This is a genomic window from Geodermatophilus africanus (assembly GCF_900107105.1).
GTDB lineage: Bacteria > Actinomycetota > Actinomycetes > Mycobacteriales > Geodermatophilaceae > Geodermatophilus > Geodermatophilus africanus.
Window position 1 is genome coordinate 1 of sequence record NZ_FNOT01000014.1, and the last position, 112,278, is coordinate 112,278.

At 74.8% G+C, this 112,278-nt stretch carries 118 protein-coding genes, 2 tRNA genes and 2 pseudogenes; 79 read left to right on the forward strand and 43 right to left on the reverse strand.

What is annotated here, in order from left to right:
• Positions 1-25 precede the first annotated feature (25 nt).
• The 3 genes from BLW63_RS20130 to valS form a co-directional block, all read right to left on the reverse strand.
• Positions 26-901: an IS982 family transposase gene (locus tag BLW63_RS20130; protein WP_139263503.1), complete on the reverse strand. Its 876-nt coding sequence runs from the start codon at positions 899-901 to the stop codon at positions 26-28.
• 112 nt (positions 902-1,013) lie between these two features.
• Positions 1,014-1,859, reverse strand: coding sequence for a DUF559 domain-containing protein (locus tag BLW63_RS20135; protein WP_170856882.1), 846 nt, complete (start codon positions 1,857-1,859; stop codon positions 1,014-1,016).
• Between the two features lie 204 nt (positions 1,860-2,063).
• Complete coding sequence (gene valS, locus BLW63_RS20140; protein WP_091160327.1) at positions 2,064-4,649, reverse strand: valine--tRNA ligase; 2,586 nt, start codon at positions 4,647-4,649, stop codon at positions 2,064-2,066.
• Positions 4,650-4,691: 42 nt separating this feature from the next.
• Between valS and folC the strand changes: the two genes are divergently transcribed.
• From folC to proB, 11 genes are all read left to right on the forward strand, one after another.
• On the forward strand, positions 4,692-6,047 hold the full coding sequence (gene folC / locus BLW63_RS20145; protein WP_091160330.1) for a bifunctional tetrahydrofolate synthase/dihydrofolate synthase: 1,356 nt from the start codon (positions 4,692-4,694) through the stop codon (positions 6,045-6,047).
• Positions 6,044-6,433 (forward strand): DUF4233 domain-containing protein, encoded by a 390-nt coding sequence (locus BLW63_RS20150; RefSeq protein ID WP_091160332.1) that lies wholly within the window; start codon positions 6,044-6,046, stop codon positions 6,431-6,433. Before folC ends, BLW63_RS20150 begins: the two co-directional genes overlap by 4 nt.
• Positions 6,434-6,444: 11 nt before the next feature.
• The gene (ndk, locus tag BLW63_RS20155; protein WP_091160334.1) at positions 6,445-6,867 is read left to right on the forward strand and encodes a nucleoside-diphosphate kinase; all 423 of its coding nucleotides are present in this window, start codon (positions 6,445-6,447) and stop codon (positions 6,865-6,867) included.
• 136 nt (positions 6,868-7,003) lie between these two features.
• Positions 7,004-7,432: a hypothetical protein gene (locus BLW63_RS20160; RefSeq protein WP_091160336.1), complete on the forward strand. Its 429-nt coding sequence runs from the start codon at positions 7,004-7,006 to the stop codon at positions 7,430-7,432.
• 53 nt (positions 7,433-7,485) lie between these two features.
• Entirely contained in the window at positions 7,486-9,435 is a 1,950-nt protein-coding gene (locus BLW63_RS20165) for a TIGR03960 family B12-binding radical SAM protein (RefSeq protein WP_091160338.1), read from the forward strand.
• A complete protein-coding gene (locus tag BLW63_RS20170; protein WP_091160341.1) occupies positions 9,435-10,202 on the forward strand; it encodes a TIGR03936 family radical SAM-associated protein in 768 nt (255 codons plus the stop codon). The genes BLW63_RS20165 and BLW63_RS20170 overlap by 1 nt, the downstream gene beginning before the upstream one ends.
• Positions 10,203-10,465: 263 nt before the next feature.
• A complete protein-coding gene (locus BLW63_RS20175) occupies positions 10,466-13,717 on the forward strand; it encodes an Rne/Rng family ribonuclease (RefSeq protein ID WP_091160344.1) in 3,252 nt (1,083 codons plus the stop codon).
• Positions 13,718-13,972: 255 nt separating this feature from the next.
• Entirely contained in the window at positions 13,973-14,284 is a 312-nt protein-coding gene (rplU, locus tag BLW63_RS20180) for a 50S ribosomal protein L21 (RefSeq protein ID WP_012947747.1), read from the forward strand.
• Positions 14,285-14,291: 7 nt separating this feature from the next.
• Positions 14,292-14,549 carry a 50S ribosomal protein L27 gene (rpmA, locus tag BLW63_RS20185; RefSeq protein WP_012947748.1) on the forward strand — a complete coding sequence of 86 codons (258 nt, stop codon included), beginning with the start codon at positions 14,292-14,294 and terminating at the stop codon, positions 14,547-14,549.
• A 90-nt stretch (positions 14,550-14,639) separates the two neighbouring features.
• The gene (gene obgE / locus BLW63_RS20190) at positions 14,640-16,121 is read left to right on the forward strand and encodes a GTPase ObgE (protein WP_091160348.1); all 1,482 of its coding nucleotides are present in this window, start codon (positions 14,640-14,642) and stop codon (positions 16,119-16,121) included.
• Positions 16,118-17,239: a glutamate 5-kinase gene (gene proB / locus BLW63_RS20195; protein WP_091160351.1), complete on the forward strand. Its 1,122-nt coding sequence runs from the start codon at positions 16,118-16,120 to the stop codon at positions 17,237-17,239. Before obgE ends, proB begins: the two co-directional genes overlap by 4 nt.
• A gap of 28 nt (positions 17,240-17,267) precedes the next feature.
• Here the strand turns inward: proB and BLW63_RS20200 are convergent, their stop codons facing one another.
• Positions 17,268-17,675 (reverse strand): RidA family protein, encoded by a 408-nt coding sequence (locus BLW63_RS20200; protein WP_091160354.1) that lies wholly within the window; start codon positions 17,673-17,675, stop codon positions 17,268-17,270.
• A gap of 66 nt (positions 17,676-17,741) precedes the next feature.
• Between BLW63_RS20200 and BLW63_RS20205 the strand changes: the two genes are divergently transcribed.
• Entirely contained in the window at positions 17,742-18,386 is a 645-nt protein-coding gene (locus BLW63_RS20205) for a TetR/AcrR family transcriptional regulator (RefSeq protein ID WP_091160356.1), read from the forward strand.
• Between the two features lie 363 nt (positions 18,387-18,749).
• On the opposite strand, the gene BLW63_RS20210 is transcribed toward BLW63_RS20205, so the two are convergent.
• On the reverse strand, positions 18,750-19,229 hold the full coding sequence (locus BLW63_RS20210) for a pyridoxamine 5'-phosphate oxidase family protein (RefSeq protein WP_170856883.1): 480 nt from the start codon (positions 19,227-19,229) through the stop codon (positions 18,750-18,752).
• 52 nt (positions 19,230-19,281) lie between these two features.
• Between BLW63_RS20210 and def the strand changes: the two genes are divergently transcribed.
• From def to BLW63_RS20225, 3 genes are read left to right on the forward strand one after another with little or no spacing between them, the layout of a single operon-like run.
• Positions 19,282-19,767 carry a peptide deformylase gene (gene def / locus BLW63_RS20215; RefSeq protein ID WP_091160362.1) on the forward strand — a complete coding sequence of 162 codons (486 nt, stop codon included), beginning with the start codon at positions 19,282-19,284 and terminating at the stop codon, positions 19,765-19,767.
• Position 19,768: 1 nt separating this feature from the next.
• On the forward strand, positions 19,769-20,365 hold the full coding sequence (locus BLW63_RS20220) for a GNAT family N-acetyltransferase (RefSeq protein WP_091160365.1): 597 nt from the start codon (positions 19,769-19,771) through the stop codon (positions 20,363-20,365).
• Between the two features lie 20 nt (positions 20,366-20,385).
• A complete protein-coding gene (locus BLW63_RS20225; RefSeq protein ID WP_091160599.1) occupies positions 20,386-21,168 on the forward strand; it encodes an isocitrate lyase/PEP mutase family protein in 783 nt (260 codons plus the stop codon).
• A 100-nt stretch (positions 21,169-21,268) separates the two neighbouring features.
• Here BLW63_RS20225 and BLW63_RS20230 read toward each other — a convergent pair whose 3' ends face one another.
• Positions 21,269-21,574: a hypothetical protein gene (locus BLW63_RS20230; protein ID WP_091160367.1), complete on the reverse strand. Its 306-nt coding sequence runs from the start codon at positions 21,572-21,574 to the stop codon at positions 21,269-21,271.
• Entirely contained in the window at positions 21,571-22,227 is a 657-nt protein-coding gene (locus BLW63_RS20235) for a maleylpyruvate isomerase family mycothiol-dependent enzyme (RefSeq protein ID WP_091160370.1), read from the reverse strand. Before BLW63_RS20235 ends, BLW63_RS20230 begins: the two co-directional genes overlap by 4 nt.
• A gap of 71 nt (positions 22,228-22,298) precedes the next feature.
• On the opposite strand from BLW63_RS20235, the gene BLW63_RS20240 reads away from it, so the two are divergent.
• The 3 genes from BLW63_RS20240 (at position 22,299) to BLW63_RS20250 (ending at position 23,431) form a co-directional block, all read left to right on the forward strand.
• The gene (locus BLW63_RS20240) at positions 22,299-22,745 is read left to right on the forward strand and encodes a MarR family winged helix-turn-helix transcriptional regulator (RefSeq protein ID WP_091160372.1); all 447 of its coding nucleotides are present in this window, start codon (positions 22,299-22,301) and stop codon (positions 22,743-22,745) included.
• A gap of 75 nt (positions 22,746-22,820) precedes the next feature.
• Entirely contained in the window at positions 22,821-23,042 is a 222-nt protein-coding gene (locus tag BLW63_RS20245; protein WP_091160375.1) for a type II toxin-antitoxin system Phd/YefM family antitoxin, read from the forward strand.
• Positions 23,039-23,431: a type II toxin-antitoxin system VapC family toxin gene (locus BLW63_RS20250; protein ID WP_091160378.1), complete on the forward strand. Its 393-nt coding sequence runs from the start codon at positions 23,039-23,041 to the stop codon at positions 23,429-23,431. Before BLW63_RS20245 ends, BLW63_RS20250 begins: the two co-directional genes overlap by 4 nt.
• A 9-nt stretch (positions 23,432-23,440) precedes the next feature.
• On the opposite strand, the gene BLW63_RS20255 is transcribed toward BLW63_RS20250, so the two are convergent.
• From BLW63_RS20255 to BLW63_RS20270, 4 genes are read right to left on the reverse strand one after another with little or no spacing between them, the layout of a single operon-like run.
• Positions 23,441-23,833, reverse strand: coding sequence for a Fur family transcriptional regulator (locus tag BLW63_RS20255; protein ID WP_091160381.1), 393 nt, complete (start codon positions 23,831-23,833; stop codon positions 23,441-23,443).
• On the reverse strand, positions 23,830-24,849 hold the full coding sequence (locus tag BLW63_RS20260) for a metal ABC transporter permease (RefSeq protein ID WP_091160383.1): 1,020 nt from the start codon (positions 24,847-24,849) through the stop codon (positions 23,830-23,832). The genes BLW63_RS20255 and BLW63_RS20260 overlap by 4 nt, the downstream gene beginning before the upstream one ends.
• A 1-nt stretch (position 24,850) precedes the next feature.
• On the reverse strand, positions 24,851-25,645 hold the full coding sequence (locus BLW63_RS20265) for a metal ABC transporter ATP-binding protein (RefSeq protein WP_091160387.1): 795 nt from the start codon (positions 25,643-25,645) through the stop codon (positions 24,851-24,853).
• Positions 25,642-26,592, reverse strand: a complete 951-nt coding sequence (locus BLW63_RS20270; RefSeq protein WP_091160390.1) for a metal ABC transporter substrate-binding protein — start codon at positions 26,590-26,592, stop codon at positions 25,642-25,644. The genes BLW63_RS20265 and BLW63_RS20270 overlap by 4 nt, the downstream gene beginning before the upstream one ends.
• A 74-nt stretch (positions 26,593-26,666) precedes the next feature.
• Between BLW63_RS20270 and BLW63_RS20275 the strand changes: the two genes are divergently transcribed.
• From BLW63_RS20275 to holA, 10 genes are all read left to right on the forward strand, one after another.
• Complete coding sequence (locus tag BLW63_RS20275) at positions 26,667-27,920, forward strand: glutamate-5-semialdehyde dehydrogenase (RefSeq protein WP_091160393.1); 1,254 nt, start codon at positions 26,667-26,669, stop codon at positions 27,918-27,920.
• Between the two features lie 25 nt (positions 27,921-27,945).
• A complete protein-coding gene (locus BLW63_RS20280; protein ID WP_091160395.1) occupies positions 27,946-28,845 on the forward strand; it encodes an AAA family ATPase in 900 nt (299 codons plus the stop codon).
• Complete coding sequence (locus BLW63_RS20285) at positions 28,845-30,287, forward strand: vWA domain-containing protein (RefSeq protein WP_170856884.1); 1,443 nt, start codon at positions 28,845-28,847, stop codon at positions 30,285-30,287. The genes BLW63_RS20280 and BLW63_RS20285 overlap by 1 nt, the downstream gene beginning before the upstream one ends.
• A 169-nt stretch (positions 30,288-30,456) precedes the next feature.
• On the forward strand, positions 30,457-31,215 hold the full coding sequence (gene nadD / locus BLW63_RS20290; protein ID WP_244522694.1) for a nicotinate-nucleotide adenylyltransferase: 759 nt from the start codon (positions 30,457-30,459) through the stop codon (positions 31,213-31,215).
• Positions 31,212-31,745 (forward strand): ribosome silencing factor, encoded by a 534-nt coding sequence (gene rsfS, locus BLW63_RS20295; RefSeq protein ID WP_091160400.1) that lies wholly within the window; start codon positions 31,212-31,214, stop codon positions 31,743-31,745. The genes nadD and rsfS overlap by 4 nt, the downstream gene beginning before the upstream one ends.
• On the forward strand, positions 31,742-32,473 hold the full coding sequence (locus BLW63_RS20300) for a histidine phosphatase family protein (RefSeq protein ID WP_091160403.1): 732 nt from the start codon (positions 31,742-31,744) through the stop codon (positions 32,471-32,473). Before rsfS ends, BLW63_RS20300 begins: the two co-directional genes overlap by 4 nt.
• A 50-nt stretch (positions 32,474-32,523) precedes the next feature.
• Positions 32,524-33,423, forward strand: a complete 900-nt coding sequence (locus BLW63_RS20305; protein WP_091160405.1) for a DegV family protein — start codon at positions 32,524-32,526, stop codon at positions 33,421-33,423.
• A 139-nt stretch (positions 33,424-33,562) separates the two neighbouring features.
• Positions 33,563-34,408 carry a ComEA family DNA-binding protein gene (locus tag BLW63_RS20310; RefSeq protein ID WP_091160408.1) on the forward strand — a complete coding sequence of 282 codons (846 nt, stop codon included), beginning with the start codon at positions 33,563-33,565 and terminating at the stop codon, positions 34,406-34,408.
• Entirely contained in the window at positions 34,405-37,002 is a 2,598-nt protein-coding gene (locus tag BLW63_RS20315) for a ComEC/Rec2 family competence protein (RefSeq protein WP_091160411.1), read from the forward strand. Before BLW63_RS20310 ends, BLW63_RS20315 begins: the two co-directional genes overlap by 4 nt.
• A complete protein-coding gene (holA, locus tag BLW63_RS20320; protein ID WP_139263703.1) occupies positions 36,884-37,876 on the forward strand; it encodes a DNA polymerase III subunit delta in 993 nt (330 codons plus the stop codon). Before BLW63_RS20315 ends, holA begins: the two co-directional genes overlap by 119 nt.
• A 212-nt stretch (positions 37,877-38,088) precedes the next feature.
• Here holA and rpsT read toward each other — a convergent pair whose 3' ends face one another.
• Together rpsT and BLW63_RS20330 are read right to left on the reverse strand one after the other, a co-directional pair.
• Entirely contained in the window at positions 38,089-38,355 is a 267-nt protein-coding gene (gene rpsT / locus BLW63_RS20325) for a 30S ribosomal protein S20 (protein WP_072912031.1), read from the reverse strand.
• A gap of 134 nt (positions 38,356-38,489) precedes the next feature.
• Complete coding sequence (locus tag BLW63_RS20330) at positions 38,490-39,539, reverse strand: phosphotransferase family protein (protein WP_211517204.1); 1,050 nt, start codon at positions 39,537-39,539, stop codon at positions 38,490-38,492.
• Between the two features lies 1 nt (position 39,540).
• Here BLW63_RS20330 and lepA point away from each other — a divergent pair, with 1 nt between their 5' ends.
• The 3 genes from lepA (at position 39,541) to BLW63_RS20345 (ending at position 43,896) form a co-directional block, all read left to right on the forward strand.
• Complete coding sequence (lepA, locus tag BLW63_RS20335; RefSeq protein ID WP_091160413.1) at positions 39,541-41,370, forward strand: translation elongation factor 4; 1,830 nt, start codon at positions 39,541-39,543, stop codon at positions 41,368-41,370.
• Entirely contained in the window at positions 41,367-42,014 is a 648-nt protein-coding gene (locus BLW63_RS20340) for an MOSC domain-containing protein (RefSeq protein ID WP_091160415.1), read from the forward strand. The genes lepA and BLW63_RS20340 overlap by 4 nt, the downstream gene beginning before the upstream one ends.
• 79 nt (positions 42,015-42,093) lie before the next feature.
• The gene (locus tag BLW63_RS20345) at positions 42,094-43,896 is read left to right on the forward strand and encodes an FAD-dependent monooxygenase (protein WP_091160417.1); all 1,803 of its coding nucleotides are present in this window, start codon (positions 42,094-42,096) and stop codon (positions 43,894-43,896) included.
• Between the two features lie 70 nt (positions 43,897-43,966).
• Here the strand turns inward: BLW63_RS20345 and BLW63_RS20350 are convergent, their stop codons facing one another.
• The 5 genes from BLW63_RS20350 to BLW63_RS20370 all read right to left on the reverse strand — a co-directional run bounded on the left by BLW63_RS20350 (position 43,967) and on the right by BLW63_RS20370 (position 46,762).
• Positions 43,967-44,377, reverse strand: a complete 411-nt coding sequence (locus BLW63_RS20350; RefSeq protein ID WP_091160419.1) for a glyoxalase — start codon at positions 44,375-44,377, stop codon at positions 43,967-43,969.
• Positions 44,378-44,428: 51 nt separating this feature from the next.
• Positions 44,429-44,968, reverse strand: coding sequence for a Clp protease N-terminal domain-containing protein (locus BLW63_RS20355; protein ID WP_091160422.1), 540 nt, complete (start codon positions 44,966-44,968; stop codon positions 44,429-44,431).
• A 2-nt stretch (positions 44,969-44,970) separates the two neighbouring features.
• The gene (locus BLW63_RS20360) at positions 44,971-45,204 is read right to left on the reverse strand and encodes a helix-turn-helix domain-containing protein (protein WP_091160424.1); all 234 of its coding nucleotides are present in this window, start codon (positions 45,202-45,204) and stop codon (positions 44,971-44,973) included.
• 95 nt (positions 45,205-45,299) lie between these two features.
• Positions 45,300-45,743 (reverse strand): YbaK/EbsC family protein, encoded by a 444-nt coding sequence (locus BLW63_RS20365; protein ID WP_211517205.1) that lies wholly within the window; start codon positions 45,741-45,743, stop codon positions 45,300-45,302.
• Between the two features lie 53 nt (positions 45,744-45,796).
• Complete coding sequence (locus BLW63_RS20370; RefSeq protein WP_091160430.1) at positions 45,797-46,762, reverse strand: zinc-binding dehydrogenase; 966 nt, start codon at positions 46,760-46,762, stop codon at positions 45,797-45,799.
• A 108-nt stretch (positions 46,763-46,870) separates the two neighbouring features.
• On the opposite strand from BLW63_RS20370, the gene BLW63_RS20375 reads away from it, so the two are divergent.
• On the forward strand, positions 46,871-47,743 hold the full coding sequence (locus tag BLW63_RS20375) for a class I SAM-dependent methyltransferase (protein WP_091160432.1): 873 nt from the start codon (positions 46,871-46,873) through the stop codon (positions 47,741-47,743).
• Positions 47,744-47,860: 117 nt separating this feature from the next.
• On the opposite strand, the gene selD is transcribed toward BLW63_RS20375, so the two are convergent.
• Positions 47,861-48,868: a selenide, water dikinase SelD gene (gene selD / locus BLW63_RS20380; protein WP_091160434.1), complete on the reverse strand. Its 1,008-nt coding sequence runs from the start codon at positions 48,866-48,868 to the stop codon at positions 47,861-47,863.
• Positions 48,869-48,891: 23 nt separating this feature from the next.
• Between selD and BLW63_RS27030 the strand changes: the two genes are divergently transcribed.
• The 4 genes from BLW63_RS27030 (at position 48,892) to BLW63_RS20395 (ending at position 52,527) form a co-directional block, all read left to right on the forward strand.
• Positions 48,892-48,987: transfer RNA gene (locus BLW63_RS27030), tRNA-OTHER, on the forward strand.
• Positions 48,988-49,028: 41 nt separating this feature from the next.
• Complete coding sequence (gene selA, locus BLW63_RS20385; protein WP_091160437.1) at positions 49,029-50,339, forward strand: L-seryl-tRNA(Sec) selenium transferase; 1,311 nt, start codon at positions 49,029-49,031, stop codon at positions 50,337-50,339.
• The gene (selB, locus tag BLW63_RS20390; protein WP_091160439.1) at positions 50,330-52,075 is read left to right on the forward strand and encodes a selenocysteine-specific translation elongation factor; all 1,746 of its coding nucleotides are present in this window, start codon (positions 50,330-50,332) and stop codon (positions 52,073-52,075) included. The genes selA and selB overlap by 10 nt, the downstream gene beginning before the upstream one ends.
• Before the next feature lie 77 nt (positions 52,076-52,152).
• Positions 52,153-52,527 carry a VOC family protein gene (locus BLW63_RS20395; protein ID WP_091160441.1) on the forward strand — a complete coding sequence of 125 codons (375 nt, stop codon included), beginning with the start codon at positions 52,153-52,155 and terminating at the stop codon, positions 52,525-52,527.
• A 131-nt stretch (positions 52,528-52,658) separates the two neighbouring features.
• Here the strand turns inward: BLW63_RS20395 and BLW63_RS27035 are convergent, their stop codons facing one another.
• Positions 52,659-52,808 (reverse strand): hypothetical protein, encoded by a 150-nt coding sequence (locus BLW63_RS27035; protein WP_170856885.1) that lies wholly within the window; start codon positions 52,806-52,808, stop codon positions 52,659-52,661.
• Positions 52,809-52,988: 180 nt separating this feature from the next.
• On the opposite strand from BLW63_RS27035, the gene BLW63_RS20400 reads away from it, so the two are divergent.
• Positions 52,989-53,186 carry a helix-hairpin-helix domain-containing protein gene (locus BLW63_RS20400; RefSeq protein WP_091160444.1) on the forward strand — a complete coding sequence of 66 codons (198 nt, stop codon included), beginning with the start codon at positions 52,989-52,991 and terminating at the stop codon, positions 53,184-53,186.
• Between the two features lie 176 nt (positions 53,187-53,362).
• Positions 53,363-54,583 carry a radical SAM family heme chaperone HemW gene (hemW, locus tag BLW63_RS20405; RefSeq protein ID WP_091160447.1) on the forward strand — a complete coding sequence of 407 codons (1,221 nt, stop codon included), beginning with the start codon at positions 53,363-53,365 and terminating at the stop codon, positions 54,581-54,583.
• 165 nt (positions 54,584-54,748) lie between these two features.
• Here the strand turns inward: hemW and BLW63_RS20410 are convergent, their stop codons facing one another.
• On the reverse strand, positions 54,749-55,174 hold the full coding sequence (locus tag BLW63_RS20410) for an SRPBCC family protein (RefSeq protein WP_091160449.1): 426 nt from the start codon (positions 55,172-55,174) through the stop codon (positions 54,749-54,751).
• Positions 55,171-55,482, reverse strand: a complete 312-nt coding sequence (locus tag BLW63_RS20415) for an ArsR/SmtB family transcription factor (RefSeq protein ID WP_091160451.1) — start codon at positions 55,480-55,482, stop codon at positions 55,171-55,173. The genes BLW63_RS20410 and BLW63_RS20415 overlap by 4 nt, the downstream gene beginning before the upstream one ends.
• Positions 55,483-55,640: 158 nt before the next feature.
• Here BLW63_RS20415 and BLW63_RS20420 point away from each other — a divergent pair, with 158 nt between their 5' ends.
• The 4 genes from BLW63_RS20420 to BLW63_RS20435 are packed head-to-tail and all read left to right on the forward strand — an operon-like array spanning position 55,641 to position 58,994.
• Positions 55,641-56,525, forward strand: coding sequence for an ABC transporter ATP-binding protein (locus tag BLW63_RS20420; RefSeq protein WP_091160453.1), 885 nt, complete (start codon positions 55,641-55,643; stop codon positions 56,523-56,525).
• Positions 56,522-57,262 carry an ABC transporter permease gene (locus BLW63_RS20425; RefSeq protein ID WP_091160455.1) on the forward strand — a complete coding sequence of 247 codons (741 nt, stop codon included), beginning with the start codon at positions 56,522-56,524 and terminating at the stop codon, positions 57,260-57,262. The genes BLW63_RS20420 and BLW63_RS20425 overlap by 4 nt, the downstream gene beginning before the upstream one ends.
• 20 nt (positions 57,263-57,282) lie before the next feature.
• Positions 57,283-58,392 carry a sensor histidine kinase gene (locus BLW63_RS20430; RefSeq protein WP_091160458.1) on the forward strand — a complete coding sequence of 370 codons (1,110 nt, stop codon included), beginning with the start codon at positions 57,283-57,285 and terminating at the stop codon, positions 58,390-58,392.
• Positions 58,389-58,994 carry a response regulator transcription factor gene (locus BLW63_RS20435; protein WP_091160460.1) on the forward strand — a complete coding sequence of 202 codons (606 nt, stop codon included), beginning with the start codon at positions 58,389-58,391 and terminating at the stop codon, positions 58,992-58,994. Before BLW63_RS20430 ends, BLW63_RS20435 begins: the two co-directional genes overlap by 4 nt.
• Positions 58,995-59,179: 185 nt before the next feature.
• Here the strand turns inward: BLW63_RS20435 and BLW63_RS20440 are convergent, their stop codons facing one another.
• Positions 59,180-59,551: a type II toxin-antitoxin system VapB family antitoxin gene (locus BLW63_RS20440; protein ID WP_091160463.1), complete on the reverse strand. Its 372-nt coding sequence runs from the start codon at positions 59,549-59,551 to the stop codon at positions 59,180-59,182.
• A 242-nt stretch (positions 59,552-59,793) separates the two neighbouring features.
• Between BLW63_RS20440 and hrcA the strand changes: the two genes are divergently transcribed.
• From hrcA to BLW63_RS20455, 3 genes are read left to right on the forward strand one after another with little or no spacing between them, the layout of a single operon-like run.
• Positions 59,794-60,816, forward strand: coding sequence for a heat-inducible transcriptional repressor HrcA (gene hrcA / locus BLW63_RS20445; protein ID WP_091160465.1), 1,023 nt, complete (start codon positions 59,794-59,796; stop codon positions 60,814-60,816).
• Positions 60,817-60,832: 16 nt separating this feature from the next.
• Positions 60,833-61,957, forward strand: a complete 1,125-nt coding sequence (gene dnaJ / locus BLW63_RS20450; protein WP_091160468.1) for a molecular chaperone DnaJ — start codon at positions 60,833-60,835, stop codon at positions 61,955-61,957.
• Positions 61,958-62,012: 55 nt separating this feature from the next.
• Positions 62,013-62,780 (forward strand): 16S rRNA (uracil(1498)-N(3))-methyltransferase, encoded by a 768-nt coding sequence (locus BLW63_RS20455; protein WP_091160470.1) that lies wholly within the window; start codon positions 62,013-62,015, stop codon positions 62,778-62,780.
• Positions 62,781-62,888: 108 nt separating this feature from the next.
• Here BLW63_RS20455 and BLW63_RS20460 read toward each other — a convergent pair whose 3' ends face one another.
• The 3 genes from BLW63_RS20460 to BLW63_RS20470 are packed head-to-tail and all read right to left on the reverse strand — an operon-like array spanning position 62,889 to position 66,180.
• On the reverse strand, positions 62,889-64,502 hold the full coding sequence (locus BLW63_RS20460; RefSeq protein WP_091160474.1) for a PhnE/PtxC family ABC transporter permease: 1,614 nt from the start codon (positions 64,500-64,502) through the stop codon (positions 62,889-62,891).
• A complete protein-coding gene (locus BLW63_RS20465; RefSeq protein WP_091160607.1) occupies positions 64,499-65,245 on the reverse strand; it encodes a phosphonate ABC transporter ATP-binding protein in 747 nt (248 codons plus the stop codon). The genes BLW63_RS20460 and BLW63_RS20465 overlap by 4 nt, the downstream gene beginning before the upstream one ends.
• Entirely contained in the window at positions 65,242-66,180 is a 939-nt protein-coding gene (locus BLW63_RS20470) for a putative selenate ABC transporter substrate-binding protein (RefSeq protein WP_091160610.1), read from the reverse strand. Before BLW63_RS20470 ends, BLW63_RS20465 begins: the two co-directional genes overlap by 4 nt.
• A 288-nt stretch (positions 66,181-66,468) precedes the next feature.
• Between BLW63_RS20470 and BLW63_RS20475 the strand changes: the two genes are divergently transcribed.
• From BLW63_RS20475 to BLW63_RS20495, 5 genes are all read left to right on the forward strand, one after another.
• Positions 66,469-67,647 carry an ABC transporter substrate-binding protein gene (locus BLW63_RS20475; protein WP_091160475.1) on the forward strand — a complete coding sequence of 393 codons (1,179 nt, stop codon included), beginning with the start codon at positions 66,469-66,471 and terminating at the stop codon, positions 67,645-67,647.
• Between the two features lie 139 nt (positions 67,648-67,786).
• Positions 67,787-68,662 (forward strand): branched-chain amino acid ABC transporter permease, encoded by an 876-nt coding sequence (locus BLW63_RS20480; RefSeq protein WP_091160476.1) that lies wholly within the window; start codon positions 67,787-67,789, stop codon positions 68,660-68,662.
• Positions 68,662-70,482 carry a branched-chain amino acid ABC transporter ATP-binding protein/permease gene (locus tag BLW63_RS20485; protein ID WP_091160478.1) on the forward strand — a complete coding sequence of 607 codons (1,821 nt, stop codon included), beginning with the start codon at positions 68,662-68,664 and terminating at the stop codon, positions 70,480-70,482. Before BLW63_RS20480 ends, BLW63_RS20485 begins: the two co-directional genes overlap by 1 nt.
• The gene (locus tag BLW63_RS20490) at positions 70,479-71,210 is read left to right on the forward strand and encodes an ABC transporter ATP-binding protein (protein ID WP_091160480.1); all 732 of its coding nucleotides are present in this window, start codon (positions 70,479-70,481) and stop codon (positions 71,208-71,210) included. The genes BLW63_RS20485 and BLW63_RS20490 overlap by 4 nt, the downstream gene beginning before the upstream one ends.
• A 142-nt stretch (positions 71,211-71,352) precedes the next feature.
• Complete coding sequence (locus BLW63_RS20495) at positions 71,353-71,712, forward strand: histidine triad nucleotide-binding protein (RefSeq protein WP_170856886.1); 360 nt, start codon at positions 71,353-71,355, stop codon at positions 71,710-71,712.
• A 114-nt stretch (positions 71,713-71,826) separates the two neighbouring features.
• Here BLW63_RS20495 and BLW63_RS29030 read toward each other — a convergent pair.
• Positions 71,827-72,246, reverse strand: a pseudogene (locus BLW63_RS29030) (TspO/MBR family protein); the annotation flags it as partial.
• On the opposite strand from BLW63_RS29030, the gene BLW63_RS20505 reads away from it, so the two are divergent.
• From BLW63_RS20505 to BLW63_RS20525, 5 genes are all read left to right on the forward strand, one after another.
• A complete protein-coding gene (locus BLW63_RS20505; protein WP_091160615.1) occupies positions 72,221-73,039 on the forward strand; it encodes an enoyl-CoA hydratase/isomerase family protein in 819 nt (272 codons plus the stop codon). The pseudogene BLW63_RS29030 and the gene BLW63_RS20505 overlap by 26 nt on opposite strands.
• Positions 73,040-73,225: 186 nt before the next feature.
• On the forward strand, positions 73,226-75,358 hold the full coding sequence (locus tag BLW63_RS29035) for a PhoH family protein (protein WP_244522695.1): 2,133 nt from the start codon (positions 73,226-73,228) through the stop codon (positions 75,356-75,358).
• Between the two features lie 5 nt (positions 75,359-75,363).
• Entirely contained in the window at positions 75,364-75,867 is a 504-nt protein-coding gene (gene ybeY, locus BLW63_RS20515) for an rRNA maturation RNase YbeY (RefSeq protein ID WP_091160483.1), read from the forward strand.
• The gene (locus BLW63_RS20520) at positions 75,864-77,249 is read left to right on the forward strand and encodes a hemolysin family protein (protein WP_091160486.1); all 1,386 of its coding nucleotides are present in this window, start codon (positions 75,864-75,866) and stop codon (positions 77,247-77,249) included. The genes ybeY and BLW63_RS20520 overlap by 4 nt, the downstream gene beginning before the upstream one ends.
• Positions 77,250-77,338: 89 nt before the next feature.
• Positions 77,339-77,668 carry a cytidine deaminase gene (locus tag BLW63_RS20525; protein WP_091160488.1) on the forward strand — a complete coding sequence of 110 codons (330 nt, stop codon included), beginning with the start codon at positions 77,339-77,341 and terminating at the stop codon, positions 77,666-77,668.
• Between the two features lie 240 nt (positions 77,669-77,908).
• Here the strand turns inward: BLW63_RS20525 and BLW63_RS20530 are convergent, their stop codons facing one another.
• Positions 77,909-78,505 (reverse strand): hypothetical protein, encoded by a 597-nt coding sequence (locus tag BLW63_RS20530; RefSeq protein WP_091160491.1) that lies wholly within the window; start codon positions 78,503-78,505, stop codon positions 77,909-77,911.
• 67 nt (positions 78,506-78,572) lie between these two features.
• On the opposite strand from BLW63_RS20530, the gene era reads away from it, so the two are divergent.
• The 17 genes from era to BLW63_RS20615 all read left to right on the forward strand — a co-directional run bounded on the left by era (position 78,573) and on the right by BLW63_RS20615 (position 97,653).
• Positions 78,573-79,499: a GTPase Era gene (gene era / locus BLW63_RS20535; protein WP_091160494.1), complete on the forward strand. Its 927-nt coding sequence runs from the start codon at positions 78,573-78,575 to the stop codon at positions 79,497-79,499.
• Complete coding sequence (gene recO / locus BLW63_RS20540) at positions 79,499-80,290, forward strand: DNA repair protein RecO (RefSeq protein WP_091160497.1); 792 nt, start codon at positions 79,499-79,501, stop codon at positions 80,288-80,290. The genes era and recO overlap by 1 nt, the downstream gene beginning before the upstream one ends.
• Position 80,291: 1 nt before the next feature.
• Positions 80,292-81,044 (forward strand): isoprenyl transferase, encoded by a 753-nt coding sequence (locus BLW63_RS20545; protein WP_244522696.1) that lies wholly within the window; start codon positions 80,292-80,294, stop codon positions 81,042-81,044.
• 127 nt (positions 81,045-81,171) lie between these two features.
• Positions 81,172-81,468 (forward strand): antibiotic biosynthesis monooxygenase family protein, encoded by a 297-nt coding sequence (locus BLW63_RS20550; protein ID WP_091160502.1) that lies wholly within the window; start codon positions 81,172-81,174, stop codon positions 81,466-81,468.
• 72 nt (positions 81,469-81,540) lie between these two features.
• Positions 81,541-81,954, forward strand: a complete 414-nt coding sequence (locus tag BLW63_RS20555) for a hypothetical protein (RefSeq protein WP_139263705.1) — start codon at positions 81,541-81,543, stop codon at positions 81,952-81,954.
• Between the two features lie 141 nt (positions 81,955-82,095).
• A complete protein-coding gene (locus BLW63_RS20560) occupies positions 82,096-83,499 on the forward strand; it encodes a glycine--tRNA ligase (protein ID WP_280140551.1) in 1,404 nt (467 codons plus the stop codon).
• A gap of 383 nt (positions 83,500-83,882) precedes the next feature.
• Positions 83,883-85,055, forward strand: a complete 1,173-nt coding sequence (gene dusB / locus BLW63_RS20565) for a tRNA dihydrouridine synthase DusB (RefSeq protein ID WP_091160510.1) — start codon at positions 83,883-83,885, stop codon at positions 85,053-85,055.
• 244 nt (positions 85,056-85,299) lie between these two features.
• Positions 85,300-85,746, forward strand: a complete 447-nt coding sequence (locus tag BLW63_RS20570) for a hypothetical protein (protein ID WP_091160513.1) — start codon at positions 85,300-85,302, stop codon at positions 85,744-85,746.
• Between the two features lie 277 nt (positions 85,747-86,023).
• Complete coding sequence (gene ppdK / locus BLW63_RS20575) at positions 86,024-88,735, forward strand: pyruvate, phosphate dikinase (protein WP_091160515.1); 2,712 nt, start codon at positions 86,024-86,026, stop codon at positions 88,733-88,735.
• Positions 88,736-88,870: 135 nt separating this feature from the next.
• Positions 88,871-89,500, forward strand: coding sequence for a YdcF family protein (locus BLW63_RS20580; RefSeq protein WP_244522697.1), 630 nt, complete (start codon positions 88,871-88,873; stop codon positions 89,498-89,500).
• 5 nt (positions 89,501-89,505) lie between these two features.
• A complete protein-coding gene (locus BLW63_RS20585; protein WP_244522698.1) occupies positions 89,506-90,012 on the forward strand; it encodes a hypothetical protein in 507 nt (168 codons plus the stop codon).
• Complete coding sequence (dnaG, locus tag BLW63_RS20595; RefSeq protein ID WP_170856888.1) at positions 90,012-92,507, forward strand: DNA primase; 2,496 nt, start codon at positions 90,012-90,014, stop codon at positions 92,505-92,507. Before BLW63_RS20585 ends, dnaG begins: the two co-directional genes overlap by 1 nt.
• On the forward strand, positions 92,504-93,085 hold the full coding sequence (locus BLW63_RS20600; RefSeq protein ID WP_091160520.1) for a hypothetical protein: 582 nt from the start codon (positions 92,504-92,506) through the stop codon (positions 93,083-93,085). The genes dnaG and BLW63_RS20600 overlap by 4 nt, the downstream gene beginning before the upstream one ends.
• 159 nt (positions 93,086-93,244) lie before the next feature.
• Positions 93,245-93,415, forward strand: coding sequence for a hypothetical protein (locus BLW63_RS27040; RefSeq protein ID WP_170856889.1), 171 nt, complete (start codon positions 93,245-93,247; stop codon positions 93,413-93,415).
• Complete coding sequence (locus tag BLW63_RS20605; protein ID WP_091160522.1) at positions 93,415-94,875, forward strand: purine-cytosine permease family protein; 1,461 nt, start codon at positions 93,415-93,417, stop codon at positions 94,873-94,875. The genes BLW63_RS27040 and BLW63_RS20605 overlap by 1 nt, the downstream gene beginning before the upstream one ends.
• Positions 94,875-95,981 (forward strand): alcohol dehydrogenase catalytic domain-containing protein, encoded by a 1,107-nt coding sequence (locus tag BLW63_RS20610; protein WP_091160525.1) that lies wholly within the window; start codon positions 94,875-94,877, stop codon positions 95,979-95,981. The genes BLW63_RS20605 and BLW63_RS20610 overlap by 1 nt, the downstream gene beginning before the upstream one ends.
• A gap of 4 nt (positions 95,982-95,985) precedes the next feature.
• Positions 95,986-97,653 (forward strand): nitrilase-related carbon-nitrogen hydrolase, encoded by a 1,668-nt coding sequence (locus tag BLW63_RS20615; protein ID WP_091160527.1) that lies wholly within the window; start codon positions 95,986-95,988, stop codon positions 97,651-97,653.
• An 81-nt stretch (positions 97,654-97,734) separates the two neighbouring features.
• Here BLW63_RS20615 and BLW63_RS28145 read toward each other — a convergent pair whose 3' ends face one another.
• Entirely contained in the window at positions 97,735-98,055 is a 321-nt protein-coding gene (locus BLW63_RS28145) for a hypothetical protein (protein WP_091160530.1), read from the reverse strand.
• A gap of 140 nt (positions 98,056-98,195) precedes the next feature.
• Between BLW63_RS28145 and BLW63_RS20625 the strand changes: the two genes are divergently transcribed.
• Positions 98,196-98,268, forward strand: a tRNA-Asn gene (locus tag BLW63_RS20625).
• A gap of 453 nt (positions 98,269-98,721) precedes the next feature.
• Positions 98,722-98,934, forward strand: a complete 213-nt coding sequence (locus BLW63_RS20630; protein WP_244522699.1) for a helix-turn-helix domain-containing protein — start codon at positions 98,722-98,724, stop codon at positions 98,932-98,934.
• 95 nt (positions 98,935-99,029) lie between these two features.
• Here the strand turns inward: BLW63_RS20630 and BLW63_RS26335 are convergent, their stop codons facing one another.
• Positions 99,030-99,158, reverse strand: a complete 129-nt coding sequence (locus tag BLW63_RS26335) for a helix-turn-helix domain-containing protein (RefSeq protein ID WP_211517207.1) — start codon at positions 99,156-99,158, stop codon at positions 99,030-99,032.
• A 272-nt stretch (positions 99,159-99,430) separates the two neighbouring features.
• Here BLW63_RS26335 and BLW63_RS20635 point away from each other — a divergent pair, with 272 nt between their 5' ends.
• A complete protein-coding gene (locus BLW63_RS20635; RefSeq protein WP_211517208.1) occupies positions 99,431-100,876 on the forward strand; it encodes an MFS transporter in 1,446 nt (481 codons plus the stop codon).
• Positions 100,877-100,891: 15 nt separating this feature from the next.
• Here the strand turns inward: BLW63_RS20635 and BLW63_RS20640 are convergent, their stop codons facing one another.
• From BLW63_RS20640 to BLW63_RS20680, 10 genes and pseudogenes are all read right to left on the reverse strand, one after another.
• Positions 100,892-101,371 carry a GNAT family N-acetyltransferase gene (locus tag BLW63_RS20640; RefSeq protein ID WP_211517209.1) on the reverse strand — a complete coding sequence of 160 codons (480 nt, stop codon included), beginning with the start codon at positions 101,369-101,371 and terminating at the stop codon, positions 100,892-100,894.
• Positions 101,372-101,413: 42 nt separating this feature from the next.
• Positions 101,414-101,650, reverse strand: coding sequence for a hypothetical protein (locus tag BLW63_RS20645; RefSeq protein WP_091160532.1), 237 nt, complete (start codon positions 101,648-101,650; stop codon positions 101,414-101,416).
• A 30-nt stretch (positions 101,651-101,680) separates the two neighbouring features.
• Entirely contained in the window at positions 101,681-102,223 is a 543-nt protein-coding gene (locus BLW63_RS20650; RefSeq protein WP_091160535.1) for an alpha/beta hydrolase, read from the reverse strand.
• A gap of 177 nt (positions 102,224-102,400) precedes the next feature.
• A complete protein-coding gene (locus tag BLW63_RS20655; protein WP_091160537.1) occupies positions 102,401-102,592 on the reverse strand; it encodes a hypothetical protein in 192 nt (63 codons plus the stop codon).
• Positions 102,593-102,712: 120 nt separating this feature from the next.
• The gene (locus tag BLW63_RS28150; RefSeq protein WP_244522700.1) at positions 102,713-103,435 is read right to left on the reverse strand and encodes an MBL fold metallo-hydrolase; all 723 of its coding nucleotides are present in this window, start codon (positions 103,433-103,435) and stop codon (positions 102,713-102,715) included.
• 50 nt (positions 103,436-103,485) lie between these two features.
• Positions 103,486-103,650, reverse strand: coding sequence for an SRPBCC family protein (locus tag BLW63_RS28155; protein ID WP_244522701.1), 165 nt, complete (start codon positions 103,648-103,650; stop codon positions 103,486-103,488).
• A gap of 115 nt (positions 103,651-103,765) precedes the next feature.
• Positions 103,766-104,029 (reverse strand): annotated as a pseudogene (locus BLW63_RS29040) (SRPBCC domain-containing protein); the annotation flags it as partial.
• Positions 104,026-104,385 carry an ArsR/SmtB family transcription factor gene (locus BLW63_RS20670; RefSeq protein ID WP_091160540.1) on the reverse strand — a complete coding sequence of 120 codons (360 nt, stop codon included), beginning with the start codon at positions 104,383-104,385 and terminating at the stop codon, positions 104,026-104,028. The gene BLW63_RS20670 and the pseudogene BLW63_RS29040, both read right to left, overlap by 4 nt.
• 53 nt (positions 104,386-104,438) lie before the next feature.
• Positions 104,439-104,876, reverse strand: coding sequence for a VOC family protein (locus tag BLW63_RS20675; RefSeq protein ID WP_170856890.1), 438 nt, complete (start codon positions 104,874-104,876; stop codon positions 104,439-104,441).
• Between the two features lie 231 nt (positions 104,877-105,107).
• On the reverse strand, positions 105,108-105,326 hold the full coding sequence (locus tag BLW63_RS20680) for a hypothetical protein (protein WP_091160545.1): 219 nt from the start codon (positions 105,324-105,326) through the stop codon (positions 105,108-105,110).
• 177 nt (positions 105,327-105,503) lie between these two features.
• Here BLW63_RS20680 and BLW63_RS20685 point away from each other — a divergent pair, with 177 nt between their 5' ends.
• Positions 105,504-105,911, forward strand: a complete 408-nt coding sequence (locus BLW63_RS20685; protein ID WP_091160547.1) for a nuclear transport factor 2 family protein — start codon at positions 105,504-105,506, stop codon at positions 105,909-105,911.
• A gap of 346 nt (positions 105,912-106,257) precedes the next feature.
• The gene (locus BLW63_RS20690) at positions 106,258-107,160 is read left to right on the forward strand and encodes an arginase family protein (protein ID WP_091160549.1); all 903 of its coding nucleotides are present in this window, start codon (positions 106,258-106,260) and stop codon (positions 107,158-107,160) included.
• An 87-nt stretch (positions 107,161-107,247) separates the two neighbouring features.
• Here BLW63_RS20690 and BLW63_RS20695 read toward each other — a convergent pair whose 3' ends face one another.
• From BLW63_RS20695 to BLW63_RS20705, 3 genes are all read right to left on the reverse strand, one after another.
• Entirely contained in the window at positions 107,248-108,531 is a 1,284-nt protein-coding gene (locus BLW63_RS20695) for an FAD-dependent oxidoreductase (protein WP_091160552.1), read from the reverse strand.
• A gap of 688 nt (positions 108,532-109,219) precedes the next feature.
• Positions 109,220-109,516 carry a hypothetical protein gene (locus BLW63_RS20700; protein ID WP_091160554.1) on the reverse strand — a complete coding sequence of 99 codons (297 nt, stop codon included), beginning with the start codon at positions 109,514-109,516 and terminating at the stop codon, positions 109,220-109,222.
• Between the two features lie 17 nt (positions 109,517-109,533).
• Positions 109,534-110,139, reverse strand: a complete 606-nt coding sequence (locus BLW63_RS20705; protein WP_091160556.1) for a dihydrofolate reductase family protein — start codon at positions 110,137-110,139, stop codon at positions 109,534-109,536.
• 148 nt (positions 110,140-110,287) lie between these two features.
• Between BLW63_RS20705 and BLW63_RS28660 the strand changes: the two genes are divergently transcribed.
• Together BLW63_RS28660 and BLW63_RS20710 are read left to right on the forward strand one after the other, a co-directional pair.
• Positions 110,288-110,422, forward strand: a complete 135-nt coding sequence (locus BLW63_RS28660) for a hypothetical protein (protein WP_280140553.1) — start codon at positions 110,288-110,290, stop codon at positions 110,420-110,422.
• Between the two features lie 365 nt (positions 110,423-110,787).
• Entirely contained in the window at positions 110,788-112,047 is a 1,260-nt protein-coding gene (locus BLW63_RS20710) for a low temperature requirement protein A (RefSeq protein ID WP_091160558.1), read from the forward strand.
• Positions 112,048-112,278 lie beyond the last annotated feature (231 nt).

Below are 112,278 nucleotides of genomic sequence, written 5' to 3' on the forward strand. Positions count from 1 at the left end.
CCTCAGGCGCGTTATGTGGGTTGACCTATGCAGCCCCGAGATCGGCGTGGTGAACGCGTAGCAGGGTGTGGGCGGCAATGGTGGCGGCGGTGCGGGTCAGCAAGCCCCAGAAGGTATGCGCGCCGTGGCGGGCCAGCTCCATCCGGTCGGTGAGCTCACCGAAGGTGACCTCGATGTAGTTGCGCCAACAGGCGATCACCTTGCGCAGGGCGCTGGGCATGCCGGCGCGCTGGGTCTTGGTGGGCGGGATCAGCACGGCGGTGCCGCGGGCGGCGCAGGCCGCGGCGAACGCCCGCCCGGCGAAGCCCTTATCCAGCAGGACGTCGCGCGGTGCCGGCCCGGTCTCGAGCAGATCGACCGCCACCTCCCGCTCGTTGACCGCGGCCGGCACGATGCTCCAGGCGCGCACCAGCCGGGATCCCAGGTCGGTGGTGACCGCCAGCCGGAAGCCGTAGAACCACTCGCCGTGCGCCCCGTCGCGGCCGAAGCGGGCGACCAACTCGTTTGGGCCGACCCAGCCATCGGGGCCGCGCACCCGGGAGGGGTGCTTGACCGGCAGCGCGGTGGTGTCGACCTGGGCGCAGTGATCGACCGGGCACCGAGCCGCGAGCGCGGCCCGCAGCTGCTCAAAGGCCGCCCACAGCCAGCGGATCCGCCGGTTGGCCTCGGACTGGTGCGGCAGCCGGGGAAACAGCTGCGCCCAGTTCCGGGCCACCTCGGCCACGAACCCGGCCTCGCTGCGCCGGCCCAGCAGATGACGGACCAGCGCGATGGTCAGCAGTTCGGCGTCGCTGCAGGCCGGGGCCGGACCCGGCCGCGCCGGGATGGTGACCTCCCCGGCGGTGATGGCGTCGTCGACGAGCACGTAGACGTGGACGAACAGGTCCTCGGTGGGCAGCATGATGGGCGCCTCTGCGGGCGAGGGGTCTTCGACAACCGCCACGTTCCGCAGAGGCGCCCCCATGTCAAGCGATCAGTTGACGTGGGCAACCCACATAACCCGCCTCAGGCGTTCAGCGCCCGGCGAGCCGCCCCCGCACCACGGCCTCGATCTCCCGCCGGCAGCCCTCCGGGTCGGCCACGAGCCGGGCGTAGCTGAACCGGAGCACAACCCAGCCCAGCGCCGCCAGGGCGGTGTCCCGGCGCAGGTCCCGCTCACGAGCCGCCCGGCTGCCGTGGAAGGCGGCGCCGTCGAGCTCCACGGCGACGCGCGCCTCCACGAAGGCTGCGTCGAGGCGGATCCACCGTCCGTCCGGCAGGCGGATCGGGTGCTGCTGCACGTAGGCAGGGAGCCGCGGCGGGCCCGGCAGCACGCGGGTGACGCCCCAGATCTCCAGCTCGCTCTCGCAGCCACCGGCGACGAGGTCGAGCAGCCTGCGGAGCTCGGCACGTCCCCCGTGGGTGCGCAGCCGGGTCGACTCGTCGCGCAGCGCGGCGGCGCTCACGCCACGGCTGCGCACCGACTCGATGACCGCTCGCCGTGCGTCTGCCTGCTCGTGGGTGGCCGCTGGGTTCCTCCCGGGTGTGTACGCCCAGGACCACGCGTCCACGAGGCTGCGGGTCAGGTGCACGACCGGGATGCCGTCGATGCGGGTCACCGGGAGCGGCAGTGTCGTGCGGTGCGCGATCACCCCGGACGACCCGCGCGGGCAGCGGTCGGCGGGCACGGTCACGTGGACGGGTCCCCGCGGTTCGGTGACGACCTCCCACAGCGCGAGGGCGGAGAAGTGGCTGAGCGGGCCCTTCGTCCAAAGCGTCGCTGCTCGAGCTCTGGTGCGGGGGTCGTCGACGAGGCCGGGGAGAACCACCACGCCGGGATGGACGTGGACGAGTTCGCCGTCGGCCGTCCACCGGGTCACGGAGCTGGCGCTCGTGGCCAGCGTCAATTCGTGCCGTGGTCCGACACCGTGGGGGAGCAACTGCGCGAGGTCGTGCACGCCGAGATCGTGGCCGGGTCCAGCGGGTTGGCGGGTGCGCCCTGTGGACAGCTACGGGGTTGAACGCCTGAGGCCCGGAAGAGCCGTCCTCCTGGGCCCCAGGGGTTCAACACCCAGCGAAGTGGCTCAGGCCTCCGCGGGGGGCGCGAGGACGACGTCCACCGCCAGCGGCCCGTTCCCGGGGACGACGGTCAGCGAGGCGATCCGGCCGGCCTCCACCAGATCACCCCGCGCGGCCTCCACCAGCGGCACCTGCCCGTCCGGCGCGGTCACCGTCGCGGACTCGACGTCGGCCCGCATCGAGACCTTGGCGTCGGACTTCGCCTTGCGGACCCCGGCCAGCGCGCTCGCCACCACCGAGACCACCGCGGGGTCGCCGCCCGCGGGCAGCTCGGCCGCGGCCGGCCACGGCGCCCGGTGCACCGAGCCGGCCTGCCACCAGGACCAGACCTCCTCGGTGACGAACGGCAGCACCGGCGCGAACAGCCGCAGCTGCACCGACAGCGCCAGCGCCAGCGTGGCCCGCGCGGACTCCGCGGCCGGCCCCGACCCGTAGGCGCGGGACTTCACCAGCTCCACGTAGTCGTCGCAGAACGACCAGAAGAACGCCTCGGCGACCTCGAGCGCGCGGGTGTAGTTGTAGGACTCCATCGCCGCGGTCGCCTCGTCGACCACCCCCGCCAGGCCGGCCAACAGGCCGCGGTCGATCGGCTCGGTCACGGCCGCGGCCGACAGGTCGGCGGACGCCCCCAGCCCCAGCACGAACTTGCCGACGTTGAGCAGCTTGATGGCCAGCCGGCGGCCGACCTTCATCTGCGCCTCGTCGAACGGCGAGTCCGCGCCCGGCCGGGCACCGGCGGCCCGCCAGCGCACCGCGTCGGTGCCGTAGCGCTCGAGCACGTCGATCGGCGTGACGACGTTGCCCTTCGACTTCGACATCTTCTTGCGGTCGGGGTCGACGACGAACCCGGAGATGGTGGCGTGCGTCCACGGCACCGTGCCGTGCTCGAAGTGCGAGCGGACGACGGTGGAGAACAGCCAGGTCCGGATGATGTCGTGGGCCTGTGGCCGCTGGTCCATCGGGAAGACGTGCGCGAACAGCTCCGGGTCGGTGTCCCAGCCCGAGGCCACCTGCGGGGACAGCGACGACGTCGCCCAGGTGTCCATCACGTCGGGGTCGGCGACGAAGCCACCGGGCACGCCCCGCTGCGACTCGGCGTAGCCGTCGGGGACGTCGGAGGAGGGGTCCACCGGCAGGGCCGACTCCGGGGCGAGGATCGGCTCGTCGTACACCGGGTCGCCGGCGTCGTCGAGCCGGTACCACACCGGGAACGGGACGCCGAAGAACCGCTGCCGGCTGATCAGCCAGTCGCCGTTGAGCCCCTCGACCCAGTTCTCGTAGCGGTGCCGCATGTGCTCGGGGACCCACTGGATCTCCCGGCCTCGCTCGATGAGGGCGTCGCGCAACGCGGCGTCCCGGCCGCCGTTGCGGATGTACCACTGCCGCGTGGTGACGATCTCCAGCGGGCGCTCGCCCTTCTCGAAGAACTTCACCGGGTGGGTGATCGGCCGCGGCTCGCCGTCCAGGTCGCCGGACTCGCGCAGCAGCTCCACGATCCGCTGCTGGGCGCTGAACACCGTCTTGCCGGCCAGCTCGGCGTACGGGCCCGCCGGGACGCCGGCGGGCGCCTCGGCCAGCAGCCGGCCGTCCCAGCCGACGATCGCGCGGGTGGGCAGCTGCAGCTCCCGCCACCAGGTGACGTCGTTGAGGTCGCCGAAGGTGCAGATCATCGCGATGCCCGAGCCCTTGTCGGGCTCGGCGAGGCGGTGCGCGACGACCGGCACCTCGACGTCGAACAACGGCGTCCGCACGGTCTGCCCGAACAGCGGCCGGTAGCGATCGTCGTCGGGGTGGGCGACCAGGGCGACGCAGGCGGGGATCAGCTCGGGCCGGGTGGTCTCGATGAACACCGGGCCGTCGGAGGTGTGGAACGAGATGCGGTGGTAGGCGCCGGGGCGCTCGCGGTCCTCGAGCTCCGCCTGGGCGACCGCCGTCCGGAAGGTGACGTCCCAGAGGGTCGGCGCCTCCTGTGCGTAGGCCTCGCCGCGGGCGAGGTTGTGCAGGAACGCGCGCTGCGCGGTGGCGCGGGAGGCCTCCGAGATCGTCCGGTAGACGTCGGTCCAGTCGACCGAGAGCCCGACCCGGCGCCACAGCTGCTCGTAGGCGGCCTCGTCCTCGGCGGTCAGCTGCTCGCACAGCTCCACGAAGTTGCGGCGCGAGACCGGCAGCTGGTCCTTGCCCGGCTTGGCCGGCGGCTGGAGGTCCTCGGCGTAGGGCAGCGAGGGGTCGCAGCGGACGCCGTAGTAGTTCTGCACCCGGCGCTCGGTCGGCAGGCCGTTGTCGTCCCAGCCCATCGGGTAGAAGACGTGCCGGCCGCGCATCCGCTGGTAGCGGGCGACGATGTCGGTGTGCGTGTAGCTGAACACGTGTCCGACGTGCAGCGAGCCGCTGGCGGTCGGCGGCGGGGTGTCGATCGACCAGGTCTGCTCCCGCGGCGCGGCGAGCGCGGCCGCGCGATCGAACGCGTAGGTGTCGTCCTCGGCCCAGCGGGCAGCCCACTTCTCCTCGAGCCCGTCCAGCGACGGCTTCTCGGGTACACCGGCGCCCGCTCCGGGGACGACGGTCTCCGGGCTGCGGGTGTCGGTGGTCATGCCCCTCATCGTAGGTAGTGGGTGACTGGCATCCTGGGGAGGATGAGCAGCAGCGGCACCGCCGACCTGGCGCGCGTGGAGCAGGAGCTGCTGGCCCGCTGGCCCGAGACGCGGCTGGAGCCCTCCCTGGGCCGCATCTCCGCCCTGGTCGACCTGCTCGGCTCACCGCATCGCGCCTACCCCGTCGTCCAGGTGGCCGGCACCAACGGCAAGACGACGACGGCGCGGATGGTCGACGAGCTGCTGCGCGGCTTCGGCCTGCGCGTGGGCCGCTTCACCAGCCCGCACCTGCAGTCGGTCCGCGAGCGGATCGTGCTCGACGGCGAGCCGGTCAGCGCCGAGCGGTTCGTCGAGACGTACTCCGACATCGCGCCCTACGTGCAGATGGTCGACGCCGCCGGCGAACACCCGATGAGCTTTTTCGAGGTCACGGTGGGCATGGCCTACGCGACCTTCGCCGACGCGCCGGTCGACGTCGCCGTCGTCGAGGTCGGGATGGGCGGCACCTGGGACGCGACCAACGTCGTCGACGCCCGCGTCGCCGTCGTCACCCCGGTCGCGCTCGACCACGCCGAGTACCTGGGGCCCGACGTCGGCACCATCGCGGGGGAGAAGGCCGGGGTGATCAAGCGCGACGCGGTGGCGGTGCTGGCCCGCCAGCAGCCCGCGGCGCTCGACGCGCTGGTCCGCCGCGCGGTCGAGGTGGAGGCCGTGGTCGCCCGCGAGGGCACCGAGTTCGGCGTGCTCGACCGGCGGGTCGCCGTCGGCGGGCAGCAGCTGCGGCTGCAGGGCCTCGGCGGCGAGTACGGCGAGGTGTTCCTCCCGCTGTTCGGCGCGCACCAGGCGCAGAACGCCGCGACCGCGCTGGCCGCCGTCGAGGCGTTCCTCGGGGCGGGGGCGGGCACCGGGCCGATCGACGTCGGGACGGTGCGCGCCGCGTTCGCCGCCGTCCGCTCGCCCGGCCGGCTGGAACGGGTGCGCACCAGCCCGACGGTGCTCGTCGACGCGGCGCACAACCCGGCCGGCATGGCCGCGACGGTCGAGGCGGTCCGGGAGTCCTTCGACTTCACCCGGCTGGTCGGGGTGGTGGGCGTGGTGCACGGCAAGGACGTCGAGGGGATGCTGCGCGAGCTCGAGCCGGTCTGCGCCGAGCTCGTGGTCACCCAGAACAGCTCGTCGCGGGCGATGCCGGCCGACGAGCTCGGCGCGCTGGCCGTCGACGTCTTCGGCGCCGACCGCGTCAGCGTGTCGCCGCGGCTGCCCGAGGCGCTGACGGAGGCCATCGAGCTGGCGGAGGCCGGTCCGGACGACGCGCTGGGCGGCTCCGGCGTGCTGGTCACCGGCAGCGTGATCACGGCGGGGGAGGCCCGCACGCTCCTGGGCGGGACCACGTCGTGACGGCGGCGGACCCGGTGCGGGCGGCCCGCGCGCTGCGCGGCGCGGCGGCCGGCGTGCTGGTGCTCGAGGGCATCGCCGTCCTCTTCGTGCCGCGCGGCATCGCGCAGACCGAGGGGGGCCTCGGCGGCGTGCGGCTGACCCTGCTGCTGGTGCTGGCCGTCGTCCTCGTGCTGGCCGGCGGGGTGCAGCGCCGTCCCTGGGGCGTGGTCGTCGGCACCGCGCTGCAGGTGCCGCTGCTGCTCACCGGGCTGCTCAACGCCGCCATGTGGTTCGTCGGCGGCGTGTTCGTGCTGATCTGGCTGTACCTGCTGCAGGTGCGCAAGGAGCTGCTGGGCCACCCCTTCCGGGAGCCCGCTCCCCGGAGGGACGGCGACCCCGCCGCGTAGGCTCCGCGCTCGTGTCTGAAGCCACCCCCGCCCGCACCCTCGTCCTCGTCAAGCCCGACGGCGTCGCCCGTGGCCTGGTCGGCGAGGTGATCTCGCGCCTGGAGGCCAAGGGACTCCGCCTGGTCGCCGCCGAGCTGCGCACCCTGGACCGCGACGTCGCCGAGGAGCACTACGGCGAGCACCGCGAGAAGCCGTTCTTCGGCCCGCTGGTGGAGTTCATCACCGGCGGCCCGCTGCTCGCGCTCGTCGTCGAGGGCCCGCGAGCGGTCGAGGCGTTCCGCGCCCTGGCCGGCGCCACCGACCCGGTGAAGGCCGCCCCCGGCACCATCCGCGGCGACTTCGGCCTCGAGGTGCAGAACAACATCGTCCACGGCTCGGACTCCGACGAGTCCGCCGCCCGCGAGATCGCGCTGTTCTTCCCGAAGCTGGCCTGAAGCCCCGCCCGGCGCGAGATCGGCGATCTCGTGGCGATCAGGCCGTGATGGCCACGAGACCGCCGATCTCGGCGTCCGGGCGATGAGTCGGGGATCCCGATCGGGTCTCCTTGCCATGGACGAGGATCGTGACCCCATGGAGCCGCTCCGGCCGCTGGTCGGCGAGTGGCGGATCGAGACGTCCTTCGCGCCACCGGACTCGGTGCGCGCCCGGGTGCGGTTCGAGTGGGCCCTCAGCGGCCGGTTCCTGCTGCAGCACTCGGAGGTCGACCTTCCCGAGGCGCCCGACGGACTGTGCGTCATCGCGGCCGATCCCGGCAGCGGGGGATACCTGCAGCACTACTTCGACTCCCGTGGGGTCGTCCGGCTGTACCGGATGACCTTCGACGGGCGGGTCTGGACGCTCCTCCGGGAGGAACCGGACTTCGCCCCGCTCGACTTCGCGCAGCGGTACACGGGCACGGTGGGCGACGACGGGGCCACCATCGCCGGCCGCTGGGAGATCAGGCACCCCGGCCGGGACTGGGAGACGGACTTCGACCTGTCCTACGTCCGGCTCTCCTGAACGGTCCTCGGGCCCTGAGGGACGCGCGGCGCGGCGGCTACCCTGGACCGGTCATGACTGATGCCCCGCGCACCGTTCCCGGCGAGTCGCTCTACCCCCGCCTCGAGCCCCTCCTCGCCCAGGTCCAGAAGCCGATCCAGTACGTCGGCGGTGAGCTGAACGCGCAGGTCAAGGCGTGGGACGACGTCGCCGTCCACTGGGCGCTGATGTACCCGGACGCCTACGAGGTCGGGCTGCCCAACCAGGGCCTGATGATCCTGTACGAGGTGCTCAACGAGCGGCCCGACGCCCTGGCCGAGCGCACCTACGCCGTCTGGCCTGACCTCGCCGCCCTGATGCGCGAGCACGGCGTCGGCCAGTTTACCGTCGACTCCCACCGGGCGGTCGCCGACTTCGACCTGCTCGGCGTCAGCTTCGCCACCGAGCTCGGCTACACCAACCTGCTCGAGGCCCTCGACCTCGCCGGGGTCCCCCTGCACGCGCACCACCGCGACGAGACGCACCCGGTCGTCGTGGCCGGCGGGCACGCCGCGTTCAACCCCGAGCCCATCGCCGACTTCGTCGACTGCGCCGTCCTGGGCGACGGCGAGCAGGTCGTCGGCGACATCACCGACGTCGTCGCGGCGTGGAAGGAGCAGGGCCGGCCCGGCGGCCGGGTCGAGCTGCTGGCCCGCCTCGCGCGGGTGGACGGCGTCTACGTGCCGCGGTTCTACGCGGTCTCCTACGGCCCGGACGGCGCCATCGCAGCCGTCACCCGCACCCGGGAGGACGTCCCCGCGCGGGTCGGCAAGCGCACCGTCATGGACCTCGACGAGTGGCCCTACCCGAAGACGCCGCTGGTGCCGCTGGCCGAGAGCGTGCACGAGCGGATGAGCGTGGAGATCTTCCGCGGCTGCACCCGCGGCTGCCGCTTCTGCCAGGCCGGGATGATCACCCGCCCGGTGCGCGAGCGGACGATCACCGGCATCGGCTCGATGGTCGACCAGGGGCTGCGCGCCACCGGGTACGAGGAGGTCGGGCTGCTGTCGCTGTCCAGCGCCGACCACTCCGAGATCGGCCAGATCGCCAAGCAGCTCGCCGACCGCTACGAGGGCACCAACACCGGCCTGTCGCTGCCGTCCACCCGGGTCGACGCCTTCAACGTCACCCTCGCCAACGAGCTGTCCCGCAACGGCCGGCGCTCCGGGCTGACCTTCGCCCCCGAGGGCGGCAGCGAGCGGATCCGCCGGGTGATCAACAAGACGGTGTCCAAGGACGACCTCGTCCGCACCGTCACCACCGCCTACGCCAACGGCTGGCAGCAGGTGAAGCTCTACTTCATGTGCGGTCTGCCGACCGAGACCGACGAGGACGTGCTGGAGATCGCCGAGCTCGCGGTCGAGGTCATCCGCGCCGGCCGGGAGGCCAGCGGCCGCAAGGACGTCCGCTGCACCGTCTCGATCGGCGGGTTCGTGCCCAAGCCGCACACGCCGTTCCAGTGGGCCGGGCAGGCCGGCGCCGAGACGATCGACTCCCGGCTCAGGCTGCTCCGCCAGGCCATCAACGCCGACCGCCGCGTCGGCCGGTCGATCGGGCTGCGCTACCACGACGGCAAGCCGGGCATCGTCGAGGGCCTGCTCTCCCGCGGCGACCGCCGGGTCGGCCGGGTGATCGAGCGGGTGTGGCGCGAGGGCGGCCGGTTCGACGGCTGGAGCGAGCACTTCTCCTTCGAGCGCTGGACCGCCGCCGCGGCCGCCGAGCTCGCGCCGCTCGGGGTCGACCTCGACTGGTACACCATCCGCGAGCGCGGCCAGGACGAGGTCCTGCCCTGGGACCACCTGGACTCCGGGCTGGACAAGGAGTGGCTCTGGGACGACTGGCAGGAGGCGCTCAGCGAGGAGGAGGTCGCCGACTGCCGGTGGACCCCCTGCTACGACTGCGGCGTCTGCCCGACCAACGGCACCGAGATCCAGGTCGGGCCGACCGGGCGCAGCCTGCTCCCGCTCACGGTCGTCGGCCGGTAGTGGCCCGCCAGCCCGAGGGGCCGCCCCCGCCGCCCACCGTGCAGAAGCTGCGGCTGCGCTACGCCAAGCGCGGCCCGCTGCGTTTCGCCTCGCACCGCGACCTCGCCCGTGCCCTGGAGCGGGCGCTGCGCCGCGCCCGCGTGCCGATGGCCTTCTCCGCAGGCTTCTCGCCGCACCCGAAGATCTCCTACGTCGGCGCGGCGCCCACCGGCGCGGCCAGCGAGGCCGAGTACGTGGAGATCGGTCTGGCGGAGCGGCGCGACCCCGAGGAGGTGCGCGCCGCGCTGGACGCCTCGCTGCCCCCGGGCGTCGACGTCCTGGAGTGCGTGGAGGCGACCGAGGGCACCGGTTCGCTGGCCGATCGCATCGACGCCGCCCGCTGGCGGGTGGAGCTGCCCGGCGTGTCGCCGGCCGAGCTGGCGGCGGCGGTCGCGGCGTTCCTCGCCGCCGACGTGGTCACCGTCGAGAAGCGCACCAAGAACGGCCTCCGGGACGTCGACGCGCGGGCGGCCGTGACCGGCGCGTCGGCGGGCGAGGAGGCAGGTTGTGCCATACTGCACATGGTCGTCCGGCAGGTGACGCCCGCCGTTCGACCCGACGACGTGTTGGCCGCCCTGGTAGCCGTCGCCGACCTGCGCCCGCCGTCGCCCCCCCGGGCCGTGCGTGAGGCGCAGGGCCGGCTCGACGACTGCGGGACCGTGGCCGACCCGCTCGGCCCGGACCGCGTCGCGGGCACCCGCTGCCAGGGGGAGCCCGCCGCAGTCTGACCGGTGGGCCCCGGGGCTCCACGCCGTCGAGCGACACGGCTGCCAGACGTGACGCACCCCGAGAGCTCGCACCACCGAACGACCCGCACCACCGGCGCCCGGCCGCGGCAACACCTCGCCCGGACACCGGCCCACAGACTTCGCGGATCGCGCCTGCCGCCCCACCCGGCGCGGCGGCCCGACCCGTCCGACCCCGTGCTCCTGCGCGGCCGCCAGTCCTCGCGATCGGCGCCCGGGAGCACCACACAGGAGGCGAGCCACGCGTGGCCGACCAGACAGACGACAGCACGACTACCCCGGCCGACGAGGGCCTCGACCCCGTGACCCCGCCGCAGGGCACGGCCGAGGACGAGCTCCGCGCCGCGGAGGCCGGCGAGGACGACGACGCCGGCGAGCAGGCCGCCGCGGAGGAGGGACCCGCCGCCGAGGAGGCGCAGGAGCCAGAGCCGGCGGCCGCCGAGCCCGAGGAGCCCGAGCCGGAGGCCGCGGAGCCCGAGGAGCTCCCGGTCTCCCGCTTCGGCGCCCAGTTCAGCTCCCCGGAGCCCACCGCGGTGATCGCCCGCCCCCGCCGGCGGGCCACCCGCCCGGCCGGCGCGGCCGACCCCGGCGACCACCCGCCCGTGCCGGCCGCGGCCCCGGCCATCCCGGCGTTCGTGAGCTTCGTGGCCCCCGCCGACACCGACGTCCCGCCTTCGCCGCGCCGCCGCAGCCGCCGTCCGGCGGAGTCGCCCACGGTGGAGGAGGCCGACGTCGAGCCGGCCGAGGACCTCGAGGAGGAGACCCCGGCGCCGCGCTCGCGGCGCGGCCGCTCCCGCCGCCGATCCGGCGCCGATGAGGCCCCGCTCCCGAGCGAGGACGACGGGACCGACGAGGACGGCACGGCGGACGCCGAGGCCGACGACGGCGAGGACAACGGGTCCGCGGGCAGCCGGCGCCGCCGCCGGGGCCGCCGGGGCCGTGGCCGCGGGCGCAGCGGGGACGACGCCGCCGACACCGAGGGCGACGAGGACGCCGCCGACGAGGACGCCGACGAGGAGCAGGGCGCCGAGGAGACCGACGAGGACGCCGACGGCGACAGCGGCGAGGACACCGCCGAGGACACCGCCGAGGACACCGCCGAGGACACCGCCGAGGACGACGAGGGCGAGGGCGGCTCCAGCACCCGTCGCCGTCGCCGGCGGCGCCGCCGCGGGAGCAGCGGAGAGGCCGGCGAGGCCACCGCGGAGGCCGACGACGACCGTCCCGAGCGGGCCGGCCGCAACGGCCGCACCACGAGCGACGACGACGTCAAGGGCGTCACCGGCTCCACCCGGCTGGAGGCCAAGCGGCAGCGTCGCCGGGACGGTCGCGACAACGGCCGCCGCCGGGTGCCGATCCTCACCGAGGCGGAGTTCCTCGCCCGCCGCGAGGCAGTCGACCGCAAGATGGTCATCCGCCAGCGCGGCGAGCGCACGCAGATCGCCGTCCTCGAGGACGACGTGCTCGTCGAGCACTACGTGACCCAGGCGCAGGCGACGTCCTTCGCCGGCAACGTCTACCTCGGCCGGGTGCAGAACGTGCTGCCCAGCATGGAGGCGGCGTTCATCGACATCGGCAAGGGGCGCAACGCCGTCCTGTACGCCGGCGAGGTCAACTGGGACGCCGCGGGGCTGACCGGCAAGCAGCGCTCGATCGAGCAGGCGCTGAAGTCCGGCGACAAGGTGCTGGTGCAGGTCACCAAGGACCCGATCGGCCACAAGGGCGCCCGGCTCACCCAGCAGGTCAACCTGCCCGGCCGCTTCCTGGTCTACGTGCCCGGCGGCTCGATGACCGGCATCAGCCGCAAGCTGCCCGACACCGAGCGGCAGCGGCTCAAGGACGTCCTCAAGAAGATCGTCCCCGAGGACGCCGGCGTGATCATCCGCACCGCCGCCGAGGGGGCCTCGGAGGAGGAGCTGACCCGCGACGTCGCCCGCCTGCAGGCGCAGTGGGACGTCATCCAGAAGAAGGCGGAGTCCTCCGCCAACGCCCCGTCGCTGCTCTACGGGGAGCCCGACCTCGCCATCCGGGTCATCCGCGATGTCTTCAACGAGGACTTCAAGGAGCTCGTCGTCCAGGGCGACGACGCCTGGGACACCGTGGAGGCCTACGTCGCGCACGTCTCCCCGGAGCTGGTCGGCCGGCTCACCCGGCACACCGGCGAGGGCGACGTCTTCCGCGACCTGCGCATCGACGAGCAGCTGACCAAGGCGCTCGACCGCAAGGTGTGGCTGCCCTCCGGCGGCTCGCTGGTCATCGACCGCACCGAGGCGATGACCGTCGTCGACGTCAACACCGGCAAGTTCACCGGCTCCGGGGGCAACCTCGAGCAGACCGTCACGCGCAACAACATGGAGGCGGCCGAGGAGATCGTCCGCCAGCTCCGGCTGCGCGACATCGGCGGCATCATCGTCATCGACTTCATCGACATGGTGCTCGAGAGCAACCGCGACCTGGTGCTGCGGCGGCTGACCGAGTGCCTGGGCCGTGACCGCACCAAGCACCAGGTCGCCGAGGTCACCTCGCTGGGCCTGGTGCAGATGACCCGCAAGCGGGTCGGGCAGGGCCTGCTCGAGGTGTTCTCCGAGCCGTGCGAGCACTGCCGCGGCCGGGGCGTCCTGGTGCACGTCGACCCGGTGGACGAGAAGCGCCGCGGCAACGGCGGCGGGGGCAACGGCCGGCGGGACCAGCAGCGCAGCGGCGGCAGGGACAGCGGTCCCCGCGACGACGCCAAGGACGCCGCGCCGGCCGAGCCCGTGGCGGTCGGCGCCGAGGCGCCGGCGGGCGACAGTCCGGACGGCGACGGCGAGGGCCAGCGCTCCGGCGGTGGACGGCGCAACCGCGGCCGCCGCAACCGCAGCCAGTCCGGCGAGGAGCGGGCGGCCGAGGACGCCGCGGTGCTCGCCACCGCCGGTGAGCCGGACGACGAGGACGCCGGGGCCGACGTCCCGGACGCCGTCGCCGATGTGGGGCCCTCTCCAGAGCACCGCCCCGAGCGTGCGAGGGGTGGGGAGGAGGGGGTCCTTTCTCAGCCCGACGCGGTGATCCCGGAGGCGGCGCCCGAGCCCGCCACCGACGAGCCGGCCGTCGAGCAGCCCGTCGCGCCGGAGCCCGTCGCTGAGGAGCTGGTCGCCGGGCAGCCGGTCGCCGCGGCATCGGCGCCCGCTGCGGAGCCGGTGCCCGCGGTGCAGGCGCTCGCCGAGCCGTCGCTCGCCGAGCCGGTGGACCGGGCCGTCGCCGAGCCGGTGGACCGGGCCGTCGAGGCCGGGGGGTCCGACGACGAGGACGTGCCCGCCGGTGCCGGCCCGGACGACCCCGGTCCCATGGACGCCGAGCCCGCCGCGGAGCAGGCCGGAGGCGACGCGCCGCCGTCCGGCACGACGACGGGGGAGACCCAGCCGCCGGTGGCCGACGACGGCAGCGGGACCGCCGCGCCGGTCACCCGCCCGCGCCGTCGCCGCGCCGCCAGCCGTCCCGCGGGCCCGCCCGCGTCCTGAGGCCCCCGCAGGGTCCCGCCGTGGAAGGACCCCGTCCACCTCATCCCTCGCAGGCTCGGGACGAGCCTCTGGACGGGGCCGGCGGTGGGACCCTGCGGCGGGGCCGTCGGGGCTCGGGTACGCTGGTCGGGTTGCACCGCCCCGGTGCCGCGCACCGCACGGTGCCGCCTGGGAGGCGGGCAGCCCGTCCAGCACCCGGCGCCCGACGTCCGGGCGCCACGCAGGACATGACAGAGGCGATCGAGGAGTTCAGTGGTGTACGCAGTCGTGAAGGCCGGTGGCCGGCAGCACAAGGTGGCCGTGGGCGACCGGTTCACGGTCAACCGTCTCGTGGGTGAGGCGGGCGACTCCGTCACCCTCCCGGCCCTGCTCCTGGTCGACGGGGACACCGTCACCAGCGACGCGGAGACGCTGGCGGGCGTGACCGTGACCGGCGAGATCGTCGGCCACGGCAAGGGCCCGAAGATCCGCATCCACAAGTTCAAGAACAAGACCGGCTACCACAAGCGTCAGGGGCACCGTCAGCCCCTCACCGACGTCGTGGTCCGCGACATCACGAAGGGCTGACGCCGACATGGCACACAAGAAGGGCGCCTCGTCCTCCCGCAACGGCCGCGACTCGAACGCGCAGCGCCTCGGCGTCAAGCGCTTCGGGGGCCAGGTCGTGAAGGCCGGGGAGATCATCGTGCGCCAGCGCGGGACCCACTTCCACCCGGGCCTGGGCGTCGGCCGCGGCGGCGACGACACGCTGTTCGCGCTGCAGCCGGGCGCGGTCACCTTCGGCACCCGGCGGGGACGCAAGACCGTCTCCATCTCCGCCGTCGAGGCCTAGGCACCACTCATCTGACGCTCACGAGCGCACGGGCCACCGGCCCGTGCGCTCGTGGCGCTTGACAGCGAAGAAGCAGGAGGCGGCGCGGACATGGCCGCTTTCGTCGACCGCGTGGTCGTGCACGTCGCCGCCGGGAACGGCGGGCACGGCGTCGCCTCGATCCACCGCGAGAAGTTCAAGCCGCTCGGCGGCCCCGACGGGGGCAACGGCGGCAACGGCGGGGACGTCGTCCTCGAGGTGGACCCCAGCGTGCACACGCTGCTCGACTTCCACCACCGACCGCACCAGAAGGCCGCCAACGGCCGCCCCGGTGAGGGGAGCAACCGCCACGGCGCCCGCGGCGAGGACCGGGTGCTGCGCGTCCCCGCGGGCACCGTGGTCAGCACCCCCGACGGCCGGGTGATCGCCGACCTGGTCGGCGCCGGCACCCGCGTCGTGCTCGCGCACGGCGGCAAGGGCGGCCTGGGCAACGCCGCGCTGGCCAACGCCCGGCGCAAGGCCCCGGGCTTCGCGCTGCTCGGCGAGCCGGGGGAGGCCCTCGACGCCGTCATCGAGCTCAAGAGCATCGCCGACGTCGGGCTGGTCGGCTTCCCGTCGGCCGGCAAGTCCTCGCTCATCGCGGCCATGTCCGCCGCGCGGCCGAAGATCGCCGACTACCCGTTCACCACGCTGGTGCCCAACCTCGGCGTGGTCCGCGCCGGCGACACCGTCTTCACGATGGCCGACGTCCCCGGGCTCATCCCCGGCGCCTCCGAGGGCCGCGGGCTGGGCCTGGAGTTCCTTCGCCACATCGAGCGCTGCGCGGTCCTGGTGCACGTCGTCGACATGGCCACGATGGAGCCCGGCCGCGACCCGGAGAGCGACATCGAGGCGTTGCAGTACGAGCTGGCGCAGTACCGCGAGGACCTCGTCGACCGGCTGCGGGTCGCCGTCCTCAACAAGGTGGACGTGCCCGACGGGCGCGAGCTGGTGGACCTGGTCCGCGAGCCGCTGGAGCAGCGCGGGCTGCAGGTCTTCCCGGTGAGCGCCGCGACCGGCGAGGGCCTGCGCGAGCTCGGCTTCGCGCTGGCCCGCGCGGTCGAGGAGCACCGCGCCGCGCTGCCCGAGCCCGAGCCGGTGCGGGTCACGCTGACCCCCCGGGCGGTCGACGACAGCGGCTTCACCGTCGAGCGCGACCCGGACGACGAGGGCACGTTCACCGTGCGCGGCGTCAAGCCCGAGCGCTGGGTGCGCCAGACCGACTTCACCAACGACGAGGCCGTCGGCTTCCTCGCCGACCGGCTCAACCGGCTCGGCGTCGAGGACGCCCTGCAGGAGGCCGGCGCGCAGGAGGGCGACACCATCGCCATCGGCGACGTCGCCTTCGACTTCGTGCCGACGCTGCCGGCCGGCACGCTGAGCGTCGAGGAGACCGCCGGCCTCGGCGGGCGGGGCACCGACTCCCGCATCGACGCCCCGCACCGGGTGCGCGCCGAGGAGCGGCTGGCCGCCAAGAAGGCCCGCCGGGTGCCCTACGAGCTCACCGAGACCTGGACCGACGAGGACCTGCCCGACGGAGACGACGACGCATGAGCCCGCGCCCGGAGATTGCCGGCGCGCGGCGGGTCGTGGTCAAGGTCGGCTCCTCGTCGCTGACCAGCCTGCCGGGTGGGCTGGACGAGCCGCGGCTGGCCGCGCTGGTCGACGTCCTCGGCGCGGTGCACGCGCAGGGCCGCGAGGTCGTCCTGGTCTCCTCGGGGGCCATCGCGGCCGGCCTGACCCCGCTGGGGGTCGTGGGCCGGCCGCGGGACCTCGCCACCGCCCAGGCCGCCGCCAGCGTGGGCCAGCTCCGGCTGGTGCAGACCTACGCCGATGCCTTCGCCCGGCACGACGTCACCGTCGGCCAGGTGTTGCTGACCGCCGACGACCTCACCCGGCGCAGCCACTACCGCAACGCCCAGCGCACGCTGGAGCGACTGCTGACCTTCGGCGTGCTCCCGATCGTCAACGAGAACGACACGGTGGCCACCGAGGAGATCCGGTTCGGCGACAACGACCGGCTGGCCGCGCTGGTCGCGCACGTCGCCCGGGCCGACGCGCTGCTGCTGTTCAGCGACGTCGACGGCGTCTACGACGGCGACCCGCGGCAGGGCCCGGCGCAGCTGCTGGACACCGTGCGCGACCCCGCGGACCTCGGGGAGGTCTCCCTCGGCACCGCCCGCCGCAACGGCGTGGGCACCGGCGGCATGGCGACCAAGGTCGAGGCCGCGCTGATCGCCGCGCAGGCCGGCGTCCCCGTCGTCGTCACCTCCGCCGCGCAGGCGGCCGCCGCGCTGGCCGGGGACCAGGTGGGCACCCGTTTCGCCGTCATGGGGCCGCGGCCCCGGGCCCGCCAGTTCTGGCTGCGCTTCGCCACCCGCCCGCGCGGCCGGCTGCACCTGGACGAGGGCGCGGTCCGGGCGGTGCGCGAGCGCGGCGCCTCGCTGCTGCCCGCGGGCGTCACCGGCGTGGCGGGGGAGTTCCTCGCCGACGACCCGGTGGAGCTCGTCGGCCCCGACGGCGTCGTGGTCGCCCGCGGCCTGGTGGCCTACGACGCCAAGGAGCTGCCCCCGCTGCTGGGCCGCAAGACCAGCGAGCTGGACCCGGAGTACCGGCGCGAGCTCGTGCACCGCGACGAGATGGTGCTCGTCCGGCGCCCGTCCCTCGGCTGAGGAAGGACCCCGGTCAGAGGGTCCCTCCTCAGGGGAGCACGGCGATGGCGTCCACCTCGACGAGCAGGTCCGGCTCGCCGAGCGCGGCCACCGGCAGGAGCGTGACCGGCTTGGTGAGGTCGAGGCGAAGGGCCTCGGCGGCGCGGCCCACGCCTGCGCCCAGGGCGGCCAGCTTCTCCGGTGACCAGTCCACGACGTACAGGGTGAGCTTGGCGACGTCGTCGAAGCTGCCACCCACCGCGGCGAGGGCGGTGGCCACGTTGAGGTAGGCCTGCTCGACCTGGGCGGCGAGGTCGCCGGCGCCCACCGGCTTCCCGTCCGCCGTCCGGGCGACCTGGCCGGCCAGGTAGACGGTGCGCGAGCCCGTGGCCACCGCCATCTGGCGGTAGAACTCCGGGGCAGGGATGCCTGGCGGGTTGGACAGCTGGATCGGCACGGGGAGCTCCCTCGGTCGGGGTGATGTGACGTTGTTATGTAACACCGCTGCGCTATCCTTGGCAACGTGCCCCGCGCCGCGGATCCCGCCGTCCGTCTCGCCCTGGTGGAGACGGCCGCCGAACTGCTCGCCCGCCGCGAACCGGTGACCGCCCGGTCGCTCGCCGACCGGGTGGGGACGTCGACGACCGCGCTCTACACGCACTTCGGCGGCATGCCCGGGCTGTGGCGGGCCGTGCGCAACGAGGGCTTCGTCCGGCTGGGCCGGCGCCTCGCCGCGGTGCCCCGCACCGACGACCCCGTGCGGGACCTCGCCGCGCTGGGCGCCGCCTACCTCGACAGCGCCCGGGCCGACCCGTTCCTGTACCGGGCGATGTTCGACGCGGCGGCCGACCTGGAGGAGCCGGCGGTCGCCGACGACGCCTTCGCCCTGCTCGTCGAGGCCGCGGACCGGGCACGCCGGGCCGGCCGCCTCGCCGAGGCGTCCGACCCACTCGCGGTGGCCACGTGCTACTGGGCCGGGGGGCACGGGCTGGCCATGCTCGTCGTGACCGGCGTGCTGCCCGCGGAGGCCCTCGCCCTGCACGGCCCCGAGCTGGCGGTCGCGGCCCTCGTCGCGGCGGGGGACGAGCCCGGTCGGTGCCGGGCCTCGGTGCTCGCCGGCTGGTCCGGAGCCGGCGCCCGTGACCCGGGACCGACGACGCCGGGCTGATAGAAGTGTTCGCATCGGTTGACGGGTCGGGGTGACCGGCGGGGGTGAGCCGGCCGGCGGGGCCCGATCAGGGCCCCGCTCGCCCGCCGCGGGCCGGGCCCCCGACGCCGACCGGTCCCGACGCCCGGCTGCTGAGCACCTCCGTGGCAGCTCCACCCCTGCTCACACCTGTGAGCAGGGGTGGAGCTGCCACGGAGGTACTGCACGCGGCAGGCCCCGGCGGTTCCGGCGGTGCCCGACCGGGGGGCGTGGGTCTCCCGTCCGGCGGCGTCCACTCCACACGACCCGCTCCCGGGTACGCCCGCACTCCCGGACGACACCCGACCCCGCCAACCCGCGTGCGAAGCGGTGTGAGCGCGCGGATCAGGTCGGGAAGACGAACCGGGTCGCGTCCGCGGGGTAGGACGTCCACGCCAGCACGCGGACGGGGTCCAGCGCCAGCGCCCCCGCGAAGGCGGCCGCGTCGGCGCCGGAGCCGTACTCGGGGTACTTCGCGCGCGACTCCTCCGCCAGCCGCCGGGCGAGTGCCGGGTCGGGCCGGGCCGGTCGCACGCGGCCCTCGACGACGACGGCCTGCTGGGGGTCCGGCAGGTGCATGGCCACCTGCGGGCGGTCACGGGCGGTGCGGACGTGCACCGCGTCGTCCCCGCCGCCGTAGTACCAGACGTCGTCGAGCCACAGCCCGTCCACGGGGACGACGTGCGGCCGGCCGTCGGCCCGGCAGGTCACCACCCAGTACTGCCGCGCCGACGCCAGCCGCGACCGGACCGCCGCCCAGTCGAGGGTGGTGCTCGCGGTGCCGTACCCGTCGGGGAGCCGTAGGGGCTCCGCGCGTGGCTCCATGGCGACCTCCCGCCGTCCACCTGCCGGTACCCGCACTGGGAGACTGCCGACCGTGACGATCCGTCCCATCCGCGAGCTCGGTGACCCGGTCCTCCGCACCCCCGCGGACGAGGTGCGCAGCTTCGACAGGGAGCTGGCCGCGCTGGTCCGCGACCTCGAGGACACCGTCGCCGACCCCGGACGGGCCGGCGTCGCCGCACCGCAGATCGGCGTCGGGCTGCGCGCCTTCTCCTACAACGTCGACGGGCGCATCGGTCACGTGGTCAACCCGCGGCTCGTGGAGGTCTCCGAGGAGACCCAGGACGGCGACGAGGGCTGCCTGTCCATCCCCGGCCTCTGGGCGCCCACGGTGCGGGCGATGCACGCCGTCGTCGAGGGCTTCGACGTGCACGGCGAGCCGCTGCGGCTGGAGGGCACCGGCCTGATGGCCCGGGCACTGCAGCACGAGGTCGACCACCTCGACGGGAAGGTCTTTCTCGACCGGCTCACCGGCGAGGCCCGCAAGGCCGCGCTGAGGGCGCTCCGGGACCCGGGCTGACGTGGCGGGCCCGGAGCCGGTGACCCTGGCCGGCGGCGTGGTGACCCTCGAGCCGCTGCACCGCGGGCACACCGACGAGCTCGCGGCCGCCGTGTCCGACGGCCGGCTGTGGGAGCTCTGGTACACGTCGGTGCCCACGCCGGCGGGGATGGCGGCGGACGTCGAGGCGCGGCTCGCCCAGCAGGCGGCGGGGGAGATGCTGCCGTTCGTCGTCCGCCGGAACGCCGACGGAGCGGTGGTCGGCGCGACGACCTACATGAACCTGGACCTGGTCGTGCCGCGGCTGGAGGTCGGCTCCACCTGGACGGCCGCCTCAGCGCAGCGCACGGGGGTCAACGCCGAGAGCAAGCTGCTGCTGCTCACCCACGCGTTCGAGACGGTCGGCTGCCTCGCGGTCGAGTTCCGCACCCACTGGCACAACCAGCAGTCCCGGGCGGCGATCGCGCGCCTGGGCGCCAAGCAGGACGGCGTGCTGCGCAACCACCGGCGGATGCCGGACGGGTCGCTGCGGGACACCGTCGTCTTCTCGATCACAGACGCCGAGTGGCCTGCTGTCCGCAGCGGGCTGCGGCACCGGCTGGCGCGGCACGCCGGCTGACCGGCCGTAGCGTGGCCGGCGTGACCGACCTCGCCAGCCGCGCCCGCACCCTGCTCGACCTGCACAGCGCCCCGGAGATCCTGGTCCTCGCCAACGTGTGGGACGTCGTCTCCGCCCGCGTGGTGGCCGCCACCGAAGGCGTCCGCGCCCTGGCCACCGCCAGCCACGGCATCGCCGCGACCTTCGGCTACGAGGACGGCGAGAACATCCCGCTCGACCTGCACCTGGACATGGTCGGCCGGATCACCGCCGCCGTGGACCTGCCGGTGAGCATGGACATGGAGGCCGGCTACGGGGACCCCGGGGAGACCGCGCGCCGCGCCATCGGGCTCGGCGTCGTCGGCGGCAACCTCGAGGACCAGATGCGGCCGCTCGACCAGGCCGTGGCCGCCGTCGAGGCGGTGCTGCGGGCCGGCCGGGACGCCGGGATCGACTTCGTGCTCAACGCCCGCACCGACACCTTCGTCCGCGCCGCCGAGGGCGCCGACCGGGGCGAGCTCGTCGCCGAGGCGATCCGCCGCGGCCGCGCCTACCTCGAGGCCGGCGCGCCGGTCGTCTTCGTGCCGCGCCTGGTCGACCGCGACGAGATCGCCGCGGTCGTCGAGGGCCTCGGCCGCAACCGGCTGACGCTGATCAGCGTCCCCGGCGCCGCGCTGCCCGCCCTCGAGCTGCAGGAGCTCGGCGTGGGTCGCGTCTCCACCGGGCCGTTCACGCAGCGGGTGGCGCTGACCGCGCTGCAGGACGCGACGGTGGAGATGGTGCGCGGCGGCACGCTGCCCGCGGGCACCCGCGCCCTCAACTGAACGAAGGACCCCCTCGCCCCCCGCCCCTCGCAGGCTCGCGGCGGGCCCCTGCGGGGGGGCCGTTCCAGCACCTCGCCGGCCCCGGGGGCCGGCCGTTCCGTCACGTCACCACCACGCCGGCCGGGACCACCAGGCCGCGGACCTCGAACTCGGTGACCACCTGGGCTGGGGGTGCCTGTCCCCGCAGGACCTCGGCGACCACCGGCCAGACCACCTCCCGGTTGGCGCGCTCCCACTCCTCGCGCGACTCCCACACCTCGATCACCTGGAACCCGTCCGCGGTCTGCCGGGCCACGTGGAGCAGCAGGCCGTCGACGGCCGTGCCGGCCCGCTCCACCATCGCGGCGTGCACCGCGTCGTAGGTCGCCACGGGTGCGGACACGTCGGTCACCACGCCCAGGGTCATGTCGTCCTCCTCGCGTCCTGCCGGCGGCCGTCCGCCGCCAGCAGCCGTTGCACGCCCTCGCCGGAGAGCCGGTGCACCGTGGCGGTGCGGCCGGTGACCAGGAGCAGGAGGTCGCCGGTCGTGCCCTTGACCGGTGCACCCTCGCCCAGCACGAGGTCGCCGTCGGTGGCCCGCAGTCGCAGGCCGGCCAGCCGCCTCCGCGCCCGGAACGGGAAGCCCATGTCCCAGGCCCGCTGCGCCGCCGCGGCCGCGGGGACCGGGGGCACCGGCCGCGCCCGGCCCAGCGGGACGGCGATGTCCTGGCCGTGCACCAGGACGTCGACGAGCGGCTCCAGCGGGGACATGAACGGCGCCGTCCGCCGCGAGCCGACCATCGCCCGGATCCGCCGGCTGCACTCCTCCGGGGACAGGGGGCCGAGGCGCAGCGCCGCGTCGCGGATCATCCGGTCGAAGCTGCCGCGCGCCCGGACGGCGCCGACGAGCGCGTCCCGGTACCCCATGTGTGCCTGGGTCAGGTGGGTCGCGACGTCCCGCACCAGCCAGCCGGAGCAGAGGGACGGGGTCTCCCACTCGGTGGGGGGGAGGTCGTCGAGCAGGTCGGCCAGGCTCAGACGCTCGGAGTCGATGCTGCGCCACACGTCGTCGAGGTCCATGACCCCTCCACCGGCTTGGTATGATGATCTGACCATCTAGTCAGATAGGCTGACGACCGTCAAGGGGTGCTGTGACCGATCCGGCAGGAGGGCGGCAGAACCTCGGGCTGCTCTGCTTCTACCCGCACCGCGCAGTGGAAGCGCGGCTGTTCGCGGCGCTGGCTGCGGCGGGGTTCGACGACATCACCCTCGCCCAGGGCCGCATCGCGGCGCGGATCGGCCCAGGCGGTACCCGGCTCACCGACCTGGCCGCGCAGGCCCTGGTGACCAAGCAGACCGCGAACCACCTCGTCGACCAGCTGGAGCGGGCCGGCTACGTGCGGCGGGTCCCCGACCCGACCGACGGGCGGGCGCGGCTGGTGCAGATCGCCCCGCGTGGCGAGCAGGTCGTCGCGCTGGCCCGCCGGGTCGAGGCGGAGGTGGAGGCCGAGTGGACCGCCCACCTGGGGGAGGAGGCCACCGCCCAGCTGCGTGCGGCCCTCGAGCGGCTGCGGGAGGTCACCGACCCCTACCGCTGAGCGGTGCCCACGGCACTGTCCAGCTTGGCCAAGTCGACCTGGTCAACCTGGCTGGCAGGCCTTACTGTGAGGGCCATGACCCACGTGAACGTGCAAGAGGCCAAGACACGGCTGTCCCAGCTGCTCGCGGCCGCCGAGCGCGGCGAGGAGGTCGTCATCGCCCGGGGCGGCCGGCCGGTGGTGCGCCTGGTGCCGGTCGACGAGCCCGCACCCCGCCCCGTCGGCTTCGTGGCGGGGGACGTCCCCGAGGCCTTCTCCGAGCCGCTGCCGGACGACGAACTGGCCCGGTGGGAGTGACCTCGCTCCTGCTCGACACCCACGCCCTGCTGTGGGTCCTGGTGAATCCGGAACGCATCCCCGCAGCGACCCTCGCGACCGTGCAGGCGCCGGAGACCACCGTGTACGTCTCCGCGGCCAGTGCCTGGGAGATCGCTACGAAGCACAGGCTGGGCAAGCTGGCGGGCGCGGCGGCAGTGGTCAGCGGTTACCGGGAGCACCTCGCCAGGCTGCGGGCCCAAGAGCTGCCCATCACCGGGCACCACGCGCTCACCGCCGGCACGCTGCAGTGGTCCCACCGCGACCCGTTCGACCGGGTGATCGTCGCGCAGGCGGTGCTGGAGTCCCTCCCCGTCGTCACGAGTGACGCCGCGCTCGTCGAGTTCCCCGCCATCCGCACCGTGTGGTGACCCTCCCGCTCAGCGGGCGGCGCAGGCCGCGCAGGTGCCGAAGACCTCGAGCTGGTGCTGGACGTCGGCGAAGCCGTGCTCGGCGGCGACGCGGGCGGCCCAGCGCTCGACCGGCGGGTCGGCCACCTCGACGGTGCGCCCGCAGGAGCGGCACACCAGGTGGTGGTGGTGCACCGGCGAACAGCGCCGGTACGCGGCCTCGCCCTCGGTGCGCAGCACGTCGACGAGGCCGTCGTCCAGCAGGGCCTGCAGCGCCCGGTAGACCGTCGCGAGCCCGACCGCGTCCCCGCGCTCGCGCAGCAGCGCGTGCAGGTCCTGGGCGGTGCGGAAGCCGTCCTGGTCGTCGAGCAGGGCCAGGACGGCGCTGCGCTGCCGGGTCTGGCGGCGGGGGCCCTCGGTCATGCCCTGCCACCTGTCCCCGCCGGCGGTGCGTGCTCGCCGTGCTCGTCGTAGTGCACCCCCGCGCCGGTGCGGTGCGGGGCGTGCAGGTGGCCGTCGTGGTCGTAGTCGACGTGGTCGCCGTGGAGGACCGCCGGGTGGCCGCAGCCCGCGCCGTGCTCGTGCGGGTGCGCGGCGTGCACCTCCGCGCGGCGCCGGTGCCTGCGGCGGGCGGTCGCCTCGCGCACCGCGACCGCCGTGGTGGCCAGCAGGAACAGCGCGATCGCCAGCAGCACGATCGTGCCGCCGGACGGGGTGCCGGCGTAATAGGAGGCGGTCGTGCCGGCCACGCTGGTGACCAGGCCGATGGCGCAGGCCAGGTACACCGTCTGGCGGAAGCTGCGGGCCAGCTGCTGGGCGACCGCGCTCGGCACGATCATCAGCGCGCTGATCAGCAGCAGGCCGACCACCCGCATGGACAGCACGACGGTCGCCGCGACCAGGGCGGCGAGGACGACGTTGAGCGCCAGGACCGGCAGGCCCACCGCGCGGGCGTACTCCTCGTCGTCGCTGACCGCGTACAGCCGGCTGCCGAGCAGCCCCACGACGCCGAGCACGACGACGGTGATGGCGCCGAAGACCGCGACGTCGGCGGTCGTCGTGGTGGTGATGGCCCCGAACAGGTAGGCCTCGAGGTTCGTGGCCTGCCCGCGCGGGGCGAGGCTGAGCAGCACGACGCCGCCGGCGATGCCGCCGTAGAAGAGGACGGCGAGCGCGACGTCGCCGCTGGTGCGGCCGCGGGCGCGGACCAGCTCGATGAGGACCGCGCCGAGCACGGCCGCCATGAGCGCCGTCCCGACCGGTGCGGTGGAGGTGAGGACGCCGATCGCGACGCCGGTGAGCGCCACGTGCCCGAGCCCGTCGCCGAGCAGGGAGAGCCGGCGCTGCACGAGGAAGACGCCGACCGCCGGCGCGACGAGCCCGACCATCAGCGAGGCCAGCAGTGCCCGCTGCATGAAGCCGTACTCGAGGACCTCCACCTCAGCGCCCCCCGTCCGTCGTCACCCGGGGCTGGTCCTGGCGGTACCCGCGCGCCGGCGGCAGCCCCGTGCCCTCCGGGTGGTGGTGCCCGTCGTCGGTGGACCCGGCCCCGGCCAGCGGCCCGTCGTAGGCGATCCGCCCGTGGTCGACGACGACGGCACGGGTGAGGACGCCGGCCAGCGCGGCCGTCTCGTGCGTCACGACCAGCAGGGTCGTCCCGGTGGCCGACACGTCGGCGAGGACGGCGGCCAGCGCGTCCTGGCTGGCGGCGTCCACCCCGGCGGTCGGCTCGTCCATGACCAGCAGCTCCGGCTCGGCGGCCAGCGCGCGGGCGACCAGCACCCGGCGCTGCTGCCCGCCCGAGAGCGAGGCGACCGGGTCGCCCAGCCGGTCGGCCAGCCCCACCGCGGCCACGGCGTCCTGCACCGCCGACCGGTCGGCCGGGCGCAGCCGGCCGAAGGGGCCCAGGCGGGCCAGCCGGCCGACGCCGACGACCTCGCGCACCGTCGCCGGGACCGCGCCGCTCACCGTGTGCCGCTGCGGCACGTAGCCGATCCGGCCGCGTTGGGCGGGCGGGGGACGACGGAGCCGCCCCACGGGGGCGCCGAGGACCTCCACCTCGCCGCCCAGCACCGTGGCCAGGCCCAGCAGCCCGCGCGCGAGGGTGGTCTTGCCCGACCCGTTGGACCCGAGGACGGCGACCGCCTCGCCGTCGGCCACGGTGAGGTCGACGCCCTCGACGACGGCGACGTCGCCGTAGCCGATGCGGGCCTCCCGCAGCCGCACGGCGGTCATGAGCAGGACTGCCCCTCCTGCAGCGTGGCCAGGTTGGCGCGCATGACCTCGAGGTAGTCGCTGCCGGCCGACTCGTCGGTGAGCCCCTCGAGCGGGTCCAGGACGGCGGTGCGCACGCCGGCCTCGGTCGCGACCGTCTCGGCGACGGCCGGGTCGACGAGGGTCTCGGTGTAGACGGTGGTCACGCCGCGCTCCCGGACCAGCTCGGAGATCTCGGCCTGGGCGGCCGGGCTGGGCTCGGCGGAGGGGCTGAGCCCGCTGATGCCGACCACCTCGAGACCGTACCGGTCGCCGAGGTAGCCGAAGGCGTCGTGGCCGGTGACCAGGGTGTCCACCGCGCAGCCGGCCAGGCCCGCCTGCATCTCGGCGTCCAGCGCCTCCAGGTCGGTGCGGAGTGCCGCGGCGTTCTGCTCGTAGGTGGCCGCGCCGTCGGGGTCGGCCTCGGCCAGCCGCTCGGCGAGCGCGTCGCCGACCGAGGCCAGCCGGACCGGGTCGAGCCAGAAGTGCGGGTCGGTGGCCTCGCCCTCCTCGGCGTGCTCCGCGTGCTCCTCGGCGGTCTCACCCTCGTGGGCGTGCTCGTCGGCGATCCGCGTGAGGTCGGCGGCCCGGCCGGCGTCCCACGCCGTGTCGCCGGCCTCGTTCTGCGCCGCCTCGTCGAGCGCCGGCTGGAAGCCCTCGAGGTAGACGAGCAGGTCGGCCTCGGCGACCGCGGCGACGTCCTGCGGTGCGAGCTCGAGGTCGTGGGCCTCGGCGCCCGCCGGGGTGAGCGAGGAGACGTCGGCCCGGTCGCCGGCGACCCGCTGCGCCGCCCACTCCAGCGGGTAGAAGCCGGCGACGACGGTGAGCCCGTCGCCGCCGTCTGCCGCGGCGCCCTCGGAGCTCCCGCAGCCGGCCAGCGCGAGGGCGGCGGCCGATGCGGTCACGGCACGCGTCGTCCAAGCGTTCATGGGAATCATTCTCACAGATGCGCCTGCGGTCGGGGCGGGTCGGACCCCTCGCCCGCCCGCGTAGGCTCCCGGACGTGTCCGACGTCTCCGGCCTGCCGCTGATCGGGGCCGCGGCGCTGCGCGCCCGCGCCGCCGCCCGGGTGCTGCGCACCCTGCCCACCGACACCAAGGACGGCGCGCTGCGCGCCATGGCCGACGCGCTGGTGGAACGCGCCGACGAGGTGCTCGCCGCCAACGCCGCCGACGTCGAGGCGGCCGCGGCCGACGGCACCCCGGCCTCGGTCCTCGACCGGCTGCGACTCGACGCCGGCCGCATCGCGGGGGTGGCCGACGCGCTGCGCCAGCTGATCGCGCTGCCCGACCCGGTCGGCGACGTCGTCCGCGGCTCGACGCTGCCCAACGGGCTGCAGCTGCGCCAGGTGCGCGTGCCCCTCGGCGTGGTCGGGATCGTCTACGAGGCCCGGCCCAACGTGACCGTCGACGCCGCGGGTCTCTGCCTCAAGAGCGGCAACGCGGCGCTGCTGCGCGGCTCGGCCTCGGCGTTCCGGACGAACACCGCGCTGGTCGCCGTCCTCACCGAGGCCGCGGAGAAGGCCGGGCTGCCCGCCGGTTCGGTCGAGCTGCTGCCTGCCGACCGCGCGTCGGTGGGCGAGCTGCTCAACGCCCGCGGCCTGGTCGACGTGGTGATCCCGCGCGGCGGGGCGTCGCTGATCCAGCGGGTGGTGCGCGAGGCGCGGGTGCCGGTCATCGAGACCGGCGAGGGCAACTGCCACGTCTACGTCGACGCCTCGGCCGACCCCGCGACCGCGGAGGCGATCGTGCTCAACGCCAAGACGCACCGGGTGAGCGTCTGCAACTCCGCCGAGACGCTGCTGGTGCACCGCGACGTGGCGTTCCTGCCGCGGCTGCTGTCTGCGCTGGCCGACGCCGGCGTGACGCTGCACGGGGACGATGCAGCCCGGGCCGCGCACGACGCCGTCGTCCCCGCGACCGACGAGGACTGGGCCACCGAGTACCTGTCGATGGACATGGCCGTGCGCGTCGTCGACGACCTGCCGCAGGCGCTGGACCACATCGAGCGGTGGGGGAGCGGGCACTCCGAGGCGATCGTCGCCGACTCCGCGCGCGCCATCGCCGACTTCACCGCCGGGGTGGACGCCGCCGCGGTGCTGGTCAACGCTTCGACCCGGTTCACCGACGGCGGCGAGTTCGGCTTCGGCGCCGAGATCGGCATCTCCACGCAGAAGCTGCACGCCCGCGGTCCGCTGGGGTTGCCGGAGCTGACCTCCACCACCTACGTCGTCACCGGGAACGGCCACACCCGCTGAGCCGCCCCCGCCCTCGAGGAGCCGCATGCCCCGCCCGCCGTCGCAGTCCCCGCAGTTCTCCTCGGTCTCCGACGTCGGCAAGCGGCTGGCGGCGGCCGGCTACCTGCCCGACGCGCAGATCGCGACGACGGTCTTCCTCGCCGACCGGCTGGGCAAGCCGCTGCTGGTCGAGGGGCCGGCGGGCACCGGCAAGACCGAGCTGGCCAAGGCGCTGGCGACGGCCACCGGGTCGGAGCTGATCCGGCTGCAGTGCTACGAGGGTCTCGACGAGGCGCGGGCGCTCTACGAGTGGAACTACAAGAAGCAGCTGTTGCGCATCCAGGCGGCGCAGGGCAGCTCGGGTGACGGTGGCGGCGCGGACTGGGCCACCGTCCACGACGACATCTTCGGCGAGGAGTTCCTGCTCTCCCGGCCGCTGCTGACCGCGATCCGGCGCAGCGAGCCGACCGTGCTGCTGGTCGACGAGACCGACAAGGCCGATGTCGAGGTCGAGGGGTTGCTGCTGGAGGTCCTGTCCGACTTCCAGGTGACCATCCCCGAGCTGGGCACGGTCACCGCGGTGCGCCGGCCGATGGTGGTGCTGACCTCGAACGCCACCCGGGAGCTGTCCGAGGCGCTCAAGCGGCGCTGCCTGTACCTGGCGCTGGACTACCCGTCGGCCGAGCGGGAGCGGGAGATCGTGCTCTCCCGCGTGCCCGACCTCGCGCCCGGCCTGGCCGAGCAGCTGGTGCGCACCGTGCGGGCGCTGCGCGCGCTGGAGCTGAAGAAGTCGCCGTCGATCTCCGAGACGCTCGACTGGGCGCAGACGCTGCTCGAGCTGGGCCTGGACACCCTCGACGAGGACGCCGTGCGGTCGACCCTCGGCGTGGTGCTCAAGCACGCCAGCGACCAGGACCGGGCCGCGGCCGAGCTGCGGCTGAACTGATGACGGCTCCGGCTGCCGGGTCCGGCGGGCCCGCCGGGCACGGCGGGCTCGCGGGCCACCTCGACGGCTTCGTCCGGGCGGTGCGCGAGGCCGGCATCCCGGTCGGCATCAGCCAGGCCGTCGACGCCGCCGAGATCCTCACCGTGGTCGACCTGCTCGACCGCGAGCAGCTGCGGCACGGGCTGGCGGCGGTGCTGCTGCAGCGGGCGGCGCAGCGGCCGGCCTACGACGTGCTGTTCGACCTGTGGTGGCCGTTGTCCGACCGGCCGGCGGTGCCCGCGGTCGACGACGAGCCCGGCGGGGCGCCGAGGGAGACAGGGGAGTCGACGCTCGACCTGCCCGACGGCACCGACCTGGCCCAGCTGATGCGCGAGGAGCTGTCCCGGCTGCTGCTCGACGGCGACGAGGAGGCGCTGCGCCGCCTCGCCCGCGAGGCCGTCGACCAGCTGGGCCGCACGGCGCCGTCGCCCTCGGGCCAGTCCTTCTTCAGCTACCGCGTGATGCGGGCGCTCTCGCCGGACACCCTGGTCGCCCAGCTGCTGGCGGGCCTGCTCGGGGACGGTGAGCGCGGCGGGCTCGCGGAGCGGGTGGCCCGCCAGACGGTCCGCGAGCGGCTGGCCGCGTTCCGCGCCGCTGTGGAGGCCGAGGTCCGGCGGCGGACGGCGGCCGAGCGCGGCCGGGACAAGGTGGCGAGGAACGCCGTCCGCCCGCTGGCCGACCAGGTCGACTTCCTGCGCGCGCAGGCCGCGGACCTGGCCGAGCTGCGGCGGACCGTCGCACCGCTGGCGCGGCGGCTGGCCGTGCGGCTGTCGGCGCGACGGCGGCTGGGCCGGGAGGGCCGGCTGGACTTCCGCAGGACCGTCCGGGCGTCGCTGGGCACCGGCGGCGTGCCCGTGGTGACCCACCACCGGCCGCGGAAGGTGCACAAGCCCGAGCTGGTGGTGCTCTGCGACGTCAGCGGCTCGGTGGCGGGGTTCAGCCACTTCACGCTGATGCTGACCCAGGCGTTGCGCGAGCACTTCTCCGGTGTCCGGGCGTTCGCCTTCGTCGACTCGACCGACGAGGTGACCCGCTTCTTCCGCCCCGGTGCCGACGTCGCCGACGCGGTCGCGCGGATCGGGCGCGAGGCCGACGTCGTCGCCTTCGACGGGCACAGTGACTACGGGACGGCGTTCGAGGTCTTCGCCGACCGCTGGCCCTCGGCGGTCGGGCCGAAGACGTCGCTGCTCGTGCTCGGGGACGGCCGCACCAACTACCGCCCACCGGGGCTGCCGGTGCTGACCGACCTGGTCGGCCGCGCCCGGTCGGCGCACTGGCTCAACCCCGAGCCGCGCCGGCTGTGGGGCAGCGGGGACTCGGCGGCCGACCGCTACGGCGAGGTGGTCGACATGGTCGAGTGCCGCAACGCCGCCCAGCTCGCGGACTTCGTCACCACGCTCTGAGAGAGGACCACCCTTCCCCCACGCCTCGTAAGAGGACCTCCCTGCCCCCGCCACTCGCAGGTTCGCGGCGGGACCCTGCAGGGAGGCCAGCGGGCCCCTGAAGGGTGACCGTTCCAGCACGTCACCGGGCTGGGCGTCGGTGCCCGCCCCACCCGGATACGCTCGATCGGTGGCAGGTCGGCGGGTCGGGGTGATGGGCGGGACGTTCGACCCCGTCCACCACGGGCACCTCGTGGCCGCGAGCGAGGTCGCGGTCCTCTTTGGCCTGGACGAGGTGGTCTTCGTGCCCACCGGTCAGCCGTGGCAGAAGAGCGACCGCGACGTCGCCCCGGCCGAGGACCGCTACCTCATGACCGTCATCGCCACCGCCTCCAACCCACGGTTCTCGGTGAGCCGGGTCGACGTCGACCGCGGCGGTCCGACCTACACCATCGACACGCTCACCGACCTGCAGCGGCAGCGGCCCGACGACGAACTGTTCTTCATCACCGGCGCCGACGCCCTCTCGCAGATCCTCACCTGGCGCGACAGCGCCGCCTGCTTCGCGCTGGCGCACTTCATCGGCGTCACCCGCCCCGGCTTCGACCTGGGCGCCGCCCACCTGCCGGCGGGCGCGGTCAGCCTGGTCGAGGTGCCGGCGCTGGCGATCAGCTCCAGCGACTGCCGCGACCGGGTCGGCCGGGGGATGCCCGTCTGGTACCTGGTCCCCGACGGCGTCGTGCAGTACATCGAGAAGCGCGGCCTGTACCGATCGGCCGCCGGTGCCCGCGCCGTCGCGCGCGAGGGCATCGCCCACCGCGGCGGCGCCGGGGACGCCTCGCCGTCCGGTGACCGCCCCACCCACTCCCGGCCCCGAGCGACGGCTCCCGGCACCGAGGGCCCGTCTCCCGAACCACCGACCACCGATTTCCAGGAGGTACCCCGATGACCGCCTCGTCCGAGGCGCGGGAGACCGCACTGCTCGCCGCCCAGGCCGCCGCCGACAAGCTGGCGACCGACGTCGCCATCGTCGACGTCAGCGAGCGGCTGGCCATCACCGACGCCTTCGTGCTGGCGTCCGCGCCGAACGAGCGCCAGGTGCAGGCCATCGTCGACGAGGTCGAGGAGCGGCTGCGGCAGCACGGCGTCAAGCCGGTCCGCCGGGAGGGCGTGGCCGAGTCGCGCTGGGTGCTGCTGGACTTCGTCGACGTCGTCGTCCACGTGCAGCACGCCGAGGAGCGTGCCTACTACGCGCTCGAGCGGCTGTGGAAGGACTGCCCGACCATCCCGTTCGTCGACCGCGCCGCGCCGCAGGGCGACGCGGCGGCGCCCGGCACCGCGACGCTCTCGGCTGACGACATCGACCCGGCGAGCGCCGACCCGACGCCGCTCGCCCCCGCCCCGGGGGACGGGGCCACGGCGGGCGGCGGCCCGCTGCAGGACGAGGACCCGTCGGCGCCGGAGGCGGCCGGCCGGTGAGCGACGCCCCGGTGCTGCCGGTGCCGCGGCTGGTCCTCTGGCGGCACGGGCGCACCGAGTGGAACGCCGCGGGCCGCTTCCAGGGACAGCTGGACCCGCCACTGGACGAGGTGGGCCGCCGCCAGGCGCGGCAGGCCGCCCCGCACGTCGCCGCGCCGCTGCCCGAGGGCACGCTCGTCCTCTCCAGCGACCTCGGCCGGGCCGCCGAGACCGCGGTGGCGCTCACCGACGTGCTCGGGGTGCCGCTGCGCCTGGACCCCCGGCTGCGCGAGGTCGGCATGGGCTCCTGGGAGGGGCTCACCCGTGAGGAGGTCGCCGAGCGCCACCCGGACCAGTACGCCGACTGGCTGGCCGGACGGCCCATCGCCGGGCGCGGCGGTGAGGACTCCGCCGACGTCCCGGCGCGGGCGCTGGCCGCGCTGCGCGACCTGCCCGAGGCGCCGGCGGCCGTCCTCGTCACCCACGGGGGGACCTCCGCGCGGCTGATCGAGGCACTGCTCGGACTCGGACCCGAGCACCGCCGGGTGCTGGGCCCCCTGGCCAACTGCGCGTGGAGCGAGCTGGCGCAGCAGCGCGGCCGGTGGCGGCTGCTCCGGCACAACACGACGGCGCCGGAGCTGCCCGACGGACCGGTCCCCGCGCCGCAGCCGGACGCCCGGCACCCCGACGCCGGGGCCAGCCCCGAGGAGGGGGCACCGGGCCCTCCCCAGGACGCCGACGCCCTGTGATCCCCGCCGTGGCCGGTGGGCCGCGGGAGGGTGCGGGCTAGCCTCGCCGGGTGTCCGTCGCCGTGGTCACCGACTCCTCGGCTTACCTGCCTGCCCGCCTGCTGGAGCAGTACGCGGTCGAGGTCGTCCCGCTCTACGTCGTCATGGCCGGTCACTCCGGCCGCGAGGGAGCCGACATCGGGCCGGCAGACGTCGCCCGTGCGCTCACCGCCCGGGGCCAGCGCGTCTCGACCTCCCGGCCGACCCCCGGCGACTTCGTGGCCGCCTACCGCCGGCGCCTGGACGCCGGGGCCGACCGGATCGTCTCGGTGCACCTCTCCGCCGAGCTCTCCGGCACGGTCGATGCCGCTCGGCTGGCCGCCGCGCAGGTCGGTGAGCACGTCGTGACGGTCGTCGACTCCCGCTCGGCGGCGATGGGCAACGGTTTCGCGGTGCTGGCGGCGGCCCGCGCAGCGGCGCGGGGCGAGGGCATGGGCGCCGTGGCCGCGGCCGCCCGGGACACCGCCGCCGCTACCCGCACGCTGTTCGTCGTCGACACCCTCGAGCACCTGCGCCGGGGCGGGCGCATCGGGCACGCCGCCTCGATGATCGGCACCGCGCTGTCGGTCAAGCCGGTGCTGCACGTCGCCGACGGCCGGGTGGTGCCGCTGGAGAAGGTGCGCACGACGGCCCGGGCCCTGGTCCGCCTGGTGCAGCGCGGGGTCGAGGCCGCGGCCGGCCGTCCGGTCATGGTCGCCGTCCACCACCTGGCCGCACCGGAGCGGGCCGAGAAGCTGGCCGCCGACCTCGAGGAGCGGCTGCCGGGCCTGCGCGAGCTCTACGTCAGCGAGCTGGGCGCGGCGATCGGCGCCCATGTGGGGCCGGGCGCGGTGGGCCTCGTCGTGGCACCGGCCGGGGCGCCGCCGGTGCCCACGCAGCAGGACCGTCCGCAGGAGGCGGAGGACGGGTAGCGGGCACGGGTGGGCAGGCACCCGTGCAGCCTGCCCGTCCCGCTCCCGCACCGGCCTCCGGTGTCCACAGCGGCCGGGGCCGTCCACAGGTCGTCGGCGACACGGCCGATCGGGGGCGTCGCTCCCTAGCGTCGCGCCGGTGCGCCTCCCTCCCCGCCGCAGCGACGACGCCGACCTGATCCGGCAACGGCTGCGGGCCCTGCTGCAGGAGAGCCGTCCGCCCGGCTGGGTGCCCAACGACGACCCCGGCACCGACGACCTCCACCCCGAGCGGGAGGAGCCGCAGCCCGGAGCCGCGGAGCCGGCGGACGGGCTGCCCGCCGGCGTCGGCCGGCACCGCACTCCGGGCAGCGCCGTCCGGCTGGCCCCCGGCCGCCGCGCCGCCTGGTCGCTGTGGGTCGCCGGCCTGCTCGCCGCGCTCCTCGTGGCCGGCGGCACGTGGCTGGACCGTCCGCAGGTGCAGCCCGCACCGGTCGAGCCGGTCCCGGCCGGACCGCCCGCGGAGACGGAGCCCGCGGCGACACCGTCGGTGGGGGTCGCCGCAGAGTCCGCGGCCACGGTGGTCGTCTCGGTGGTCGGCCTCGTGGCCCGGCCCGGCCTGGTCACGCTTCCGCAAGGAGCACGGGTGGCCGACGCGGTGGCGGCCGCCGGTGGTCTGCTCCCCGACGCCGATCCGGCCTCGGTCAACCTGGCCGCGGTCGTCTCCGACGGCCAGCAGGTGGCGGTCGGGGTCCCCGGCGCGGAGGTGGCCGGCGGCGCCGCTCCCGGCGGGGCGGGCGCAGCCGGCGGAGCCGGGCCGGTGGACCTCAACGCCGCCACGGCCGCGGACCTCGACGCGCTGCCGGGCATCGGTCCGGTGCTGGCCCAGCGGATCGTCGAGCACCGCGAGCGCAACGGGCCCTTCCGGAGCGTGGAGCAGCTCGACGACGTCCCCGGCATCGGCCCGGCCACCTACGCCGAGCTCGCCGAGCTGGTGGCCGTGTGAGGATCGAGCGCTGGTCGTGGCTGGACCTGCGGCTCGCGCCCGCGGCGGCGACGGTCTGGACCGGCACCCTCGCCGCCCCGTTGCTGCCCGTCCCGCTGCTGGCCGGGGTGGCGGCGGGAGCCGTCCTGGCCGCGGTCGCGGTGTCCCAGCGCAGCCGGGCGCCGGCGGCGGTCGTGCTGCTGGGCGTCCTGGCGGCGCTCGCGGTCACCGCGGCCACGGCGGCGGTGCGGGAGTCGGCCCGGGAGGCCTCCCCGCTCGCCGGAGTGGCCGAAGGACGGCGGACGGTCGAGCTGGTCCTGGAGCTCGACGCCGACCCGACGGCGGTGCGCGGCGTGGGACCGCCTCGGGCCGTCGTCCAGGCCACCGTCACCGCGCTGGTGGACGGCGCAACGCACACCTCGCTGGACGACGCCGTGGTCCTCTTCGGCCCGGCCGACGAGTGGCGCGGCCTGCTCCCGGGCCAGGTGGTCCGGGTCCGGGCGGCGGCCGCCCCGGCTGCCGCGGAGGAGGGCCTGGTCGCGTGGCTGTCGGCGCGGGCGCCGCCGGTGCCGGTCGGGGAGCCCTCGGCGTGGCAGCGGGCCGCCGGAGGACTGCGGGAGGGGCTGCGCGAGGCCGCCGTCCGCCTCCTCGGGCCGCAGGCGGGCGGGCTGCTGCCGGGCCTGGTCGTCGGGGACACGCAGGCGATGGACCCGGTGCTCGTCGAGGACTTCCGGCGGGCGGGTCTGGCGCACCTGACGGCCGTGTCGGGCGCGAACGTGGCGATCGTGCTGGCGGGGGTGCTGGCGCCGCTGCGACGCCGGGCGGTCGACCGGCGGGTGCAGGCGCTGGTCGCGGTCCTCGCGCTGGCGGGGTTCGTGGTGCTCGCCCGGCCCAGCGCCAGCGTGGTCCGGGCGGCGGCCATGGGCGCGGTGACCCTGCTGGCGCTGGCCACCGGGCGGTCCCGCGCGGCGCTGCCGGCCCTCGGTGCCGCCGTCGTCGTGCTGCTGCTGGTCGACCCCGGTCTCGCCCGGGACGCCGGCTTCGCGCTCTCGGTGGCGGCCACCGCCGCCATCGTGCTGCTGGCGCCGGGCTGGTCCCGGCGGCTGCGCGCCCGCGGCTGGCCGCCGGTCCTGGCCGACGCGGTCGCGGTCGCCGCCGCTGCCGGGCTGGCCACCGCGCCGCTGGTGGCCGGGCTCTCCGGGCTGGTGAGCCCGGTGTCGCTGCCGGCCAACCTGCTCGCCGCGCCGGCCGTCGCCCCGGCCACCGTGCTCGGCCTGCTGGCTGCGCTCGCGCTCCCGGTGGTGCCGCCGTTGGGTGAGGCGCTGGTGTGGGTGGCCGGGTGGCCGGCGCGGTGGCTGGTCGTCGTGGCGCAGCGGGCGGCGGCGCTGCCCGAAGGTGCCACCGGCTGGCCGGCGGGCACCCGCGGCGCGGTGCTGCTGACGGTGCTGCTCCTGGTGTGCGGCTGGCTGCTGTGGCGCTTCCCCCGCGCCCGGCCGCTGGCCCTCGCCGCGCTCGTCGGCGTCGTGGTGCTCGGCTGGCCGCTGCGGCAGGTCACCCGCGGCTGGCCGCCCGAGCGGACGGTCCTCGTCGCCTGCGACGTCGGTCAGGGCGACGCGCTGGTGGTCCCGACCGCGCCGGGGGAGGCGGTGCTCGTGGACGCCGGGCCCGACGTCGGTCCGGTCGACCGCTGCCTGGACCGGCTGGGCGTCGACACGCTGCCCCTGGTGCTGGTCACCCACCTCGACGCCGACCACGTCGGGGGGCTGGCCGGAGCGCTGTCCGGGCGGGACGTCGGCGTCATCGCCACCGGCACGCTCTCGCCCGCCGAGGACCGGGCCGGCGTCCTGGACGCGACGGTGCGGCGGGCCGGGGCCGAGCGCGCGGTGCTGGTCCCCGGCGACCGACGGACGGTCGGGACGGCCACCGTCGAGGTGCTCGCCCCGCCGCCGGAGGTCGCGACGGCCGCGGTCCCGGCCAACGACCTGTCGCTGGTGGTCCGGGTGACCCAACGCGGGATCCGGGTGCTGCTCACCGGCGACCTCGGCGGCGCGATGGAGGCCCGGATCCTCGCCCGCGGCGTCGACCTGCGGGCCGACGTGCTCAAGGTGCCGCACCACGGCAGCGCCGACGCCGACCGCGGCTTCTTCGCCGCCACAGGAGCACGGGTCGCGCTGGTCTCGGTGGGCGCGGACAACACCTACGGGCACCCGACCGCCCGGGTGCTGTCCTGGCTGGCCCAGCAGGGCGTGCGGGTGCACCGCACCGACCGGGAGGGCGACCTGGCCGTCGTGGGCGACGCCGACGCGTGGGGGGCGGCCGTCCGCGGGCCGGACGACGGCGCCGCGGCGTCCGGTACAGCGACGGCCGGCACAGCGACGGCCGGCACAGCGGTAACCGGCGCAGCGGTGGAGCGGTCCCCGGAGACTGCGGTCGGCGGGCACGTGGCCGTCCGCGCGGGACGGCGGGAGCGTCGGTCCTGCGTGACACCATGCCGGTGTGGCCGCAGCACCCCCCGCACCGACCTCCCGCCTGCGCGCCGTGGTGGGGGAGGAGGAGCTGCTGCGCTCGCGCGCGGTCTCCGCCGTGCGGGCAGCCGTGCTCGAGAACCACCCTGACGCCGAGCTGCACGACCTGCCGGCGCAGGGGCTGCCCGTCGGCCAGCTGGCCGACGTCCTGGCGCCCTCGCTGTTCGGCGCGCACCGGCTGGTCGTCGTCACCGGTGTGCACGAGGCCGCCGGAGCCCTCGTCGAGGCGCTCACCGGCTACACGAAGGACCCCGACCCGGACCTGACGCTGGTCATCGTCCACTCCGGCGGCAAGCGCAACGAGGCGCTGGTCAAGGCGTTCACCGCCGCGGGAGCTGCCGTCGACGACTGCCCCCGGATCAGTTCGGTGGGGGACCGGATCGGCTTCGTGCGCAACGAGGTGCGCTCGGTGGGCGGCCGGATCACCCCGGACGCCGCCTCGGCGCTGGTCGAGGCGATCGGCGCGGACCTGCGGCAGCTCTCGTCGGCCGCCACGCAGCTGGTCTCGGACTTCGGCGGCACGGTCGACGCCGACGCCGTCGCGCGGTTCCACCGCGGGCAGGCCGAGGTCACCGGCTTCACCGTCGCCGAGCGGGTGCTGGTCGGCGACCGGCAGGGCTCGCTGGAGATGCTGCGGTGGGCCCTGCAGCGCGGCGTCGCGCACGTCCTCATCGCCGACGCCATCGCCGACGGGGTGCGGACGGCAGCCCGCGTCTCCTCGGTGCGCAGCTCCAACCCCGGCGACCTCGCCCGCACGCTGAAGATGCCGCCGTGGAAGGTCAAGCGGGCGCAGTCGCAGGCGCGCGGCTGGAGCATCGACGGCCTGCAGCAGGCGATCGGCGTGGCCGCCGAGCTCAACGCCGACGTCAAGGGCGCCGCGGCGAGCGCCGACTACGCGCTGGAACGGGCGATCCGGCGGATCGTCACCATCCGCCGGGAGACCGGCCGCGGCGTCCGCGGCTGAGAGAGGACCCCTCTGCCCCCCACCGCTCGTCGGAGGACCCCGTCCCCCTCACCCCTCGCCACCTCGGGGCGGGACCCGGGACGGCGCCTGAGCCTCCGGACGGGGCGTGCGGGACTCGTGCAGGAGGCCCACAGACCCCACCGGAACGCGACGAGCCCCCGTCCCGCAGGGGGAGGGGGCTCGTCGGACGGCCGCGCGGACGCGGCCGGAGGTCAGCTGGAGAGGCCCGACAGCTGCTTGGCCATGCCCGACTTGCGGTTCGCGGCCTGGTTCTTGTGGATGACGCCCTTGCTGGCGGCCTTGTCCAGCGCCTTGCTGGCGGTCTGCAGCGCGGTCGTCGCGGCCGCGGCGTCCCCGGTGGCAGCGGCCGCGCGGAAGCGGCGGACGGCCGTCTTCAGGGCGGACTTGACGGCGACGTTGCGCTGGCGCGCCTTCTCGTTCGTCTTGTTCCGCTTGATCTGGGACTTGATGTTCGCCACGCGTGAGCCTCGGGTGTCTCTCGGAGGGGGTGCTTCTGGACAGTGCGTCCGGACGGCGTGCGTCAGCGGACCGGTCTGCCAAGATACCAGCGTCGTCGGCCCGCCCCAACCCGCGGTCGGTCCGGCCGCGCAGGTCACAGCGGCCGGGCGAGGCCGGCGTCCACCCGCTGCCGTGCCCAGGCCAGGGCGGCATCGTGGAACCGGCGCTGGAAGTCCCGCACGGTCGGCAGCCCGGGCAGCGGTGGCCGCCGCATCTCCTGCGCCCAGGTCCCGGTCAGCGCGAGCAGCAGGTCGGTCACGTCGGCGGGATCGGCTGCCGCCACGACCGGGGAGTCCGCCACCAGCAGCTCCGGGTCCACACCGCCGTGCACCGCGAGGTCCAGGGCGAACAGCACGGTGTCCACCCACGCTGCACCGCGGGCCGCCCACGGCCAGTCGACGAGGGACACGGTGCCGTCCGCGGTGACCAGCAGGTTGTCGGCGCGCACGTCGAGGTGGACCAGCGTCTCCCCGGACAGCCCGCCCGAGGCGGTCAGCCGGCCGGACACGGCCGCCAGCCGGTCGAGGTGCCCGCGCTCCCAGGGATCCAGATCGGCGGGCGGCCGTGCGGCCAGCGCGCGCCACGCGGTCAGCTGACCGGCGAGCCGGTCGGGGACGGACGGCAGCCCCGGCACCGGGCACGGGGTGGCGGCCCGGGCCAGGTCGGTGAGGACCGGCACGACCCGCGCCGCGGCCGCCGGTGTCCACGGCAGGGCCGGCGGCTCCCCGGGCACCGCGTCGAACAGCAGCGCCACCCAGACGTCGCCGCCGACGTCCCGCTCGGTCCACCAGCGCAGCCGCGGTGCGGGGAGGTCCGGCGGCAGCGCCGCGGCAACCCTGGCCTCGGTCCGGTGCAGGTCGGGGGTGTCCGGGTTCAGCGGCGTGCCGACCGCCTTGCAGAAGGCCCGCGTCCCGTCGGCGCAGGTCAGCACGGCCGCGGTCCCAGGGGAGAAGCCCCCGGTGCAGCCGGTCACGGTGACCACGGGCGAGCCGAGCGCCGCCTCGACGTCCGCGCGCAGCGGGGCGGGCAGGTCCGGGTAGGGCAGGCGGGGGCTGCCCGCAGGGGTCGTGGCAGCACTGTCGGCGAGCGCCGCCTGGCAGGCAATCGCCTCACCGGTCCCGCTGCCGTGGGACGATGGGGGCACTGTGACGACTCCCGCCTCCACCGACCCGGCCCGCATCCGGAACTTCTGCATCATCGCCCACATCGACCACGGCAAGTCGACGCTGGCCGACCGGATGCTCGAGGTCACCGGGGTCATCGAGGCGCGGCAGATGCGTGCCCAGTACCTCGACCGGATGGACATCGAGCGCGAACGCGGCATCACCATCAAGGCGCAGAACGTGCGCCTGCCCTGGCAGGTCGGGGGCACCGAGTACGTCCTCGACATGATCGACACCCCCGGCCACGTCGACTTCACCTACGAGGTGTCCCGGTCGCTGGCCGCGTGCGAGGGCGCCGTGCTGCTGGTCGACGCCGCGCAGGGGATCGAGGCCCAGACGCTGGCCAACCTGTACCTGGCGCTGGAGAACGACCTCACGATCATCCCGGTGCTCAACAAGATCGACCTGCCCGCGGCCCAGCCCGAGAAGTACGCGGCCGAGATCGCGCACATCATCGGCTGCGACCCCGACGAGGTCCTCAGGGTCAGCGGCAAGACCGGCGAGGGCGTGCCCGAGCTGCTCGACCAGATCGTCGCGCAGATCCCGGCCCCGGTCGGCGACGCCGAGGCCCCGGCCCGGGCGATGATCTTCGACAGCGTCTACGACATCTACCGCGGCGTCATCACCTACGTGCGGGTCGTCGACGGCCGCATCTCCAGCCGCGAGCGCATCAAGATGATGTCGACCGGCGCCGTCCACGAGCTGCTCGAGATCGGCGTCATCTCCCCCGAGCCCAAGCCGGTCGACGGCCTCGGCGTCGGCGAGGTCGGCTACTTCATCACCGGTGTGAAGGACGTCCGGCAGTCCCGCGTCGGCGACACCGTCACGCTGCAGCACAAGCCGGCCGCCGAGCCGATCGGCGGCTACAGCGACCCCAAGCCGATGGTCTACTCCGGCCTCTACCCGATCGACGGCAGCGAGTACCCGTTGCTGCGCGAGGCGCTGGACAAGCTGCTGCTGAACGACGCCGCGCTGACCTACGAGCCGGAGACCTCCGCCGCACTCGGGTTCGGGTTCCGCGTCGGCTTCCTCGGCCTGCTGCACTTGGAGATCGTCCGCGAGCGGCTGGAGCGCGAGGCCGGCATCAGCCTCATCTCCACCGCGCCGAACGTCGTCTACCGGGTGGTCATGGAGGACGGCTCGGAGATCACCGTGACCAACCCCAGCGACTGGCCCGAGGGCAAGATCGACAAGGTCTTCGAGCCGATCGTCAACGCGACGATCATCGCGCCCAGCGACTACACCGGCACCATCATGGAGCTCTGCCAGAGCCGCCGCGGGCAGCTCGGCGGCATGGACTACCTGAGCGAGTCGCGGGTCGAGCTGCGCTACACGCTGCCCCTCGGCGAGATCATCTTCGACTTCTTCGACGCGCTGAAGTCGCGCACCCGCGGCTACGCCAGCCTCGACTACGCCGAGGCCGGCGAGCAGGAGTCGTCGCTGGTCAAGGTGGACATCCTGCTGCAGGGCGAGGCCGTCGACGCGTTCAGCGCCATCGTGCACAAGGACAAGGCCTACAGCTACGGCGTGATGATGGCCGGCAAGCTGCGCGAGCTCATCCCGCGGCAGCAGTTCGAGGTGCCGATCCAGGCCGCCGTCGGCTCCCGGGTCATCGCCCGCGAGACGGTCCGCGCCATCCGCAAGGACGTCCTCGCCAAGTGCTACGGCGGTGACATCACCCGCAAGCGGAAGCTGCTGGAGAAGCAGAAGGAGGGCAAGAAGCGGATGAAGATGGTCGGCCGCGTCGAGGTCCCCCAGGAGGCCTTCGTGGCCGCGCTCTCCACCAACGAGTCCACCGCCTCCAAGAAGTGACCCGCGGCCGCCTCGACGCGGTCTGCGTCTCCGGCTCCGACCTGCTCCCGCTGCCCGGCCGTCGTCCCAACCGGAGCGGCATCGACAAGCGGCCGGTTCCTGGGCGGGTCGCCGTCCACCCGCTCGGCCTGGACGGCGACGTCCAGGTCAACCGCAAATACCACGGCGGCGAGGGGCAGGCGGTCTACGCCTACGCGCAGGAAGACGCCGACTGGTGGTCCGCCGAGCTCGACCGCGAGCTGCCGGCCGGCCGATTCGGCGAGAACCTGCGAACGACGGGTGTCGACCTCACCGGCGCGGTGCTCGGTGAGCGGTGGCGGGTCGGGACGGCGCTGCTCGAGGTGACCGCCTGCCGCATCCCGTGCGCCAACTTCGAGCGGTTCTGGGGCGTGCCCAAGCTGGTCCGGCGGTTCACCGCCCACGGGGCCAGCGGCGCCTACCTGCGGGTGCTCGAGACCGGGGACGTCGGCGCGGGGGACGCCGTCGAGGTGGTCGCCCGTCCCGACCACGGCGTCACCGTCGGCCTCCTGTTCCGGGCGACGACGACGCAACGGCACCGGCTGCCCGAGATCGCGCCCGCCCTCGGCCACCTCCCGCTCAAGGACCAGCCGAAGCTCGCCGCGAGGATCGCCGCCACGGCCTGACCGGGCCCCTCGCCCCTTACCGTGCCCCGGGCTGCGCTTCACCATCGGGGATTGCTCACGGCTTCCCCCGGAGGTACCGATGGCACCAGCACCGTCCCCCACCGGCGTCCTGGTGCAGCGACGCGGGTCCCCGGACGTCGACGTCCTCGTCGTGGGCGCCGGCCCGACCGGCCTCACGCTCGCCTGCGACCTGCGCCGCCGCGGCCTGGCCGTCCGGGTGGTCGAGCGGCTGCCGCAGCCCGAGCTCAAGTCGCGCGGCAAGGGCGTGCAGCCACGCACCCTCGAGGTCCTCGACGACCTGGGCGTCGTCGACCGTGTGCTCGAGGCCGGCTGGTCCCGGGACCTGCGGGTGCGCTGGTACGTCCAGCGGGAGCTGCTCGTCGACCTGCGGTTGCCCGGCCGCGACCCGCTGCTCGACATCCCGCACCCGAACCTCGTGCTCATCCCGCAGTGGCGCACCGAGGAGGTGCTGCGCGAGCGGCTGACGGAGCTGGGCGGGGCGGTCGAGTTGGGCCGCGAGCTGGTGGACCTGGAGCAGCAGGAGGACGGCGTCCTCGCCCGCGTGGCGACGTCCCCCGACGGCGCCGGCGAGACGATCCGGGCCGGCTGGGTGGTGGGCTGCGACGGCGGCCACAGCCGGGTCCGGGAGCTGCTGGCGATGGCGCTGGAGGGGGAGTCGCGCGAGGAGCGCTTCCTGTTCGGCGACGTCGAGGTCGACGGGCTGGAGCCGGCCGACAGCGGGTACGTGTGGTTCGACGGCGGGCAGTACCTCGCGGCCAGCCCGTTCCGCGGCCTGCGCTCGTGGCAGGTGCAGGCCAGCCTGCCGGCCGGGACCGAGGAGCCGGGGTCGCTGGAGCTGCTGCAGCGGCTGTTCACCGAGCGCAGCGGGCTGACGCACGTCCGCCTCTCCTCCCCGACCTGGCTGTCCACCTGGCACAGCAACGTGCGGCTGGTCGACCGCTACCGCGTGGGCCGGGTGTTCGTGGCCGGCGACGCCGCGCACCTGCACAGCCCGGTCGGCGGACAGGGGATGAACACCGGCATCCAGGACGCGTACAACCTCGGCTGGAAGCTGGGGCTGGTGGTCCGGGGCCGCGCATCCGACCGCCTCCTCGACACCTACGAGGAGGAGCGCCGGCCGATCGCGGCGGCGGTCCTCAGCGGCAGCGACCTCGGGTACCGGGCGGTCTTCGGCGCCGACCCGCTGACCACCTTGCTGCGCGAGCACGTCCTGACCCCCGCACTGCGGGTGCCGGCCGTGCAGCGGGCCATCCTCGGCGGCGTCAGCGAGCTGGACCTGAACTACCGGGAGAGCTCCCTGGCGGAGGAGCACGGCACTCCGCTGAGCGCCACCCGGTGGAGGCCCGGCCACGACGACGAGCGCGCCGACGCGGCGGACCGGCTCCACTTCGCACGGGGCGTCCACGCGGGCGACCGGGCCCCCGACGGCGCCCTCCAGGACGCGGCCACCGGGCAGCCCACCCGGCTGTTCGACGCCTTCCGCGGCCCGCACGCCACCCTCCTGCTCTTCGACGGCGAGGCCCCCACCGACGACGGCTACACCGCGCTCGCCACGATTGCCGACGGCGTCGAGCGGCGGTCCGGCGCCGACCTCCGCCCGTGGGTGGTGGTGTGGGGACGTCGGCTGCCCGCCGGACTGGCCGGGCGGCGGGTGCTCCTGGACCCGGACGGCGAGACGCACCGGCGCTACGGCGCGACCGCCGAGGCCCTGTACCTGGTCCGCCCGGACGGCTACGTCGGGCTGCGCGCCCAGCCGGCCGCGGAGGACGTCCCCGCGCGGTACCTGGAGCGACTGTCCGGCCGCGCCGCCGCCGACGTCCCGCAGCCGGCGACCGCCTCCCCGACGGGGACGCCCGGGTGAGGCCGGCGGGCCGGCCCGCGTCCCGCCCGCCGCCCTGACCAGGTCCGTCCGCCCGCCCGGTGTGGGCTGTTCAGTGCAGCCACGGCGCGAAGGACAGTCCCACGACGAGCCCCTCGGAGGACTGCAGCCGGGCGACCGTCTGGCCCCACGGTTCGGTCCGCGCCCCGTGCAGCAGCCGGTGGCCGGCGGCCGCCAGTTCCGCCGCGCCGTCGGCGACCGCAGCGGGGTCGGCGAGCTCGAATTCAATGCTGGCCTGCGGCACCGGGTGGCCGGCCGGCCAGGTGCGCTCCCCGAAGCAGGCGACCGCCGCCTCGGCGAGCGGCCACACGCCGAAGTGCTTGCTGCCGCCGATGTGCTCGCTGGCGTAGTACTCGCCCTCGAGGCGCTCGAGCGGCAGCCCGAGGGCGTCCACGTACAGCCGCCGGCTCTCCACCGGGTCGGGTGCGATGACGCTGATGCTGGCGACGAAGAGGATCTCCACGGCGGCACCGTCCCACCGGAGGGTGACAGGGCCCTGCAGGAGGGTCCTGCTTCAGGCGGCCGCCGACCGGCCGAGGTCGGTGCGCAGCGCCTCGGGGTCCACGCCGCGCTCGCGCAGCAGGGACAGCCCCGTGCCGCCACCGCGCAGCAGGCCCAGGGCGATGTGCCCGTCGGAGATGGAGCGCGACCGCATCGCCAGCGCCTCGCGCAGCGACAGTTCGAGGACCTTCTTGGCGCCGGCCGTGAACGGGATGTGCGCGGGGCTGCCGCGCCGGCGCCAGCGGCCGGGCGCGTCCAGGGCGCCGGGACCGAAGGTCGCCTCGGCGACGTCCCGGACGGCGTCCAGGTCAATGCCCAGCGTGCGCAGCGCCTCGCCGTCGAGGTCCTCGCCGCCGGCGCGGGCGGCCACGGCCTGGGCGACCGCGTCGTGGTCGAGCCCGTGCCGGCGGAGGACGGCGGTCGTCGGCGTGTCCAGTCGGAGCAGCGAGAGCAGCAGGTGCTCGCTGCCGATGGCGTCGTGCCGGAGGGCGCGCGCCTCCTCCTGGGCCAGGACGACGACCTCGCGGGCGTCCGGGGTGAAGCGTTCGAACACGGTCAGTCCTTCCGCCGGAGCGGCCCGCGGCCGCCTGCGTGCTTCTTGTGCACCGCCTGCCTCGTGACGCCGAGCAGTTGGGCGATCTGCTCCCAGGTCCAGCCCTGGTCGCGGGCGTTGCCCACCTGCAGGGCCTCCAGCCGCTCGACGAGGGTCCGCAGCGCGCGGACCGCCCGCAGTCCGACCGCGGGGTCGCGGCTGCTGGCGGCGGAGGCCACCTGTGCTGTGTCGGCCATGCCGTCAACTGTGGTTGACGCGACGAGTGTTGTCAACTGTCGTTGACGCGAGGTGCGAGTGGGCAGAGGGGTAGCCGTACGAGGGGTGGGCTTCCTCAGGCCACGGCTGCCTCGTCGCCGCCGGTCAGCCGCAGCAGGTCGGCGTAGGTGAGCGAGAACATCGTGTGGTGGTCGCCGCCGCCGGCCCAGAGGAGTGGGTGCGGCGCGAGGTCGACGTCGACCAGGGCGCGCAGCGGGGCGGGGTGGCCGGTCGGGGCCACCCCGCCGACCTCCTGGCCGGTCGCCGCGAGGACGAACTCCGGCGTGGCCCGCCGCACCCGCTGCGCGCCGACCAAGGCCGCGACCTTCGCGGTGTCCACGCGGTGCGCGCCGCTGGCCAGCACCAGCAGCGGGGCGCCGTCGGCGTCGAACACGAGGCTGTTGGCGATGGCGCCCACCGCGCAGCCGAGCGCCTCGGCCGCGGCGGCCGCCGTCGGGACGGACTGGCCGAGGCGGCGCACCTCGGCGTCCACCCCGGCCTCGCGGAGAGCGGCGACCACCCGGTCGACCGGACTCCCGGTGCTTCCCGGACCGCTGCCGCGGGGCGCGCCACTCACAGCGTGAAGACGATCTTCCCCGCCGTCCGGCCCTCGAGCATCCGCTCGAAGCCCTCGCGCGCCTGCTGCAGCGGCAGCTCGACGTCGATGACCGGGCGGACGCCGGTGGCCGTGCACATCCGCACGAGCGCCTCCAGCTCGTCGCGGGTGCCCATGGTCGAGCCGATGACCGACAGCTGGGTGAAGAAGACCCGGTTCAGCTCGGCGCCGGGGTTGGCGCCGGTGGTCGCGCCGGAGATGACGATCACGCCGCCGGGCTTGAGCGACTTGACGCTGTGGCTCCAGGTCGCCTCGCCGACGGTCTCCATGACGCCGTCCACCCGCTCGGGCAGCCGGGCACCGGTCTCGAACGCCTGGTCCGCACCGAGCTCGAGGGCCGCCTGCCGCTTCTCCTCGCTGCGGCCGGTCACCCACACCCGGAAGCCGGCGGCCTTGCCGAGCGCGACCAGCGCGGTGGCGACGCCGCCGCTGGCGCCCTGCACCAGCACGGTCTGGCCGGGCCGCAGCCCGGATTTCACGAACAGCATCCGGTAGGCGGTCAGCCAGGCGGTGGGCAGGCACGCGGCCTCCGCGAAGGACAGCTCGGCCGGCTTGGGCAGCACGTTGCGCCGGGGGACGGCGACCCGCTCGGCCATCGTGCCCTGGTGCAGCTCCGAGAAGAGCGTGCGCTTGGGGTCGAGCGTCTCGTCCCCGATCCAGTCCGGGGTCGCGACGACGCCGTGGACGACGACCTCGTTGCCGTCCTCGTCGAGCCCGGCCGCGTCGGTGCCCAGGATCATCGGCATCCGCTCCTGCGGCAGGCCGACCCCGCGCAGGCTGAACAGGTCGTGGTGGTTCAGCGAGACGGCCTTGACCTGCACCGTCGTCCAGCCGTCGGGCACCTCCGGCTCGGGGCGCTCACCGACCTCCAGCACGGAGAGCGGGTCCTTCGGGGCGGGCGTCGAGACGAAGGCAGCGAGCATGCCCGGACTATGGCACTGCGCCCTGTCCAGCCGCGACCGACGGGGTGGGCAGCGGCGCCGCCGTCCGGGACGATCGCAGGCCCTGGGCCCCGCTGATGGGAGACGGCGATGACCGTGCCGACACAGCCGCAGCCCCCGCTCGTCGACGCGCTCAACGCCGAGATGGCGAGCGCCTGGAACGGTGAGGAGGGGGAGGACTGGGCGGCGCGGGCCGACCGCTTCGACGCGGCCTCAGCAGCCTTCGACCCGGCGCTGCTCGACGCCGCGGCCGTCGGCGCGGCCGACCGGGTGCTCGACGTGGGCTGCGGCGCCGGCGTCTCGACCCGGGCCGCCGCGCGGGTGGCGGTCGACGGGCACGCGACCGGCATCGACCTGTCCGCCCCGCTGCTGGCCGAGGCCCGTCGGCGCAGCGCGGCCGCGGGGCTGACCAACACGACGTTCGTCCGGGGCGACGCCCAGGTGCACCCCTTCGAGTCCGCGTCGTTCGACGTCGCCGTCAGCCGGTTCGGCGGAATGTTCTTCGGCGACCCGGTCGCGGCGTTCACCAACCTCGCCCGGGCCCTGCGCCCCGGCGGGCGGCTGGCCGTGTTGTCGTGGCAGCCGCTGGCCCGCAACGAGTGGCTGCTCGTGCTCCGCCGCACCCTCGCGGCCGGCCGCCTGCTGCCCGAGCCGCCGGGGGACGCGCCCGGACCGTTCGGCCTGTCCGACCCCGACCGCGTGCGCGGGGTCCTGGCCGCCGCGGGGTTCGCGTCGGTCCACGTCACCGAGGTGCCGGGGGTGGTCCGGCTGGGGGCCGACGCCGAGGACGCGTTCGACTTCGTCGCCGGCCTGGGCATGACCCGGGGCCTCCTCGGCGGGCTCGACGACGACGTCCGGCGAGCCGCGCTCGACGAGCTGCGGGCCGCCCTGGTCGAGCACGCGACACCGGACGGGGTCCTGCTCGGTGCGGCCGCCTGGCTGACCACCGCGTACCGGGGATGAGTGGTCGGCTGAGACCGCTGCGTCGGCCGAGTGAGCAGTTGCCGTCGGCGACACGCACGCACACGCCGGGCGGGACGACCGCAACTGCCCACTCGGCGGCACCCTAGACCGAGGCTGTCAGCGGACGATGACGACGTGCTCCCCGCGCGGGACGAACTCGCCGATCACGGGGGCGCCGGGCACCTCGCCGCCCAGCAGCAACCCACCGGAGGTCTGCGCATCGGCCAGAAGCAGCGCCTCGTCCTCGGAGACGGCCGACAGGTCGGTGTGCGGCCGCACCCAGTCGAGGTTGCGCCGGGTGCCACCGGAGACGAACCCCTCGGCCAGCGCCTCCCGGGCCCCGGTCAGGTACGGGACGGCCGCGGCGTCGACGATCGCGGTGACCCCGCTGGCCCGGGCCATCTTGTAGAGGTGGCCGAGCAGGCCGAAGCCGGTGACGTCGGTGCCGGCGCGGATCCCGGCGGCCACCGCGGCCCGGCCGGCGTCACGGTTGAGCGTCGTCATCGCGGCGACCGCCTCCTCCGACACCTCGCCGGTCGCCTTCATCCGGTTGTTCAGCACGCCGATCCCCAGCGGCTTGGTCAGCGACAGCGGCGTCCCGGCGACCGCGGCCGAGTTGGTGATCACCCGGTCGACGTCCACGACGCCGGTCACCGCCATGCCGTACTTGGGCTCGGGGTCGTCGATGGAGTGCCCGCCGCCGACGTGGCAGCCGGCCTCCTGCGCGGCCTCCAGCCCGCCCCGCAGCACCTCCGCGGCGAGCTCGGCGGGCAGCACGTCGCGCGGCCAGCCGAGCAGGTTCACCGCGACGACCGGCGTGCCGCCCATCGCGTACACGTCGGAGAGCGCGTTGGTCGCCGCGATCCGGCCGAAGGTGTACGCGTCGTCGACGACCGGGGTGAAGAAGTCGGTGGTCAGCACCAGCCCCTGCCCGCCCGCGATGCGGACGACGGCCGCGTCGTCGCCGTCGTCGAGGCCGACGACCAGCTCCGCGGCCGGGTCGGCCGGGCCGGCCGCGGTCAGGCCGGCCACCACGACCTCCAGCTCGCCGGGCGGGATCTTGCAGGCACAGCCGCCGCCGTGCGCGTACTGGGTGAGCCGGGTGCGTGCGGGCGCGGTCGTCACGGAGCCACCGTAGGCTCTGCGGCGGAGGCGTCAGGGCGCCTGGTGGCCCCCGCGGCCTCTAAAGCCGACGTGGCCGAGCACCTCGGTCAGGCGGGTTCGATTCCCGTCCGCCTCCGCCAGCTCCGCCCGCCCGCGGGTCGGCGCTTACGCTGCGACAGCGATGAGCGACGACCCGCGGCGGCAGGTGCCGCGCACCGACACGCTGCTGGCCGACCCGCAGCTGGCCGCCGCCGCCGACCGGCTGGGCCGCGACCTGGTCAAGGCCGCGGTCCAGGACGTCCAGCAGCGCGTCCGCACCGGCGCGCTCGCCCCCGCCGACGCCGTGCCCGCCGTCCTGACCGCGCTGCCGACGACGGCGGGCAGCCTGCGCCCGGTGCTCAACGCCACCGGCGTCCTCGTGCACACCAACCTGGGCCGCGCGCCGCTGTCGCCGGCCGCCGTCGAGGCGGTCGTCGCGGCCAGCGGCACCACCGACGTCGAGCTGGACCTGACCACCGGCCGGCGCGGGCCCCGGGGTGAGGCGGCGCTGGCCGCGCTGGTCGACGCCGTCCCGGCCGCGGAGGCCGCGCTCGTGGTCAACAACTGCGCCGCCGCGCTGGCGCTGGTGGCCACCGCGCTCGGCGGCGAGCTCGTCGTCGCCCGCGGCGAGCTGGTCGAGATCGGCGACGGCTTCCGCATCCCCGAGCTGCTCGAGGCCACCGGCGCGCGGCTCCGCGAGGTGGGGACGACGAACCGCGTCGCGCTCGATGACTACCTGGGTGCCCTCGGCGAGCGCACCGGCGCGGTGCTCAAGGTGCACCCGTCGAACTTCGTCGTCCGCGGGTTCACCCGGGCGGTGCCGGTGGCCGAGCTCGCCGCGGGGCTGGCCGGCAGCGGCGTCCCCCTCGTCGCCGACGTCGGCTCCGGCCTGCTGCGGCCGCACCCGGTGCTGCCCGACGAGCCGGACCTGCAGACCACCCTCGCCGACGGCGCCGACCTGGTGCTGGCCAGCGGCGACAAGCTGCTCGGCGGGCCGCAGGCCGGGATCGTGCTCGGCCGCGCCGACCTGGTGCAGCGGCTACGGCGGCACCCGCTCTACCGCGCGTTCCGGGTGGACAAGACGACGCTGGCCGCGCTGGAGGCGACGCTGCGCGGCCCGCAGCCGCCGGTGCAGCAGATGCTCGCCGCCGACGTCGACGGGCTGCGCCGCCGGGCCGCCGCGCTCGCCGCCCGGCTGGTCGCCGCCGGGCTGGACGCGGTCGCGGTGGAGTCCGCTGCCCGCGTCGGCGGGGGAGGGGCGCCGGAGCACCCGCTGCCCAGCGCCGCGGTGTCGCTGCCGGCGGGGTTCGCGGTGCCGCTGCGCGCCGGCACGCCTCCCGTGGTCGGGTACGTCGCGGGCGACCGCACGCTGCTCGACCTGCGCAGCTTGCGCACCGAGGACGACGAGACGCTGGCGGCCGCGGTGCTGGAGGTGGCGCGCGCGTGGACGTGATCGCCACCGCGGGGCACGTCGACCACGGCAAGTCCACGCTGGTCCGCGCGCTCACCGGCATGGAGCCCGACCGGTGGGAGGAGGAGCGTCGCCGCGGGCTCACCATCGACCTCGGCTTCGCCTGGACGACGCTGCCCTCGGGCCGCCGCCTCGCGGTCGTGGACGTGCCCGGCCACGAACGCTTCGTGGGCAACATGCTGGCCGGCGTCGGCTCGGTGCCCGCCGCGCTGGTCGTGGTCGCCGCGGACGACGGGTGGTCGGCGCAGACCGCCGAGCACGTCGCCGTCCTCGACGCGCTCGGCGTGCGGCACGCGCTGCTCGCCGTCACCAAGGCCGACCTCGCCGACCCCGCGCCGGTGCTCGCCGACGTGCGGGAGCGGCTGGCCGCCACGTCGATGGGCGACGTGCCCGGCGTGGCGGTCAGCGCCGCCACCGGCGCAGGCGTGCCGGACGTCGTCGCCGCGCTGGAGTCGCTGCTCGCCGGGCTGCCCGCGCCGGACCGGGACGCGCCGGTGCGGCTGTGGATCGACCGCGCCTTCCCGGTCAAGGGCGCCGGCACGGTGGTCACCGGCACCCTCGCCGCGGGGCGTGTCGCCGCCGGCGACCGGCTGCAGCTCAGCAATCGCGAGGTGGGCGTCCGCGGCGTGCACTCGCTCGGGCGGCCGGTCGAGCGGGCCGAGGCCACCGCACGGGTGGCGCTGAACCTCCGCGGCACCGCCGTCGAGGAGCTCTCGCGCGGCGACGCGCTGCTCACGCCGAGTGCGTTCCGCGACACCGCCGAGCTGGACGTCACCCTGGCCCGGGCGCCGGGGGACCGGCTGCCCGCCGAGGTCGTGGTGCACGTGGGGTCGGCCGCGGTCGGCGCGCGGCTGCGCCTGCTGGAGGGGACGGCGGTGCGGCTGCGGCTGGCCACGCCGCTGCCGCTGCGGGTCGGCGACCGGCTGCTGCTGCGCGACCCGGGTGCCCGCCGCGTGTTCGGCGCCGACGTCCGGGACGTCGACCCGCCCGAGCTGCGCCGTCGCGGCGCCGCCCGCCGGCGCGCCGAGGAGCTGGCCGCCCGGCCCGTCGGTGCGGCCGGGGCCGCCGCCGAACTGGCCCGCCGCCGGTTCGTCCGGGCCACCGACTTCGCCGCGATGGGCTGGCCGGTGCCCGAGGGGGCGACGGCGGTCGGGCCGTGGCTGCTCGCGCCCGGGCTGGTCGGCGAGCTGGCGGCGGCGCTGCCCGGGATCGTCGCTCGCTACCGGCAGCTGCGCCCGCTCGAGCCCGGTCCGCCGGTGGCCGTCGCCCGCCGGGCGCTGGAGCTGCCCGACGACGAGCTGGTCCCGGCCGTCGTCCGCGAGCCGCTGGCCCTGCGCGAGGGCCGGGTGGTCGTCGCGACCGCCGGCCTGCCCGCCGGGGTGCAGCAGGCGGTCGACCGGATCCGGGCGACGCTGGCCGCCGACCCGTTCGCCGCGCCCGACGCCGACCAGCTGCGCGCCGCCGGGCTGGGCCCGCGGGAACTGGCCGCGGCCGTGCGCGACGGGCAGCTGGTGAAGATCGCCGACGGGGTGTACCTCGCGCCCGGGGTGGCCGAGCAGGCGCGGGCCCGGCTGGCCGGCGTCCCCGCGCCGTTCACGCTCAGCCAGGCCCGCTCGGCGTGGGGGACCAGCCGGCGGGTCGCCGTTCCGCTGATGGAGTGGCTGGACGCGCGCGGCGTCACCGAGCGGCTGCCCGACGACACCCGACGGCTGCGCTGACGCGTCCCCTCGAGCGACCCCGGACTGCGCACCGAACCCGCCCGTTCGGGCCACCCACCCCGGGCACGATGTCGGGCATGGCCGAACCTCTTGAGCACCGTCACCACGCCATCGACTACGTCGAGCTCACCGTCACCGACCTCGCGGAGGCTCAGCGGTTCTATGCCGAGGCCTTCGGCTGGGAGTTCAACGACTACGGGGGCCAGTACGCCGGGATTCGCGACGGGTCCGGCGGGTCCGGACCGGAGGTCGGGGGCCTCGCGCTCGGCGCGGAGGTGCGCCCGGGCGGCCCCCTGGTCCTTCTGTACTCAGCCGATCTGGACCAGACCCTCGCCTCGGTGACGTCCGCCGGTGGCCGGGTGGTCAACGGTCCCTACGGGTTCCCCGGTGGACGACGGTTCCACTTCCAGGACACGAGCGGTAACGAGCTCGGCGTCTGGTCGGAGGTCTGAGCCGCAGCCCCTCACGGTTCCGCTCATCAACCGGCAGACCATCTACCCGGTGCGCTCGACTGCGGCGCCGGTGCGTGGCCGGGCGCTCGATGAGTAGCGCGGCCAGGACTCGATCGACGTCTGACCGAGCGTCAGCCGCCGGCCTGGCGCAGGAGCACCTCGCGCTCGTCGCTGGAGTCCGCCGCGGGGACGGGGGAGGTATCCACACCCTCGACCGTGTCCTCGAGCCGCACGGGCTCGGGGAGGTGGCGGAACCGCTCGCGCTCGTCAGGCTCGGTCATGCCCGGAGCGTCCTCCCGCCGGGAGGCTGCGGCAAGGACGCGAACCGGGCTCCGTGGTCCCCCGTGGACGCTCGGGCGTTGCTCCCACCTGGACGCAGGGGGTGAGCGTCCGGGGACCCTGGTGGCGATGCGGCCAGGCGAGACAGGTGAGTCCTCCACCGGGGCGGAGTCCGTGCTGACGTGACCGACGACGACCTCCCCGCCTCCATCGGCCGTCCGGCACTCGGCGCGTTGCGCGCGGCCGGCGTCGACCGGCTCTCCGAGGTCGCCCGGCGCCGGGAGGAGGAGCTGCTGGCCCTGCACGGCGTCGGCCCGAAGGCGGTCCGGCTGCTGCGGGCGGAGCTGGCCGAGCGCGGCCTGCGGCTCGCGGGCGACTGACCGGGGAGCTCGGTCGGCCGCGGGCACCCGGCGGGCCGGGCGCTTCCGCGGAACGCCGCGATGCCCCCCCGCCCCTCCTCGCCGGCGCTCGTCGGCCGCACTCGCGGCGCTACCGTGCCCATGCGCGAGCTCGCTCACCGCCGGGCATCCTCCCCGGCGCGGCACACTGGGGTCAGATGAACACCGTCCTGCCGCTGCTCGAGGCCCCGCCCCGGACCCTGCAGCTCCCCGACCGCGCCCGCGAGGGGCTGGCCCGCACGCCCTTCGGGCTGTACGTCCACGTGCCCTTCTGCGCCACCCGATGCGGCTACTGCGACTTCAACACCTACACCGCTGACGAGCTGGGGCCCGGCGCCAGCCGCGCCGAGTACGCCGGCACCGCGGTCGCCGAGCTCCGCCAGGCCGCCGAGACCCTCGGCCCGGACCTGCCGACGGTCTCGACCGTCTTCGTCGGCGGCGGCACGCCCACCCTGCTGGCCGCCGACGACCTCGCCGCCGTGCTCGCCGCGGTCCGCGAGCTGTTCCCGGTCGCGGACGACGTCGAGGTCACCACCGAGGCCAACCCCGAGACCGTGACGCCGGCGTCCCTGGCCACCCTGCGCGCGGCCGGGTTCACCCGGATCAGCCTCGGAATGCAGTCCGCCGCCGAGCACGTGCTCGCCGTCCTCGACCGGCGGCACACCCCCGGCCGCGCCGTCGAGGCGGCCCGCGAGGCCCGCGCGGCCGGGTTCGAGCACGTCAACCTGGACCTGATCTACGGGACGCCGGGGGAGACCGACGCCGACTGGGCCGCCTCGCTCGACGCCGTCCTCACCGCTCCCGTCGACCACGTCAGCGCCTACGCGCTCATCGTCGAGGACGGCACCCGGCTGGCCCGCCGCATCGACCGCGGGGAGCTGCCCCTGCCCGACGACGACGTGCTCGCCGACCGCTACGAGCAGGCCGACGCGACCCTGCACGCCGCCGGGTTCGACTGGTACGAGGTCTCCAACTGGGCCCGCGGCGAGGCCGCCCGCTGCCGGCACAACGAGCTCTACTGGGCCAACGCGAACTGGTGGGGCGTCGGACCCGGCGCGCACAGTCACGTCGGCGGGCTGCGGTGGTGGAACGTCAAGCACCCGGCCGCGTACGCCGGCCGGCTGCTGCGCGGAGAGAGCCCGGTGCAGGACACCGAGCTGCTCGACGACGACGATCGCGCGCTGGAGACGGTGATGCTGGGCCTGCGGCTGCGCGAGGGGCTGCCCCTGACCGCGCTGTCGGAGGTGGGCCGGGCCCGCGCCGCCGACGCCGTGGTCCGCGGGCTGCTCGAGCCGGGTGCGCACGCCGCCGGCCGCGCTGTCCTCACCGACCGCGGCCGCCTGCTCGCCGACGCCCTGGTGCGCGACCTCACGGATTAACAGAGGACCACCCTTCCCCCCACGCCTCGCAGGCTCGGGGCGGGACCCTAAAGGTGGCCGCCATCCCGCCGTTCCCCGGGGTAGCAGGACCCCGTCCCTCTCACCGCTCGCAGGCTCGCGGTGAGCCTCTGGACGGGGCCGTCCCGGGTGCGGCGCCGTGCCGGGTCAGGCCCCGGGCTCGGCCGCGACCCCGGCCAGGCGCGGCAGGACCACGTCCCGCCAGCCGGGGCCCATGCGGTCGAGCGCGTCGCGGTCCCGCTTCCGTGCGAGGTCGAAGCCGCTGTGCTGCAGCAGGAGCCGTGTCCCCCTGCCCTCCGGGACGAGCCGCCAGGTGAGCGTCCAGGTCGCGGTGAACGTGTGGACGAGCCGCTCGGGCTCGACCACCTCGAGCACCTCGCAAGGCACCGCACCCCAGCCGGGCATGTCGAGGTGGAACCGGTGACCCACGTGCGGGGCGATGTCCCCGGGCGCCCACCAACGAGCGAGCAACTCCGGCTCGGTGATGGTCCGCCACACCCGGGCGGGGTCGGCGTCGACGTACTGGTCGACTTCGATGCTGCCCGTGCGGGCGCTCTCGTCGGTCCCGGTCACGTGTCCTCCTCGGCGACGTCGGCGAGCGAGCGCAGCCGCGCACGCCAGAGGTGCTCGAACGGGTGCAGCCAGTCCTCGACCTCGGCGAGCGGCTCGGCCGTGAGGTGGTAGCGCCGCTGACGCCCCACCGGCACGTCGCGGACCAGTTCCGCCCGCCGCAGCACGGAGAGGTGTTCGGCGACCGCGGGGCGACTCAGGTCGAACTGCTCGGCGAGGTCGCCCGCTGTCCGTGGTCCCCCGGCGAGGAGCTGCAGGAGCCGCCGACGTACCGGGTGCGCCAGCGCGAGGAAGACGCTGTCATCGGGCACACCGCAAGGATGCGTCGGACATGTCCGACATGTCAACTGGGCCCGACACGTCAGATGGTGTCGTCACGCCACGACCGGACGACGGCTGACAGATGTCAGACGCAGGTCGCGACGTCCCGCACTACTGCCGACGGGCCGTTGACCAGCACGCTCGTCCCGTGCCTCCCGACGCCCTCGCCCTCAGCGGCCTGACGGTCCGCCACGGTGGCGTCCTCGCCGTGGACCGCCTCGACCTGCGCATCGGCCGCGGTGAGACCGTCGCGCTGCTGGGCCCCAACGGCGCGGGCAAGTCCTCCACCGTCAGCGCCGTCCTGGGGTTGCTGCGGCCCCACGCCGGCACCGTCGAGGTGCTCGGCCGCGCCCCGGGCGACGCGGTCCGGGCCGGCTGCGTCGGCGCGATGCTCCAGCACGGCGGCCTGCCCGGCGAGGCGCGCGTCGGCGAGGTGCTCCACCTGGTCCGCTGCAGTTACGCCGACCCGTGGCCGCTCGACGACCTGGTCGCCACCACCGGCATCGGCGGGCTGCTCGGCCGCGACGTCGACGCGCTCTCCGGCGGCCAGCGGCAGCGGGTGCTGCTGGCGCTCGCGCTGGCCGGTCAGCCGCCGCTGCTGCTGCTCGACGAGCCCACCTCGGCGATGGACGTCGAGGGCCGCCGCGCCTTCTGGACGACGATGCGCGACCTCGCCGACCGCGGCACCACCGTCGTCTTCGCCACCCACCACCTCCACGAGGCCGACGCCGTCGCCGACCGGGTCGTGGTCATGGCCGCCGGCCGGGTGGTCGCCGACGGACCCTCCGCCGCGGTCCGATCGGCCGTCGCCGGGCGCACCGTCCGCTTCACCGCACCCGGCGCGGCGACCTTCGACCGCGTCCCCGGTGTCACCGGTGCGACCCGGCTGGGCGGCACGGTCGCCCTGGCCACCACGGACGTCGAGGCCACGCTGCGCGCGCTGCTCGCCGACGGCGTCGCGCTCGCCGACCTCGAGGTCCGCGGCGCCAGCCTCGAGGACGCCGTCCTGTCGCTGGTCGGAGGCGCGCGATGAGCCCGCTGCTCGTCTTCCAGCTGCGCCGGGTGGCCCGCAACCGGCAGTTCTTCTTCTTCACCGTGCTGCTGCCGGCGCTGTTCACGGTGTTCTTCACGCGGGTGTTCGCCGGGACGCCGGGCGGCGTCAGCCCCGAGCAGGCCGCGGCCACGATGGTCGCGATGATGTCCTACGGCGCCATCGGGGCGGCCCTGGGCGCCACCGTCCGGCTCTCCTTCGACCGGGCGTCGGGCTGGCTGCGCCAGCTGCGGGTGACGCCGGTGCCGCAGACCTCGGTGGTCGCCGTCGACGTCGCCGTCGGCATGCTGCTGACCCTCCCGCCGGTGGTCGTCGTCGCGCTGACCGGCCGGTTCGTCAACGGCGTGCGGCTGGCGCCGGGCGAGTGGGCCGGCCTGGTCGGCGTCCTGTGGCTGGGGTCGGCAGTGTTCGTCGCGCTCGGCCTGCTGCTCGGCTGGGCGCTGGAGGAGAAGGCCGCGGGCGGGGCGGTCGGCATCATCGGGACCGTGCTGGCCGCGCTCGGCGGGCTGTGGGTGCCGGTCGAGCTGTTCCCGTCCGCCCTGCGTGCGGTGGCGCACGGCCTGCCGTCGTACTGGTACGCCGAGGTCGGCCGGGCGGCGGCGGGGGGCGGGCTGCCACCGGTGCCCGCGGTCGCCGCGCTGGTCGGGTTCGCCGCGGTGTTCGGCGGGCTCGCGGTGCTCGTGGCCCGGCGCCGTCCGCTGACCGCCGTCGCGGGCTGATGGAGCTACGGTCGGGCGCCGTGGACCCCCGCCCCCGCTGGTATCGCATCGGCTGGGCGCTGCCCTGGCTGCTGTTCCAGTTCTTCCCGGTCGCCGACCTGGTCACCACCGACCGGCCGCTCGCCGTACGGCTGGTCGCCGGCGCCGGCCTGCTGGTCTTCACCGCCGTATACCTCGACGTGTTCCGGCGCGCCTTCGACCGCTGCTGGAGCGGCTCGGTGCTCGGCCGGCTCGCCGTCGTCGCCGGGCTCGGCGTCGCGCTGGCCGTCTGGCTGGGCCCGTCGTGGGCGGGGCTGCTGATCTACGTGTCGGCGGCGTCGGCAGCGGCGCTGCCGACACGGTGGGTGTGGCCGGCCGTCGTCGCCGCGGCCGCCGTCTGCGCGGCGGTGCTCGTCGTCCACGGCGATTACGGGCTGCTCATCCTGCCCGTGCTGTGCCTGCTCACCGCCTTCGCGCTGCGCGGCACCCGGCACCTGGTCTCGGTGAACGCCGAGCTGGCCGAAGCCCGCGAGGAGCTGGCGCGCAACGCCGTCGCCGAGGAGCGGCTGCGCTTCGCCCGCGACCTGCACGACCTGCTCGGCCACAGCCTGTCGCTCATCGCGCTCAAGAGCGAGCTGGCCGGCCGGCTCGCCGAGACCGACCCGGCGCGGGCGAGGGCGGAGATGGCCGACGTCGAGATTGCCGCCCGCCGGGCGCTGGCCGAGGTCCGCGACGCGGTCAGCGGCTACCGGCAGGTCAGCTGCGCCCAGGCGCTGGCAGAGGCCCGCGCGGCGCTGTCGGGCGCCGGCATCGCCGTCCGGCTGCCCACGCGGGTGCCGGCGCTGCCCGGCCCGGTCGACGCGGCGCTGGGCTGGGTGGTCCGCGAGGCGACCACGAACGTGCTGCGGCACAGCGGCGCCCGCGCGGTGACCGTCACGCTCACCGAGGACGGCGCCGAGGCGGTGCTCGCCGTCGCCGACGACGGCCGCGGCCCGGCCGACGACACCGGGCCCGGCTCCGGCCTGACCGGCCTGGCCGAGCGGGTGGGCGCGCTGGGTGGGTCCCTCACGGGCGGCGCGGGGCGGAACGGCGGCTACGAGCTGCGCGCCGTCCTGCCGCTCGCGCCGGTGCCCGCCGGGGCGGCGCGGTGATCCGCGTGCTGGTGGCCGAGGACCAGTCGATGGTCCGCGGCGCGCTCCGGGCGCTGCTGGAGCTGGAGGAGGACATCACCGTCGTCGCGGAGGTCGGCCGCGGCGACGAGGTGCTCGCGGCGGCGCGGGAGCACCGTCCCGACGTCGCGCTGCTCGACATCGAGATGCCCGGCCGGGACGGCATCGAGGCCGCGCGGGAGCTGGCCGCGCAGCTGCCCGCCGTGCGCGCCGTCGTCCTCACGACTTTCGGGCGGCCGGGCTTCCTGCGCCGCGCCATGGAGGTCGGCGCGGCCGGGTTCCTGGTCAAGGACGCGCCGGTCGCCGAGCTCGCCAAGGCCATCCGCGCCGTCGTCGCCGGGGAGCGGGTGATCGACCGGGAACTCGCCGCCGCGGCGCTGGCGCTGGGCGCCACGCCGCTGTCGGCCCGGGAGGCCGACGTGCTGCGGGAGGCCGCCGACGGCGCGACCGTGGCCGACATCGCCCGCCGGCTGTTCCTCTCCGAGGGGACGGTGCGCAACTACCTGTCCTCGGCGATCGGCAAGACCGGCGCGCGCACCCGGGTCGAGGCCGCCCGCGTGGCGGCCGACAAGGGCTGGCTGTGAGACAGGACCCTCGTGCCCCGACGGCCCCGTCCCCAGGCTCGCCCCGAGCCCGACCGGCCCCGTCCAGAGGCTCGCCGCGAGCCCGACCGGCCCCCTTGCAGGGTCCCGCCGCGAGCTTGCGAGTGGCGGGGGGCAAGGGGGTCCTTCCCGAGGAGGACGGGGTCCTTTCCGAGGACGGGGTCCTGCTACTGCTGCGGGTCCGGCACCGGCGGCTGGACGGAGATCGTCGCGGTCGGGGGGCCCACCCGCTCGGCCGGGACCAGCGTGTCGAGGTCGAGCACCCGCACGTGGATGACGTTGCGCTGCTGGAGCGCGGCCCGCAGCGCGCGGTGCAGGCCGTCCTCGAGGTAGAGCTCGCCCTTCCACTGGACGGCGTGCGGGAACAGGTCGCCGTAGAAGGTGGAGTCCTCGGCGAGCAGGGTGTCCAGGGCCAGCTCGCGCTTGGTGGTGGTGAGGGTGTCCAGCCGGATCTGCCGCGGTGGGATCATCGCCCAGTCCCGCGTCGCCAGCCCGTGGTCGGGATAGGGCCGGCCGTTCCGGACCGCCTTAAAGATCAGGGGATCGACCTCCGCTCTACGCCGCCCGGTGCGGGCACTGGACCGCGGCCCACCCTATCGGCCGTCCCCGGCCGACGGCGCCGCCCGCCCTCGTCGGCTCCACGACGGAACCGGCCTCCCGACGTATGCTGATCTGGCACTCTGTCCGCGCGAGTGCCAGCGCCCGCGACCCGCCGTCCGGGCGCCGGGGGCTCCGGGAGGAGCGCCGCCCGACGCGTCGACCGGTACGGGGAGGTGTCACCGTGGCGCACGACGAGCGCCGCCTGCAGGTCCTGCGGGCGATTGTCCAGGACTACGTCTCTACCAACGACCCGGTGGGCAGCAAGGCCCTCGCCGAACGGCACGACCTCGGCGTCTCGCCGGCCACCATCCGCAACGACATGGCCGTGCTCGAGGAGCAGGGCTACATCACCCAGCCGCACACCAGCGCCGGGCGGGTCCCCACCGACAAGGGCTACCGGCTCTTCGTGGACCGGCTCTCGGCGGTCAAGCCGCTGTCGGTGGCGGAGCGGCGGGCGATCGAGCGCTTCCTGGACGGCGCGGTCGACCTCCACGACATCCTCAGCCGGACGGTGCGGCTGCTGGCCCAGCTGACCCACCAGGTCGCCGTCGTCCAGTACCCGACGCTGTTGCGCAGCGCCGTCCGCCACCTCGAGGTGGTGCAGGTGGCCACCGCCCGGCTGCTGCTGGTGCTGATCACCGACACCGGCCGGGTGGAACAGCGGCTGGTCGAGTGCCCGGTGGACGTCGACCGCGACGACGTCGCCGAGCTGCGCGCGCTGCTCAATCAGACCTTCGCCGGGGCCAAGCTCGCCGACGCCGCCGGCCTGGTGCCCGACCTGCTGGAGACCGCGCCGCCGAACCTGCGCCGGCTGATCGCCGCGATCGGCGCGGTCCTGGTCGAGACGCTCGTGGAGCCGGGGGAGGATCGCCTCGTCATCGGCGGGACGGCGAACCTCGCGCAGGTCGCGGTCGACTTCCCCGGCAGCCTGCGACCACTGCTGGAGGCGTTGGAAGAACAGGTCGTCGTCCTGCGGTTGATCAGCGAGGTGGACACCGGCGGCGCCGTGCTCGTGCGGATCGGCGAGGAGAACGCCCACGAGGCGCTCTCCGGCGCGTCGGTCGTCTCCGTGGGGTACGGCTCAGGGGAACGCGCCCTCGGCGGGCTGGGCATCGTCGGCCCGACCCGCATGGACTACCCGACCAACATGGCCGCGGTGCGCGCCGTGGCCCGCTACGTCGGCCAGATCCTGGCCGAGAGCTGAGGTAAGAGACTTCTCGATGGCAACCGACTACTACGGCGTGCTGGGCCTGGCCCGCGGAGCCTCCGACAACGAGATCAAGAAGGCCTACCGTCGGCTGGCCCGGGACCTGCACCCGGACGTCAACCCCGACCCCGGGGCCAAGGAGCGCTTCCAGGAGGTCAGCCGCGCCTACCAGGCGCTGACCGACCCGGAGAAGCGCCGCATCGTCGACCTCGGCGGCGACCCCTTCGACAACGGCGCGGGCGCCGGGGCCGGCGGGTTCGGCGGAGCGGGGTTCGGCGGGCTCGGCGACATCATGGATGCCTTCTTCGGCGGCGGGGCGACCACGCGCGGCCCGCGCAGCCGGGTGCGCGCCGGCGGCGACGCGCTCATCCGGCTCGACCTCGACCTCGACGAGACGGTGTTCGGGACCACCAAGGACATCACCGTCGACACCGCCGTCCTCTGCGACTCCTGCACCGGAGCCGGCACCGCGCCCGGCACCCACCCGACCACCTGCGTGACCTGCTCGGGCCGCGGCGAGGTGCAGAGCGTGCAGCGCTCCTTCCTCGGCCAGGTCGTGGCCACCCGCCCGTGCCCGACCTGCGCCGGCACCGGCCAGGTCATCCCCGAGCCCTGCCCCAAGTGCGGCGGCGACGGCCGGGTGCGGGCCCGGCGGACGATCCCGGTCAAGGTCCCGGCCGGTGTCGAGGACGGCATGCGCATCCGGCTCACCGGCCACGGCGAGGTCGGCCCCGGCGGCGGGCCCGCGGGCGACCTGTACGTGGAGATCGCCGAGCGGCCGCATGACGTCTTCACCCGGGACGGCGAGGACCTGCACTGCCGGGTCACCCTGCCGATGACGGCCGCCGCGCTGGGCACCACCCTGACCCTCGACACCCTCGACGGGCAGGAGGAGGTCGACATCCGGCCGGGCACCCAGTCGGGCAGCGTGCTGACCCTGCGCGCCAAGGGGGCGCCGCGGTTGCGTGCCACCGGCCGCGGCAACCTGATGGTGCACGTGGAGGTCGAGACGCCGACCCGGCTGGACGCCGAGCAGGAGAAGCTGCTGCGCGAGCTGGCGTCGCTCCGCGGCGAGGACCGCCCGGCCGCCGCCGGTGCCGAGGGACACGGCGGGCTCTTCTCCCGGCTGTTCAAGTGAGCTCGCTCCTGCCCGGGGCGTCGCCGCGGCCGACGAGCGCCGGCGGGGAGCGCGCATGAGCACCGTCCCCGCCGACGACCGGCTGCCCGAGCTCGACGGCGCCCCGCTGTTCCTGCTCGACGAGCTGCCCGACACCGCCGACCTGTTGGTCGGCGGCGCCGAGGGCCGGCACGCCGTCGACGTGCTGCGGCTGACGCCGGGCGAGCGGGTGCGCGTGGGCGACGGCCGCGGCACCGTCACCGAGGGGGAGGTGGTCGCCGCCGGGCCGCAGGGCCTGCAGGTGCGGGTCTCCGCCCGCCACGAGGTGCCGCCGCCGGCCCTGGAGCTGGTGCTGGTGCAGGCGCTGCCCAAGGGCGAGCGCGGCCCGCTGGCCGTCGAGCTGGCCACCGAGCTCGGTGTCGACCGGATCGTGCCGTGGGCGGCCTCGCGCTGCGTGACCCGCTGGCGGGAGGACCGGGCGGCCAAGGGGGTCGCCAAGTGGCGTGCCGCGGCCCGGGCGGCCAGCAAGCAGTCCCGCCGTCCGCGGGTGCCCGAGGTCACCGACGTGCTGACCACCCGCCAGGTGTGCGGCGCGCTGGCCGACGTCGACCTGGCGCTGGTGCTGCACGAGCAGGCCCGCCACCCGATGGCGCGCGTCGAGCTGCCGTCGTCCGGGTCGATCGCGGTGGTCGTGGGTCCCGAGGGCGGGCTCAGCGACGGCGAGGTGGTCGCGCTCAATGCGGCCGGCGCCCGTCCGGTGCGGCTGGGCCCGGAGGTGCTGCGCACCTCGACCGCCGGCGCCGCCGCCCTCGCCGCCCTCTCCATCCGCACCCGCTGGCGATGACGAGCGCCTGACGACGATCAGCTGAGCTGATCGTCGCGGGTCCTGGCTCAGCACCGGTCGTGAGCCAGGACCCGGAACGCTGAGCCAGGACGGCCACCGGGGCCACCCTCAGCGCAGGGCGGCGCGGGCGCGGTCGCTGACCACGTCCACCGCCCAGGTGAGGACGACGACCGCGACGAGCACCGTCGTGACCGCGGCCCAGTCGAAGGTCGCCAGCTCCGACGCGAGCAGCGCGCCGAGCCCGCCGGCGCCCAGCAACCCGATCAGCACCGTGTCGCGGACGGCCACCTCCCACCGGTACAGGGCGTGGGCCAGCACCGGCCCGGCCGCCCGCGGCAACACCGCGTACAGCCACGCGGCCGCCGGCCGGGCGCCCAGCGCGGCCAGCGCCGCCCGCGGCCGGGAGTCGAGCTCCTCGGTGGTCTCCGCCGCCAGCCGGCCCAGCACCCCCAGCGTGTGGACGCCGAGCGCCAGCGCGCCGGGCAGCACGCCCGGCAGCAGCAGGAAGAGCAGCACCAGCGCCCACACCGGCGCGGGCACCGCGCGCAGCAGGAGCAGCCCGCCCCGGAGCAGCGCCCCCGCGCCCCGGCGTCCGGGGGAGGACCGCCCGGCCGGCCGCGCCGCGGGGCCGGCCAGCAGCACGGCACCCAGCAGCGCGACGGCGATGGCGATGACCGACACCTGCACCGTGTCGACCGCCGACGCCGCGACCGCGCGCAGCAGGCCGCCGTCGGTCGCCGGAGGCCAGGCCGCGCGCAGCACGTGAGCGAGCTGAGTGACGGTCCGGTCAGACACCAGCGACGCCGGCGACAGCGCCAGGTACCAGCACGCCCACGCCAGGAGGACGACGGTGCCGGCGACGGCAGCGGCCAGCACGCGGTCCCGCCGGCCGGACGACGGCGGCGCGGCCAGCCGACGGCGCACTCCCCGCCCGGCGACCTCGGCGGCCAGGCAGAGCAGCGACAGCGCGTAGACCGCGCTCCACACCTGCTCCCAGCGCAGCGACGCGAACGACAGCGCCAGCTCGTAGCCCAGCCCGCCGGCGCCCACCATGCCCAGGACGACGGCCGAGCGGACCGCGCACTCCAGCCGGTAGAACGCGTAGGAGAGCAGCCCGCCCGCGGCCGGTGGCAGCAGCCCGTAGAGCGCCGCCGACGTCCGCCCGGCCCCTGCGGCCCGCAGCGCCCGGTACGCCCCGCGCGGGGCCTCGTCGACCAGGTCGGCGAACACCTTGGCGGTCACCGCGCCGTAGGGCAGCCCGATCGCCAGCACCGCCACCCACGGGTCCAGGCCCAGCACGTTGACCAGCAGCAGGCCCCACACCGCCTCGTGCAGCCCCCGCGGGACGGCGAGCACGCCGCGGGCGGCCAGCCAGCCGGCGCGGCGGCGTCCCCACGTGGTACGCGAGACCAGCACCGCGCCGGCAGCGCCGAGGGCGAGCGCCAGTGCGGTGCCGGCCGCGGCGTGGGCCACGGTGACCAGCGCGGACCGGGCGAGGACGCCGAGGAACGCCGCGTCGACCGCCGGGTCCAGCGCCGCGGCGGCGAACCGGCCGAACTGCGCCGTCCCGCCGGGGTTGAACACGTCGCCGCTGAACAGCCCGGCGCCGGCCAGCGACCAGGCCAGCACCCCCGCGGCACCGAGGCCCCACGCCCAGCGGCGCCGGTCCCGCCGCAGCGGCGGAGCGGCCGGCCGCACCTGCCGGTCGAGCTCCAGCGTCACGTCGCCGCCCCGTAGAGCTCCGCGAGGTCGGCGGCCGACAGGGCGGTCACCGGGGCGTCGAGCACCACCCGGCCACCGGCCAGCCCCACCACCCGGTCGCAGTGCCGCCGCACCAGCCCGGCGTCGTGCAGCGCCGCGACCAGCGCGCCGCCGCGGGTCCGCGCCGGCTCGCCGAGCAGCGCCAGCGCCCGGTCGGCGAGCACCGGGTCGAGGGCGGACGCCGGCTCGTCGGCCAGCACCAGATCGGGCTGCTGGACCAGCAGGCGTGCGATGGCCACCCGCTGCCGCTGGCCGCCGGAGAGCCGCTCGGTGCGCTCGAAGACGCGGTCGGCCAGGCCCACCCGCGCCAGCGCGGCCAGCACCTCCGGCAACCCCTGCGGGCGCACCAGCGACCAGGCCGCCCGGGCCGCCGACCAGGAGGCCAGCCGGCCGGCGTTGACGTCGTGCACCACGCGCAGCCGGCCGACCAGCTCCAGCGACTGGTGCACGGTGCCCACCCGCGCCAGCAGCCGGTGGCGGTCCCGACCGGACAGCGCCGCGGGGTCGGCGCCCAGCACCCGCACGGTGCCGGCGGTGGGCGACACCGTGCCGTTGGCGAGCGCGAGCAGCGTGGACTTGCCGGCTCCGGAGGCGCCGACGAGGGCGACCCGCTCGCCGGGGCCGACCGCCAGGTCGACACCGGCCAGCGCCGTCGTCCCGCCGTACCGGACCGTGACACCGTCCAGCCGCAGGACGGCGGTCAGCTGACCAGCCCCAGCTCGCGGCCGATCTCCTCGATCCGGTCGTGGTCCGACGGCCGCACCGGGACGAACCCGCCCGCGCCGAAGAGATCGAGCACCGGGGAGCCGGCGGGCAGGCCGGTGAAGAAGTCGACCAGCCGGTCCCGGAGGTCGGGGACGCCGGTCCGCCCGGCGGTCTGCGGGCCGAGCAGCCAGTGGTAGTCGGCGTACGGCGGGCTCTCGGCGTAGCGCACGACCGCCGGGTCGACCGCGCCCTCCTCGCTGCGGGCGCGCCAGACCTGCGAGTTGAGCACCCCGGCCTGGTAGCTGCCGGAGGCGACCAGCGCGAGCGTCGCGTCGTGCGAGCCGGAGAAGCCGGGGCCGCCGGGGAAGCCCTGCGGGTCGACGCCGGCCTCGCGCAGGAACCACGCGGGCATCAGCCGGCCCGACGTCGAGGTCTCGCTGCCGTAGGTGAACCGCAGCGGCGCCAGCGCGGTCAGGTCGTCGGACGGCGCCAGTCCGGTGCTCGCGTTGACCACGAACGCCGAGGTGAAGGCCGCGTCGATGTCGCGCTGGGCGACCGGCTCGGCGCCCGGGGTCTGCAGCCGGGCCTGGACGCCGGTGAGCCCGCCGAACCAGACGAGGTCGAGGTCGCCGGTGCGGAAGAGGGAGACGGCGGCGGCGTAGTCGGTGACCGGCGTGTACCGGACCTCGAGGCCGAGCGCCGTGGCCAGCGCGTCGGCGACGGTGCCGTGGAGGCGCTGCAGGACCTCGGGGTCCTGGTCGGGGATGGCGCCGACGCGCAGCGCGCCGGAGGAGGTGACGGCGGCGGATCGGCCGCAGCCGGGGAGGCCGGCGACGAGGGCGGCACCCGCGGCGAGGAAGGAACGACGGGACAGCGGGGGGAGGAGGGACCGGCTTCCGGGGCCACCCGACCGGGCGACGCGACGGGTGCTCACTACGTCCTCGGGTGGGGGACGGGCACGGGACACCTCCGGGGTCGGGGACGGGTCCCCATCCTGTACCGGCTGCGGCGCCGCCGCGGCCCGGGGCTCGGCCGGCGCCAGGGTCACGTTCTGGGCACGGTGCCCCCGCCCGCGGCGGACCACCGCGCGCGGGTGCCTACTGTGTCGGCTGCCAGTCGCCGGCCGCACACCGGCCGGCCACACGACGTCCGTGCGACAGCGCGCCGGACCCGGCCGCCCGCGGGCCGCGGCGGGGCCGTCGTGCACAACCAGGGGAGAGACATGCGCGTTCCACTCAGCACCGCCGCCGCGGCCGCCGCGGCGGTCCTCCTCCTCGCCTCCTGCGGCTCCGGCGACGGGGGTGACAGCGGCGCGGCCGCCTCCGGTGAGCTCTCCGGTGAGGGCAGCGGGGACTCCTGCACCATCGAGGCCGAGGTGCCCATCGGCGCCGTGCTGAGCCTGACCGGCGCCGCGGCGAGCTACGGCGAGTCGCAGCAGCGGGGGCTGGACCTGGCCGCCGCGCAGCTGGCCGAGAAGGGCGGCGTCACCTACGACCTGCGGATCGAGGACGACCAGACCGACCCGCGCCAGGGCATCACCCTGTTCGACCAGTTCGTGTCCGACGGCGTGAGCCTGATCATCGGTCCCACCCTGTCCAACGCCGCGGTGCAGGCCGACCCGATCGCCCAGGAGGCGGGGGTCCCGGTGCTGGGCATCTCCAACACCGCCGCCGGCGTCACCGAGATCGGCGACTACGTCTTCCGGAACTCGCTCACGGAGCAGGCGGTGATCCCGCAGACCATCGCCACGGCCACCGAGGAGTACGGGCTGCAGGACGTGGTCGTGATGTACAGCAACGACGACGCGTTCACCGAGTCCGGCTACGAGGCCTTCGCCGCCGCCCTGGAGGAGCAGGGCGTCACGGTGAGCGAGACGATCACCTTCTCCAAGGCCGACACCGACTTCCGCGCCCTGCTGACCCAGGCCCAGCAGAGCGACCCCGACGCGCTCGTCGTCTCCGCGCTGATCGAGGCCGCGATCCCCCTGGTGACACAGGCCCGTGAGCTGGGCATCGACGTGCCGATCATCGGCGGCAACGGGTTCAACAACCCGCGCCTGATGGCCGACGCCGGTCAGGCGGCCGAGGGCGTCGTCGTCGGCGCCGCCTGGAACTCCGCCTCCGACAACCCGGAGAACGCCGCCTTCCTGGCGGACTTCGCGGCCGAGTACGACTCCCAGCCCGACCAGTTCGCCGCCCAGGCCTACGCCGGCCTCATGCTCGTCGACCAGGCCGTCCGCGCCAACTGCGCCGCCGACCGGGAGAGCATCAAGCAGGCGCTCGGCGAGTTGGAGAACGTCCCGACCGTGCTCGGGGAGTTCTCCATCGACGAGAACCGGGACGCCGTCCACCCGGCCGTCGTGCAGATCGTCCAGAACGGCACGTTCGCCGTCCTGGAGTGAGCCGGACGTCCCCTCCGGCCGGGTGGACCGGCCGGAGGGGACTCTCGGTACCTTCCGCGAGCGGGGACCCGGTGCACCCGGTCCCCGCGCGGGACCCCGGCGGGCCGGGGTCTGCAGACACGATCAGACAGGGACGGCTGTGCAGCAGCTCCTCAACGGCATCTTCATCGGTTCGATCTACGCCCTGTTCGCCATCGGCTTCACCCTGGTCTTCGGGATCCTGGACCGGCTCAACCTGGCGCACCCCGCGGTCTTCGCCGCCTCGGCGTTCGTGGGCATCGAGCTGGTCGAGCGGGGTGGGCTGTCGCTGTGGGCGGCGCTGCCGATCGTGTTCGTCTTCGGCGCGGTGCTCGGCCTGGTGATCGAGCGGCTGGCGTTCCGCCCCCTCAAGGGCAGGGCCGACGCCCACTTCGCCGGGCTGATCTCCTCGATCGCCCTCGCCGGGATGCTCATCGCGCTGCTGCAGTGGCGCTACGGCCCGGACACCCGCCGGTTCCCGGCCGGCTCGTTCCCCGAGACCCGGTTCGAGGTCGTCGGCGCGCAGGTGACCCTGGCCCAGGTGGTCATCCTCGCCGTCTCCCTCACGCTCATGGTCGGGCTGACCTACATGGTCACCAGGACCCGCCTGGGCCGCGGCATGCGCGCCGTCGCGGAGAACCCGACCGCGGCCCGCGTGCTCGGCGTCAACGTCGACCGGATCACCGCCGTCACGTTCGCCATCTCCTCCGCGCTGGGGGCGGTCGCCGGCGTGCTGTTCGCCATCAACGTGAACACCGCCCAGCTCGGTATGGGCGCGGCCATCGAGCTCAAGGGGCTGGCCGTCATCATCGTCGGCGGCATGGGGTCGCTGCCCGGTGCGCTCATCGGCGGCCTCGTGCTGGGGCTGGCCGAGGTGTTCGCCGTCCAGTACATCGGATCGTCCTGGCGCGACGTGATCGCGTTCGGGCTGCTGTTCCTGATCCTCCTGGTGCGCCCGCAGGGTCTGCTCGGCGCCCGGAGGGTCCGGGAGGTCTGATGCTCGCCCAGTACGCCACCACGCTGACCTTCATCGCCCTCGGGGCGATCTTCGCCTACTCGTTCTACGCCGTCCTGATCGCCGGGCAGCTGAGCCTCGGCCAGGCCGGGTTCGCCTCCCTGGCCGCCTTCTCGGCGGCCTCCCTCGCCCCCAGCGGGGACGACGTCGGCGACGTGCCCGCGCTGCTGGCCGCCGTCGTCATCGGCATGGCGGTCGGCGCTCTCGCCGCCGTCGTGCTCGGCCTGCCGACCATGCACCTGCGGGGTGTGTTCCTCGCCATCGCCACGCTCGGGTTCGCCGAGGCGGTGCGCGTCGTGCTGCTCAACCAGGAGTGGACCGGCGGTGCCCAGGGACTCGCGGTGCCCCGCATCCTGACCGTCGGCACGGCCTGGACCGTGCTGGCCGTCGTCGCGTACTGGTTCTGGCGGATGGGACGGTCGCGCTACGGCCGAGCACTGGAGGCGATCCGCGAGGACGAGCTCGCGGCCCGCTCGATGGGCATCGACGTGGGCCGGCACCGCCTGGCCGCGTTCATCACCGCCGGCGCGGTGGCCGGCCTGTACGGCGTGCTCTTCGCCTACTACGTGCGCCTGATCGCGCCCAACGACTTCGACTTCACGGCCGCCGTCGAGGGTCTGGTCACGGCGGTGGTCGGCGGCTCCACGATGTTCGTCGGCCCGGTCCTGGGCAGCGGGTTCCAGACGATGGTCCCCGAGATCCAGCGCGCGGTCGGGGTGGAGGCCGGCTGGATCCGTCCCTTCCTCGCCGGCCTGCTGCTGCTCGTGGTGATCCTCTTCCTGCCGGGTGGGCTGGCCAGCCTGATCCCGCGACGCACCCGCGTCCCGTCGATGTCGGGGGCCGACCCCGTGCCGGGCCTGGCCGCCCGCCGGCACCCCGCCGCCGGCGAGACGGTGGTCAGCCTGACGGGCCTGGCCAAGGAGTACGGCGGGGTGCACGCCGTCCGGGGCATCGACCTGGAGATCCGCAGCGGCGAGGTCGTGGGCCTGATCGGCCCGAACGGGGCGGGCAAGACCACCCTGGTGAACATGATCAGCGGCCTGGTGCCGCCCAGCTCGGGCAGCGCCACGGTCCTGGGGACGACGATCGGGCGGACCCCCGTGCACCGGGTGGCGGCGGCCGGTGTGAGCCGCACCTTCCAGCACTCCAAGTTGTTCAACCGGCTGTCCGCGCTGGAGAACGTGCTCGTGGGTGCGCACCTGGTCAGCCGCCCCACCTTCCTGCGCCGCCTGCTGTGGCTGCCCTCGGCCCGGCGCGACGAGCGGGCGGCCCTGGTGCACGCCGCCCGCTGCCTGGAGCGGGTGGGGCTGAGCGACCTGGCCGGGAACCGGGCGTCGTCGCTGTCCTACGGCGACCAGCGCCGGCTGGAGATCGCCCGGGCGCTCGCCTCCGAGCCGTCCCTGCTGATCCTGGACGAGCCGGCGGCCGGCATGAACCACGTCGAGGCGGCGAGGCTGTCCGAGCTCATCCGGTCGCTGGCCCGGGACGGCTTGACGATCCTGTTCATCGAGCACAACGTCGGCATGGTCCTGGAGACCTGCACGCGGGTCGTCGTCCTCGACTTCGGCGAGGTCATCGCCAGTGGGTCGCCGGCGGAGATCGCTGCCGATCCCGCCGTCATCGAGGCCTACCTCGGTACGGCCGACGACGAGGCGGACGGCCGGTCGATCGCCGACGGGACCCTGACCGACCCGACCGGGGCCGGCGGGGCCGTCGCCGCGCCGGGTGCCGTCACCAACGTGGACCCGAGCGCGGCCGGCACGCTCGACCTCCCGGACACCACCCCGAGGAACGCGACATGAGCAACCCCATCCTGAGCGTGGAGGACCTGCGGGTCAGCTACGGGCGGGTCGAGGCCGTCCGCAGGGTCTCCTTCGCCGTCGACCAGGGCTCGCTGGTGACCCTGGTCGGGGCCAACGGTGCCGGGAAGTCCTCGGTCATCAACGCCGTCTCGGGCATCCTGCGGCCGGCCGGCGGGCGGATCACCTTCGAGGGACGCGACGTGACCCGGACGCCGGCCCACAAGCTCGTGGGCCGCGGGCTGGTGCAGGTCCCCGAGGGCCGGCAGATCCTGGCCACGCTCACCATCGAGGAGAACCTCCGGATGGGCGCGTGGCACACCGGCGGGACCGCTCAGCGGTCCATCGACGCCGTGTACGACCGCTTCCCGGTACTCGCCGAGCGCCGTGCCCTGCCCGCCGGTGCGCTCTCCGGCGGCGAGCAGCAGATGCTCGCCATCGCCCGGGCCCTGGTGGCCGCGCCGACGGTCATGCTCATGGACGAGCCCTCCATGGGGCTCGCCCCCAAGATCGTCGACGAGGTGTTCCGGGTGATCGGGGAGATCCGGGCGTCGGGCACCACCGTGGTGCTCGTCGAGCAGAACGCCCGCCGGGCGCTCCGCGCCGCCGACCACGGCTACGTGCTGCAGAGCGGCGAGGTCGTCCACTCCGGCCCGGCGGCCGGGCTGCTCGCCGACGAGCGCATCGTGCAGGCGTACCTGGGGGTCGAGACCACACCCCGCCAGCGGTGACGCCACGCCCCCGTCCCGGGCAGGCCCCGTCCAGAGGCTCGCCGTGAGCCTGCGAACGATGAGGAGGACGGGCGGCCCTGTCCCGGGGCCCGCCCCGAGCGTGCGAGGGGTGGGGAGGACAGGGTCCTTCTAGGGTCGACGAGTGACCGACTGCCTCTTCTGCCGCATGGTCGCCGGCGAGATCCCCGCCGACGTCGTGCACGAGACCGACCGGACGTTCGCCTTCCGGGACATCAACCCGCAGGCGCCCACCCACGTGCTCGTGGTGCCCAAGAGCCACCACCCGACGGTGGCCGCGCTGGCGCACGCCGACCCCGACCTGCTGGGCGCGGTCGTCCGCGCGGCGGAGGCGGTCGCCCTGCAGGAGGGCCTGGCCACCGAGGACGGCGTCGAGCCCGGCTACCGGGTCGTCACCAACACCGGCCCCGCGGCCGGGCAGACCGTCCACCACGTGCACCTGCACGTGCTGGGCGGCCGCGACCTGCGCTGGCCGCCCGGCTGAGTCGGGCTCAGCGCGGGTTGCGACGGGCGATCGCCGCGGTGAGCGCCGCCGCGAACGAGGTCCACGCCGCGCAGGGGACCAGCGCCGCGCCGGCCCGGCGGCGACCGCCCAGGACCGGCGGGCGAGGTCAGCCGTGGACGCGGCCAGGAGCACCGCCTCCGCGGTGGCGGCCGCCGGTCGCCGGGCGCGGGGGAACAGCCAGGTCCAGCCGGCGTTGAGCGCCAGGTTGGCCAGGTAGGCCCGCAGGTACGCGCGTCGCGCCCGCCCGCCGGACCCCGCGAGCGACCGGCCGCCGGCGAGGGCGAGCAGGACGTACAGCGCCGTCCACACCGGGCCGAAGGCGGCCGCCGGCGGCTTGTCGAGGCCGCGGCACCAGTGGGTGCCGGGAGCCGCGCCGATCCCGCCGAGGACGGCCGTGGCGGTCACGGCGGCCGAGGTCAGCGCGTACGGGAGGCGGTCGGTCATGCGGCCGTGGGTACCCCGCTGCGGCGTCTGCCAGGCTGCGGCCATGACCGATCCCGCGCCCGTCCGCATCGAGCGGGACGGCGACGTCGCCGTCGTCGTCCTGGACTCCCCGCCGCTGAACCTCTTCGACGCCCCGGTGTTCGACGCGATCGAGGCGGTCGCCGACGAGCTGGTCCGGCTCACCGACCCGGCCGACCCCGCGCGGGCCCGGGCGGTACTGGTCGAGGCGCGCGGCAGGGTGGTCTCCGGCGGGGTCGACGTCACGGTGTTCCGGGACATCGCCCAGGGCCCCGAGCCCGCCGAGCGCGGCGCGGAGCTCTGGCGGCGGCTGCTGCGGGTGGCGCAGACGTTCGAGGACCTCCCGGTGCCCACCGTGTTCGCCGCGCACGGGCTGACCCTCACCGCCGCGTTCGAGCTGGCGCTGGCCTGCGACATCCTGCTCGCGGCGGAGCGGGCGTCGTTCGGGCTGGTCGAGATCGTCGTCGGGCTGACCCCGTCCATGGGCGGGCCGCAGCGGCTGGCCGAACGGGCCGGGTCCGCGCGCGCCAAGGAGCTCGTCCTCACCGGCGAGCGCTACCCGGCCGCCGTCCTCGAGCGGTGGGGCGTGGTGAACCGGGTGCTGCCCGACGACGGCTTCGCCGAGGCCGCCCGCGCCTACGCACACCAGGTCGCGGCCGGCCCGACCGTGGCGCACGCGGCCACGAAGCAGCTGGTCACCACCGCCGTCCGGCAGGGCGCGCGGGCCGCGGACGACCTGGTGCCCGCCGTCTCCGGCGCGCTCTTCGCCACCGAGGACCTGCGCGGTGCGGTGGACTCCTTCCTCGCCGACGGACCGGGGAAGGCGACCTACTCGGGGAGGTGAGCGGTCGCCCGGACGGCGGTTCCGGGACTGCGCGCGCGGGTAGACTCGGGCAGGTCCGCACCTCCTCTCGCAGGAAGGCAGGGTCGAGGGTTCTTGCCCGACTCCTCCTCGAACGTCCCCGTGCCCGGAGCGCCCACCTCGCGTGAGGCCTCGGCACAGGCCGCAGCGGCGGACGGCCATCTCGGCGTGCCCGCCCAGTCCGGTAGCGGTCTGGGCGACGCCTCCACCGCCGTCCGGACGACCATCACCGTCCCCGACTCCGTCCCGATGGTGTCGTTGCTCGGCTCCGGCGACGAGCTGCTGCGCCTGGTCGAGAACGAGGTCGACACCGACGTGCACGTGCGCGGCAACGAGATCGCGGTGACCGGCCAGCCGGCCGACAACGCCTTCGCCGTCGCGGTGTTCGACGAGCTGATCGCGCTGCTGGGCACCGGCCAGTTGCTGCGCCCGGACTCGGTGCGCCGGGTCATCGGGATGCTGCGCGCCGGCGGCTCGGAGCGGCCGGCCGACGTCCTCAGCCTCGACATCATCAGCCGTCGCGGGCGCACGATCCGGCCCAAGACGCTGAACCAGAAGCGTTACGTCGACGCCATCGACGCGCACACCATCGTGTTCGGCATCGGCCCCGCCGGCACCGGCAAGACCTACCTGGCGATGGCCAAGGCCGTACAGGCGCTGCAGACCAAGCAGGTCAACCGGATCATCCTCACCCGCCCGGCCGTCGAGGCCGGCGAGCGGCTCGGGTACCTGCCCGGCACGCTCAGCGAGAAGATCGACCCGTACCTGCGGCCGCTGTACGACGCGCTGCACGACATGGTCGACCCGGAGTCCATCCCGCGGCTGATGCAGTCCGGGACCATCGAGGTCGCGCCGCTGGCCTACATGCGCGGACGCGCTCAGCCCTACGACGCCCAGGTGCTCACCCCGGCCGGCTTCGTGCCGGTCGGCACGCTCCGGGTCGGTGACCTGGTCATCGGTTCCGACGGCACGCCCACGCCGGTGCTCGGCGTCTACCCGCAGGGCCGCAAGGAGGTCTACCGCGTCGCCACCCAGGACGGCGCGTGGACGCTGGCCTGTGGCGAGCACCTGTGGACCGTCACCACGCCCGAGGACCGTCGTCGCGGGAAGACGCGCACGCTCGAGACCCAGGAGATGGTCGGTCGGCTGCGACGCGGCGGCATCCACCGGTACGAGCTCCCGCTCGTCGAGCCGGTGCACTTCGAGCCACAGGACGTGCCGCTCGACCCGTACGCCCTCGGCCTGCTGCTCGGCGACGGTTGCCCGACGACCTCGACGACCCCGGCGTTCGCCACGGCGGACCCCCAGCTGGTCGCCGCCCTGGAGTCCGCGCTCGACGGGATCACGGTGCGTCAGAAGTCCGGGTACGACTACGTCCTGCACCACGAGGACGGTGGTCGCGGCGGCCTGCGGATCGCCAACCCGGTGACCGCGGCCCTGCGCCGGCTGGAGCTGGCGGGGACGACGTCCGCCACGAAGTTCGTCCCTGAGCCGTACCTGCACAACTCTGCGGCGGTCCGCACCGCGGTGCTGCAGGGACTGCTCGACTCGGACGGCGGACCGGTGGTGCAACGGGGTCGGACCTGCCGTATCCAGTACACGACGACCTCACCTGGGCTCAAGGACGGCGTCACGTTCCTGGTCCGTTCGCTCGGCGGGGTCGTCCACTCGCGCGTCCGCGCGGCGGCGGGTCGTCGTCCGGGTCGTGCGCAGGGACGACCCGTGGAGTACCGGGAGGACGCCTACGTCCTCGACATCCGACTCCCCGCCGGTGTGCAGCCGTTCCGATTGGAGCGGAAGCGTCAGGTCTACGACGCCGCGGGCGGAGGCCGGCCGATGCGCTTCCTCGACAGCATCGAGCCGGTGGGCGAGCAGGAGACCCTGTGCATCCAGGTGGCGGCCCAGGATTCGCTGTACGTGACGGACGACTTCCTCGTCACGCACAACACCCTCAACGACGCGTTCGTCATCCTCGACGAGGCGCAGAACACCACCGCCGAGCAGATGAAGATGTTCCTCACCCGGCTCGGCTTCGGCTCCAAGATCGTGGTCACCGGCGACGTCACCCAGGTCGACCTGCCCGGCGGCGCGCAGAGCGGGCTGCGGATCGTGCGGGAGATCCTCGACGGCATCGAGGACGTGCATTTCGCGAACCTGACCAGCGCCGACGTCGTACGCCACCGGCTGGTCGGCGACATCGTCGACGCCTACGAGCGCTGGGACTCCGCGAACAACCAGCGCCCGGCGGCGACCCAGCAGCAGCCGGCGCGCCCGGCGCGACCGCGCCGCCAGGGGAGCTGACCGCCGTGCCCGTCGAGGTCGCCAACGAGTCCGAGATCGCCGTCGACGAGTCCTCCCTCGCCGCCATCTGCACGTACGTGCTGGGCGAGATGGGCGTGAACCCGATGGCCGAGCTGTCGGTGCTCTGCGTCGACCCGGACTACATGAGCACGCTGCACGAGCGCTGGATGGGGGAGAAGGGGCCCACCGACGTCCTCGCCTTCCCGATGGACGAGCTGGACACCGGCCGCCCCGACGAGCCCGACCCCGGCCCGGCCCTGCTCGGGGACGTCGTGCTGTGCCCCTCGGTGGCCATCAAGCAGGCCCGCGCGGCCGGCCACACGATGGACGACGAGCTGGTCCTGCTCGCCACGCACGGCGTGCTGCACCTCCTGGGCTACGACCACATGGAGCCCGAGGAGGAGAAGGAGATGTTCGGCCTGCAGACCAAGCTGCTCGACGGCTGGCGCGCCGCCCCACGGGCCCCGATGACCGGCGCAGCCGTCCCCCGGGGACCGGTCGACCGATGACCTCCGGCGAGATCACCCTGCTGGTGATCGCCGTCTGCCTGATCCCGCTCGCCGGCCTGTTCGGCGCGATGGAGGCGGCTCTCCAGCGGGTGTCCAAGGCGCGCGTGGACGAGCTGCGCCGGGACGGCGTCCAGCGGGCCGGCGTGCTCTCCGACGTCGTCGCCGAGCGGGCCCGGCACGTGGCGCTGCTGCTCCTGCTGCGGATCGCCTGCGAGATGGTGGCCGCCACCCTGGTCGCGGTCATCCTCTACCGGATCTGGGGCGGGGGCTGGCAGGCGGTGCTGGTCGCGGCCGGGGTGATGACCGTCGTCAGCTACGTGCTGGTCGGCGTCGGCCCACGCACGCTCGGCCGCCAGCACGCCTACGGCACGGCGCTGGCCTGCGCCGGCGTGGTCCGGCTGCTGGGCCGGGTGCTCGGGCCCATCGCCACGCTGCTCATCCTGATCGGCAACATGATCACGCCCGGCCGCGGCTTCCGCGACGGGCCGTTCTCCTCCGAGGTCGAGCTGCGCGAGCTGGTCGACATGGCCGAGGAGCGCGGCGTCGTCGAGTCCGGCGAGCGCAACATGATCCACTCGGTCTTCGAGCTGGGCGACACCATCGCCCGCGAGGTCATGGTGCCGCGCACCGACGTCGTCTGGATCGAGCGGACCAAGACCCTCCGTCAGGCGCTCGCGCTGGCCATGCGCAGCGGGTTCAGCCGGATCCCGGTCATCGGCGAGAACGTCGACGACGTCGTCGGCGTCATCTACCTCAAGGACCTCATCCGCCGGACCCAGGGCGGGCAGGACCCGAGGAACACGGTGCGGGTCGAGGACCTCATGCGTCCGCCGACGTTCGTGCCGGAGTCCAAGCCGGTCGACGAGCTGCTGCGGGACATGCAGGCCCAGCGCATCCACATCGCGATCGTGGTCGACGAGTACGGCGGCTTCGCCGGGCTAGTGACGATCGAGGACATCCTCGAGGAGATCGTCGGCGAGATCGCCGACGAGCACGACCGCTTCCAGCGCCCGCCGGTCGAGCAGTTGGACGACGGCTCGGTGCGGATCACCGCCCGGCTGCCGGTCGAGGACCTCGCCACGCTCTTCGACGTCGAGTTGCCCGAGGACGACGACGTGGAGACCGTCGGCGGCCTGCTCGCCCGTGAGCTGGGCGTGGTGCCGATCGAGGGCTCCGAGGCCGAGGTGGCCGGACTGCGCCTGGTCGCCGAGAGCACCGGCGGACGGCGCAACCGGATCGACACCCTGCTGGTGTGCCGGGTGCCCGAGGAGGCCGAGCCCGCCGAGGCCGAGGAGCCCCCGGCGCACGGGGCCACGGCCTCCGGCGCGACCGCGTCGGGCGCCACCCGTGTCGAGGAGCCCGCCGGCGCCGTGGAAGGGTGAGGTCCCGTCCGCGACCGAGCTCGCGAGGTCGCGCGAGGACACGGCACCCATGGGTCACGAGCCCGACGAGCGTCAGCGAGGATGGGCGCGTGACCCTGGACCCCGAGGACGCCAAGCTCGTCACCCTGGCCCGCTCCGCGCGCGGCCGCACCGGCGCTCCGGAGGGCGCGGCGGTCCGCGACACCGACGGCCGCACCTACCTGGCCGCCACCGTCGCCCTGCCCTCGCTGCGGCTGTCCGCGCTGCAGGCTGCCGTCGCCGCCGCCGTCTCCAGCGGGGTCGAGGGGCTGGAGGCGGCCGCCGTCGTCTCGGCCGCCGACGCCGTCGAGGAGGCCGGGCTGGCCGCCGTCCGCGACCTCACCCCGTCCGCCTCCGTGCTGCTCGCCGGCCCGGACGGAGCCCTGCGCACCACCGTCTGAGGAAGGATTCCCTCCTCCACCGTAGAAGGGCCCTGTCCTCCTCGGGACGGGCCGGCGGCGGGACCCTGCAGCGGGCCGGCGGCGTGACCCGCCGTCCTCCACCCCTGCCCACACCGGGAAGCAGGGGTGGAGCGTCGCGGGGACGACCCCGGGCAGGTGTCCTCCCGCCGTCCTCCACCCCTGCTTACAGGTGGAAGCAGGGGTGGAGGTTCGCCGGGACGACCTGGTGCGTCGCCCGTCTCAGCCCAGCGGCCGGCCGAGGGCCTCGGCGAACGCCTCCGGGTCACGGACGCGCGTGGTGAACGCCTGCTCCATCGTGCCGTCGTCCGACAGGTGCCGGACAGCGACAGGCGTCCGCCCAGGCCACCAGCCCCCGCGCCGGGCGGCCCCCGGCCAGTCCGCCGGCGGGGTGCCACGGCGCACCTCCAGCACCTGGCTGACGCCGAGCACGTGCCGGGACGACGCCCCGAGCAGGCCGGCGACGTCGGAGGAGACCCCGGCGTCCGAGACGGTCAGCCGGGTCGTCGACAGGACGAGGACGGCCAGCCCGGCGAGGACGGCGACCGGTGCCTCACCGGCCACGGTCGACGGGCCACCGACCCAGGCAGCGGTGCCGAGCCAGGCCGCGACGACGGCCAGCACCGTGACCACCAGCCACGGCCGCGCCGGGTCGTACTGCCAGTAGCGCAGCGGCGCGGGTGTCACCGTGGCCGAGCGGCGGGTCCCGCGTGCCGGGGAGAAGCGGTACGCCTCGACCTGCAGCAGGTGCCGCTGACGCTCACGCGCCGTCCGCTCGGCCGCCGACCCGGCCGGCTGCTGCCGTCTGCGTCCCGCCACGGACCCGAGTCTCCCAGCCGTCCCGCACGGCACGGGCGACGCGGGGGTGTCGTCCCCGGGTGGGAGGATGGCGGGCGTGACACCACCGGACCAGCCGCCGTACCGGAGCGGTTTCGCCTGTCTGGTGGGCCGCCCCAACGCGGGCAAGACCACGCTGACCAACGCCCTGGTCGGCGAGAAGGTCGGCATCGTCAGCAACCGCCCGCAGACCACCCGGCACGCCATCCGCGGCGTCGTCCACCGGCCCGGCGGGCAGCTGGTGCTGGTCGACACCCCGGGCCTGCACAAGCCGAAGAGCCTGCTGGGCCGCCGGCTCAACGACGTCGTCCGCGACACCCTGTCCGAGGTCGACGTCGTCGTCTTCTGCGTGCCGGCCGACCAGCCCGTCGGCACCGGCGACTGGTTCATCGCCCGCCAGCTGCGGGAGGTGCGGGCGCCGGTCGTCGTCGTGGTGACCAAGACCGACGCGGCGTCGAAGAAGCAGGTCGCCGAGCAGCTGCTCGCGGCCAGCCAGCTGGTCGAGGCCGCCGAGGTGGTGCCGGTGAGCGCCGTGCGCGGCGACCAGGTCGAGCTGCTCGAGGACCTGCTCGTCGGCCTGCTGCCGGAGGGCCCGCCGCTCTACCCGGAGGAGCAGACCACCGACGAGGACGTCGAGCGGCAGATCGCCGAGCTGGTCCGCGAGGCCGCCCTGGAGAAGGTGTTCCAGGAGGTACCGCACTCACTGGCCGTCACCATCGAGGAGATGACCCGCCGTCCCGACCCCAAGCGGGACGGCGCCGAGCTGGTCGAGGTCCACGCGCTGCTGCACTGCGAGCGCCCCAGCCAGAAGCCGATGCTGCTCGGCCGCGGCGGGCAGGTCATCAAGGCGATCGGCAGCGAGGCGCGCCCGGGCATCGAGGCGCTGCTCGGCGCCCGCGTGCACCTGGACCTGCACGTGACGGTGCTCGGCGAGTGGCAGGACGACCCCAAGAAGCTCAACCGGCTGGGGTACTGATGTCGAACACCCCGAAGTCGCTGTACCGCGACGAGGGCGTCGTGCTGCGCACCCAGAAGCTGGGCGAGGCCGACCGCATCGTCACGGTGCTCACCCGCCGGCACGGCAAGGTGCGCGCCGTGGCCAAGGGCGTGCGCCGCACCAAGAGCAAGTTCGGCGCCCGGCTGGAGCCGTTCAGCCACGTCGACCTGCAGCTCTACACCGGACGCACCCTCGACATCGTCAGCCAGGCCGAGTCGATCCGCGCCTACGGCCAGGCGATCGTGGCCGACTACCCGGCCTACACCGCCGGCACCGCGGTGCTCGAGACCGCCGACCGGCTGACGGCCGAGGAGAGGGAGCCCTCGCTGCGGCTGTTCCTCCTCGTCATCGGGGCGCTGCGGGCCCTGTCCGAGCGCACCCACCCGGCTCCGCTGGTGCTCGACGCCTTCCTGCTGCGCGCCATGTCGGTCGCCGGCTGGGAGCCGGCGCTCGGCGGCTGCGCCCGCTGCGGTGAGGAGGGCCCGCACCGGCACTTCTCGGTGCCCGCCGGCGGCATGGTGTGCCCGCCCTGCCGGCCGACCGGCTCGGCGATGCCCAACCCGGCCACCGTCGAGCTGCTCGACGCGCTGCTGACCGGCGACTGGGACGCCGCCGAGGCCAGCCAGAACGCCAACCGCCGTGAGGGCAGCGGGCTGGTCGCCGCGCTGCTGCAGTGGCACCTGGAACGCGGGCTGCGCTCGCTGCCGCTGGTCGACCGGTCCGATCCGACGGCCCCGCGCCGGGGAGCAGGTCTGCTGAGTGAGGCGTGAGGTGAAGGCCCCGAACCCGCACCCCTCGGGCGTCCGACCCCCGCAGCTGCCGCCGGACCGGGTGCCCGGCCACGTCGCCATCGTGATGGACGGCAACGGCCGCTGGGCCAAGCAGCGCGGGCTGCCGCGCACCGCCGGGCACGAGGCGGGGGAGTCCTCGCTGTTCGACTGCGTCGAGGGCGCCATCGAACTGGGCGTCAGGGCGATCAGCGCCTACGCGTTCTCCACCGAGAACTGGCGGCGCAGCCCCGAGGAGGTCCGCTTCCTCATGGGCTTCAACCGCGACGTCATCCGCCGGCGCCGCGACGAGATGCACGAGCTGGGGGTGCGGGTGCGCTGGGCGGGCCGCCGTCCGCGGCTGTGGCGCAGCGTCATCAAGGAGCTCGAGGTCGCCGAGGAGCTCACCCGGGACAACGACGTCCTCACGCTGACCATGTGCGTCAACTACGGCGGCCGGGCCGAGATCGCCGACGCCGCCGCGGCCATCGCCCGCGAGGTCGCCGCCGGCCGGCTCGACCCCGGCAAGGTCGACGAGGGCACCGTCGCCCGGTTCCTCGACGAGCCCGACATGCCCGACGTCGACCTGTTCGTGCGCAGCTCGGGGGAGAACCGCACCAGCAACTTCCTGCTGTGGCAGTCGGCCTACGCCGAGTTCGTCTTCCTCGACACGCTGTGGCCGGACTTCGACCGCCGGCACCTGTGGGCCGCGTGCGAGGAGTACGCCTCGCGGCAGCGCCGCTTCGGCAGCGCGTGAGAAAGGACCCCGTCCTCCCCACCCTTCGAAAAGGAACCCCTGCCCCCCGCCACTCGCAGGCTCGCGGCGGGACCCTGCAGGGGGCCAGCGGGGCCCGGGACGGGGCCGCACCAAGAGGAGGCTGATCGTGTTCGCCGTGACCCGGCTGCGGGTGTCCGAGGCCGACGCCGGCGCGCTTCCCGCCGCCGTCGACGTCCTGCTGGCCGCGCTCGCCGCCCGCCCCGGCTTCCGGGACGGCGAGCTGGGCCGCTGCACCGACGACGACGGCCTGTGGGCGCTGGTCACCCGGTGGGACGGCGTCGGCGCCTACCGCCGGGCCCTGTCCGCGGCCGAGGTGAAGCTCGCCGGCGCGCCCGTGTGGGTGCACGCGCTCGACGAGCCGGGGGTCTACCTGCCCCAGGAGGAGCGGCCGCCCGGCGGGTGAGCCCCCGCCGGGGTGGGCACCCAACGTGGCAGCCGGTGCAGCGCCCGGCTCCACGAGCACGGAGGACGCGCGATGAGCCAGCCCAGACGGGACGACGCCGCACCCGCGGCGTCCGCGGAACCCACCAGGCCGGTGCCGGCCCCTCCGCTGCCCGGTCGAGCGGTGCGCGAGCAGCTCGCGCGCGGCGAGCTCGCCACGCCACCGGTCCGCCCGGACGAGCAGACCGTGCACCTCGACGGCCCGGCGCCGAGGGAGCCCGACCGCACCCTCGAGCTCGACGGCACGCTGCGGGCCGGCGTCGTCGTCGGGCCGAAGCCCAGGCCGCGGCGACGCCGGCGCACCTGGCCGTGGATCCTCGCCGTCGCGCTCGTGCTGCTCGTCCTCGGCGGGGTCCTGATGGTCATGCTGTGGCGGGGGGCGACCATCGAGGGCGACGTGCAGCTCCTCGCCGCGCAGCTGCGGCTCGACGGGGTGGTCCCCCGCTGACCTCCGCCGCTGCCCCGCACCGTGGGCAGCGGACGAGGTCGCGCGCAGGGGAGTCGGCCGGGCGGCGCGGGAGCGACCGGGCCGCGGCAACTACCGTGGACGGGTCAGCCGCCGACCGCCAGCCGGATGGAGCCCCGCGCCGTGAGCGACAGCCCCGCCAAGCACGACCCCGCCCGCCTCGACAAGGTGGTGAACCTCTGCAAGCGCCGGGGGTTCGTCTTCCCGTCGGGCGAGATCTACGGCGGCACCCGCTCCGCCTGGGACTACGGGCCCCTGGGCACCGAGCTCAAGGAGAACATCAAGCGGCAGTGGTGGCGCACCGTCGTCCAGAGCCGGGACGACATCGTCGGGCTGGACTCCTCGGTCATCCTGCCCCGCCAGACCTGGGTGGCCTCCGGGCACGTCGGCGTCTTCACCGACCCGCTGACGGAGTGTCAGAGCTGCCACAAGCGCTTCCGCGCCGACCACCTCGAGGAGGACTTCGAGGCGCGGAAGGGGCGGGCGCCGGCGAACGGCCTGGCCGACATCGCCTGTCCGAACTGCGGCACGAAGGGCGCGTGGACCGAGCCGCGCGACTTCAACATGATGCTCAAGACCTACCTCGGCCCGGTCGAGGACGAGTCCGGCCTGCACTACCTGCGCCCGGAGACCGCGCAGGGCATCTTCGTGAACTTCGCCAACGTGATGGGCGCGGCGCGGAAGAAGCCGCCGTTCGGCATCGGGCAGATCGGCAAGTCCTTCCGCAACGAGATCACCCCCGGCAACTTCGTCTTCCGGACCCGCGAGTTCGAGCAGATGGAGATGGAGTTCTTCGTCGAGCCCGGCACCGACGAGCAGTGGCACCAGTACTGGATCGACGAACGCACCCGCTGGTACACCGACCTGGGCATCTCCCCGGACAACCTGCGGCACTACGAGCACCCCAAGGAGAAGCTCTCCCACTACTCGACGCGCACCGTCGACATCGAGTACCGCTTCGGCTTCCAGGGCTCGGAGTGGGGTGAGCTCGAGGGCATCGCCAACCGCACCGACTTCGACCTGAAGACGCACTCGGAGCACTCCGGCGCCGATCTCACCTACTTCGACCAGTCCACCAACACCCGCTGGACGCCGTACGTCATCGAGCCGGCCGCCGGCCTGACCCGCTCGTTGATGGCGTTCCTCATCGAGGCCTACACCGAGGACGAGGCGCCCAACGCGAAGGGCGGCGTCGACACCCGCACGGTGCTGCGGCTGGACCCGCGGCTGGCACCGGTCAAGGTCGCCGTCCTGCCGCTGTCGCGCAACGCCGACCTCTCGCCCAAGGCCCGTGACCTGGCCGGCACGTTGCGGCAGAACTGGAACGTCGACTTCGACGACGCCGGCGCGATCGGCCGCCGGTACCGCCGGCAGGACGAGATCGGGACGCCGTTCTGCCTCACCGTCGACTTCGAGACCCTCGAGGACGACGCGGTGACCGTCCGCGAGCGCGACTCGATGAGCCAGGAGCGCGTCGGGGTCGACCAGGTCGAGACCTACCTCAAGACGCGCCTGCCCGTCTGCTGAGTCACCGCCCCTCCGCGGGTGTGCGCGTCCGAGGCGCGCACACCCGCGGAGGTGGGGGCCGTACACCGCGATGTGGGCGTGAGCCCGACCATCGACATCGACGACGACCTCGTGGCCGGTGCCATGCGCCGCTAGGCGCTCGATGACTGCCTCGTCGCCGCGGTCGCGCTGCGGCACGGCGTCCCGGTGCTCCACCGGGACCACGACGTCACCGTGCTGGCCGCTCACACGGACCTGCGGGTGGTCGAGTCGGCGGCCTGACGCTGCCGCGGTCGCCCCCTCCCGAGTGAGCGGGACACGCGCGGACAGGCCGGTGCGGAGACCGCGAGTGCCCACTCGAGCGGCCTCGGGGGGTGACGTGGCTCGCCACCTACCCTGGACACGTGAGCAGCAGCGTCCTCGAGCGGCCGTCGTCCCCGGCGACCGGCCCCGCGCCGCTGCGCCTGGGCGCGCTCACCGTCGACCCCGCCGTGGTGCTCGCGCCGATGGCCGGCATCACCAACCCAGCCTTCCGCACGCTGTGCCGGGAGTTCGGCGCCGGGCTCTACGTCTGCGAGATGATCACCACGCGGGCGCTGGTCGAGCGCAACGAGAAGACGCTGCAGATGGTCCGCGCCACGCCGGACGAGGCCGACGCCTTCTCCGTCCAGCTCTACGGCGTCGACCCGGCCACGGTCGGCCGGGCGGTGGAGATGCTCGTCGACGAGGGCGTGGCCGGCACCCGACCGGCGCACGTCGACCTGAACTTCGGCTGCCCGGTGCCCAAGGTGACCCGCAGGGGCGGGGGCTCGGCGCTGCCGTGGCGGCGGGTGCTCCTCCGCGACATCGTGCGGGCCGCCGTCCGTGCCGCCGGGGACGTCCCGGTCACGGTGAAGACCCGCATCGGCATCGACGTCGACCACGTCACCTACCTCGACGCCGGCCGCATCGCGCAGGACGAGGGCGCCGCGGCGATCACCCTGCACGGGCGCACCGCCGACCAGCTCTACAGCGGCACCGCCGACTGGGCGCCGATCGCCCGGCTGGTCGAGGCCGTCGACATCCCGGTGCTCGGCAACGGCGACATCTGGGAGGCCGACGACGCGCTGCGGATGGTCGCCGAGACCGGCTGCGCCGGCGTGGTCATCGGTCGCGGCTGCCTGGGCCGGCCGTGGCTGTTCGGCGACCTGGCCGCCGCCTTCGCCGGGGGGACCCGCCGCGCGCTGCCGACGCTGCGCGAGGTGGCCGCGGTGATGCACCGGCACGCCACGCTGCTGTCCGAGGAGCAGGGCGAGCGGCACGGCTGCACCGACTTCCGCAAGCACGTCGCGTGGTACCTCAAGGGCTTCTCCGTCGGCTCCGACGTCCGCCGTGCACTGGCCATGGTGAGCGCCCTCGACGAGCTGGCCGAGCTGCTGGCGGGCATCCCCGACCAGCCCTACCCGACGGCCGTGCTCGGCGGACCGCGCGGGCGGACCAGCCCGCCGCGCCCGGTGGCGCTGCCCGAGGGCTGGCTGGCCGACCGCGACGACCCCCGGCCGCCGGCCGGGGCGGAGCTGCCGGTGAGCGGCGGGTGAGTGTCATGAGTGACGCGAGGAGGACGGTCGCGGGAGCATCGCAGCGAGATGCCCGGAGCCGACAGCGAGTGAGCATCGCAGCGAGATGCCCCGAGCCGACAGCGAGTGAGCATCGCAGCGAGCGCCAGCGAGCGAGGAGCGGAGCGAGCGCGGAGGCGACTGACGGCGTCGAGCGAGGAGCGGAGCGAGCGCGGAGGCGACTGACGGCGTCGAGCGAGGAGCGGATCGAGACCGGAGTCGAGCCGTGAGCACCGGTCCCTACCTGTACGACGACGACCCGGCGCCGCTGCACACCGGCACCCCACGCTCGGCGCGGGCGCTGATCCTCGCGGTGATCGGCGGGACCGTCGCCGTCGCCGTCGGTATGGCCGTCGGCCTGCCGCTGGTGAAGGGCAGTCCCGAGGAGCAGGCCCGCGAGGTCTCCGGGGTCTTCCTCTCCGCGCTCGCCCAGGACGACGTCGAGACCGCCTACGGCCTGCTCTGCGCCGAGGAGCGCGCCCGGGTGTCCCCCGGGGCGGTGTCCACCGAGTACGCCGCGGGCGGCACCGGCCGGATCGCCGGCACGATCGCCGACGAGCTGGACGGCGAACCGGTGCAGCGGGTCGAGGTCGCGTGGAGCGACGGCAGCACCTCCGTGCTCACCGTCGTCAGTGAGCAGGGCGCCCGCGTCTGCGGGACCGCCTCCGCCTGAAGAAGGACCCCGTCCCCACCCTTCGCCAGCTCGGGGAAGGACCCGGGACGGGGCCGCGGCGAGCCCCTGGACGGGGCCGGGAGCCGCTAGGGGGCGTGCTCGCGGTCGCCGTCGGTCTGGCGCGTCGCGGACGGGTGGTCCACGATCACTGTCTGGCCCGGACGGACGTATGAGACGTCTACCTGCGGGCCGGGCTCGCCGCGGCGGCGACGGGGGACCCCGGGGCGCCGTCCCGGGCAGGCAGGAACCAGCCGGCGGACGAGCGCGGAGGTGCGCGGTGGGCAGCGGTACCGGGACGGCCACCTGGGTCTACGACTTCAGCGAGGGCAACAAGGACCAGAAGGACCTGCTGGGCGGCAAGGGCGCCAACCTGGCCGAGATGACCAACCTCGGCCTGCCGGTGCCGCCCGGGTTCACCATCACCACCGACGCCTGCCGCTTCTACCTCGAGCACGGCAGCACCCCGCCGGACCTCGCCGACCAGGTGACCGAGCACCTGACGGCCCTGGAGAAGGCGATGGGCAAGACCCTCGGCGACCCGGCGGACCCGCTGCTGGTGTCGGTGCGCTCCGGCGCCGCCGCCTCGATGCCCGGGATGATGGAGACGGTCCTCAACGTCGGCCTCAACGACGAGTCGGTCCGCGGGCTGGCCGCCCAGTCGGGGAGCGAGCGGTTCGCCTGGGACTCCTACCGCCGGCTGATCCAGATGTTCGGCAAGACCGTCCTCGACCTCGACGGCGAGCTGTTCGAGCACGCGCTCGACGAGGCCAAGCAGGAGCAGGGCACCGAGTCCGACCTGGACCTCGACGCCGAGCACCTCGAGGACGTCGTCGGCCGGTTCAAGGCGATCGTCCGCGAGCAGTGCGGCCGCGACTTCCCGCAGGACCCGCGCGAGCAGCTGGACCTGGCCATCAATGCCGTCTTCGACTCGTGGAACTCGGAGCGGGCCATCCTCTACCGCCGCCGCGAGCGCATCCCCAGCGACGCCGGCACCGCGGTCAACGTCTGCTCGATGGTGTTCGGCAACCTCGGCATGGACTCCGGCACCGGCGTCGCCTTCACCCGCGACCCGGGCAGTGGCGAGCAGGGCGTGTACGGCGACTACCTGCAGAACGCGCAGGGCGAGGACGTCGTCGCCGGCATCCGCAACACCGTGCCGCTGCCCGAGCTCGAGCGGATCGACGAGGGCGCCTACCGCGAGCTGATGGACACGATGGCGCGGCTCGAGGCGCACTACCGCGACCTGTGCGACATCGAGTTCACCGTCGAGCGCGACAAGCTCTGGATGCTGCAGACCCGCGTCGGCAAGCGGACGGCGGGGGCGGCTTTCCGGATCGCCACCCAGCTGGTCGACGAGGGCCTCATCGACATGGACGAGGCCGTCCGGCGGGTCACCGGCGACCAGCTGGCCCAGCTGATGTTCCCGCGGTTCGTCTCCGGCGGGGACGCCACCCAGCTGACCCAGGGGATGAACGCCTCGCCCGGCGCCGCCGTCGGCAAGGCGGTGTTCTCCTCCGAGACCGCCGTCCAGTGGGCCGACCGCGGCGAGAAGGTGGTGCTCGTCCGGCGGGAGACCAACCCTGACGACCTCTCCGGGATGATCGCCGCCGAGGGCGTCCTGACCAGCCGCGGCGGCAAGACCTCGCACGCCGCCGTCGTCGCCCGGGGCATGGGCAAGACCTGCGTCTGCGGCGCCGAGGAGCTACAGGTGGACACGAAGAACCGCCGCTTCACCGCCCCCGGCGGGACGGTCGTCGAGGAGGGCGACGTCATCTCCATCGACGGTTCCACCGGCAAGGTGTGGCTCGGCGAGGTGCCGGTCGAGGCGCCCGCCGTCGTCCGCTACTTCGAGGGCGAGATCGACCCGGACTCCGCGGACGCCGACGACCTGGTGCGCAGCGTGCACCGCATCCTCGCCCACGCCGACGAGGTGCGGCGGCTGGCCGTGCGCACCAACGCCGACACCCCCGAGGACACCGCCCGCGCGCGGCGGTTCGGCGCCCAGGGGATCGGCCTGTGCCGGACCGAGCACATGTTCCTCGGCGACCGGCGGCAGCTGGTCGAGAAGCTGATCCTGGCCGAGGACGACGAGGGCAAGCAGGCCGCCCTCGACGCGCTCGCTCCGCTGCAGAAGCAGGACTTCCTGGACATCTTCGAGGCCATGGACGGGCTGCCGGTGACCGTCCGGCTGCTCGACCCGCCGCTGCACGAGTTCCTGCCCGACCTCACCGACCTCTCGGTGCGGGTGGCCGTGGCCGAGGCGCAGGGGCACCCGGACGAGGCCAACCTGCGGCTGCTGGCCGCCGTCCGCCGGCTGCACGAGCAGAACCCGATGCTGGGGCTGCGCGGCGTGCGGCTCGGGCTGGTGGTCCAGGGGCTGTTCGCGATGCAGGTGCGGGCCATCGCCGAGGCGGCCTGCGAGCGCAAGCGGGCCGGGGGCGACCCGCGGCCGGAGATCATGATCCCGCTGGTCGGTGCGGTGCAGGAGCTGGAGGCGATCCGCGAGGAGTCCGAGCAGGTGCTCGCGGCGGTGTTCGAGGAGTGCGGCGTCGAGCTCGACGTCCTCATCGGCACGATGATCGAGGTGCCGCGCGCCGCGCTCACCTCCGCCGAGATCGCCCAGAGCGCCGAGTTCTTCTCCTTCGGCACCAACGACCTCACCCAGATGACCTGGGGCTTCTCGCGGGACGACGTCGAGGCCGCGTTCTTCCACGCCTACCTCGACAAGGGCATCTTCGGCGTCTCGCCGTTCGAGTCGCTGGACCTGTCCGGCGTCGGCCGGCTGGTGGAGGTCGCCGTCCGGGAGGGCCGGTCGGCGCGGCCGGAGCTCAAGCTCGGCGTCTGCGGTGAGCACGGCGGCGACCCGGACTCGGTGCACTTCTTCCACGACGTGGGGCTGGACTACGTGTCCTGCTCGCCGTTCCGGGTGCCGGTGGCCCGGCTCGAGGCCGGCCGCGCGGCGCTGGGGGCGGACCGCGCCGGGTCCTGAACGACCCGCGGGATCGGCGGTGTCGTGGCCATCAGCGGCTGATCGCCACGACACCGCCGATCTCGCGCACGGAGCGGTCCGGCACACCCCCCGCACCGCCCCCGAACGGACAGCCCCGCGTGGTACCCATGACGGGTGGGCGTGCGCGCGGGGAGCCTGGTGGGCCGGGTGGTCGGCGCCCTGGTGCTCGCCGTCGTCCTGCTCGTCGTCTCCACGGCGACGGCGATCTGGTGGACGGCGCGGCAGGACTCGCAGCCACCCTCCGACGCGATCGTGGTGCTGGGGTCGGCGCAGTACAACGGCGTGCCGTCGTCGATCTTCGAGGCGCGGCTGGAGCACGCGCTGGAGCTCTACGCGGACGGCGTCGCGCCGATGGTCGTGACCGTCGGCGGCAAGGCCGACGGCGACATGTTCACCGAGGCCGAGTCCGGCCGCGCCTACCTGGCCGAGGCCGGCATCCCCGAGGAGTCGCTGCTCGCGGTCGAGGAGGGCGTCGACACGCTGGAGAGCATGCGGGCCGTCGGCGTCGCGTTCGACGAGCGCGACTGGTCCTCGGCGGTCCTGGTGACCGACCCGTGGCATGCGATGCGCGCCGAGCGGATGGCCGAGGACGCCGGCATCACCGCCGACAGCTCGCCCACCCGGCAGGGTCCGGCGGTGCAGACCCGCACCACGCAGTTCCGCTACATCCTGCGCGAGACGGCGGCCTATCTGCTCTACCGGGCGACCGGCGAGAGCGTCGCAGGCGCCCCGGGGATCGGGTGAGGCCCGTGCTCGAGCTCGGCAGGGCCGGCGCGGCCGGCGGCGACAGGGGCGTCCGGCCCGTGCTGCGGGGCGACCTCGTCGTCGCCACGCTGCGGGCGTCGAACTGGAAGGAGGCCGCCACGGCGGTCGTGGACGAGCGCGAGTGGGTGCTCGCGAAGGACGGGCGGGAGCTCGTCGCCCGTTGGCCGGCGGACCCGGCGGGGACGGCGCGGCTGCGCGCCCGCCAGGCGTCGTGGTGGCGGGGCACGTGGGACGTCGACCTCGAGGGGCTGGTGCTGCAGGCGGCGCGGGCGTCGTTCTGGCGCAGCGGCCTGCGGTACAGCGACGGCGGCCGGCAGGTGGCGCTCGGCGGGACGACCGGTGGCTGGTCGCCCCGGCCGACGCTCCGCGCCGACGTCGACCTGCCGCTGCACCAGCAGGTGTTCCTGCTGTGGCTGGAGCTCGTCCTGGCCCGCCGGGACGCCACCGTGGTCGGGGACGGCGGCGGCGACGGCGGGGGAGGTGGCGAGTGATGGCCGGCCGAGGACGCATCCGGGCCGCGGACATCGCGCTGGTCCGCGAGCGGTCGCGGATCGACGAGGTCGTCGGCGACCACCTGCAGCTCCGGCGCGCCGGCGGCGGCAGCCTCAAGGGGCTCTGCCCGTTCCACGACGAGAAGTCGCCGTCGTTCCACGTCACCCCCTCCCGCGGGCTCTACCACTGCCTGGCAGGCGAGACCGGGGTCCTCACCGGGGACGGCGTCGTCGCCATCCGGGACCTCGCCGGCCGCACGGTCCGGGTGCTCGGCGGGGACGGCCGCTGGGTGGAGGCGCCGTTCCGGTCCTACGGCGTGCAGCGGCTGATGCGGCTGACGCTGACCCGCGGCGGCCGGACGAAGGTGCTGCACGCTACCGACGAGCACCGCTGGTTCGTGGTGTCCGGCGTCCGGGACCGTCGGGAGACGGTGACCAGGGACCTGCTCCCAGGGGACCGGCTGGCCTCGGCCACCCCCCCGGCGCCCGTGCCACCGCTCGTCGCGGCCGGCGGCCCCGGGTCGACGCGGCGGGCGGTGGCCGCGCTGCTCGGGCGCAAGGAGGCCGAGGTGGCGCGCTGGGTGCCCGACGCGCACGCCGACCTGCGGTCCCGCCCCGCGCCGGCCGTGGTGGCAGCCGTGCTCCGGACCGCGCGGCGGCACGCCGAGGCCCGGCACCGAGGGAGCAGCTGGGTCGTCCGGTCGGTCGAGTGGTCCGACCGGGTGGAGGAGGTCTTCTGCGCCGAGGTGCCGGGCAGCCACGCCTTCGCGCTCGAGGACGACGTCCTCACCGGGAACTGCTTCGGCTGCGGCGTGGGCGGTGACGTCATCCGCTTCGTGCAGGAGATGGACCACCTGTCGTTCACCGAGGCGGTCGAGCTGCTGGCCGGGCGGGCCAACGTCGAGCTGCACTACGAGGACGACGGCGGCCGGCCCACCGGCGCCCCGGACCGCGCGCAGGCCGGGCAGCGGGCGCGGCTGGTCGCGGCCAACGCGGCGGCGGCGGCCTTCTACGCCGAGCAGCTCGGCAGCCCGGAGGCGGCGCCGGCCCGGCAGTTCCTGGCCGACCGCGGCTTCGACCGCCAGGTGGCGCTGGACTTCGGCTGCGGCTTCGCCCCCGGCGGCTGGGACACCCTCACCCGCCACCTGCGCGGCCGGGGCTTCACGCAGCAGGAGCTGGTGACGGCAGGGCTGGCCAAGGAGTCCAGCCGCGGCACGCTCATCGACCGCTTCCACCGCCGGCTGGTCTGGCCGATCAAGGACATCACCGGTGACGTCATCGGCTTCGGCGCCCGCAAGCTCATGGACGACGACCCGGGCCCCAAGTACCTCAACACCCCCGAGACGCTGCTCTACAAGAAGAGCAGCGTGCTGTACGGCGTCGACCGGGCGAAGCGGGACATCGCCCGCCGCCACCAGGCCGTCGTCGTCGAGGGCTACACCGACGTCATGGCCTGCCACCTGGCCGGCGTGACCACCGCCGTCGCCTCGTGCGGGACGGCGTTCGGCCCCGAGCACATCGGCGTGCTGCGCCGGCTGCTCATGGACCAGGACGAGTTCCGCGGCGAGGTGATCTACACCTTCGACGGGGACGCCGCCGGGCAGGCCGCGGCGATGAAGACCTTCGCCGAGGACCAGCGCTTCGTCGGGCAGACCTTCGTCGCCGTGGAGCCCGACGGCCGCGACCCGTGCGAGCTGCGGCAGGCGCACGGCGACGCCGCCGTCCGCGACCTGGTGGGCCGCCGGACGCCGCTGATCGCCTTCGTCCTCAAGACCACGCTGGCCGGGTACGACCTCGACACCGTCGAGGGCCGGGTCGCCGCGCTGGAGAAGACCGCGCCGCTGGTCGCCCAGATCAAGGACCACGCGCTGCGCCCGGCCTACGCCCGCCAGCTGGCCGGGATGATCGGCAACACCGACGAGGCCGAGGTGCTCGAGCGGGTCCGCCGGATCACCGGCGACACCGGCGGCCCGCCGCAGCGCGGCCGGCCGCGGACGCCGCAGAAGAGCCCCGACGACGTCGCGGTCGAGGTCGAGCGGGAGGCGCTCAAGGCCGCGCTGCAGAGCCCCGAGCTGGCCGGGCCGTCGTTCGACGCCATCCCGGTCGAGGCCTACACCGACCCCGACTACGCGGCCGTCGCCGCGGCCGTCGCGCAGGCCGGTGGCGCGGCCGCCACCCGGGTCACCGGCCCGGCCTGGCTGGACGAGATCGCCGCCCACTGCACCCGGGAGAGCGCGACCGCGCTGCTGACCGCGCTGGCGGTGGAGCCGATGCGCTCGGCGGCCGAGGCCGACGCCGCCTACGTCAACGCGGTGCTGGCCCGGCTGGAGGAGATGCACACGGTCCGCCAGGTGGCCGAGCTCAAGGGCCGGCTGCAGCGGATGAACCCGGTCGAGGCCGGCGACGAGTACATGCGGGCCTTCGGCCAGCTCATGGCCCTGGAGCAGCAGGCGATCTCGCTGCGCAAGCGCGCGATGGGCGGGCTGGGCGCGTGACCCTGCTCGACCGCGTGCGGCAGCGGTTCACCCGGCCGCCGGAGCTCGTCCGCGCGGTGGTGCAGACCTCGTCCGACCCCGACGAGCGGGTGCTGGCCTGGGGGACGCTCGTGCGCGACGGGGGCTGGCTGGTCGCGACGTCGCGCGGACTGCGCCGGGTGCCGGGGGACCTGGCGCTGACGCAGGCCGGCGAGGTCGGCGTGCTGCCGTGGCACGAGGTCGGCACCGCGCGGTGGACGGCGACCGGCGACGGCGGTGGCCGCTTCGAGGTGACCCCGCTGACCGAGGTCGAGCCCGGGGTGCAGGCGCGGCTGCCGGTGGAGCGGCACGCGCTGGCCGACGCGGGAGGCCTCCCGCCCGTCGTCCGCCGGCGGGTGGACCAGACGGTGGTCGCCAGCCGGCGTGTGCCGCTGCCCGGCAGGGGAGGGGTCGTGCTCGTCGCCCGGCGGCTGCCCGGTCAGGCCGAGCGGGAGTGGACCGTCGTCTTCGACGACGACGCCGACCGCAGCGACCCGGCCGCGCGGGAGGCCGCCCGGCAGCAGTTGGCGGAGGCGATCGCGGCCGACCAGCCGAGCTGAGGAGGGCCCGTCCTCGCGGTGGGGCCCCGCACCACTCGGGACAACGGGCCGGCAGAAAATCGACGAAGTGGCACGGGTTGATCCGGCCGCCTCGCTCCTACCCTCCCTCCGACCCCCGCTCGGCGCTCGCCGTCGGGGCTCCCGCGAGAGGGGACAGGCATGGACGACACCGACCGCGCGGTGCGCGACGAGCTGGCACGGCGGCTGGCCGTCATCGAGGTCGAGGAGCGGGAGACCCCCCGGCCCCCGTTCCCGCGCGGCGACATGGTCGTCCTCGTGGCGATGGTTGTCGTCTCGGTCGTCGTCGGCCTGATCGTGGGTCTTGCCTGATGGCCGCGCACGAGGACGTGGCCCGCGAGGCGACCTTCGGGTCGCTGCCGGTCACGCGCGAGGAGCGGGTCTGGAACTTCACCGACTTCACCTGGGTGAACGTCGGCCTTGCCATCGCCACCTGGGCCTTCCTGGTGGGCGGGGCCACGGCCTCCTTGGTCGGCTTCGCCGACGGCCTGCTGGCCATGGTGATCGGCAACGCGATCGGCGTGGCGATCATGCTGCTGGCCAGCGTCGTGGCCAGCCAGCGCTACGGCGTCGAGCAGTACACGGTGCTGCGCAGCGTCTTCGGCTTCGGCGGGGTGGCGCTGATCGTCTTCACCGTCATCCTGTTCACCGAGATGGGCTGGTCGTCCCTGCTCAGCGTGATGTTCGGGCGGGCGGTCAGCCAGGTCTCCAACGAGGCCCTCGGCACCTCGATCGACCCGAGCGGCCTGGCGGTCACCGCCTTCGCCCTCGTCGCCATCGTGGCCGCCTGGGTCATCCTGGCCAAGGGCCCGCTGACGATCCGGTTCTTCAACCGGATCGTGGCCCCCGGCCTGGCGGTCCTCACCGTCGGCATGCTGGTGCTCATCTTCACCGAGACCAGCTGGGCGCAGCTCCTGGACGCCGCCCCGCTGGCACCCTTCGAGGACGACCGGCTCAACTTCGCGCTGGCCGTGGAGTTCAACCTCGGCGTCGGCTTCTCCTGGTGGCCGGTGATGGGCAGCCTCGCCCGGCTGACGACGACGCCCCGCGCGGCGATGTGGCCGGCCTTCATCGGGCTGTTCGGCGCGACGATCCTGGCCCAGGCGGTCGGCATGGCCGCGGCGCTGACCCTGGGCGACTCCGACCCGACGGTGTGGATGGTGCCCCTGGGTGGCGCCTGGCTCGGCGCGCTGGCGCTGGTCTTCGTGGCCTTCGCCAACCTGACCAGCCTGGCCTCGATCGTGTACTCCACCTGCCTGGCGCTGCGGCAGGCCGGCGGCTCCTTCCTCACCCGCGTGCCGTGGCCGTGGCTGTGCGCCGGCTTCTTCGTGCTGCCGGGGATCCTCGCCTTCTTCCCGGGCCTGCTCTACGACCAGTTCCTGCTGTTCGTGACCTGGACCGGGGCGTTCCTCGCGGCGATCTGCGGCACGGTCATCGCCGACTACTTCCTGCTGCGCCGGCAGCGCATCGACCTGCGGGGGCTGTACGGCCACGGGGCGGCGAGCCCGTACCACTTCACCGGCGGCTTCAACGTCGCGGCGCTGCTGTCCATGGGTCTCGGGGCGCTCACCTACGTGCTGCTCTACAACCCGCAGACGCTCGAGACGCGACCGGCGTTCAACCTGCTGACCGCCTCGGTCCCGGCCGTCGTGGTGGCCGCCGTGGCGCACCTGCTGCTGACGGCGCTGCTGGTCCGCCGCGCCGGGCAGGGCGGGTACGACGCGGTCGCCCCGACCACCGCGGCCGGCCGCACCCGAGGGGAGCAGGCCTGATGCCGCGCACCGCCCGCGCCGCCGTCCACCCGGGGACGGGCGACCGGCTGGAGATCCGGTCGGTCACCGTCGCCGACCCCGGACCCGGCGAGGTGCTGGTCCGGCTCGGTGCCTCGGGCGTGTGCGGCTCGGACCGCCACGTCCTGGATGGCGAGTGGCAGCTGCCGTCGCCGACGGTCATGGGCCACGAGGGCGCGGGCGTCGTCGAGGCGGTCGGGGCGGGGGTGCAGGACGTCGCGGTCGGGGACCACGTCGTCCTGTCCTGGTACTACCCCTGCCGGCGCTGCCGGGCCTGCGCCCAGGGCAAGGCGTGGGCCTGCACCGGGACCCGGTCGAACGAGTGCCTCCTCCCCGACGGCAGCACCCGGCTCACCGGTGAGGACGGCGGCACCGTCTACCCGTACCTGGCCCTCGGCACGATGGGCGAGTACACGGTGGTGCCCGAGTCGGCCGCGGTGCGGATCCCGGAGGCGGTCCCGTTCGAGGTGGCGAGCCTCATCGGGTGCTCGATCACCACCGGCGTCGGCGCGGTCGTCAACAACGCCCGGGTGCCGGCCGGCGCGTCCGCCGTGGTGCTGGGGTGCGGCGGCGTCGGGCTGGCGGTGGTCATGGGCCTGGCGCTCGTGGGCGCCGACCCGATCGTGGCGGTCGACACCAGCGAGGAGAAGCTGGCCGCGGCCCGCTCGTTCGGCGCCACCCACACCGTCCGCGCCGGGGCCGAGGACGTGCCGGCCCGGGTGCGGGAGCTGACCGACGGCGGTGCCGACTTCGCCTTCGAGGTGATCGGCCGCACCGAGACGATCGAGCAGGTGCCCGGGCTGCTGGCCACCGCCGGCACCGGCGTGCTCGTCGGGCTGCCGGCCGAGGGCCAGAAGGCGGCCATCGACGTGCTCGAGCTCGCCGAGTCGGGCAAGACCCTCGTCGGCTCCAACTACGGGGGCGCGGTACCGAGCATCGACTTCCCGCGGGTGGCCCGGCTGTACCTGGACGGGAAGCTGCCGCTCGACGGCCTGATCTCCCACCGGGTCCGGCTCGACGAGGTCAACGAGGCCTTCGACGCCATGAGAGCCGGGCAGCGCACCCGCAGCGTCATCGTGTTCGACTGAGCCCGTGAACGGTTCGGTCCGGGTCGCCGCCCTGCAGCTGGTCGCCGCCCGCGGGGACACGCGGGCGAACCTCGACGCGATCGAGGAGCTGGGCGCCGCGGCGGCGGGCGAGGGCGCGGTCGTCGTGGTCGCGCCGGAGATGGCCGTCACCGGCTACTGCTGGCCGGACGAGGACGAGGTCCGTGCCCTCGCCGAGCCGCTGGACGGTCCGTCGGTCCGGCGGCTCGTCGCGCTGGCCCGCGGTACCGGTGCGTGGTTCGTCGTCGGCCTGCCCGAGGTCGACCGGGACCTCGGCACGCTGCACAACAGCTGCGTGCTGGTGGGGCCCGACGGGCTCGAGGGTGTCTACCGCAAGATCCACCCGTTCCTCGCCGACCCGTTCTGGGCGGTCGACGGCAACGAGGTGCCACCGGTCTGGACGACGCCGGCCGGCCGCGTCAGCCCCATGATCTGCGCCGACCTCGACTACCCCGAGATGGCGCGGCACGTCGCGCTGGCCGGGGCCGACTGGGCCGCGGTGCCGACGGCGTGGGTGGACGAGCCGGGGCCGAGCGCCAGCTGGCGGCTGCGCGCCTGGGAGAACGCCCTGCCCGTGGTGGCGGCGGACATGGCGGGTGCTGAGCTGGGCGTCCAGTTCAGCGGCGGCAGCGCCGTGCTCGGCCACGCAGGGGAGGTGCTGGCCTCGCGGGACGCCGGTGCCGGGGCCGTCGTGGCGACCCTGGACCTCGAGGCGGCCGCTCGGGCGCGGGCCGCGGTGCTGGCGGGCCGTCGTCCGCAGGAGTACCGCCCGCTCGCGTTGAGCAAGCGCTGGCCGCGGCGGTCGGTGGACGCGCTCTTCGGCGAACCGCCGAGCGAGGACCGCGTGTCCGTCGCCGTCCTCGCCGGCGCACCGGGGGAGCTCCCGCTGCCGCCGGCCGGCGGAGGGCTGGCCGTGCTGCCGGCCTTCCACCTGTGCGGCGGTGCGCCGGCGGACGCGGCAGCCGCCACCGCTGCCTCGCGGGCCTGGTCCGCAGCGCTCGACCGGCTGCGCGCGGTCGCGGCCGAGGCCCGCTGCGAGGTGGTCACCTCACTGGTCGAGCCCGGGGAGGGCGACGCGCTGCACCACACCGTCGTGGCCGTCTCGGCCGACGGCGACGTCGTCCGGCACCGCGCCACCCACCTCGGGCGGCACGCCGCGTGGGCGACGCCCGGAGCCGGCCCGGCCCGGCCGCTGCGCCGGCCGTGGGGGCGGCTCGGACTGCTGGTGGGGGAGGAGCTCGAGCCGTTCGAGCCGTCGCGGGCCCTGGCGATCCAGGAGGCCGACGTGCTCGCCGTACCGGCGGCGGTCGAGTGGCCCTGGCCGGTGTCCTTCCCCGGGTCCGACGTCCCCCTCGGCCCCGAGCTGCAGGCCCCCGACCCGTGCTTCGCGCACCCCGCGCGGCTGCGGGCGGGGGACTCGCACGTCTGGCTCGCGATGGCGAACGCGGCGGGGTCGACCCCCGGCGGGGTCTTCGCACCCGATCACGTACGGGTGCCGCGCGTCGAGGTGCTGGCCGACCGGCCCGGCTGGACCACGCTGGACTGCGTCACCCGTGGCCCTGACGAGCTCGGCCGGGTATGCGAGGAGAAGCCGCAGCTGGTGCGCCGACGGGCCGACCTCCTGGCGGGTCGGCTGCTGCTCCCCGCCCGCTGACGCCGGAGCCCGCGGGCGGGTCGGCCGGCTCTGCCGGGCCGGTGGCGGCCCCGCGCACCGGCTCATGAACCGCCCGGTGGGTCAGAGCCCGCCGGCGGTGTCCGGCGGCGGCAGCGGCGTGTCCGACCCGGGGGTGGTGCCGGTGGCCGTGCGGGCCCGCGGGACCGAGCCCGGACGGGCGGCCGCCGAGCGGTCACCGGAGCCGCCCAGGCCGACCCGGGCCCTCGCCGAGTTGAGGACGCCGTCGGCGCGGGCCTGCGCCATGCCGGCCAGGCCCTGCAGCTGCGGGTTGTCCTTGGCCTGCTCCCAGGCCCGGCGGATCTGCTCGTAACGCTCGGTGCCCGCCTTCGCACCGAGCACGTAGCCGGCACCGAAGCCGACGAGGAAGGACAGCTTCGCCATGGAGAACCTCCAGGTGGGACGCGGGGGACTGGACGATCACGGTAGCCGCGTTCCGGTGTGGCGCGCGACGCGGAGGGCCCTGCACGGGTGCGCGGACGGGGTGGGGTAACCTCGTCGCTGCGCGCGGGCACGCCCGCCGGTCCCCCGTAGCTCAATTGGCAGAGCATGCGACTGTTAATCGCAGGGTTATTGGTTCGAGTCCAATCGGGGGAGCAAACCCACAGGTCAGGCGGCCGCCAACTCATTGAGCGTCCGAGTGGGCCATGAAGAACCCATGATCTAGGTGTGGATCCTGGCGCCTCCGCGGGCTGCGGTCGGATCAGCGCAGTCGCGGAGATCGATGGGCCAGTCGATGCCGGACGCCAGGCAGCCGAGGTGCCGGGGCGGATCAGGCTCAGCTTGGCGGGTCGGCCGTAACGGCCCAGGCGGTCTTGACGGCCCCCAGGTCACGGGTACCGGTATCGCCGAGCACACCGTCCTCCTGTTCACCCCCGGTATCTGCGCCCGCAGCCCACCCGTCTGGCGTACGGCCGTCGGTCCGGTCATGTGGTCTTCGAGTGCACAGCCGAGTCGCGCAGGGCGAAGAAGCGTCATGGGCTGCGGTGGGCGCTAGGGTCCAGCGCCACGGGCGGATGTCCACCAAACGGGTGACATGGGGGAGCTGCCATGGCGCGGCCGCTGCTTCGAGGAGACCGCCTGCAGGCTGCCCGTGAGGCCATGGGGCTGACCCGAGAGGAACTGGCGACCCGGCTGGAGCTGTCCGGTCCGGCGCGCATCCGGGTGTGGGAGCTGGGCCTCGAGCGTCCGCGCCCTCGCTTGATCCCCCGGCTGGCGGCCGCACTGGACGTCAGTCCGTATCACCTGCCGAGCGGCAGGTGACAGTCGAACACGGGTTCGTCCTCGGTCGCTCGCGCCGAAAGTCCTCATCCGCTTTCGGGGGGTCGTCTGACGTCGGTCCGCGACTCCGCGCGGGGTCACTGCCGGTCGCTGGCCTCGAGCGCCGGGACCATGTCGTGCCGGACCGCCAGGATCGCCAGATGGACGCGGTTCGACTTCCCGTGCCGCTCCATGAGGCTCGCCACGTGGGTCTTCACCGTCGTCACGCCGATCGGCTCCTAGGACGGGGCCTACCGGTACGCGCGCAACCGAGTGCGGGAGATGGACGGCTCCGAGCGCCCCGCGAAGGGACTCGAGGTCGACTTGGGTGAGGACTCGGGCCCCCTGAGCTGACCGACCCGGCCGAGGCGGACGGCCGCCGACGTGAGCTCCTGACGCGGGAGCTCACGTGGGCGATCACTTCCGGCCGGCCGTCCGGTCATACCGGGCGGGAGGCCTGTCCCGGGGGACGCGGCCCGCGAGGAGAGGACGCCGAGCCGTGGACGAGCGGACGACGACGGACGCGAGCACGACGCAGGGCTCCGGCGCCCCGCGGTTGGACCTGCGCAGCGGCGCCCAGCGCACGTTCGCCCACGTGCTGGTGAACGCGCTCCTGGTCTCCGTCGTGAACTACACGCTGTGGTTCGCCGTGACGTTCTGGGTCTACCTGGAGACCCGGTCGGTCTTCGCTACCGGGCTCATCGCCGGGGTCTTCCTGGTGGCCACGGCGTCCACCGGCATCTGGTTCGGCAGCATCGTCGACCACCACCACAAGCGGCGCGTGATGCAGGCGTCGGCCGCCACGTCGCTGGCGATCTACCTGGTCTGCCTGGCCGGCTACCTGCTCACCCCGGCCGAGGCCTTCCGCGACTCGGCGAGCCCGCAGCTGTGGGTCTTCGTGGTGCTACTCATGCTCGGCGTCATCACCGGCAACCTGCGCACGATCGCCCTGCCGACCCTGGTCACCCTGCTCGTCCCGGAGGGGCTGCGCGACCGCGCCAACGGCCTGGTCGGCACGACGTCCGGGGTGTCCTTCCTGGTCACCTCGGTGATCAGCGGCCTGCTGGTCGCGGCCGGTGGCATGCGGTACGCGCTGCTGCTCGCCCTCGTCGTCCTGGGCGGGGCGCTGCTGCACCTGTCGCGGGTGCACATCCCCGAGACCCGGGTGGTCACCACCGCAGCCGCCGAGGGCGAGCCGGCGGACCCGGGCGACGGCATCGACGTCCGAGGCACGCTGCGGCTGATCCGCGGCGTCCCCGGGCTGGTGGCGCTGATCGCCTTCTCCTGCTTCAACAACTTCCTTGGCGGGACCTTCATGGCGTTGATGGACGCCTACGGCCTGTCCCTGGTGTCCGTCGAGGTCTGGGGCCTGCTGTGGGGAGCGTTGAGCGCGGCGATGATCATCGGCGGCCTCGCCGTCGCGCGGTTCGGGCTGGGCGCCAACCCGATCCGCACCCTCCTGCTGGTCAACGTGGTGCTGTGGTTGGGGACGGCGGTCTTCCCGCTGCGGTCCTCGATCGTGCTGCTGGCGGTCGGGATGGCGGTCTTCATGTTCCTCATGCCCTTCGCGGAGGCGTCGGAGCAGACCGTGCTGCAGCGGGTGGTGCCCTACGAGCGGCAAGGCCGGGTATTCGGCTTCGCGCAGAGCGTGGAGCAGGCCGCCTCCCCGCTGACCGCGTTCCTCATCAGCCCGATCGCGCAGTTCGTGGTCATCCCGTTCATGACCGACGGGGCCGGTGCCCGCGCAATCGGCGGCTGGTTCGGCACCGGTCCCGACCGCGGCCTGGCCCTGGTCTTCGTGGTCACCGCGCTGATCGGCCTGCTCGTGACCGTGCTCGCCCTGCTCAGCCCTCCGTACCGGCGGCTGTCCACCGCCTACCGGACGTCCGCCCCGCCGCCGGCCGCCGACCCCGCGGCCGAGGTGAGCGTGGCCGTTCCGGCCTGAGCCCACGTGCGCGGCTCAGGTCAGGCGGGTGCGCATCTGCTGCTGGACGACGATATAGCCGGCGCTCTCGTAGAGGCCGATGGAGGTCGCGTTGCCGCCGAAGACGTTCAGCTCCAAAGCGGAGACCCCGCGGGATCGTGCCGCTTCCTCGGCCGCCGTCAGCAGGGCCCGCCCGTAGCCCTTGCCACGGTGCGGCTCGTCGACCTCGATGTCGTAGAGGAAGGCGCGAGTCCGCAGTCCCCTTCGGGTGCTCGACGGAGAGCCAGATGCGCCCGACTCGCTCCCCGCCTGGCCGCAGCCCGATGAGGAACAGCATCCCGGGTGTGTCCCGCCCCTGTGGGAGCCGCGTCGCGCTGCCTCTCGGGCCCGGGCCAGCGCCTCCCCCGGCGCCCAGTTGCCGCTCTGCACCTGCTCGTCGGCATAGGCTCGGGCGAGGTCGTCCTGCCACCCGGCGAACTCGGCCTCCGTCATCGGCCGCACGGTGATCTCCGGCACCCGGCCTCATGCCCAGCACTCCCGGCGACACCTCGGGGGCGCTCAGCCGCCGGCGACGGTCCCCGCCGGATGGCCGGCCAGGAAACCCGCCACCAGGTCGGCCATGGCCGCGGGCTCCCAGCTGTGTTGGGCGCCGGCCACCTCGGTGAGGGTGGCCTTCGGCAGGGCAGCCGCGAGGGAAGCGGCCGCAGCGGGCATCTCGTCGAAGGTCTTCCGCCCGACGACCAGCAGTGCAGGCACGTCCAGGGCACCGAAGAACTCGGGATGCGGCGCGGACATCGCCCCACGCCAGCGCCTGGGCGTCGGCGCTCAGGCTCTCCGCGTGGGCGACGAACGGCTCCCACAGCGGCGAGTCCGCAGGCCGTCGAGCACCTCGAGCGGGATGTCCTTCATGTAGTGCGAGACGGCGCCGGCACGGTCGCCGGCGTCGAGCAAGCGGTACAGCTGCGCCGTCCACTCGGGGACGCCGGTCGCGGCGGGGTCGATCGGCGCCTCGAACAGGACCAGCCGGTCGACCGGCAGGCCGTCGACCCCGGCCCGGAGCGCGATGGCGCAGCCCGAGGAGTGGCCGCACAACGTGGCACGCGCACCGGCGACGTCGATCAGCGCGCGCACGGCGGCCAGCTCGTCGGCGAGGTCGACCCGTCCCTCGCGGAAGCTGTCCGCGCGGCCCACGCGGTCGTGAACGACCGTCGTGAACCCACGGCCGGCGAGGAGCTCGGCCGTCTCGGTCGTCTGCGGGTCGATGGCGCGGAACGGCCCGGCCCCGGCGACGAAGACGACGGCGGGGCCCTCACCCCGGCGGTCGAAGCCGACGGTGTCGCCGCGCGACGTGGTGACGTGCTCGGTCACGAGGTGGTCCGGGCCGCGACGCCGTCGAGTCGCAGCACTTCTGCTCGGCCGCGTCGAGGTAGGCCTCGAACGACATGGTGCCTCGGGGGGCGGCGGGTCTGTGCACGCTAGGACACCGTGACGCCGCCGGACTCATCGGTGACCCGGCACAAGGGCCGGCGTCCGCCGGGACCTCGGTCAGGACGCGCGTGCCGCCCGGAGCCGCGCGATGGCGCTCGGCCCGACGCCGTGGAGCGGGGCGAGTTCCGCGAGGTCGTCGGGGAGGTCGGACAGCGTCCGGTACCCGGCGTCGAGCAGGGCGCCGGTGGCGGGCCGGCCGATGTGCACACCGTCGAACACGGGGCCGCGATCGGCCCGCTTGTCGCTCATGTGTGCTGTCCGGCGGTCCCGGTCGCATCCCGTCTCCGGGCGAGGCTCTCCGCCTGCCCCTCGTGGATGTCGGCCACCCACTCCCAGCCCGGCCGGGCGGACGGGCCGATCCGCGGGGCATCAGGAGTGCGGCCGTCCCGCAGGGCGTGCAGGTAGGCGCGGTCCCTGCGCGATCCGTGCGCGCGCCTGGCCGGGGCCGCCGACGGACCCGTGACCGGGGACGACGCCCTCGACGTCGTCCGCCACGCTCTCGAGCAGCCGCAGCCCCAGGAGGTAGTTCTCGACCGGGTCGTTCGTGCCGCGGGCGTCGTCGAGCATCGGGATCAGGACGTCGGACAGCATGTCGCCGGCGACGAGGACGCCGCGTCCCTCGATCAGCAGCGCCGCGTGTCCCGGGGCGTGTGCCGGGTGCTCGACGATCCGGACCCGAGGGCCGTCCCACAGGACGTGCTCGGTGCCGGCGGGCAGGCCGGTGATGCGGCCGAACAGGTCCAGCGGTGTGTCCTCGGCGGTCTCCGGCGGCAACCCCTCGGCGACACGCGCCTGCCAGTCCGCCTGCGCCAGCAGGTCCTGCAGGAACGCCGCGCAGCGGGCGGTGCCGTACCGGGGCGCTTCCCCCAGTTCGGCGTGCCAGAGCGCGTGGTCCCAGTCGGGATGGGTGGCGAAGCCCGCCACGACGGGCCGGCCCGACTCCCGGAGGTCGTTCGCTAGACAGGCCATCTCGTCGCCGGTGATCCCGGGGTCGACGAGCAGCACCCCGGTTCGGCCCTCCACGACGACGGTGTTGTTCTCGATCAACGCGCTCTGGTGCACGAGAACGCCGTCGGCGACCTGCGTCAGCACGGCGCTGCCTCCTCTTCCGGGGATGCTGCAGCCTGCAGCACCCACCCGGCTCAGGAGAAGAGACCGCGGTAGTGGTCCGAGCGCTCGAGGTAGTGCGGGAAGGCGACCTGGCACGGGTCGGCGCCCTCGAACGCGGTGACGAGACGGTCGAGGTAGTAATCCCAGCCCGGTCCGACGCTGGCGGCCACGTCGGCGCCCACGGGGCCGTCGGGCACGACCTGCGTGAAGGTCAGCGTCGTGACCCCGCCCGCCTCGGTGAGCTCGAGGGTGTGCTGCCAGGTGACGCGCGGACCCGACCCCGTCCTCGGAGAAGGGCGCCGCGTCGCGGCTGCGCACCACAAACCGGTGGGGCGGCTCGCACGCCTCCACCAGGTAGACCTCCTCGGGCACGTCGTCGCCCTCGGCCGTCATGCGGAACGCAATCTCGCCGGACGCCGGGTCGCCGGTCCAGGTCCCGATCCACCGTTCCATCCGGTGCGGCTCGGTGCAGGCCGCCCAGACGTCGCCGACCGGAGCGTTGAAGGTACGGGTGAAGACGACGTGCTGGCCGCCGTCGCGGGTGGTGCGGCGGCCGAGGGGCGTGGTGGTGCTCATGCAGTGTCCTCCTGCTGGTGGTCGGGACGGGACGTCGATCGCTCGCGGACCGTGCGGCGCACCTCGAGGTCGAGCCCGTCGAGCGCCGCCTCGGCGAAGGGCGGCGCCGGGCGCAGCTCCTCGAGCAGGGCGGACACCGGCGCCAGGCCGGAGCGGTCGAGCGCGTAGTGCCGCTCGCGGCCGCGGTCCTCCACCGAGGCCAGCCCGGCCTCGGTGAGCAGCCGGAGGTGCTTGCTGATGGCCGGCCGGCTGATGGGGTGCGCGGCGGCGAGGTCGACGACCCTGGCCGGGCCGGCCACGAGCGCGCGCAGCAGCGCGCGGCGCACCGGGTCGGCCAGGGCCGTGAACGGATCCACGCCCTATTGGTAACTCATCGATTACCTATGCGCAAATGGTCGGGGTCCCGTGGTCAGTCCTTCTGCAGCTCCTCGGCGAACATCACGAGGATGTCGCTCGGGCCGCGCAGGTAGGTGAGCTTGTAGACGTCCTCGTAGGTGGCGACGCCACGCAGCGGGTTGCAGCCGTGCCTGGCGGCGATCTGGAGGGCGGCGTTGATGTCGTCGACGGTGAAGGCGACGCGGTGCATCCCGATGGTGTTCGGCTGGATTGGCTCGGCCTCGATCGCCTCCGGGTGCACGTACTGGAACATCTCGATGCGACCGTGCCCGTCGGGCGTCTGGAGCACGGCGATGTCGGCGGTGTTGCCATCCAGGCCGACGGCGGTGTCCGCCCACTCGCCGCTGATCCGTGCGCGTCCGAGCACCGTCAGGCCGAGGTCGGTGAAGAAGCCGATCGCGGCTTCGAGGTCGCGGACGGCGATGCCGACGTTGTCGAGTCTGATGGGCATGGCTCGCACGTTAAGGCCGCAGTGCGCCGGCCCGATCGACGGGCTGCCTGTCGACCTCGGTGCGGGAGGCCTACCTCTGAGCGACTGCGCCTCGTGACCCCGCGCCCAGCGGACAACCACCGCCGGGTGCACGTGACCGAAGGTTCACCGGATTCCCGGACGGCCGCCGATGCAGTGAGCCGTACCGGTGACGAGCATGGGATCGATGCTGCCGTATGTGTCGTGCTCAGCTCAGGAGAGGCGCCTTCCCCAGCGGAAGTACGCCACCGGATCGAAGAAGTTGATCGCGATGAGCAGAGCCCAGCGGCTCTTGCTGCCGTTCACCGCGGCCGCCGGCCGCGTCGCCAGGTCCGCCCAGGCGGTCGCGGCGAGCGACAGCTGAACCGACGCCAGGGTCAGGATGGCGGTCTGCTGCCGGCCGCTCAGATCCTTCCATCGTCGTCGTGCCACGGATCCTCCTCTTCACGATCCCTGTCCGGCCTGACGGAGCGGCTCGATGCGGGACTGGCCCGGTTGAAGGGCATCGACTGGTTCAGCCAAGTCGGCTGACCACGCCGTCACGCGCGCCTGCCTTGACACGATGCGAGGGCCGTGCCTGGCTGGCGCCATATCCGACGAGGGGCCGGCATGCACGAGACGATCGCTCGCCTGCGCGACGCCGTGAACGCCCACGACGTGGACGCTATGGTCGAGTTGATCGCGCCCGGGTACCGCAGCGAACAACCCGCGCATCCCAACCGGGGCTTCGGCGGCAAGGATCAGGTGCGCAAGAACTGGAGCACCCTGTTCGCCGGAGTCCCGGACCTCAGGGTCGACGTGCGCGCCCATCTGGACGATGGGACGACGTCCTGCTCGGAGTGGGAGTTCCTCGGCCATCACGCCGACGGGTCGGACTTCAACGAGCGGGGGGTCGTCATCTTCGGCCTTCGGGACGACGGCCTGATCACCTGGGGACGGCTGTACATGGAGATCGTCGAGCAGGGCGGTGCGGACATCGACGAGACGATGCGCCAGGCCGCGAGAGTGCCGGACTGACCACGCTGCAGGCTCAGAGCCAGGCGGCGAATGAGGGCACCTGTCCGGAGAGGCCCGAGGCGTCGCCACGGGTCAGCCAGGCGACGATGGCCGACACCGCCCCCTCGAGCTTCGTACTTCCGGATCCCCAGGTCCGGTCGGTTCGGTCGCGACGAGCGTGACGTCGGTTACCTCGAGGCGTTCAGCGCAGGTGGCAATGCCGTCGTCGACGAGCCCGGCCTAGAGGTCGGGCGGCAGGTCGGCGATCATGAGTCCGGCGCGCAGATCGACGCAGTGAATTTGCTGTCCGAATGGGGATCCTCCTGCGGGCGTTGTCAGACGACGTCGACGACCCGACCATGACCACGTGGGTGCCACGGGCTGGTTCGTCCTCGGAGCGCCCTGGGACTGCTCCGGTTCGGGTCGTGGGGAGCAGGCCGCGCCGGACGCGCTGCGTGCCGCGGGGTTGTCCGCCCAGGTCGGCAGGGACCTCGGGGACGCCGCCACCACCATCACCAGCACGCACCGCGACGCGGACACCGGGGTGCTGGCCCTGCTCGACACCGTGCGCGCGGCGCGGACGCTGACCGACCGACTAGCCGCGGCGCTGGTCAACCTGCCGGGGCAGCGGCCCCTGGTGGTGGGCGGGGACTGCAGCATCCTGCTCGGCATCGTCCCTGCTCTGCGCGCCCGCGGCCTGGTGAGCCTGTGGTTCCTCGACGGCCACCCGGACTTCCTCGACGGCGCCGCATCAGAGACCGGAGAGACCGCGGACATGGAGCTCGCTGTGCTCACTGGCTCCGGAGCCGCGCCGCTGGTCGAGCTCGCCGGCCCGGCACCGATGACCCCGATGGTGCCGGTCGAGCGCGTGGTGCTGCTCGGGCACCGTGCCGAGAACCTCGACGACGCCTCCGCCGCCGAGCTAGCCCGCCTGCCACCCGAACTACGCCGGATCGATGCCTCGACCCTGATGACCGACCCCGCCGCCGCCGGTGAGCGCGCTGCCCGATGGCTGGAGCAGTTGGACCCGGTCGGGCAGGGTGCCTGGCTGCACCTCGACCTGGACGTCCTCGACCCTGACGCCCTCCCCGCAGTGACCTATCCGCAGTCCGGCGGGCCGGACTGGGAGGAGCTCGCGCACACGCTCACGCCGCTCACCCGCTCGCCGAACCTGCTCGGCGTCAGCGTCGCCGACTTCCGGGCAGACCTCGATCCCACCGGCGCCCTGGCAGCCCGCGTCGTCGCTCTCCTCACTCGCGTACTGCGCTAATTCGGCCGCCCGCCCCCCGGCCGGACCTGTGTCGATCGAGGAAGGGCTACCGACGCATCGGCGACTGGCCGGGGGACCCGGTCGCCGTCACGCAAGGGGATCCCCTGCGGGACACTGGTGGCTGGCCTTGCCGAACGGCGCGGGTGTTTCCGTGTGGGGTTCCTCCTGCGAGACGTTGGTCCGGCGGGCCGGCGTTCCCAGGACCGGTGATGCGGGCTCGGGTGGGGTCCAGCCCATCGCGGCATGGGACCCGCGCGTGATGGCGCTGGCCGGTGTCAGGCGCATGACGCTGTTCCGCAGGGTCTGGCGCCAGCCGCCGCCGAGGTGGGATCCGAAGTGGCCCGATGCAACCGAGGCCCGGGCCAGGGCGCGGCATCGGGGCCTGCGGGCGGCGTCGAAACCGTCCAGAACGGGGGCCAGCCGTCCGCCTGTCGCGACGGGGGCGCCGACGAGGAGGCCCACGCAGAGGCCGTCCTCGAGCGCTGTCGCGGCTCCTTGTCCCATCGTCGGGAGGGTGCCGTGGGCGGCGTCGCCGACCATGACGACCCGGCCGGTCGTGTAGCGCGGCAGCCCACCGGGCAGATGGTGGACGTCGTGCCGCAGGACCACCTCGGGCGGCGTCGCGGCCATCACCTGCTGCACCGGGCTCGCCCAGCCCGCGAACCGTTCCCTGGCCGCACCGAGTTCGTCGGCGATCACCGTGCGCTCGGGCAGGGCGACATACCCGTACCAGTACGTCTCGTCCTCGGCGACGCGCACGATGCCGAACTCCGCGTGCGGGCCCCAGTACTGCTGCAGCGCCGTGTACCCGGGGGCCCCGGGCGCGATGCCGCGCCAGCTCGAGTACCCGCTGTAAACCGGGCGGCTCGCCGGGAACAGCACCGCGCGCATGGCACTGCGCATGCCGTCGGCGCCGACGACGAGGTCCGCCTCCCGTCCCTCGACGACGGCGGGTGCCCCCTCCGGCTCGCCCGGATCCACGGTGGCCACGGGGGTGCCGGTGACGATCCCGACGCCGCAGGCCAGGGCCCGTTGGTGCAGCGCGGCGTGCAGACGGCGGCGGTGTACTCCGATGAGCCCCACCGACCGCCGCATGACGGGGGTGTCCGGGAGGGCGAGGATCGGTCGGCCCTTCAGGTCCCAGATGCCGCCTGCCCGGGTCGGGTACCCGAGCGCGGCGACGTCGTCGTCCCCGAAGCCGAGCCCGCGGAACGCGGCCACGGCGTTGGGGGTCATGGCGAGGCCTGCCCCGACCTCACCGAGCTGCGGCGACCGCTCCAGGACCGTGACCTGCCACCCGGTCCGTGCGAGCGAGATGGCCGAGGCCAGACCCGCGATACCGGCCCCGACGACGATCGCAGCGTGTCCCATGCGCCCTCCGTCGTGGGCCGGCCGCCCTCGTGCTCTTCGCGAGGGTCCTGATCAGGGTGGTCGCGACAACCGCCGTCATGGTCTTCCAGCAGAGAACGTCCAGGAGGTTCAGCGCTTCCTGACCGCCCACGCCCTCTGGGCCTGCCTGAGCTGCCCCTGACCTCAGGTGCGACCCGTCCCGATCACCGATCCCCGTGCGTGACGGCGGCTGCGGTCTCCGACCTGTCCCTGAGGGCGGCTTCAGGGCCACGTCCCGGCCGCTTGCACCGCCCCCGCCAAGGGGCGTCACTGGAGGTCTTCGCAGATTGCCAGGAACCCTTCGCAGAATTGCGAACCGCCCCGGACCGGAAGGTCAGGGGCGGCTTGTTGTCGAGCGGGAAGCCACTGACGCCTCCACCACCACCGCCGAGAACGTCACCCGGGAAAGACCCACGGCGCGGTCCCGAACGGGGCGCCCGTGCGCTTCCCGCACCGCCGGCAGATCTTGTCGTCCGGACCCGAGGGCCGCTCGCCGTCCGGGTGTCGCTGGACGTAGGAGTGAAACCCGAACCGGCACCGCAGTGGCTTCCGATTCATGGGCCGACGCTAGGCGTCGCCGATCCCGCCCGGAAGGGGAGTACGGCCCGGCGCGCCAGGACTGCCTCCCCCTGATCGCCCAGAGTGGGCCGCTTAGTGACATGGAGCAGGTCTACTCGGGCAGGCGAGGAGGGCCGTCGACGAGGAGCCGGAACAGGTGCCGGACCTCTCCGAGGTTTGGCGGGCCGCACGCCGTGGCGAAGCGACCGACACCGGACTGCAAGCTGACCCAAGCGTGCTCGCTTCGGGGCACGTCGCTCGCGGCTACGGATAGGTCGGCATCGCATGCCGGCCAGGTCGATCTGGACCTGCCAACCGGGTCGTCCAAGGTCTCGATCGCCAGATGCGTGACGACGGCAATGGGCTCGACCAGTTCGAAGAGGCGGCGGGCGGTGGTGGCGTTCGACACCGGCGGACGGGGCGACGTCACGCAGGGGCACCGAGCGGCGGGTGCTCGAGCACGCGTGGCTTGTACTCGACCAGCTGGATGCGGCCGTCGAAAGTCCGGTGCTCAATCATCTCGAGGGCGACGTCCGGATAGCCGTCGTAGATGCGTTCTTGGCCCGTGGCCCCGGTGATCACGGGGAACAAACCGACCCGGAAACGGTCGACGAGTCCGGCTTTTAGCAGGGACCGGCACAGGCTGAGGCTGCCGATCGTGCTGAGGAGCCCTGAGCCATTCTCCTTCATGGCGCGGACCGCTTCGACGGCGTCGTCGCGGACGAGCGTGGAGTTGGCCCACGCCAGTGGCTCCTCGAGCGAGGAGGAGAACACCACTTTAGACGCTTGCGTGAGCTCGTCGACGGACGCCTCTTCCTCGGCCCTGAACTCGTCTTGGCCATTCGGGACCTCGCCCGCGGCGAAGCTCGACATCAGGCGGTAGGTGTTTGCTCCCATCAGGTAGGTGACCTGGGGCTGCTCGCCGAGCCAAGCGAGGTACTCCGGGCCCTCGAGGCCCCAAAACCCGGGCCAGCCCTCTCCCGATGCGTAGCCGTCGAGGGAGGTGATGAAGTCAACGAGAAGCTCTGACATGGTGGTGTCCTTTCCTAAGGCGTTACGAGCTTGGACCGGCCGGGAGCCACAAACTCATCGGCCGCGCTATGGGGTAACGAGGAACCCATGACGCTGCAGCCGGTCGTCCCGGCTCGCCCGCGCCCAGCGCGCTGCGCCGAGCTGACCGATGCCCACCGGCCCACCCGACCAGTCGCCGCCCGTCGAGGCCGACTTCGGGTCCAGCCACGACGCGATCACCGCCGAACTACTCGATCTGACCTGGCAGTTCCTCACCCCACGGCAGCCCTACAGTCCGCGCTGAACTCGGCCAGTTCATTGCCGACCACGGTCGGCACCCGTCGCCGGCCTCGGCGCCCTCCTCGACTGCCTACAGCTCAGCCCCGCACGGCATCACCCACGCGACGCACACGGCGAGCGAACGCCACCAAGATCAACCAGTGGGGGCAGAAGTCGCTCCACAACACGCGTCCGCCCGGCGGTCAGCTTGTGCAGCGTCATCACGGCCGCGGACCGTAGGAAGCCAATCTCCAGATCAGATACCGCGATTCTCCAGTGGAGCAGTCAGGGCTCCCCCGACGGTCGGGCGCAGGGGCGGCGCCCTCGACACACGCGGCCGAAGCCGACGAGGATCTGCGCTCGCACGGGGCCGGAGACGGGAGCCGTCCGATGAGCCAGCACGCCGAGCGGTCCTCATCGCCGCGGCCGCACCTCGGCCGAGTGCGGGCGGAGCCGAAGCGCGAGGACCGCGCGGTCACCACCCTCGAGTTGTTCCTCGACCTGGTGTTCGTCTTCGCGCTGACCCAGGTGACCGCGTTCATGGCCGACCACCTCACGGCGACCGGCCTAGTGCAGGGCCTGCTGGTGATCGCGCTGCTGTGGTGGAGCTGGACCGGCTACGCGTGGCTGGGCAACCTGGTCGAGGCCGACGAGGGCGTCGCGCGGATCGGCATGTTCGCCGCGATGGCCGCCATGTTCGTGCTGGCGCTGTGCATCCCGGAGGCGTTCGACGACCTGCCCGGCGGGTTGGACGGGCCGGTCGTCGTCGCGGTGTGCTACCTGGTCTTCCGCATGCTCCATCTGGGGCTGTTCTACCTGCTGTCCGGCGACGATTCGGGGCTGCGCGGGCAGCTGCTGCGCTTCACCCCGGCCGTGCTGGCCGGCACCGCGCTGCTGCTGGTCGCGGCCGGCACCGACGGCGCGGCGCAGACCTGGCTGTGGGCCGCCGCGCTGGCCGCCGACTACGGCGGGACGTGGCTGGGTGGAGCGCGCGGATGGCGGATCCGGTCGGCCCGGCACTTCGCCGAACGGCACGGCCTGATCGTGATCATCGCGCTGGGCGAGTCGATCGTGGCCATCGGCGTGGGCGTGGCCCTGCTGCCCATCTCCTGGCCCATCGTGGTGGCCTCGGTGCTCGGCCTGACCCTGTCCGGCGCCCTGTGGTGGGCCTACTTCGACATGACCGCGCTGCGCGCCGAGCGGGCATTCGCGGCCACACCCGACGACGACCGCGCCCGGTTCGGCCGGGACGCATACACCTTCGTGCACCTGCCGCTGGTCGCCGGGGTGGTGCTGCTCGCGCTCGGGCTGAAGAAGGTCCTCGAGTACGTGGGGGACACCGAGGCACACGGGTTGGCCGATCCGCTGAAGGGCGTCGCCTTGATCGCGCTGGTCGGCGGGGTCGGGCTGTACCTGCTGGCCTCGGTCGCCTTCGCGGCGAGCGCCGGGGCCGCGGTCGAGCGGGTGCGGCTGGTGGTGGCGCTGCTGTTGCTGCCCCTCGCGTGGGCGGGCAGTGCGCTGCCGGCGCTGGCGATGCTGGGCCTGCTCACCGGCGTGATGGTCGCGCTGGTGGCGTACGAGTCACTGCGGGACGCCGAGGCCCGGCACCGCCTGCGGCACGAGGACGGCCACGCCGCGACGTCGGCCTGATCTAGCAGTGGCGGTCTCATGCCTCCCCTCGAACCGTCCGACCGCGGAGCTCCGTGGCCGCCGGCTCCGGTGAGGTGCTGCCCGAGGTGGACGACGGCGTCGCGGTGGTGAGGCTGAACGCGCCGTCGTGGCGGAATGACCTGTCGGCGGCCAACCAGCTGCCTCGCTGGGCGCCTCGCGCACCCGGAGTGCAAGACGTGTGTGGCATATGATCTTGGTCTGACTCCAGTA

Bases quoted from the DNA above. Each gene is read 5' to 3' on its own strand.
- BLW63_RS20130 (WP_139263503.1), bottom strand. From the start codon at position 901: ATGCTGCCCACCGAGGACCTGTTCGTCCACGTCTACGTGCTCGTCGAC.
- valS (WP_091160327.1), bottom strand. From the start codon at position 4,649: ATGACCACCGACACCCGCAGCCCGGAGACCGTCGTCCCCGGAGCGGGC.
- folC (WP_091160330.1), top strand. From the start codon at position 4,692: ATGAGCAGCAGCGGCACCGCCGACCTGGCGCGCGTGGAGCAGGAGCTG.
- BLW63_RS20160 (WP_091160336.1), top strand. From the start codon at position 7,004: ATGGAGCCGCTCCGGCCGCTGGTCGGCGAGTGGCGGATCGAGACGTCC.
- BLW63_RS20165 (WP_091160338.1), top strand. From the start codon at position 7,486: ATGACTGATGCCCCGCGCACCGTTCCCGGCGAGTCGCTCTACCCCCGC.
- rpmA (WP_012947748.1), top strand. From the start codon at position 14,292: ATGGCACACAAGAAGGGCGCCTCGTCCTCCCGCAACGGCCGCGACTCG.
- obgE (WP_091160348.1), top strand. From the start codon at position 14,640: ATGGCCGCTTTCGTCGACCGCGTGGTCGTGCACGTCGCCGCCGGGAAC.
- proB (WP_091160351.1), top strand. From the start codon at position 16,118: ATGAGCCCGCGCCCGGAGATTGCCGGCGCGCGGCGGGTCGTGGTCAAG.
- BLW63_RS20210 (WP_170856883.1), bottom strand. From the start codon at position 19,229: ATGGAGCCACGCGCGGAGCCCCTACGGCTCCCCGACGGGTACGGCACC.
- BLW63_RS20230 (WP_091160367.1), bottom strand. From the start codon at position 21,574: ATGACCCTGGGCGTGGTGACCGACGTGTCCGCACCCGTGGCGACCTAC.
- BLW63_RS20235 (WP_091160370.1), bottom strand. From the start codon at position 22,227: ATGGACCTCGACGACGTGTGGCGCAGCATCGACTCCGAGCGTCTGAGC.
- BLW63_RS20245 (WP_091160375.1), top strand. From the start codon at position 22,821: ATGACCCACGTGAACGTGCAAGAGGCCAAGACACGGCTGTCCCAGCTG.
- BLW63_RS20255 (WP_091160381.1), bottom strand. From the start codon at position 23,833: ATGACCGAGGGCCCCCGCCGCCAGACCCGGCAGCGCAGCGCCGTCCTG.
- BLW63_RS20265 (WP_091160387.1), bottom strand. From the start codon at position 25,645: ATGACCGCCGTGCGGCTGCGGGAGGCCCGCATCGGCTACGGCGACGTC.
- BLW63_RS20270 (WP_091160390.1), bottom strand. From the start codon at position 26,592: ATGAACGCTTGGACGACGCGTGCCGTGACCGCATCGGCCGCCGCCCTC.
- BLW63_RS20280 (WP_091160395.1), top strand. From the start codon at position 27,946: ATGCCCCGCCCGCCGTCGCAGTCCCCGCAGTTCTCCTCGGTCTCCGAC.
- BLW63_RS20285 (WP_170856884.1), top strand. From the start codon at position 28,845: ATGACGGCTCCGGCTGCCGGGTCCGGCGGGCCCGCCGGGCACGGCGGG.
- rsfS (WP_091160400.1), top strand. From the start codon at position 31,212: ATGACCGCCTCGTCCGAGGCGCGGGAGACCGCACTGCTCGCCGCCCAG.
- BLW63_RS20345 (WP_091160417.1), top strand. From the start codon at position 42,094: ATGGCACCAGCACCGTCCCCCACCGGCGTCCTGGTGCAGCGACGCGGG.
- BLW63_RS20360 (WP_091160424.1), bottom strand. From the start codon at position 45,204: ATGGCCGACACAGCACAGGTGGCCTCCGCCGCCAGCAGCCGCGACCCC.
- BLW63_RS20370 (WP_091160430.1), bottom strand. From the start codon at position 46,762: ATGCTCGCTGCCTTCGTCTCGACGCCCGCCCCGAAGGACCCGCTCTCC.
- BLW63_RS20375 (WP_091160432.1), top strand. From the start codon at position 46,871: ATGACCGTGCCGACACAGCCGCAGCCCCCGCTCGTCGACGCGCTCAAC.
- selA (WP_091160437.1), top strand. From the start codon at position 49,029: ATGAGCGACGACCCGCGGCGGCAGGTGCCGCGCACCGACACGCTGCTG.
- BLW63_RS20395 (WP_091160441.1), top strand. From the start codon at position 52,153: ATGGCCGAACCTCTTGAGCACCGTCACCACGCCATCGACTACGTCGAG.
- BLW63_RS27035 (WP_170856885.1), bottom strand. From the start codon at position 52,808: ATGACCGAGCCTGACGAGCGCGAGCGGTTCCGCCACCTCCCCGAGCCC.
- hemW (WP_091160447.1), top strand. From the start codon at position 53,363: ATGAACACCGTCCTGCCGCTGCTCGAGGCCCCGCCCCGGACCCTGCAG.
- BLW63_RS20425 (WP_091160455.1), top strand. From the start codon at position 56,522: ATGAGCCCGCTGCTCGTCTTCCAGCTGCGCCGGGTGGCCCGCAACCGG.
- dnaJ (WP_091160468.1), top strand. From the start codon at position 60,833: ATGGCAACCGACTACTACGGCGTGCTGGGCCTGGCCCGCGGAGCCTCC.
- BLW63_RS20455 (WP_091160470.1), top strand. From the start codon at position 62,013: ATGAGCACCGTCCCCGCCGACGACCGGCTGCCCGAGCTCGACGGCGCC.
- BLW63_RS20475 (WP_091160475.1), top strand. From the start codon at position 66,469: ATGCGCGTTCCACTCAGCACCGCCGCCGCGGCCGCCGCGGCGGTCCTC.
- BLW63_RS20485 (WP_091160478.1), top strand. From the start codon at position 68,662: ATGCTCGCCCAGTACGCCACCACGCTGACCTTCATCGCCCTCGGGGCG.
- BLW63_RS20490 (WP_091160480.1), top strand. From the start codon at position 70,479: ATGAGCAACCCCATCCTGAGCGTGGAGGACCTGCGGGTCAGCTACGGG.
- BLW63_RS20505 (WP_091160615.1), top strand. From the start codon at position 72,221: ATGACCGATCCCGCGCCCGTCCGCATCGAGCGGGACGGCGACGTCGCC.
- BLW63_RS20520 (WP_091160486.1), top strand. From the start codon at position 75,864: ATGACCTCCGGCGAGATCACCCTGCTGGTGATCGCCGTCTGCCTGATC.
- era (WP_091160494.1), top strand. From the start codon at position 78,573: ATGGCGGGCGTGACACCACCGGACCAGCCGCCGTACCGGAGCGGTTTC.
- recO (WP_091160497.1), top strand. From the start codon at position 79,499: ATGTCGAACACCCCGAAGTCGCTGTACCGCGACGAGGGCGTCGTGCTG.
- BLW63_RS20555 (WP_139263705.1), top strand. From the start codon at position 81,541: ATGAGCCAGCCCAGACGGGACGACGCCGCACCCGCGGCGTCCGCGGAA.
- dnaG (WP_170856888.1), top strand. From the start codon at position 90,012: ATGGCCGGCCGAGGACGCATCCGGGCCGCGGACATCGCGCTGGTCCGC.
- BLW63_RS27040 (WP_170856889.1), top strand. From the start codon at position 93,245: ATGGACGACACCGACCGCGCGGTGCGCGACGAGCTGGCACGGCGGCTG.
- BLW63_RS20605 (WP_091160522.1), top strand. From the start codon at position 93,415: ATGGCCGCGCACGAGGACGTGGCCCGCGAGGCGACCTTCGGGTCGCTG.
- BLW63_RS20610 (WP_091160525.1), top strand. From the start codon at position 94,875: ATGCCGCGCACCGCCCGCGCCGCCGTCCACCCGGGGACGGGCGACCGG.
- BLW63_RS28145 (WP_091160530.1), bottom strand. From the start codon at position 98,055: ATGGCGAAGCTGTCCTTCCTCGTCGGCTTCGGTGCCGGCTACGTGCTC.
- BLW63_RS20630 (WP_244522699.1), top strand. From the start codon at position 98,722: ATGGCGCGGCCGCTGCTTCGAGGAGACCGCCTGCAGGCTGCCCGTGAG.
- BLW63_RS20645 (WP_091160532.1), bottom strand. From the start codon at position 101,650: ATGTCCGCGCCGCATCCCGAGTTCTTCGGTGCCCTGGACGTGCCTGCA.
- BLW63_RS20655 (WP_091160537.1), bottom strand. From the start codon at position 102,592: ATGAGCGACAAGCGGGCCGATCGCGGCCCCGTGTTCGACGGTGTGCAC.
- BLW63_RS20675 (WP_170856890.1), bottom strand. From the start codon at position 104,876: ATGCCCATCAGACTCGACAACGTCGGCATCGCCGTCCGCGACCTCGAA.
- BLW63_RS20685 (WP_091160547.1), top strand. From the start codon at position 105,504: ATGCACGAGACGATCGCTCGCCTGCGCGACGCCGTGAACGCCCACGAC.
- BLW63_RS20695 (WP_091160552.1), bottom strand. From the start codon at position 108,531: ATGGGACACGCTGCGATCGTCGTCGGGGCCGGTATCGCGGGTCTGGCC.
- BLW63_RS20705 (WP_091160556.1), bottom strand. From the start codon at position 110,139: ATGTCAGAGCTTCTCGTTGACTTCATCACCTCCCTCGACGGCTACGCA.
- BLW63_RS28660 (WP_280140553.1), top strand. From the start codon at position 110,288: ATGCCCACCGGCCCACCCGACCAGTCGCCGCCCGTCGAGGCCGACTTC.
- BLW63_RS20710 (WP_091160558.1), top strand. From the start codon at position 110,788: ATGAGCCAGCACGCCGAGCGGTCCTCATCGCCGCGGCCGCACCTCGGC.